A 110,378-nucleotide genomic window follows, 5' to 3' on the forward strand; every position below is an offset into this window, starting at 1 on the left:
ACTTCGTTGTGCCAGAGGGTACCGGCGTCGTTCAGGAAGGTTGCATAACCGACGGCTTTAAGGCCGGCTCCTGTCGGCGCCTTGTAGGTCGTGGTGGTCGTCTTCGTCCCGTACTCTTGCGCCTTGGCTACACCGTTCTCGACATAGGTTGCCGTGTCGTAGGTGCCGTTGTTCTCGCCGACCGCGGAGGTGACTCCCGTGGCCTGCTCGGTCTCGTTGTGGAAAAGCTGGCCGGCAGTATTAAGGAAGGTTCCGTAGCCGACTGCCGTGAGTCCGTCTCCTTGAGGTGCCGCATAAGTCGTGGATGCGGTGTTAGCACCGTATTGCTGAGAATGGGCGATCTTAGCTTTCGCTGTCTTAACGGGCGCGGATGCGCTGAGAGTCCCGGACGTCGCGTTGAAGGTGCTGTCCCCGCCTGCAGCCGGGACGATGATGTCCGGAAGGGTGATGGTGCCGTCCGTGCCGCTCGTGGCGCTGTAGGTCGTCGAACCGTCTTTAAACTTGTAGCCGTCCTTCAGCGTCACCGTGATGACCTGGCCGGCATCGGCAGTGGTTCCGTCAGAGGTGCGCTTGACCTGCACGCCGGTGATGGTGCCACAAGCGACTCCGCTATACGACGCCTTTGTGAACGCCAGCGTCGGCGTCTTCGACGCCGCAGCAGCAGGCGTCGCAACCGCAACAGCAACAACCGGGATGGTCCAGGCGGCGCCCTTGACGATGGTGCGGCGGTGGACGCCGTCCTCGGCGGGGATGGTCCACTCGGTGAGGGGTGACCCGACGTCGCGGAACTTGTCGAAGGAATTCTTTGTCATGTGCTCGTACTTTCGTCTGTGATGAGGGGGACAGACGAAGCATTGCCAGGTCAGCGGGGCAAACGAGTCGCTGGGCCGGAAATAGTTTCGCCCAAGCCGGAACTTGCGAGCACCGCATCCATTGGGTGAAACATGCGCGCAAGATTATTCTTGAGTGCGTCGATGATTAACGAGATCCTGTCGATTTGCTCGATGTACTGCTGAGCTTTTGGAGGGCTTATGTCACCCGATTCACTACGCCGTAAATTCTCTCTGCAAGGCGAAGATGCCCAGCAATGGCTAGCCGAGAGAGGCTTTTTGGGAGAATTCGATACGACTTTCCGACTTGTGTCGGACGAGATCCGTTTCGAGGGTTTCGGAGCCGCCCGCGTGTGGCACAGCGAGGGGTCATACGAGATTGCACGCCGCTCGCCCACGGCCCTCTTAATCGTGCAGATCGAGGGCGAGTCGACCCTCCAGGTGCCGACCTGGGGCGAGGCGTCGAGGGTCATCAGCCCGGGCGACGTTGCGGTCCTCCCTGGCGGTGGGTCATCGCCGTTCCAGTTCGCCGCTACCCGCCCGGTCGCGAGATACCAGATCGAGTTCGATCTGGCCGGACTTCCTGTCCAGGCACGCCTCGAGCTCGAGCTCGGGATGGTGTTCGTGCAGCCCGTGAGGACCTATCGCGACGCCGTCGCGGCGACCGCGAACATCGCCCTCAATTCCGCGATGGTCGACAAGGAGGCGGGGTTCGCCGACTTCGGGTTGGGGCTCCGACATCTCACGACAGCGCTTCTGCTGCACGCTCTCGAGGCCACGGCACCGGAGCACTCGGAAGACACCGAGAGTCTGCACCGCGCGGCGCTCAGGGTGATCGCGATGCGGGCGACCGACCCCGATTTCACGGTCGAAGCGCTCGCGCGGGCGATCGGTAGGTCGCCGCGTAACCTGCGGCATATTTTCGCTCAGGCCGGCTCCTCGGCAAAGGCCGCGCTCACCGAGGAGCGGGTTCGTCGGGCCCGCAGCCATTTCGGCACGACGGAGCACGGACAGCGCTTCACCGCGGCCGAGATCGCCCAGTTGGCCGGTTTCCGGGATGTGCGGGCACTGCGCCGCGCCCTCGCGAAGGGCGAGGACGCCGAATAGGTCACTTCTTCGTCAGCGACGACTCCTTATGCGCGGCTTTCGCGTCCGTCTTATCGCTCTGCACGATCCAGTACGGCTCGTCCTTCGAGGCGTTGAATTTCTGCCCCTCGAAGTGGAACTCTTTCGTCTTCTTCTCGACGAGCTCCCCGTGAGTCTCGCCCTGCGAGGTGTTCCAACTGATCTTGTCGCCCTTCTTCACGAGGCGCTTCCTCTCTCTCGGTCGCGCAGACGCGCGGTGGCCCCCTCGCGCGGTAGCGCAATGGTGGTCGTGACATCGACAATCGCCGGAGCAGCGGGAGCCGACGAAAAGCCAAAGCGTACGGGAGGCGAGAGCGGCCGCAACGGGCCGAGGTCCGCCTCCGCGAAAGTCGCCTCGACGCCGTCGACGCGGCGGATCGCCCGCACGCCGTAGTACTCCCGCCGCCCGTGCCCCGCCGAGCCGGCGGTGCTGACGCCGCGCACGAGCAGTGACGCGACCGGCGAGATCGCGGTCAGCCACGCGGGATGCTCGGCGACCGGCCGCGGTACCGCCCGCAGCAGGCGCCCGAGCGGAGTGAGCCAGCCGAGTCGCAGCCTCGCCCGCAGGGGACCGGCCGCAACAGAGAGACCGCCGGCGATTCTCCGCCATTCCACTGGCGCCACCAGGATCTCATCGAAGGCGTAGGTCGACCCGATGAAGTCGGCGATCTCACGGGTCGGCGCGATCAGAAGTCGGTGGCCATCTCCCGTCTCGATCATCGCGTCGGCGAATGCCCCGAAGGGCGTCTGCCCCCAGAGCCCGAGCACGATCCGCGTGCCCGAGGCTGTGCCGAACCCCGCGATGCGCCCGCCGAAGCGGAGCCGTCGCCGGGCTCGGCCCGGCATCAGGAGGCCGACCGCAGCAGCGTAAACGAACCGTCGCGGACGATCAGCGTGGTGACCTCGCCCGCGACGACCTGCTCCGGGTCGCTGGACGCGGCAAGCGTCCACTCTGCCCCGGGCGCCTTCGGCACCGTGAACTCGACGCCGTTCTCGGCCGCGTTCAGCAGCAGGGCGAAGCTCGCGCTGCCCTCGTGCTGGAACACGAACGTGATCGAGCGGGCATCCGCGTTGTCCCAGTCCTCGTCGGCGAAGCCCTCCGCATCCGAGCGCAGGATGTCGACGGTGTCGGTGCCGCCGTAGCCCGGCGCCCGGCGGAACCATTTCGGGCGCAGCGCCGGCTCGGCGGCCCGCAGTGCGAGCAACTCGCGGGTGAAAGCGAACAGCTTACGGTCCGCGTTCTCCCAGTCAAACCACGAAATCTCGTCGTCCTGGCAGTAGGCATTGTTATTGCCGCCCTGGGTCCGCGCGATCTCGTCGCCGCCCAGAATCATCGGCACTCCCGCCGAGAGCAGCAGGGTGGCGAGGAAATTGCGGCGCATGCGAGCGCGGCGCTCATTGACCGCCGCGTTGGTGGTCGGTCCCTCCGCGCCGTTGTTGGAGGAGCGGTTGTCGCTCTCGCCATCGCTGTTGTTCTCGCCGTTGGCCGCATTGTGCTTGCGGGAGTAGGCGGTGAGGTCGGCGAGGGTGAAGCCGTCATGAGCGGTGACAAAGTTGACGCTCGCGAGCGGCGAGCGGCGGTCGGCCTCGTAGACGTCGGGGGAGCCGAGCACGCGCTGCGCGGTCGTGCCGAGTACCGAGTCGGCGCCGTGCCAGAAGTCGCGCACGTCGTCGCGGAACTTCCCGTTCCACTCCGACCAGTCCGCCGGGAAGCCGCCGACCTGGTAACCCGCGGTGTCCCACGGCTCCGCGATCATCTTGACGGGCGCGAGCACCGGGTCCTGCGCGATCAGGTCGAGGAACGCGCTGTGCACCTCCGCCTCGCCGCTCTGGCGGGTCAGCGTGGTAGCGAGGTCGAAGCGGAAGCCGTCGATATGCATCTCGGTCACCCAGTAGCGCAGCGAATCCATGATGAGGCCGAGTGCGGCCGGATGCGCCACGTTGAGGCTGTTGCCGGTGCCCGTGGTGTCGAAGTAGTTGGTACGGTCCTCCTCCACCAGCCGGTAGTAGGAGCCGTTGTCGATGCCCTTGAACGAGAGGGTCGGGCCCTTGTCATTGCCCTCCGCAGTGTGGTTATAGACCACGTCGAGGATGACTTCGAGTCCCGCCTCGTGGAACGCTTTCACCATCGCCTTGAATTCATCGACCTGCGAGCCGTCGTCACCCGCATGCGAATACTCGTTGTGCGGAGCGAAGAAGCCGAGGGAGTTGTAGCCCCAGTAGTTGCGCAGGCCCTTTTCCTCGAGGTGCGAGTCCTGCACGAACTGGTGCACGGGGAGCAGCTCCACCGAGGTGACGCCCAGGTCGGTGAAGTGCTTGATCGCCGCGGGGTGCGCGAGGCCGCGATAGGTGCCCCGGATGTCCTCCGGAATGTCGGGGTGCAGCTTCGTGAATCCCTTCACGTGTACCTCGTAGATGACCGTCTCCTCGAGTGGAACGCGCGGCGCGGTGTCGCCGCTCCAGTCGAAGGAGCCGGGGTCGGTCACGACGCAGCGCGGCACCGCGTGGGCGGAGTTGGCTCGATTTTGGCGGTTCGGCTCCTGGTGGAAATGCCCGAAGACGTCCTCGGACCAGGTGTAAGAGCCCTCGATCGCGGTGGCATGCGGGTCGAGCAGAAGCTTGGCGGCGTTGTGACGCAGGCCATTGGCGGGGTCCCAGGGGCCGTCGACGCGCAGGCCGTAGCGGGTGCCGACGCGCATGTCAGGGACGATGCCGTGAAAGACGTGGCCGGTCCGCTCCTCCAGGGTGACGCGAGTCTCCGCTCCGGACGTCTCGAAGAGGCAGACCTCGACGCTGTCCGCGGTCTCGGAGTAGATGGCGACGTTGGCGCCCGCGTTGCCGCGGAGGGAGACACCGAGGGGATACGGGAACGAACGGGGAGAAGCGGGCATGCGATCATCCTGACCGGGCCGATGCGGCCGCTTCTCGGCCTTGTCCGGCGCGCCTCCTGCCGCTACCCTCGCGGGCCGCTCCCTGCGAGCGCTGCAGCTGCCTCGGCCTGCATAACCAAGGCTGAGAGCGCGAATCACGCCTGATGCGGCAGGATCGGCGCTCTGAACCTTCGTTGCGCAGACGGATCTCGAGGCACCCCGGCGCTCAGTGGAGCGGGGCCGAGTCGTCGGTCGTGAACACGATCTTGCCGATCGTGCGGTCCGCCCCTGTGGCGCGGCGCGAGAGCACGTCGATGACTGCGCCGAGCGGATGCACGGCCCCGGGTTCGGGGCGCAGCTCACCGGAGGACGCCAGCGAGACCGCGCGGCCGATCCGCTCCGCCGTCGCCACCACGATGAGGTTGCGCACCCGCGGTCGGTCGCGTCGGACCACGCCGACCGCCTGGGCACCGAGCGCCGGGCCGCTGGGGACGAGGGTCGCGATACGGCCGCCTGCGGTCAGGAGGATCGCCGCGTCGTCGACCGCCAGATGCCCCGAGATGTCGACGACCGCGTCGAAGCGCCCCGCCAACACCCCGAGATCGAGAGCATGGTAGTCATGCGGCTCAGCGCCGAGGGCGCGCAGAACATCAGCGGAGGCGGCCGAGCCGGTCGCGGCGACAGTGCAGCCTGCGCGCACCAGCAGCTGGATCGTCAGGTTCCCGATGGCTCCGGATCCGCCGCCGACGAAGATCCGCTCGCCGGCACGCACATGCAGGGCGTCGACCAGGCCGATCGCGGTGCCTCCTGACATGGCCAGTGTCACCGCTTGCACGAAGTCGAGAGAGTCGGGCAGGGGGACGAGCGAACGGCTGCGCACGATCGACGCGTCGGCGAAGGCGTCGCCATCGCGGGTCATCCCCACCACGCGATCACCGATGGCAACGGAGTGTGAGCCGGGACCCAGAGCCTCCACCGTGCCCGCGATATCGAGCCCGAAGCCGTACGGGCGCGAGCGGCCAACAGCCATGATCCGCGCGGAGCCAGACAGAATCTTCTCGTCGGTCGCGTTGATGCTCGCCGCGCGAGTGCGCACGAGGACCTCTCCGCGACGCGGCATCGGGATCGGAGCCTCACGCCAGGAGAGCACATCGGGCCCGCCGAACCTGTCGTATCCGAGTCGTCGCATGTCGCTCCCATCGTCCGTGCCGCTGTGGCGCGCCCCCCGAGCCTAGGGCGTGAGGCTCAAAGGAGGGGGTTCCGTGAACGCAGCGGAAGCCCCTCCAGCGCGCGGATCGCCGGTGCTACCGTGGCGGCCATGAGCGCAGACCAGAGCCCCGAATTCGCAGGCTTCGAGGCCACGTCGTCGTCCGACGTCGAGCAGGCAGACGACGTCCGCCCCGCTGACGCCGAGGTCGAGGAGAACACCAGTGCCGACGAGAGTCGTGACCCCGACCACGGCTACGACCCCATGAGCGAGAGTGGCTCCGAGAATGCGCCCGAGGACGAGGTTGGTGCCCGCGAGGACGAGGAGGGACTCCTTGCTCCCGGCAGCACCGCGGAGGGCGCCGGCACGTCGCTCGGAGCCGTGCCCGCCGAGTCCGGCGCCCCCCTGGGCGAGAACGCGAGCGACGGCACCCCGCCCCAACTTGCCGACGAGCGCTGGCGCACCAACGGCACCAACCCCCTGGGCTGACCCCGTCCCTCCTTCCCTTCTCGCCATCCGCCCCTCGCCATCCGCGAAATGTCGCGACATCGGCCAATCCGGACGAAACACCCCGCCGATTCCTGCGATCTCGTCCGTTTCTCCCGATCTCGTTTTCAGCCCGTAGCCGTGCGGGCGGCGCACCTCGCGAAAGAGCGACGGACGGACGACATGCCCCGGCTCGGCGGCCAATCTCGTCCGTTGGAGGGCATCTCGCGACATTTCGCGGGGACGGGGGCGGGTTGGGGGCCGGCGTCCAGCAAGTACTCCGGTCGCTCGGAGGAGGACCGGGGGCTAGCGCCGTAGCGTTCCGGGAGCGCGGCACGACGGCCGCGCGGACGGGGAGTCCTATGTCGTTGTTCCTGAACCGCACGCGCGAAGTCCTTTGGACAGAGGACGAGCGACGCGCGCTGGCCGAGGCCGTCGCTGAGGACAGGGCGACGGCGTGGCGAGGGATCGGGACGCTTGACCGCACTGTCGTCGTCTCGACCGAGGATCCCTGCATCCGCGGCGGCGCCCGCTGGCCCACCGCTCACCGTGCTTTCCTTCGTGTCGACCGCGGCAGTTCCGTTGTGATCACCACCGACGGGCTCAGCGACCCGTTCGACCGGCTCGCGCATCCCGGCATCGGCCTCGGACTCGAGCTCTGCCTCGAGACCTCAGCGGTTCGCGGAGTCCCGACCGCCGAGTTCTGGAAGCACTGGCACTTCCGCCTGCTCTACGAAGCCGCGCGCCGCGCCACCCTCCAGGGCGTCTGCTGCCGCGCCGGCCTCGACACCGCCCGCCTCGGCGGAGCAGACGCACCCGCCGCATGGACGGACGATCAGGGAAAGGTCGGGGTGCTCTTCGGCCTTCGCAGCCCCGGGCTGCCCGAGCGCCTCGAACTCGCAACCGGAGACGCCGACCTCGTGACCGTCACTCCGCTGCGCCCGCAGGAGTACGCCTGGGCCGCGGTCGACGCGACTGCGCGGACCGAAATCGCCGCGCGTCTCCGGGCGCTGCCGCACGAGGAACTCGTGCATACCGCACGTCCGCTCGTGGTCTGAGCGTCACGCGCCTTCGGCAGGCTCCGCCGTCACCGTCATCTCACCCGTGTTGTTGGCGCTCGCCACGAGCTGCTCGATCCATGCGCGGTTCAGCGCGGGCCTCTTGCTGCCGAAGAAGCGGTAGTGCAGCGGAGTGGACGGGTGGACCCACACGGAACTGCGGCCGTAGCCCGTCGACTCGGGTTCCGGCCAGGACAGGCTGAACGCTTCGTTGCGCCGCATCTTGGTAAACATTGCGACCTTGAGGTGGGCGAGCAGTCGGTCGTCGAAATCGATCTCGAGTGCTTGCGGTCCGTAGATTAGTCGTCCCATTGTCTCCGCCGTGATGGTCGTGCCGACACTCAGGAGTCCCGTCGCATCGTGGGCTCCCTGTGGTCGGAAGCTGCCACGGAGAGGATACCGATCCGCCGGTCCGACTGTGCGATCTGGCGGGGGACGACGAACGCCCCGCCGACCAGATCCGGAGATCATGGTCGACGGGGCGTCAGAAGTCGGAGATTACTCGCCGACGCCGCGGATGTTCGCGGCCTGCGGGCCCTTACGGCCCTGCTCGACGTCGTACTCGACGTGCTGGTTCTCGATGAGCTCGCGGTAGCCCTGCTTCGCGATGGCAGAGAAGTGCGCGAACACGTCGTCGCCACCGTCGTCGGGAGCGATGAAGCCGAAGCCCTTTTCGGAGTTGAACCACTTAACGAGGCCAGTAGCCATTTCTTTTCCTTATGTGTTAATGACGCCGACCGCGGCCGACGTCGTCAGAGTCCGCACGAGTGTGCGGTGCCCGTTCGACTCGACCTCTGCGGGTGAAACACGCATCGGCCGGAGTCGTCCGGGTCGTCTTAGAGGCTGAGCACGCGACTCCGGAGGAGGGCGGCTCTGCGGGGGAGAACGTCCCGTGCGTCGACAGAGTCGGCGGAACGGGGGTCGAACGAGGAACGGCGCGGCTTCCGCGGCGTCCTGTGAAGGGCGGTACCCGCGGGCGAGGCGGGCGTTCGAACCGGGGGACCGAGGACAATGCGCTCGATCTGTGCGGTTTCTATCAGGGGCTGAGTCTCTTCGTCGTGCGACTTGTCTCTTCGTCTTGCGACTTCTCAGCCATGGAATTCGGGCGATCGCCCAGGAGATGAGTTAACTGTACGGGATCACTGCCCCCGAGCGCGACTGTTTCTGTCACACGGTGCGCCGATTTTCCTGAACTTAGCGCCGGATCCGCGTCCCCCCGGGCTCGCGCCCTCCTCCGGTGCCCGCTCAGACCGTCTCGGCGCGCTTCTGCCGCGCGGGCTCGGCGGGCGTGTCCGGTCCATTCCAGACCGTGACGATGCCCCAGACGACCGCCGCGATCGGCACCGCCAGCACGGCCCCGACGATCCCGGCCAGGACCGTGCCGACGGTCAGCGCGATCAGCACGATCAGCGGGTGCAGCTTCAGCGAGCGCGCCATCACGACCGGCTGGAGGAAGTTGCCCTCAAGCTGATTGACCGCGATCACGACGAGGATGACGATCAGCGCCGCGACGGGCCCGTTCGCGACCAGAGCGACGAGGGCGGCGAGAATACCCGCGGCCGTTGCTCCGACGATCGGGATGAACGCCGTGAGGAAGACGATGACGGCCAGCGGGAGGGCCAGCGGCACCTGGATGATGGCCAGCGCGACTCCGATACCGACCGCGTCGACCGCCGCGATTATCGCCGTGCCGCGAACGTAGCCGCCGAGCACCTCGACGCCCTTATGCCCGACGCGCTGGGCACGCTCATAGCTCGACCCGGTGAACGGGCGGAGGAGGAACTCCCAGATCTTCGGCCCGTCCTTCATGAAGAAGAAGAGCACGACGATCATGAGCACGAGGCCGGTGATGAAGTTGGCCGCCGCCGAGACGCCGGCCAGGGCGCCGGTGCCGAACGAGCTCGAGGTCAGGAACCCGACGACCGACTGCCTGGCATTCTCGATCTGGTCGTCTGTGATCTGGAACGGCAGGTGCTGCACGTAGTCCCGCAGAGAGGTGATGCCGTCCGAGGCGCTGCTCACCAGTTCATCCCACTGGTTGCGCACGGCGACAGTGATCAGCCAGCCGACCGCACCCAGGATCGCGAGCAGCCCAATGAGAGCCAGCCAGGTTGCGAGGATCGACGGCACGCCCTTGCGCCGCATCCAGCGAAGGACCGGGTGAATTGCCGACGCGAGGATCAGGGCGATCATCACCGGGATCAGCACCAGCGTCAGCTGCGTCATCGCGAAGACGAGTACCGAGGCGAGCAGCAGTACGACGACCACCTGGAGGCAGCGGAGCGCGAACCGGCCGAAGCCGTCGGTCCACACCGTTTGGCGCTGATCGGGTTGGAGGGTCGAGGGGTCGTTGCGGTCGAAGAAGCCCATGCAGGGACGGTATCGGCTCGCCGAGTTCTCCCGTGCCTCCTTGACACCCCGCTATCGCCGACACTGAGGTGCCCGAGAGTGCTCCGATTCCCGCCGAGCCGGAGCAGAGTCGGGCACCTCAGCGCGCCGGGGGCAATTAGGCGGGGACGCGCACTGTGAGGCCGCCCGGCTCGATCCAGGTGTGGAATGCCGACGTGGAGCCGAACGAGTCGCCGTCGAGCTCGATCTCCTGCGCACGATCGAGGCGAACCGTGAGGTCTCGGCCCTTCACGTACCGCAGGGCCGAGACTTCCCTGGTCAGGCCCATGAGCTTCTTCCCGACAGCACCGCTGCGGCGCAGGACGCCGTTTTCCCAGACCACCTTGAAGATGATCTGCGCCCAACCGATAAAGCCATCCGGCCGCAGCAAAACGATGTCGAACTCGCCGTCGTCGACCGCGGCGTCCGGCAGCAGCAGGATGTTCGCGGGCAGGGCGCCGCAGTTGCCCACGATGATCGTGTGTGCGCGCACCCTCCGGGTCTTCGAGCCGTCCAAGCGGTAGCGGAACTCGAGCTGATTCTTATCGAGCAGCGCCTTGCGGAGCGCATCGACGTACGCGAGCCAGCCGGCGCGCTTTTTGAGATCGTCGTCGGTGTTCGCGAGCATCTTCGCGTCGATCCCGAGGCCCGCCATGACGACGTAGGCGTGCCGGTCCCGGCCCTGAGGTGTCTCGATGTCGATCAGCCCGACGTCGATCGCGCGATCCTTCCCCGAGAAGGCGACGGTGAGCGCATTGTCGATGTCGTCGAGAGTGAGGTCCAGGTTGCGGGCGAGCAGGTTGCCGGTGCCGGAGGGCAGCAGGGCGAGCGAGGCGTCCCCGCCGCGCAGCGCCTCGGCGACCACACGGACAGTGCCGTCGCCGCCCGCCGCGATCACCACGTCGACCCCGGCGGCTAGCGCCTCCTTGGTCTGTCCGGCTCCCGGGTCCTCGACGGAGGTCTCGTACCAGAGCGTCTCCTCCCAGCCCGCGGCCTCCTGGGCGCGCGTGACGGCGGCCTGCACCGTCTCGAGTTCGACCTTGACCGGGTTGTAGACGATCGCCGCGCGGCGGCGCTCAGGCATCGTCCCGGCTCTCGTCGAGTTCGTCGCCGTTCTCGTCCACCCGGCCGGGACGCACGGCAGCGTCCTCGCGGATGTCGATGCGGGTGTCGCCGGCCTCCGTCGTCGAAATGTCGATGCGGGGGGCCGCGTCGGCCTCCGCCGCCTTCGGGGCGCTCGTCAGCTGGTCGTGGCGGTCGTCCGCGCTCTGGTCGCTCATGTCTGGACGGTAGCAGCGGCCCATTCGAGGGCGCACGGGCTTGCGGCGGCGCGCAACGTCAGCTGAGAGGCATCCTCATCCACCATCGCGGATGAGACCTCGTCTCAGCTGACGTTGCGTCGTGCCCTCAGCGCGACCGAGCAGCCTGGAGCCCCCACAGCACGAGCGGAATCTGCAGCGGCAGGCGCAGGAGGGTGATCGCGCGGGTCCGCGGGCGCCGTGCATCCCTCGCCATCTGCACGTTCCCGGGGAACACGGCGGCCATCAGCGCGGCGGAGGCGAGTCCGCCGACGGCGCGAGTGCGAGGCAGCAGAGTCGCGGCGGCACAGGCCAGCTCCGCCGCTCCGGAGGCGAGGACCCAGCCGCGGGCCGAGCCCGGCATCCTGCGCGGTACGACCGCGTCGAAGGTCTGCGGGTGCACGAGATGCACCACTCCCGAGATCGCCATCGCCGAGACGAGGACGAGCGGGCCCGTACCGAGCCGGGTCACCGCCCCTCCGCTCCTCGTTCGAGCGGAGCGACGTGGTCGAGGATGCGCCGCCACTCCCGCACCAGCGCCAGCCGACCCGTGCCGGCGACGGTGACCGTGCGCGCGCGGTCGAGTCGCCCGCGGTACCAGCGGCCATCCTCCGCGCTGGCGACCGGGTCCGCGTCGCCGTGCACGAGCAGAGTGTCGGCGGCGACCCGGTCCAGATCGTCCGCCCAGGAGCCGTGCCGGAGTGCGGCCAGGTCGGTCGCGGCTCCGCCCGGCCCCTGCCGCCAGCCCTCGCCGAGCATCCGTTCGAGCCGATTGCGCAGGCCGACATAGCTCGCGAGGACCGGGTCGTCGGAGTCGATGCCGAGCGCGTCGAGTCCCGGTTGCGTCTGCGGCAGGGAGGCACCGATCGCGGTGGCGTCCTCGTCCGGGAGAATCTCGCGCCGCTCCCACGCGCCGGTGGGGTGGACGAGGACGCCGGCCTGCGGCGGCGCCGGGGTGCCGATGACGGCGAGACGGTCGACAAGATCGGGGTGCCGGGCGGCGAGCGAGAGGGCGAACACGCCTCCAGACCCCCAGCCCACCACGCCGATGCTGCCGAAGCGCGCGCCCTCGACCATGCGGGCCGTCCGTTCGGATCGACGCAGGTACTCGGCCAGGTCATCGGCGCGGTCCTCCACGCGGCCGTGCGCGGCATCGACCGGGTCAGAGGCGCCGTAGCCGGGGCGGTCGAGGATCAGCAGGTGTAGCCCCCAGGGTCCGGTGATCGTCGGGTCGGGGTCGAAGCCGCCCGCACCGGGGGTCGGGTGGCAGAACACGACCAGACGGTCGGCGACGGGATCGCCCGCCGCCGAGACGCCGATCCCTCGGCCGGACCGCAGCTCGAAACGGTGGTTCGCCATGTCGCCTCCTGGGCACGCCGACTGTCGGCGCATCCCTCCCAGTCAAGCGGAGCCGGGCGCCCGCGCGCTGGGCCTTGCGCGGGACGAGACGCATCCGGACGCAGCAGGTTGCTCGGAACGCCCATTTCGATCGAGTGCGTTGCCCGCGCGGCGGCGAGTTTAGGGAGTTTATCCAGATTCCCTCAACTGCACTAAAGTCCGAAAACTGCGCTCGAGCCGGCCGCTGACGTCGACCCGAGTCGACTGGGTAGAGGCCGCGTTAGTCGCCGGATCCCGCCCCTGCACGCGCGGCACAGCGAACGCTGGCATGCTGTACAAGACGGTCGGTGCGCTCAGGTGCGCCGCACGGACGGCTCCTTCCGCACGACAGCGGCGAGCCGGCCCCGTCCCGCACACCTCAACCCGCTCCCGACAGCGCGCGACAGCGCCGGAGCGACACATCACCGCGGCCCGTCCGGGCGCGCGGTCGGACCGGCGCCGTGCGCACGCGTCCCGCCACTCCCTCCGGAAAGCACACATGAGAAACAGCAGAACCGCGAAGCCTGCCCGCCACCACCTCGAGCTCCCCAGGCCCAAGCCCCTCGAGAAGGGTGCCCTGCGGATCACGCCGCTTGGTGGCCTCGGCGAGATCGGCCGCAACATGACTGTCTTCGAGCACAAGGGCAAGCTGCTCATCGTCGACTGCGGCGTGTTGTTCCCCGAGGAGAACCAGCCAGGGATCGACGTGATCCTCCCCGACTTCGCCGCGATCCGCTCGCGCCTGAAGGACATCGAGGCGATCGTTCTGACCCACGGCCACGAGGACCACATTGGCGGCGTCCCGTACCTGCTCAAAGAGCGCGGCGACATCCCGATCATCGCGTCGACGTTCACGCTCGCGCTGATCACCGCGAAGCTCACGGAGCACCGCATTACTCCGCGCACCCGCCCCGTCAAGGAGGGCGACCGCGTCGATGCGGGCGTCTTCGACCTCGAGTTCCTCGCCGTCAATCACTCGATCCCGGACGGGCTCGCCGTCGCGATCCGCACCGAGGCGGGCCTCGTCCTGCACACGGGCGACTTCAAGATGGACCAGTTCCCGCTCGATGGGCGCACGACCGACCTCCCCGGCTTCGCTCGCCTCGGGGATGAGGGCGTCGATCTCTTCCTGGTCGACTCCACCAACGCCGACGTGCCAGGCTTCGCCATCTCGGAGGGCGACCTCGCTCCCGCGATCGACCAGGTGTTCCGCACCGCGCCGCGCCGCATCGTCGTGTCGAGCTTCGCCAGCCACGTGCACCGCATCCAGCAGGTTCTCGACGCCGCGCAGCGCCACGGCCGCAAGGTTGCCTTCGTCGGCCGCTCGATGGTCCGCAATATGGGGATCGCTGCCGAGCTGGGCTACCTCAAGATCCCCGCCGGCCTCGTCGTCGACATGAAGGTGCTCGAGAAGCTTCCCGCGACCGAGATCGTGATGATTTGCACCGGATCCCAGGGTGAGCCGATGGCTGCGCTCTCGCGCATGGCCAATAAGGACCACATCATCGACATCGGACCGGGCGACACCGTGCTGCTCGCCAGCTCGCTGATCCCCGGCAACGAGAACGCGATCTACCGGATTATCAACGCGTTCACCCGGTGGGGCGCGACCGTGGTGCACAAAGGCAATGCCAAGGTGCACGTCTCGGGTCACGCCAGCGCGGGAGAGCTCGCCTACTGCTACAACATCCTCCGCCCGACCGCTGTCTTGCCCGTGCACGGCGAGTGGCGCCACCTGACCGCGAATGCGGCCATCGCGACCCGCACTGGGATCGACGAGAAGGACGTCTTCGTGATCGAGGACGGCGTCTCGCTTGACCTGGTCAAGGGCCGTGCCCGCATCAGCGGCCGGATCGAGGCCGACCACATTCTGGTCGACGGCACCACGATGGGCGTCGCGACCGAGGACGCCATGCTCGATCGCCGCGTCTTGGCGGAGGAGGGGGCGATCACCGTCCTCGCCATCGTCGATGTCGATCGCGGCACGCTCGGCGAGTCGGTCGAGTTCTTCACCCGCGGCTTCGTTGAGGAGCCGGGTTGGAAGGCCAACGCGAGCAAGGCGATCGACGAGGCGGTTCTGCAGGCCGCTGGCTCGCCCACTGACCGCGACGCAATGGAGAAGTTGATTACCCGGACGCTCGGACGCTGGCTGACCCGCCGCCACCGCCGCAACCCGGTGATCACGACCATCGTTGTCGAGGAGTAAGCCCCCGCGTCCACTGCGCCACGGGACGCCCAACGCAAGGGTTGGGTGATAGCGTGGCGCACGGTTCCTTTTCCTGGGATCGAAGGGCGGAGTGACATGGCATCCATCCACGCGGAGCAGCAGACACGGCGGCCTCGCGCCGTGACGATGGCGATGGCGCACAAGAGCGACGAGTCCGCCATCGAGTCCGTCTTACAGGTGCGGGTAGCGCTCCTCATCGAATCCCTCGGAAGTGGAGCGGAGGTCGCGAGACTTCTCGACGTCAACCGCAGCCAGCCGTCGCAGTGGCGTCGTGGAAACGAGCAGCCAGGGCCCCGAACGAGTCAGCTACTGCTCGACCTCGACTACGTCGTCGCGAAGGCGCGGCAGGCCTGGTCAGGGCGCGCCGCTGTCGACTGGCTGACCGGCGCCAACTCTGCCCTCGACGGTGCTCGGCCTATTGATGTTCTGAGGAGTTCTGGCAGCACGGAGGTCATCCGGGCACTCGACGTGGCCATGGCTTAGGCATGCTGGTCTATCGGGTTTTCGCCTATGATCCGGCGGCGAGGATCGGCGAATCGGGGCACCCCGACTTCGTGTATCAGCCCGCTCAGGGATTCTCGAGGCTCGATAATCCTGCTTCTTACACGACGTGGTACTTCGGCCACACGCCGGAGGTAGCCGTGGGCGAGTCCTTCGGCGACCTGGCTACTTGGTCGGACGACATGTTCGAGACTCCCTGGCTCCCGCTCGGTCGCCGGGTCCTCGGGGTCTTCGAGATTTCCGATGACACCCCTCTCCTCGACCTGGACGACGCCGCGAATCTCGTGGAGCGCTCGCTTCGGCCAACCCAGGTCGTCACGAGGGTGCGGGCGGTGAGTCAGGCGTGGGCGCTCAGCATCTTCCGGGAGGAGCGCCACGGCGCTAGGTGCTGGGCGGGAGTCCGATGGTGGTCCTACCGACGCCCGCACTGGACGGTCTTCGGGCTCTGGAGCGTCGATGACGGGGCCGTGCAGCACCGGCTCGTCGAGGCGCAGCCCCTCTCGCGTACCCACCCCGCGGTCGTCTCCGCTCGCGCCTCGCTGGGGAAGACCTGGCACTGAGCGGCGCACTGTCACGCCCGCATCCGCCTCCGCTACCCCCTGCGCCGTCGGGCGGGGGCGGAGCAGAGTGGGAGGGTCGGCAGAGCGCCGACGCGAAGGGAGAGCGCTATGAGCACCGACCGCACCACAGGCGACGACACCGAGAAGACCGAGGACCTCCCCGACGGCTCCGGAACAGACACGTCTTCCGGCGGAGGCGACACCGACACCGTGTCCGGAGGCGAGCCGGAAGAGCCCACGAAGTAGGGGGCCTCGCGGCGGGAGGGCTGAGCGGATGGTGCCGATCGGCCCATCCCTTTCCGCGTGCCCCCCTCCGCGTGCCTAGACCAGAGGGCCGTCGGTCTCGCTCGAGCGGCGGGTGACCTGCTCGCCGCTGGCCGGGTCGACGGCCGAGCGCGTGGTCGACACGGCCTGGCGGCGGCGCGTCAACAGGACCAGCCCGAGGATCAGGCCGACCGCTCCTGCTGCCATGAGGATGTAGCCGACCAGCTTCAGGTCGATACCGGACACTTGCGCGTCGACGGCGAAGGCGAGGACCGCGCCGACGATGAGGAGGAAGATCCCTGCTCCGATGCTCATTGCGTACTCCTTCTGCGTCTCCGATGCGCGCGCTGGACTCGCGCAGGAACATCGGCGATCGCCCCACGGTAAGCCGGGAGACAGAGGGTAACCCAGGCCTTCCTCCGGAGGACGTCGGGGTGTATGGCCGAAGACGAGTCTCGGAGTTGACGACGACGCGGTCAGCGGTCGGTCAGCCGCAGCATCACGCGGGTGCGGTCGCCGCGGCTGACCAGGCGCTCGATCAGCATGAAGGTGCGGTACTCGAATCGGTACTTGCGGAGGAACACCCGGCCGAGCCGCTCAACCTCCGCCTCGTCCGCCTCGATCGTGGCATTCGCCTCCACCACTGCGGCACCGTCGGCCACTCGGCCGCGCCGGTCGCAGGGGGCCAGCGTCACTCGCGGGTCGTTGCGGAGGCGCTTCACCTTCCCGCTGCGGCGCGGAGTGGTCACGATCAGCTCGTCGCCGTCCCGGGCGATCCACACCGGAGTCGACACTCCGACGCCGTTCTTGCGGAAGGTTGTGAGCGAGACAAAGGACGCGTCGCCGAGAGAGGAGAGGGCGGAGGAAAGAGGCATGTCCGAAGACTAGAGCCGTCCGGAGCCGTCACCGCAAGCCTCCGGAGGGTTCCGATTCACCCCCGTAGGCTGGCGAAATGATCGACCCGACGCCTCTGATCGGCCACACCGAGGCGCCCAACCTGCATGTGATGACCTACAACATTCGCCGGCGGATGCCGCGTCTCACCTCCCGCGCCGTCGACCGGTGGGAGCGCCGCAGGCCCCTCGTTCAGCGGCTCCTCGAGCAGGAGCGGCCCTCGATCCTGGCCGTGCAGGAGGCGCTGCCCGACCAGTCCGTGGCCGTGCACGACGCGCTCGGCTCCTCCTTCGAGGCACTGGGTTTCGGCCGCGACGCCGACCGCGGCGGAGAACGCGTGATGCTCTTCGTCGATCGACGCCGCTTCGCCGTGCGGCACTGGAGTCAGATTGCCCTGTCCGCAACGCCTGACGTTGCAGGCTCGCGCAGCTGGGGCAACCGCATCCCGCGCACCGCTGTGATCGCCGAGCTCACCGATCACGCGACGCATCGCGAACTGACCGTCGTCGCCACTCACTTCGACCACGTTTCTCGGCGTTCCCGTCTGCGCTCGGCCGAACTGGTCGCTGCGCGGGTGCTCGAGCTCGGCCGTCCGGCGATCGTAATGGGTGACACGAACACCGATGTCGACACCGCTCCCTATCGGGCGTTGCTCGACAGGGGCCGACTCATCGACTCCTGGGACGCCGCCGAGCAGCACCTCACCCCGGCGTGGGGCACCTTCTCGAACTACCGGGCGCCCGCGTCGGGGCGGCGGATCGACTGGCTGGTCGTCAGCGCCGGCGCTTTCGACGTCCTCTCGGCGGGGATCAACGCGGTCCGCTACGACGCTGCAGCACCCTCCGACCACGAGCCGGTCCAGGCCGTGCTGCGCTTCACGAAGCCGTGAGCGTCTCCGTCTTCGTCGCGACCTTCCTCCAGCCCCCGCGCACCCGTGGCGAGTGGCTGGCCGACGCCGTCCGCGCAGTCGGAGCGGCGAGCGTCGTGGCTGCCGCAATCGGTTGGGGCCTGATTGATGTCGCCGTTCTGGCGCTCGCCGCGATCGGCCTCGTGCTGCCGCGATTCCTCGGTATTCGGCCGGCGCTCGACGCGGCGTTCGGTGGGGCGCTGCTCGTCGCGTCCTGGAGCAGCGTGCTCGATCTCTACGAGGCGTGGGTCGGCTGGGACCTGGTGGTGCACTGCCTGCTGAACGGGCTCGTCGCGGCGGTCGCCTACATCGTCGCCGCACGAGCCGGAGTCGTGCCGACCGTGTCGGGCGAACGTGGGCCGCTGACTCCCGCGGTCGTGCTCTGCGGGTGCTTCGGCACCACCGCAGGCGTGCTGTGGGAGTGGGGCGAGTGGGCGGGCCACCGCTTCATCGACTCCTCGATCTTCGTCGGCTACGAGGACACCCTCGGCGATCTCGCTGCCGGCACCGTGGGGTCTCTTCTGGCCGGCATCCTTTTGCGCTTCTGGTCAGCGAAGTCCCGCCTCGCCTCCTGACTGCGCCCGTCTCTCGCGCGTCGTCGACGGCGCGGCCCCTCCGACGCAGCGGTGCGGAGGCGGCGCCAGAATCGATGCCGTGCCGAGCCCTCGACCTATCCTCAGCGAAAGATAACGCTGGAGAGGGGGACGCGAGTGATGGACGCCGTGTCAGTTGTGGTGTTTTATGCCGAGATCGCCGAGAAGCTGTGCACTCGGCTGCGACAGGCCGCGGACGTGCTCGAGGGCCAGTTCTTGTCGAGAAGTGCGATGGTCGAGCAGGCGATGATCGACTTCTCGGGCACGTACTCGCGGATGTTTCACGACAATTTCCGGGACGAGGTGAGCGATCGGCATCGGCTCATCGACGAGCTCCGCGACTTCGCGGCGCAGGTGACCCTCATTGCGGGCCAGGCGGACTGCGAGAATCGGCGTCGACGCGAACTCGCCGAGTGGCAGGAGCGCGAAGCTCAGCGGCAGCGCGACTCCGCTGACCCCGTCCTCGCGCTGGCGCTGAGCCTGGAGCAGTTCGTCGACCTGCGTCCGAGTACAGAGCCGATCATTCCGAAGCCGATCATGGTGAGCTTCGCCCCTCGGCCTCGGTACCGATACTGCGGCGGCTCGCCGACCCGCGAGCGAAGCTCGGCCGACCCTGAGCGCCTTCGCGTCTTCGCAGGAGGTGTCCGAGTCCTCGTGGACGAGGCAGTCGGCCCGCTCGTGCTGCTCCGCGCGGTTTGGCGCGTTTTCCTCGAGGACTGCTGGTGGGCGCGGATTGAGTATGCTGACGTGCTGCCCGGCTTCGACTCCTTTCTTGCCGCGCTCGTCGAAGACGCGAACTGGGCCGAGCGGATCGCCACCGCGTTCGAGCAGGCGGGCGGTGCAGGGCTCACCAACACTGCGCTCGACGCTCGGGCCTCCTCCCAGGCGCCGCCCGCTTTACTGCGGCTGCTCGAGCCGGGCCTGAGTCCTGCCGAGGTGGCGGCGGAGTGGTCCCCGATGGATCTCGCGCTGGAGGATATCGCCGCGCTGCCCCTGTCGACGCGCCTGGGTCTGGCGGGCCTCAACGGTCTGCCGGCCGCCGTCCGAGATGCCGCCTCCCGTTCGCTGCTCGCCGATGCCGTCGCGGATCCGGCGCGGACGCGGACCTCGATGGGGCTGACGTCGCCCGGTGGGCCTTCGCTGGAGGAGTTCGAGCACCAGGTGAGCGCACTGGCGGCGGGGCTGGCGTCGGCGGATGCCCGTGCACGGCGCGGCGGCAACGTTGCGCAATTGGTGGGGTTCGGGTCTGATGACGGCATGCTGACGGCGGCCGTCTCGATCGGCAATCTCGATACAGCATCGACGGTGATCATCAACGTGCCCGGCGCGGGAACGACGCTCGACGGAACCAGGGGAAATCTGGACGCAGCGGCGGATCTGCAACTGAAGACCCTGAGAGAGGGAGGTGTACCTACAGCCGTCGTCGCCTGGCTCGGTTACCGGGCACCGTCTTTCCCGGAGGTGCCGGGGATAGACCGGGCAACCTCCGGCGCTGAGCGCTTCGCCACCTTCCTCGACGGACTGTACGACTCGCGGCGCGATGCCCCGCCTGACCGGGTGACGGTCATCGCCCACTCCTACGGGTCGACCCTCGTCGCCATCGCGGTGCAGCTCACCGAGCATCGGATCGACGACTTCGTCGCTTACGGCTCCCCGGGCTTCCAGACGGGGACGGGGGTGGCCGACCTGAACGTCGATGAGGTGCACGCCACCGAAGCCACGGCGGATAACACAGCGATCGTGGGTCGCTTGTTGTCGGCTCCCAATCGAACGGATCCGCGGGAACTCTCGGGCGTGCACGTGTTCTCCTCCGAGGAAGGCCCTGGCACGCGCGCCGTGACGACACACGACATGACTCCCGATCAATCGGGTGGGGCCGTCGGCTATCTGTCGCCCGACTCCACGACGATGGCGTCCATCGCCCGCATCGCGGTTGGAGGGGAGCCGTGACGGAGTGGGGACGACGATGGCGGGTCACGGGGCTCGCGTTACTGGTGTTGGTGGTAAGCGTCGGGTGCGGCGCGGGAGAGGAGCGGAACGTGAGGGATGCGGCAGGTCTGACGCGGGAGGACGTTGCGGCGTTGAGTCAGGAGCAGGAGTTTGCTCTCGCGGCGGAGCATTATGCGCACGTGGAGGACTTGTTGCGGGAGGCGCAGTTGCAGATCAGCGACGGAGAGTGGACCTGGATTGGCGTGGACTGGATTCCGTGGTCGGGCGACTCCGGCGGCGTCGGCGGACCGCTCTCCGGGTCAACCGGTGCGAACAGCTATTACTTCATGGCGAGCCGCCTTCAGGTTGTACCGGGCGGCTCGGGCGATGAGGCGGGCTTGGAGCCGATGCGTCGGTATTTTGAGCAGAAGGGCTGGAAGTATTACGTCCGGGAGATGTCGGGGTCTCACGATATTTGGGGCATGACGGGTGATGGTTATCAGGTGACGTGGGCTGTGCGTGATAATGGCCGCTATTCACTCGATGTCTATAGTGAGTTGTTCTGGTCGAATGATTCGACCGAGTTGACGATCGCGATCGGTGGTAGGGATACGACGAATACGCCGGTCACGTCGCCGCCGGGTGTTTTCGTTCCGTTCCCGAAGTGGGAGGACCCGTTCACCCGCCCGCCGATTATGCGCGAACCGCCTGCGCGGTCGTAGGAGTAGAGGAGGGCGAAGGGAGTGCCGCGTACATCGTGGCGGGTACTCGTGCTCACGGTGGTGGTGCTGGCCGGGAGTGTCGGGTGCGGCGCGGGAGAGGAGCGGAACGTGAGGGATGCGGCAGGTCTGACGCGGGAGGACGTTGCGGCGTTGAGTCAGGAGGAGGAGTTTGCTCTCGCGGCGGAGCATTACGTGCATGTGGAGGAGTTGCTGCGGGACGCGCAGTTGCAGATCAGCGACGAAGAGTGGACCTGGATTGGAGGTGACCGAGTGCCCTATGGGGGCGGCGCGGGCGGCGTCGGCGGGCCGCTGGCGGGATCCAACCACACGAATAGCTATTACCTTATGGCGAGCCGTCTTCAGGTTGTGCCGGGTGGGTCGGGTGATGAGGTGGGTTTGGAGCCGATGCGCCGGTATTTCGAGGAGAAGGGCTGGCAGTATTATATCCGGGCTATGTCGGGGTCTCACGATATTTGGGGTATCACGGGTGACGGTTATCGGGTGGCGTGGGAGGTGCGTGATAATGGCCGCTATTCGCTCGATGTGTATAGCGAGTTGTTTTGGTCGAATGATTCGACCGAGTTGATAATTGCGATTGGCGGCAGGGATGCGACAGATACGCCGTTCACGTCTCGTCCGGGCGTGTTCGTTCCGTTCCCGAAGTGGGACGACCCGTTCACCCGCCCGCCGATTATGCGCGAACCGCCTGCGCGGTCGTAGGAAGTGGAGTGGGCGAAGCGAGTGCGGGGTAGGCCGTGGCGGGTGATCGTGCTCGCGTTGCTGGTCTCGGTGGTGTGCGTCGGGTGCGGCGCGGGAGAGGAGCGGAACGTGAGGGATGCGGCAGGTCTGACGCGGGAGGACGTTGCGGGGTTGAGTCAGGAGGAGGAGTTTGCTCTCGTGGCGGAGCGTTATGCGCATGTGGAGGAGTTGTTGCGGGAGGCACAGTTGCAGATCAGCGATGGAGAGTGGACCTGGGTCGGTGTCGATTGGCTTCCGCATGGCGGTGGCTCGGGCGGAGTCGGCGGGCCGCTCCCTGGGTCGAACAGTGGGAACACTTATTACCTTGAGGCTGGTAGGTACCAAGATGTGCCGGGCGGGTCGGGTGATGAGGCGGGTTTGGACCCGATGCGCCGGTATTTTGAGGAAAAGGGCTGGCAGTATTACGTCCGGGATTTGTCGGGGGATCACGATATCTGGGGTGTTACCGGTGACGGTTATCGGGTGGCGTGGACTGTGCGGAAGATTGGTCGTTATTCGCTCAGAGTATTCAGTGAGTTGTTTTGGTCGAATGATTCGACCGAGTTGACGATCGCGATTGGCGGCAGGGATACGACGAATACGCCGATCACGTCGCCGCCGGGTGTTTTCGTTCCGTTCCCGAAGTGGGACGACCCGTTCACCCGCCCACCGATCATGCGCGAGCCTCCCGCCACTCCGTAGCGGGAGGGGCAAAGCTGCGGCTTCGCCCCGCTTGCCCTACTTCGTGCCGGCGTGGCCCGGGAACGGCTTGCCGTTCAGCGAAACCTCGCCGGGGTCGACCTCGACGGTGCCGACGTCATCCGGACCGCCCGTACCGGGCACGGCTTTCACGTCTGCCGAGCCGGAGATATCGGTACGGCTTGCGGCCGGGTCCTCGTCCTGCTTTGCCTCGGTCTCGCGCTCGCTGCCGGGAGACTCCGCCATGTCCTTCTCGATCGTCTCGCTCTCCGAGGAGGTGGCCGGCGCCGCTCCGTCCGGCGCGCCGATCGTCGAGCCCTGGTCGTCCTGCTCCGTGCGGTCCTGGTCCATGTCGTCGCCTTTCGTCTGAACCTTCGACGCTACGTCCGGACGTAGCGGCAGGCACCGGCTTGACAGCTCTGCGCCGGTGCTTCGAGTGGCACCAGGGAGGGACGTACTACCCTGGTAGGACGGTCGCACCGGGGGGCGCGGCACACGCCGCAGCACCCGCGCGAGGAGGATCCGTGGCATCCCACCGGACAGGCGAGACCCCTGTCGTCGGCACGACGATCGGCGGACGGTACACGGTCGAGACGCTGATAGGCCGCGGAGGGATGGCGACGGTGTACCGCGCCCGGGATGAGATTTTGGGCCGCTCGGTCGCGCTGAAGATGTTCGCGCCGGGTGTCGACGATCCGCAGGGCCTCCAGCGCAAGGCCTCCGAGATTCGTCTGCTGGCGGCTCTGAATCATCCGGCACTGGTCACTCTTTATGATGCGCACGACGGCGGGGACGACACCAACGGCCAGGCCTACATGGTGATGGAGCTCGCCGAAGGCCCCAGCCTCTCCGAGCGCCTGGCCTCCGGGCCTGTTGCACCGAACGACGTGGCGTCGATGGCCGCCGATCTCGGCGAAGCTTTGCACACGGTCCACGCGGCCGGAGTCGTGCACCGCGACGTCAAGCCGTCGAATGTCCTCCTCGTGCCGAGTCCGCTGACGAGCCGCGAGTTCCGGCCCAAGCTCGCCGACTTCGGCATCGCTTCGCTGATCGACGCGACGCGAATCACGGCTCCCGGCACGCTGATTGGCACTGCTGCCTATCTCAGTCCCGAGCAGGCCCACGGGGGCCCGCTCACCGCCGCCAGCGACGTCTACTCGCTCGGGCTCGTGCTCCTGGAGTCGCTCACTGGTCGCCGCTCGTTCACCGGCTCGGCCATCGAGGTCACACTCGCGCGGTTGCTGCGCGACCCCGAGGTGTCGGAGTCGTTCGGTGGCGGCTGGTCCTCTCTCCTGGGTTCGATGACTCGGCGCGAGCCCGGTGAGCGCCCAACCGCACTGCAGGTGTCGGAGTCGGCGCGTCGCCTGATTGATCCTCGCCGCGACGGTCCGCCGACGGCGATCGTTGTGCCGGACGTGCCTGCGCCGGCGACTCGGGTCCTTCCGGTCCAGGAACCGACGGAGTACCCCGCCACCGAGGTCATGGGGCCGACGGAGTCGTTCGCGCCGACTCGTCGCTCTGAGACTGTGGGCCACCCTGCTGCGGAGGTCCCGGCGCCGTCGGAGCGGAGTGCATCGGCCGCTCCTGCGCCTCGCACGGGACCTGCTCCCGCGAGGTCCCGTCGCTCCGGGCCGAATCCGTGGCTGCTCGTCCTGGTCCTCGCGCTGGTTGCGGTCGCGGTCGGGCTCGTGGTGATCCTGTTCGACGGCCCGCAGTCACCACTGCCCGCGGTCGACGGCGAGCTCGGTGAGCATCTCCGCCAGCTGCGCGAGAGCATCCGCTCGTGAAGCGTCTCCAGCTCCGCGCCTCCGGCGCTGTCCTCGCCATCGTTCTCCTCCTGAGCGGATGCTCCGCGTCGGCTTCGGGGATCGATGACGACACCGCGCGCACCCTTGATGCCGCCGTGGTCGCTGTGGCCGAAAAAGCGTCGACCAGCGACTATCGGGGCGCGGCCACCGCGCTCGACGCTCTCCAGGCTGCCCTCGACGCCGCTCTCGCCGGCGGGTCGGTGACGGCCGATCGCGCGAGGACCGTGCAGGCTCGCGTCGATGTCGTCCGCGCGGACCTCGACGCTGTGATCGCCGGTGAGGCACAGCCGACTCCACCCGCGACTCCGAGCAGCGAGCCCGCGCCAGAGGAGACGACTCCGGTTGAGGAGGAACCGGAGGAGGCTCCTGCGCCCGTCGAGACCGAGGACGATCCCGCCCCCACACCCGAGCAGTCGCAGCCTGCCGAGACTCCGGCCGAGCCCGAGCAGCCGACGCAGCCCACGGAGGAGTCGCCGGAGACGGGGGCTCCTGGAACCGGCGGCAACGGCAATACCGGCGACGGAAACAACGGCAACGGAGCACCCGGGAACAGCGGCAATGATCGCGGGAACAGTGGCAACGCTCCTGGAAACAGCGGTCGAACCTCCGGTATCTCAGGAGACTCCGCCGGCCGCTGACGCCCGTCGAAGCGGCCCGCTCTTGTCCGAGGCACAACGTCCGGCGCGGTATGTCACCGCTAATGCGGTATGTCACCGCTAATAAGGCCGCCTCGAGCATCCACCCCGTCGATCGGCGGCGCGGCTCCCCGTCACTCGTCGCGGTCGGTGTACTCGCCCTCGCCCTCGGAGCCCGTGCCCGCCGCGCCCGTGTCGACGTAGCTGCCCTTCTGGGAGCTGTCCTCCTTGTTGGTGGACGTATTGATGTAGCTGCCCTCTTCTTCTCCGGATGTGTGCGAGACGCCGTCGGTCGAGGTGTACTCGCCCTCGGCATCCGTGCCTTCGGCGACGTGCCGCCCCCGCTCGCTGTTCTGAGCCTCCTCGCTGTTCTGGGCCTCCTCTTTGTTCTGGGCCTCGTTGTGCTCGTGGTTCTCGTCGTCGTGGGCCATGGCGGCCTCCTCGCCTCATCGCGGTCGTGCGCGGTCGGATCGTCCGTGCACGGTCCGACACTTCTGCATCGTGGCCGCGCGTGCAAGACATTGCGGCTGCACATCCGTGCCGCGCAACTCCTAGCCGCGCTCGAGACGTCCGCTTAGCCTCCGAGCATGAGCAGACCCGCGCGCACCCGCTGGATCGCGATCGGCCAGCTAGGACCGGTCTTCGATGACGGCGGGCCGATGCTCCTCGTCGAGGCCCGCTCCGCGTTCGGGAGGCGCCCGATGCACCGCGCGAAGGCCCAGTTGCTTCTCTCGGCTCTGCGTCATCGCGCCCGGGAGCTGGGCGACCGAGGCGAGTACGTCCAGGTCGGCACCTTCGCCGAGGCGCTGTCCGGACGCGACGATCTGGAGGTGATCGACCCGCCGACCCGGGGCGGCCGTCGGCTCGCACGTCGAGTCGGGATGAGCATTCTGCCCAGCCGCGGCTTCGTCACCGAGGAGGAGGACTTCCGCGAATGGGCGCTGGCCCGCTCCGGGAAGCGCCTGCTGCTCGAGGACTTCTACCGCTGGAGCCGCGAGCGCACCGGCGTGCTCATGCGCGGCAACCAGCCGGAAGGCGGTCGCTGGAACTTCGACCATGACAACCGTCAGCCGCCGCCCAAGGGAGCCTCGCGCCTCGGTCTGCCTGACCCGTGGTGGCCGGAGGAGGACGACATCGACGAGGAGGTGCGCGCCGACCTTGCCCGCTGGGAGTCGGAGGGCGCGGTCCGGCTGGTCGGCGCCGACGGGCCACGCCGGTTCGCGGCGACCGCTGCGGAGGCGGAGGAGGCGCTCGCCGACTTCGTCTCCTCGCGCCTGGCCGACTTTGGCACCTACGAAGATGCGATGCTCTCGGGCGACTGGACCATGGCCCACTCCCTCCTGAGCGCGCCGATGAACCTCGGTCTCCTCGACCCGCGCGCGGTCATCGCCGCCGCTGAGGCGGAGTATGCGGCGGGAGGCGCGCCGATCGCCGCGGCGGAAGGGTTCATCCGTCAGGTCCTCGGGTGGCGCGACTACGTCTGGAATCTCTTCTGGTACCTCGGGCCCGAGTACCGGACGCGCAGTCGTGCGCTGGGCGCCTCCGCCCCACTGCCCACCGAGCTGCTCTCGCTCGATCCGACCGGCATCGAGGCGAACTGCCTGCACGAGACGCTTGACGACGTCCGCCGGCATGGCTGGGCACACCACATCCAGCGCCTGATGGTTCTGGGCAACTGGGGTTTGCAGCGCGGCTGGGATCCCGCCGAACTCAACGACTGGTTCGTCGATGTCTTCGTCGACGGAACGGAGTGGGTAATGCCGGCGAACGTGATCGGGATGTCGCAGCACGCGGACGGCGGCATTGTCGCGACCAAGCCCTACGCGTCCGGCGGCGCTTACATCAACCGGATGTCCGACTACTGCGGCGGCTGCCGGTTCGATCCGAAGGTCCGCCTCGGCGAGAACGCCTGCCCGGTGACCGCGGGGTACTGGGCGTTCCTCGACCGGGTCGAGCCTGTCCTGGCCGGCAACCATCGGATGGCGCAGCCTCTCGCGGGCCTGCGCCGCCTCGCCGACCGCGCCGCCGTCGTTGACCAGGAGCGCCGTCGCGACTCCTTCTGACCCGCCCTTTACCCCTCGCTACCTCTCGCGCACGAACCGCGACACCGTCACCGCCACGGTCACCGTCGTCGTTCCCGTCACCCTGGCCAGCTCCGCGTCGAGCGCCACCGAATCCACGTGGTACGCGCTCGGACCCATCAGCACCTCCGCGCGCAGCTCCGCCGCCGTCATCGCTACGTGGTAGTCGATCTCGTCCCGCCCGGCGCAGGAGAGCCCCGACAGCTGTTCGTCCAGCCGTTCCGCCTTGCCCGGGTCGATGCCGAGCATCCCGAACCGCTCGCGGATCTCGTGCAGATGCCGTTCCCTCGGGGTGACCACCACCGCGACTGCGCCCGGCCGCAGTACCCGCCTCATCTCGGGGGCGTTGCGCGGGGCGAAGACCGTGAGCAGCGCGTCGGCGCAAGAGTCGCGCAGCGGGAGCGGCTGCCAGAGGTCGGCGGTGGCGACAGCCGCGCGGGCATGGGAGCGGGCCGCGCGGCGGGCGGCAGACGCCGAGAGGTCGAGCCCCATTCCGTCCGCTTCCGGGTGCGTGTCGAGCACTGCGGCGAGGTACGCGCCCGTGCCGCACCCCAGGTCGACGACGAGCCGGGCGTCGAGGGGGACCGCGGCGGCCACCGCCTCCTGGATCACCCGGTAGTGCCCTGACCCGAGCAACTCCTCGCGCGCCTGCACCATGGCGGAGGTGTCTCCCGAGGTCGCGTGCCGGCCGCGCAGTAGGGAGACGTAGCCCTGGCGGGCCAGATCGGCAGTGTGACCGAGGGCGCAGCGGAGGGAGGAGGGTCGCGGCAGCGAGTCGGGTGTCAGGGCCCCGCCGCACACCGGGCAGGCGAGCGCGGGCAGCACCGTTGATCCCGGTCGCGAGCCCGGATCGAATGCGCTCATTTCATGCCCGGGTCCCGCGAGCGCATCTCGGTGATCGCCGCGTTGAGGGTCGCGATCGTCGGCACGGCGAACAGTGCACCTGCCAGTCCCGCGATCTCGAGTCCGGTCGCGACGCCGAGCACCACGGCGAGCGGATGCACCTTCACCGCCGTCCCGAGGATGATCGGCTGCAGCACGTGGCCTTCGAGCAGGTGGACGACGATCACGACCCCCACCATCACGAGTGCGGCGACCGGCCCGCTGAAGAGCAGGGCCACGAGTGCCGCGAGCGCCCCGGTCACGATCGCACCGAGGATCGGGACGAAGGAACCGAGGAACACCACGATCGCGATCGGCACGACCAGCGGTAGCTGTAGTCCGAGCGCCCCGATCCCGATGCCGACCGCGTTGATGCCGGCAACGCCCAGCTGAGCGAGCACGAACTGACTGAGCGTGTGCCAGCCGGCTGCGCCTCCGCGTTCCATCGCGGGGCGCGCTCGCCGCGGCAGCAGGCGGAGGATCCACTGCCAGATCCGTCGCCCGTCGAGCAGCAGGAAAATCAGCGAGAAGAGGGTGAGCAGTGTGCCGGCGAAGATCTCGGCCAGCTGCGAGCCGACGGCGAGCGCGCCAGAGGCGATGGTCGATGCCTGCGTGTCGGCCCAGGTGATCGCATGCTGGGCCCAGTCGCCGAGCTGCACGTCCGAGAAGGAGAGCGGCGGGCCCCGCAGCCACTTCTCGACAGTGTCGACGGCGTCGAGGGCGCGCTGAGCGATCCCGCTGAACCCGGAGCGCGACTGCACGATCACGAGGCCGACGAGTCCGGCGAGGGCGAGGAGTATCGCGAAAATCGAGACCAGGACAGCGACGCCGCGGGGGAGGTGCAGGCGCTCGAGCCGGTCGCGTAGCGGCGTGAGCAGGGCCGTCAGGAGGAGGGCGACGAGCACGGGCACGACGATGACGGGCAGCAGCGAGATGAGTCGCACGAGGAGGTAGAGGACGGCGGCGACGGCGAGAAAGCGCCATGACCAGGCAGCGGCGATGCGCATCCCGGGGGCGACATCGCCGGCCGCATCATGGGCAGGTTGCGTGGGGGGTACCGGAGGGACGACCTCGACAGCAGGAGGCGTCGCCTCACGGCGGCGTCGCCCGTCGCGCACCCGGCGTTCCTGCATGTCCCCTCCGATCCTCTCGCAGTGTAGGGCGAGGAGGATTCAGGCGCCGGAAGGGTGGCTCAGGATGGACGACGAGGGCACCTCGCCGCTCACGCCGAACGGACTCGAGACGCGCCCTCTCTACCGCCCTTGGAACGTCGACCACGATCCACAAGCCTGAACCGCCGCGGCATGCCGTTCGCGCCGCCGGTACCCCGTTCTCCGCCCGGGGCGCAGGCCTGCTCCCGCAGGAGGTATGGTCCTGCGGGACACAAGCCGATCGAGAGGACATCGAATGCTGGAGGTTGTTCTCGCGGTAGCCGCGTGGTGCGCAGGAGCGGTGCTCGTGGTCAGCGGTGCGCTCAAGCTCGGCCGGGTCGCGTCCTTCCGAGCGAGCCTCGCCGCGTTGAGGCTCCCGCGCATTCTGCAGCACCGCGGCTGGTTCGCCTCCGCCTTCCCCTTCATCGAGATCGCGCTCGGGGCGGCAGTCGTCCTGGCGCCGGCCCCGCTGCACCGAGTAGCGCTCGCCCCGGTGGCGTTGCTCGACGCCGTCTTCCTCGTGGTCGCGATCCGAGCCGCCCGGGCTCCCGAGCCGGTCGACTGCGAGTGCTTCGGTGGACTCGGATCGACGCGAATGACGGGTCGCACTGTTGCGCGCAACGCCGCTCTGCTGGCGCTAGCTCTGGCCGGCCTCGCAGGTGCCACCGCTCCGTCCGCCCTGCTGGCCGAATCAGGCGGGGGCCTGGCAGCGATCGTCGCATCCGGTCTGGCCGCTGCCCTCGCCGCGGTCACACTGGTGCTGGTGCGGGACCGTCGTGCGTCGGCGCAGCGGGCCGCCACCGCTTCTCCTCACTCGCCCGACGCCGGTGCCTCTGCCGATGCCGACAGGCTCGAGCTCGTCACCGCCACGGGCGAGCGCCTGTCGCTAGAGGAGCTCTCGCGCCCCATCACCCACCTTGTCTTCTTCTCGCCGTCCTGCACGTCGTGCCACCACCTGGTCGACCGCTTCCGCTGGTGGCCGAACGGGTTGCGTGACGGGGAGGAGCTGCTGCCCGTGTTCATCGGGAGTCGCGACGAATTCGCCGCGTACGACGTCTTCGCTCCCCTCCTCGACCATGCGCTCTACGACCCCACCGGTCGCGTCGCCGGCGTCCTCGGCCGCTCCGGAACTCCGGGGCATGTGCTCCTCGACGAGAACCATCCCTTCGGGGATGGCTGGACGTCCGGGGCGATGGAGATCGAGGCACGTGTGGTGCGGTCCGAGTTCCTCGCCGATATCCAGGCGGGGGTCTTGATGCCGCTACACCCTCCAACGCCCGCGGAGTGACACCGAGCAGTCTGACTACCAGGCTGAGTGACCGCACTCCTCGTCGGGATCGTGACCTCGCTGGTGGCGATCGTCGCCGCGGCCGTGCTCGGCGTGCCTCGGCGTCGCCTCACTGCTCGTGCTCGTGGCAATCGGAGTGGGCGCAAGCTTTCTGTCGATAAGGTGACGGCCCCGCAGGACGGATCAGTCGTGCAGCGCCCAGGCGTGCGGTGCGATCTGCACGCCGCCGACAGTGACCGTGTCCTCGCCGAGGTTCAGTGCGAGCCTGGCCGTCTGCCCCTCGGTCCCCTCGGCGAGGAGCAGCACGGCGGTGTTCGTGAGGTCGACCGGGCGGATGCGCGCGCTGACAAGCCACGGATGCCGACGGCGGAAGGCGATCACCTCCTGGTGAGTGCGGTACGCCTTCCCGCGCGGCCACTCGGCCGGGTCGGCGGGAAACTCGGGCCGGATGGCGTCGTCGCCGCCGATCCGCTCCTCCTTCACTCCGCGCAGACCGCGCTCGTCACCGGAGTAGATGCTCGGGATCCCGCCCATGAAGCCGAGGATCGCGGTGGCGTGGCCGTGGTGGCGCTCGTCGCCGATCGCGCTGGCGAGGCGGGTGACGTCGTGGTTGCCGACGAAGGTGAGGGGTGGGAACTCTGCGACGAAGCCGTCGTGGCGCTCCAGCGACCATGCGAGCTCGAACAGGTTTGCCTCCTCGATCGAGTTGCGCACCGCCTTCCACAGCTCGTACTGCGTGACGGAGTCGAGCCCGGACTCGCGCACATAGCCCGTGTAGTCGCCGTGGATGACTTCGCCGACCAACCACGCCTCGGGGAAGCGGTCGCGCACTGGGTCGATAGCCGCTCGCCAGGCCGCGGGTGGCACGGCGTAAGCGGCGTCGAGGCGCCAGCCGTCGATCCCGCGCTCGAGCCAGTGGAGAAGGACGGAGGAGACGTACTCCGCTACCTCGGCACGGCCGTTGTCGAGCTCGACGAGAGTGTCATGGCCCTCGAAGACGTCGACGTGGAGGCCATCGACCTCGTGCGAGCGGTCACTCCGGGAGAAGCGTGCCGCCTCCGTGGACCCCTCGCCTGCCTCGACCGCCGCTCGCCACCAGGGGTGTTCACGGCCCACATGGTTGAAGACGCCGTCGAGGAGCACGCGGATGCCGCGCTCTCGGCAGGCCGCAATGAGTTCGTCGAAGTCGCTGTCGTCGCCGAGGCGGGGGTCAATCCGGAAGTGGTCGATCGTGTCGTACCCGTGGGTGCTGGAGGCGAAGACCGGTCCGAGCAGCAGGCCATTGCAGCCCAGCGCTAGCAGATCGTCCAGCCAGGGAAGCAGAGCCCGGAGCCGGTGCCGTGGCTCCTCGTCGGCCGCCGGCCCGGTCTCGGCCGTCGTCTCCGCTCCGGTGAATCCGAGCGGGTAGACGTGCCACCAGATCGCCGTCAAGATCCAACCGTCCGTCTGCGCCATCGTCGTCGCCCTTCCGGCGTGCTGGGGCGCGCGCCGTCCGCCACTGTAGCGAGGACGCCGTAGCGAGGACGCCCGCAGCGAGGACGCCCGCAGTGAGGACGCCCGCACTGGACGCCCGGCCCGCGGCATGCGCTGCTCACGGCCCCGGCCGCAGCGCGGCGAGCCACCCCAGCAGTGCCAAGCCCGCGCCGACCGCCGCCGGCGCGGTGACCGAGCACACGAGCAGTGCGAGCGCTGCACACGCGAGACCGGCTGCAGCCGGTCTCCGTTCACCTCTGCACGGCAGCGCCCGGGCCGCTGCTGCCCCGGCGACCACGGCGACGGCGATCGCGGGCACCGACCAGAGCGGATGCACCGACGAGGCCAGGGCGAGCACCCCCAGTGCCAGCGCTACTAGCCCCGGCTCCCGAGAGCGCCCGTGCGGAGGGTGCCGACGAGTGCGCCAGGAGGAGGGGCGTGCGGGCGACGTGCGGCTGGGACGTGAAGGAAGGGTGCTGATCGCCATGCGCCGATCCTGCCGAGTGAGCGCATCGCGGGGAGGCTCTACAGATCAACCGGTGGAGAGAGGAGGACTCCCGGTGCCTGTGGAGGAGCCGTGAGAGCGTCGAAGAGGCGCGGATCGCCGTCATTCCGGGCCTTGTGAGGCCGGAATCACGAGGATTCGGGGATCGGGCTGGTAGGTTACCGACGGTCCGACCGGCTGAGGGCATCCGTCCCCGGCCGAGGACGATCCACCACAACCAGCTGTTCTCAACAGCGCGAACGTCCTGGGAGGACACTCCATGGCTGACAAGTCGCTCAACCGCACCGAGCTCGTCGCGAAGATCGCCGCCGACTCCGGTCAGAGCCAGGCCGCCGTCAACGGCGTCCTCGACTCGCTCTTCGCCACCCTGGCTGACTCCGTCGCCAACGACGTGAAGGTCACCGTCCCCGGCTGGATCGCCGTCGAGCGCACCTCCCGCGCCGCGCGCACCGGCCGCAACCCGCAGACGGGCGAGACCATCGAGATCGCCGCCGGCCACTCGGTCAAGGTCTCGGCAGGCACCAAGCTCAAGGCTGCCGCCAAGTAGTCACGATCTCCGGCACGGCCCCGACTCATCGTCGGGGCCGTCGTCGTGGCCGGGCGGCTGCTGATCAGCCGTGGAACGTAGGCTGGTGGAGTGAATCGAACCGTCCGGATCGTCGGCCCTGCGCTCGCGCTCGTCGCCGCGTCGCTCGTCGCTCTCTTCGCGGCGCTGGCCTTCGGCGGGGGTGCTTCCCCTCAACTGCTGAGCGATCCGGGCCCGGTGGTTCGCTACGGTCTTCCGGTCGCGAAGCTCGCGGTCAACCTCGGTGCAGCCGGCATGATCGGCTCGCTCGTGCTCACGCTCTTCGCGCTGAGTCCTCGTGTACTGAGCCCCCGAACGCTGAGCCCCCGAACCGGGAACTCTCGCGCTGAGAACACAGGTTCTCGCAACATCGCCTCCGCTGGCGACGTGTCCCGCTCCGCGACGAGCCGCACCACCGTCGCTCCCGTCGAGCCCGCGCCGGAGCCTCGCACCGAGTTGTCGATCGCCCTCGACGTCGCCGCCGCCAGTGCCGCCTTCTTCGCCGCCGCTAGCGCTGTCACGGGCTTCTTCACCTTCCTCAGCGTGACGCAGACCCCCTTCAGCCTCGATCGCGATTTCGGCAGCAAGCTCAGCTACTTCATCGGCAGCATTCCGGTCGGTCAGGCATGGCTCATCACGACCCTGCTCGCCGCGGTCGTGACGGTCCTCTGCTTCGCCGTGCGCAACCAGACGGCGCTCGTCTTCGTCACGGCCCTCGCCCTGCTCACGCTGGTGCCGATGGCGCAGCAGGGTCACGCCGCCGGAGCCAGCGGGCACGACGCGGCGGTCACCGCACTCGGCCTGCATCTTGTGTTCGCGGCGGTGTGGCTCGGCGGCCTCCTCACGGTCGTCGCTCTGCGGCCGATGCTGGGTGGTTCGCGCCTTCTGCCCGTGATCGAGCGATACTCCAGCGTGGCGCTCGTCAGCTTCGTCGTCGTCGCGGCCTCCGGCTACATCAGCGCCGAGCTGCGGCTGGCGACCGTTGACAACCTGCTTACCGGCTATGGGATCCTCGTGCTGGTCAAGGTGGCAGCACTGATCGCGCTCGGGCTTTTCGGTGTCGTGCAGCGGCGCTTCCTGATCGCGCGGATGCGCTCCGTCGGCGGAGCGGGCGGTCGCAGCTTGTGGTGGCTGGTCGGCGCCGAGATCGCCTTCATGGGCATCGCCTCCGGAGTCGCCGCGGCGCTCGCCCGCACAGCGACTCCCGTCGACCAGATCGCCGCCAGCCAGCTCACCGATCCCACCCCGGCACAGCTGCTCACGGGGGAGCCGTTGCCGCCGCCCGCCAGCCCCATGAACTTCGTGACCCTCTGGAACGTCGACCTCGTCTGGCTTTTGGCGTGCTCGTTCGGCATCGCCTTCTACGTGGCCGGAGTGGTCCGCCTGCACCGTCGCGGCGACAGGTGGCCCCTGCACCGCACGATCCTCTGGATCGCCGGGATGCTTCTGCTCGCGTACATCACCAACGGTGGTGTGAACGCGTACGAGAAGTATCTGTTCAGTGCGCACATGCTCTCGCACATGGTCCTCACGATGGCGGTGCCGCTGCTGCTCGTCCCCGCCGCGCCGGTGACGTTGATTGCGCGTGCGGCGGCCCGGCGCACTGACGGCTCCCGTGGTGTCCGCGAGTGGGTGCTACTCGCCGTGCACTCCCGCTTCGCCACCGCGATCTCGCATCCGATCGTCGCGGCCCTGCTGTTCGTCGGCTCCCTCTGGGGCTTCTACTACTCGCCGCTGTTCCGCTGGGCGACGACCGACCACATCGGCCACGAGTGGATGATCGTGCACTTCCTGATCACGGGGTACCTGTTCGTCAGCGTTCTGATCGGGGTGGACCCCAGCGTGCACCGGGTCCCCTACGCGATGCGACTGCTTCTCCTGCTGGGCACGATGGCGTTCCACGCCTTCTTCGGCCTCGCACTGATGACGGGCGAGGGCCTCCTGCTCGCCGACTGGTACGGAGCGATGGGCTGGGGCACGTCCGCCCTCGCGGACCAGCAGGCAGCGGGCGGCATTGCGTGGAGCATCGGCGAGATACCGACCCTCGCGCTGGCGATCATCGTCGCAATGATGTGGAGCCGCTCCGACGCCCGCGAGACCAAGCGCCGCGACCGTCAGGCCGACCGCACAAACGAGGCCGAGCTGACGGCCTACAACGACCGGCTCGCCGCGCTCGGCAAGCGCGGCTAACCCGGATGCCTCCACAGGTCCTTCCGGCTCGCCGCCTCAGCAGCGGGCCGTGAGCTACCGAGGACGCGCGGGTACAGTAGACCGGTGACCCAGCCGACCCTCTCCGACGAGCAGCAGCGGGTGTTCGACCTCATCGAGAACACGCGCGAGCACCTCTTCGTCACCGGTCGCGCGGGCACCGGCAAGTCCACCCTGCTCAACCATCTGAGTTGGAACACCGAGAAGCAGATCGTCATCTGCGCGCCCACCGGCGTCGCGGCGCTCAACGTCGGCGGGCAGACCATCCACTCACTGTTTCGCCTGCCGATCGGGGTCATCGCCGACTCCGACCTCGACCAGCCGCCGGAGCTGCGCAAGCTTCTGAACACCATCGACACGCTGGTGATCGACGAGATCTCGATGGTCAATGCTGATCTCCTCGACGGCATTGACCGCAGTCTGCGTCAGGCGCGGCAGCGGCGCTCCGAGCCGTTCGGAGGCGTCCAGGTCGTGCTCTTCGGCGACCCCTTCCAGCTCGCACCCGTTCCCGGTGACCCGGAGGAGCGCGCCTACTTCGCCGACCGCTACCGCTCGCTGTGGTTCTTCGACGCGCTGGTCTGGCAGGACGCGCCGCTGCGCATCGTGGAGCTCGGCACGATTCACCGGCAGAGCGACGAACGCTTCAAGTGGATGCTCAACGCGGTCCGCTTCGGCATGGTGACGAAGGAGATTGCCGACGTGCTCAACGCGGCCGGTGCCCGCACTCCGCCTGCCGACGACGCCATCACTCTCGCCACCCGTAACGACGCCGTCAACCGGATCAACCAGACGGCGCTCGCCCGTCTTAAGGGTCCTCTCAAGACGGCCTCAGCCGAGATCAGCGGCAACTTCGGTGGTCGCGCCTACCCGGCGGATCAGAACCTCGAGCTCAAGATTGGTGCGCACGTGATGTTCCTGCGCAACGACTCCGATCAACGCTGGGTGAACGGCACGATCGGCCGGGTGACGAAGGTTGCCGGCACGGTCTGGGTCGAGGTGGACGGCGAGGTGCACGAAGTGGCACCGGCCACCTGGGAGCGCTACCGCTACTCCTACTCCGCGGCGACGAAGAAGTTGACTCGCGAGATCGTCGCGGAGTTCGCGCAGTTTCCGCTCCGTCTCGCCTGGGCGGTCACCATCCACAAGTCGCAGGGTAAGACGTACGACTCGGCCGTGGTCGACCTCGGTCAGCGGGCGTTCGCGCCGGGCCAGACGTATGTCGCGCTCAGCCGGATCACGAGCCTTGAGGGGCTCTACCTCACTCGTCCGCTGCGCCCGAGCGACATCATCGTCGATAAGGACGTGCTCCGCTTCATGTCGGAGCAGCGTGCGGAACCGGCGGCCGTTGCGGGGGCGGCGGGAGCCTGATCCGGCGGACGGATCACGCGGCTGCGCAGGTGCGGGCGAGGTCGCGGAACAGTTCGGTCGTGAGGCGGTACGCCTCTGCGACCTCGGCGATCACACGCTCCCGCTCGGCTTCGTCCCAACCGGCGCAGTCGAGCTGCTCACGGTAGGTCGCCCGGAACGCGGAGGGAGCGGCGATCTCGCCGTAGAGGAAGAAGCCGACGCCATTGGTCTCGAAGCCGAAGCGGCGCTGCAGCAGAGTGCGCACGATGGCACAGCCGGAGAGGTCGCCGAGGTAGCGCGTGTAGTGGTGCGCCACGAAGCCGCCGCTCCAGCCGGCCGCGACCGTGCGAATGCGCTCGACATACGCGCGGGTGGAGGGGAGCGGGCTGATTCGCGAGCGCCAGTCCTCGCCGACCAAGAAGCGCAGGTCCTCCGCGATCGCCGGGAGCCGGGTCAGCTTGGTCGAGAGGAACGGGGCGGCGACCGGGTCGCCCGCCATCTCCTCGGCGACGGCCTCCAGCGCCTCGTAGATGAAGTAGTGCTGCGAAATCAGCGCAATGTAGTCGTTGCGGCTACCGGAGCCGGTCATCAGCGACGTCATGAAGGCAGCGCCCTCGTCGTCGGCACCGGATTGTCCGATGCGCTGGCGCAGGGCCTCGGAGAACGGGATGACGTTCGACACGGTGGCCTCCCTCGACGACTTAGGTTGGCCTAACCTTAGCCGAGCGGAGCTGCAGGGACCAGGGGGATGAGGGTCCTCAGTGGTGATGTCCACCGTCGATGACCGAGGTCATCATCCCGCCCATCCCGCCCGAGCCGCCCGAGGAGGCAGCGAGGGCCGGAGTCGCGAGCGCCGACACGGTCAGAGCGCCCGCGAGCATCCCGAGAACCACGCGGGACGGGGAGACGGGGCGCTCCTGGAGGTGCGAGGAGCGCAGCGAAACGGCGACCACGGCTGCGGCGATGAGCTGCAGCACTCCCGCGGCGAGTGCTGGCAGAGGCTCCCGGAGGATCCCGGCCGCGAGGGCCACCGCGAAGGCAGCGAGAGAGGCGACCGCCACGACGAGTGCCGTCCGCGACAGGATGAGGCGTCCGCGGGCCAGCACCAGTACGGCCCAGAGCAGTTCGATCGCTCCGAGAGCACCGAGGACTGGTGCCTGGGGTGCATCACCTCCCGCGGCGAGCGAGACGTGGACGAGTCCGGCACCCAGTCCGGCGAAGGCGGCGTTGCAGCGGGCCACGGTGGTCATGGCATGTCCGATCCCTGAATTGCGGAGAAAGAAAGGTGGCCCCGGATCGACACACCGCATCGTGTCGTCCGGGGCCGTGTAGTCCGTCCGCCGCGGAAAACGGCGGGCCCGCGGCGGACGGAGTCATAAGGGGCGGCAGGAGCCGCCCAGCGTCAGGCGGTCGCGGCCGTGCGCGTCCTCACCGACTTCTCGGTGCCGAGTCCGACTCCCAGCAGCACCAGCGCACTGGCCAGGTGGAGGAAGTGGTCAGCGGTGTTCAACGCCAGCACATTCAGGGCCGTATCGACCAGGAAGAAGCCGACGATGCCTAGCGCCAAGTACACGGCACCAACGGTGATGTTCACCGACTTCGCCGCAGATGCCGTCGACAGACCTGCGATCAGCAGGGCCCCGCCAATGAGCAAGTGCGCGATGTTGTGCAGCGGATTCACCTCGAAGATGCCGAGCAGGAGCCCGCCCTGCGTCGCAAGGAACTGCACGCCTCCGGTCACGACGAAGCCGAGAAGGCCGACGACGACGTAGACGGCTCCGAAGAGAGTCGCCAGCAGTCGATTGGGGGATCTGCGCATGGTCTCTTACCTCCTTCGAGCAGCGCCCTTGCGCTGTACTCCCTCTCTTCGTAACGCGACGCCCTCTGGTTTGGAAGAGGGTCGACTTCTCCGGTCACGGTCCGGCTACAAAAGCGTCCGCATCCGGTGGAGGACAAAGCGGTATCGGGCGCTGACGGACTCCCCGAACTGCCATGGACGGCGGCCAGCGAGCGCGACGCCGTGCAGGGAACGCAGCCGCGCTGCTGGGCACTCGGCCCTACTCTGGTGCTATGCCGATCACTCCCGATACCAAGGACTGGACGTGGGTGCTCATGCGCCCCTGCCTCGACTGCGGCTTCGATGCCTCCCTCGTCGACCCGGCCGAGGTCCCGGCGCTCATCCGCGAGAACGCCGCCGCCTGGCCCTACGTGCTCGAGCGCGACGATGCGGCCGGGCGCCCTGACGACGAGACCTGGTCGCCCCTGGAGTACGCGGCGCACGTGCGCGACGTGCACCGCCTCTATCGCACCCGGGTCGAGCTGATGCTCACTGGCGATGATCCGCTCTACCCCAACTGGGACCAGGACGTCGCCGCGGTGGAGGAGCGCTATGACCAGCAGGACCCGGCCAGCGTCGGCCGGGAGCTGGTGGAGGCCGCCGACCGCATCGCCTCTGTATTCGAGGGCGTCTCCGGAGCGGCATGGCAGCGTCGTGGCCGGCGTAGCGACGGCGCCTCGTTCACAGTCGACACGATCGCGCGGTACTACCTCCACGACGTGCAGCACCACCTGCACGACGTGCAGGGCTGAGCCTCAGGTGTCGATGAGCTGCGGATTCAGGAACGAGAGCGTCCGCGCGTAGGCGAGCGCGGCGGAGGAAGGGCTCACCGCCGCGCGCAGGTTACCGTTCGCGAAGTGTCGCTCAGTATCCGGATAGGTGTACGCCGCGACGGGCGTTCCGGACTCTTTGAGCCGGCCGACGAACGACTCCGGGTCGTCCCCCTCTGGCCACTCGTCGCGCTGCGCGTAGTGCAGGAGCGTCGGACAGGGCACCAGCACGTGCTCCTCCGCGTCGAGGGCCGCGTAGTAGGCGACGATCGCGTCGACGAGCCCTGTCCCCGCGGCGAGCAGCCCGAGCCGGCCGCCGAAGCCGAAACCGACGATCGCGCTCCGCGGTGCCCCGGCCGCGACTCCGATCTGCACGGCCTCGGCGACGGAGGCAAGCGCGCGGTCCTGCGCAGCCATCGCCGCGAGGTCCCGAGCATCTTCCGGAGCGAGGGTCGCCCAGCCGTCGTAGAGGTCGGGGACGAGCACGTGGTATCCGTGCTTCGCGACCGCCTCGGCGAACGGCTCGAGCCACGGCAGCCGCCCGAAGACATCGTGCAGAACGACCACCACGGGACGGCCGGGCTTCCCGTACTCGAGGGCGACTCCCGGCGACGGGATCTGGACGAGCTCACTCACGCCTCCAGCCTGCCCTGCGCGGCCGCGAATCCGGCGTGCAGTCTCGGATCGGCTCGGCGTGTCGCTACCGAAGAGGTCAGCCGCCATGCTTCCAGCCGGTCACGAGGCCGGTGAAATCGTGCAGCACTCCGGCGTTGAGGAACAGGTGACCCCGGAGCAGGGCGCGGTCGCGAGCAGGAACCCGCGTTGACGACCTGGAAGGACCGGTCGCTACTCGACGAAAACTTCGCGATGTGCTCAACACCGGTCTCGTCGAGGAGGGTTGCTTTCGGTCGGGCGCCGCCGATGCTGGTGCCGTGCAGGAGGGCGGAATCGAGGGCCGGCGAGAGTTCGAGCCCCGCATCGAGACGATCCGCGGCCTCGTGCAGCTCGTCCAGAGTCGAACGGTCCTCCCGCGGGATGTAGTCGGTGGGGGACATGTGGAAGTCGAGCGCTCCGGAGCGGGACGACCCGGAGGCGATCAGGTACTGGAGTTCGGTCAGCCCCCGGTCTCCGGCTCCCCATCGCTCATCGAGGACAGTCCGTCCCCAGCCGTCGGGACTTGCGTCACGCAGTGCTCCGGCGAGGGCGAGCCCGTCGCGGGGCGCAATCGTCCCCGCGCGCAGCGGCAGTTCGGGGGAGTAAGGGCTGATCGCGTCGGGGTGCGCGCGGTAGGAGGCCGCCTAGACGAAGAGGAGGCGGTCTCCACGCTGCTCGAGCGCACCGGCGACTACGGGGTCCTCATCGCCGGGGAGCCAGGTCCAGACGTAGACGCGATCAGAAGTCATCGTTGAGCTCGTCGGTCATCCGGTGGCGCAGGCGCGACGGGAGGAGGGCCAGCTTGTCCTCCCCGGTCCGGCGGCGGCGGGCCAGCTCGACGGGATCGTCGATGCCGAAGATCGGCACGCCGACGAGTTCGGCGACGCTGAACACCGTGCCGACGGCGGTTCCGGGGGCGCCTGCCTCAATGTTCGCAACGGTCGGCGTCGAGACGCCGGCGCGAACAGCCAACTCGTCCCTCGTCCACCGACGGGCCAGTCGTGCCTCCCGGACGAGTGTGCCCAGGAGCAGGAGTGCGTCCGAGATGATGGGGCGCGGCGGGACGGAGCGCTTGGCCATGCTCATCCCCTCGCAGATTAATCCTCTCGCGAGGCAGCCTAATCGTCTTATGAGGCAATTTAACCGGTTCAATGTTAAGTTTATTTGGTTCGTCCCCGGGTTGGCAGCGCGCGCCATCAACGGCGGGCGCTCTTGCGAGCGGGATCGGAACTCCGCGGCTCGAGCGGCAGCACCACTTGCTCGCGAAGGTGCTCGTACACCACCGACGTCCGGACGTCCGCCACCTCCCGCCGCTGGGTCAGTTCGTCGATGACGAAGGCATAGAGGTCCTGGTTGTCGCGGACGGCGACGTGGATGATGAAGTCCTCTGAGCCGGAGGTGACGAAGACGCCGACGGTCTCCTCGAGGCCGGCGACCCAGTCGCGGAACGCCTCGATGACTTCGCGCGACGGCGGCCGGATGCGGACAGCGATCAGCGCCTGCACGCCGCGACCGATCGCGGTGAAGTCCAGGGCGAGGGTCGCACCGGTGATGACGCCGCGGCGCCGGAGGCTTCTCGTCCGGTCCAGGGCCGTGGTCGGCGAAATGTGCACCGCGGCCGCGAGGTCGCGGTTAGTGATCCGCGCATCCGACTGCAAGATCCGCAGGATCCGCATGTCCACTTCGTCAAGCGGCGCCGATTGGCGCTCCTGTTGGTCGTTCATACGGAGATCCTGCCGCACACTGCGATCTACGCCTACTCTTCGAGCCTCACACCCGCACGAACAGGAGAAGCACCATGTCCGACTCCCCACCCCCGGTCGGCTTTTCGCCCGATGAGATCGACACCTCTGCGCCGACGCGCTCGGCCCGCGTGAAGTGGGTCGTCGTGGTGGACGAGTCCCTGCCCGCGGGCCGTGCCGTCAACGCGGCGATCTGCGTCAGCGCAGCGACCGCTGCCGAAGTTCCCGGCCTGCTCGGCCCGGCCCCGCAGGACGCCTCGGGCTCAGTGCACCCCGGGCTCCCGTGGGCCGGCTGCACCGTGCTCGCCGCCGACGCGGCGACCCTCCGCGTGATCCGTGCGAAGGCGGAGGCGCACGAGGGCACCTTCGTCGCCGACATGCCGGCTGCGGCCCAGGCCACCCGCGTGTACGACGAGTACCTGCACGCCGTCGCTGCGACCGCGCCCGACGAATTCGAGTACCTCGCGGTCAGCGTCGTCGGTCCGCGGAACCGCGTTGACAAGCTGGTCGGACGCCTGCCGCTCCTGGCCTGATGCGACCGACCGCACCGCCGCCGTCGCGATCACGGGACGACGACGACCTTGCCCCGGACGCCGCTGCTCGCGGCTTCGGCGTGCAGGGCGGGCAGCTCGGCCAGTGGAATCCGGCGATCGACCTGGACAGTGAGGGCGCCGTCGTCCACCAGGGACACCAGCGTGGCCAGGCGTTCGCGGTCTGCGCGGACGAACACGGTCGCCGCCCGCACTCCGCGGTCTTCATCGCTCGGGGTGGCCATGAAGGCGGTCGTGCTGACCACTGTGCCGCCGTCGCGGACGGCCGCCACGGCGGCGGCGAACTGTTCGGGCTCGATCGGCGCGAGATTCAGCAGGACGTCGACCGGCCCGTCGAGGGCGCCGAGCACGTCCGTGGCGGTGTGGTCGATGATCTGGTCTGCACCGGCCGCGCGCACAGCGGTCATGCTGCGCGGACTCGCGGTTGCGATGACGTGCACGCCCGCGCGCCTCGCGAGCTGGATGGCGTACGAGCCCACCACTCCGCCCGCACCGATGATGAGGACGTGCTGTCCCGTCTGGAGTCGGCCGTCGTCGAAGAGGGCCTGCCAAGCGGTGAGGGCCACGGAGGGCAGGGCGGCCGCTTCGGTGAGCGGGATGCTCGTCGGGGCGGCGACGACGGCCTGGGCGGGTGCGACGACATACTCGGCCGCGCCTCCATCACGCTCCATCGGCAGGAAGGCGACAACCGAGTCGCCGACCTGCACGCCCTCGACGCCCTCGCCGATCGCGTCAACGGTTCCGGAGACGTCGTAGCCGGGAACGTGGGGGAGCTCGATCGGGATCGGCAGGAACCCGCCCCGCATGCCGGCGTCTGCCGCGTTGAATGCCGAGGCTGCGACCCGGAGCCGCACCTGTCCCTGCCCGGGAACGGGCAGCTCGATGTCACTGAGGTGCAGGACCTCCGGCCCGCCTGTGCTGTCGAACCGGACGGCCTTCATCAGGCCGGTCCTCGTGTCATCTGCGTTCGTGTCAGTCATCGTTTCGCCTCTCGTCATGTGCTTCCAGTTCGAAGCACCTGTGGCGACCGTAGCACTGCTTCAATATCGAAGCAACCGATACGATGGGGAGATGACCGAGACCCCTCCGGCGCTCACGCCGACGCAGCTCAGTGCCTACCTCGCGTTCACCGAAGTGGGCAGCCTGCTGCGTCCCGCGGTCGAGCGGCAGCTCCGCGACGCCGGTGAGTTGAGCTACGTCCAGTTCCAGCTTCTCGCGCGCCTCGGCGATGCTCCCGACGGGCACCTGCGGATGACCGACCTCGCCGACAGCGTCGTCTACAGCCGCAGCGGCCTGACCTACCAGGCGCAGCTGCTTGAGCAGCGAGGACTCATCACCCGCTCGCCCTCACCGGGCGACGAGCGCAGTACCGTCGCCTCGATCACGGCGGCCGGCCGTGCTGTGCTGAGCGCGGTGTTCCCGGGGCACATCATCACCGTGCAGGGACTGCTCTTCGCGCCGCTCACCGCCGGTGATGCCGCCGATCTGGCACGCATTCTCGGCCGCGTCACTGAGCACCTCCGCGCGGGACCGCCGCGCTCGGCGACCCGGCGTCGCGCGGGCTGACGCGGCGCGACTCCGGAGCCACGGCTCAGCCCCCGACGTGCGACCCAAAACCGCCTTTGCCTGTGCCGCCAAAGCCCCCCGAGAGAGTGGCGCGCGAGCCGACGGTCGAGCCGGCCGGTGCCTTCTGCACGACGTCCGGCTGCGTTGATCCGCGGGCAGCGAAGCCACCGGAGGGAACCGTCGCCCAGTTCGACGCGCGCGTCGAGTTCCAGCGCGACGAGGGAAAGATGATGGGGCCGAGCCAGAGGCCCCCGCCGTAGTGGCCCCGATACTCGTCGGTCGATTCGCAGAGTTGTTCCGGATCATCGCCCACCGGCTCCCCCTCGGCCTGGAGCTTCGCGATCTGCTCCCGGACATCCGCGAGGCAGTCCTCCCGGCTTGAGTAGACGGGGCGCTCGGCGTTCTCGGGGATGACGTAATCTTCCCCGTCCGCGCCCGTCGTGACCACGCCGTCCGTCTGCGGATTCCCGGCGGCGAGCGCGACGGCCAGCCCGATCGCCCCGACGGCGACCGCACTGCCGATCAGCACTCCGCGTCGCTTCGCCGCGATCCCGCTGATGCCGACATCGCCCGATCGGCGCCGGTCGGTCCGAGTGGTGCCGCCTGTCTCGTCGGCTTCCGTGTGCTCGTGCTCGGTCATTGCCTCTCCTCGTCCCGCGGACGGTCGTCGCGGACGTCCTGCACCCGGTGGCGCTCGGGTCGGCCGAACACGGGCGTCCCGTGCGCGCTCCCGGGGCGCCCGCCCTCGATGAAGTGGGGGACGAATTCGGCGAGGTCGCCCGTGATCGGCCCGCTCGTCTCGCGCACGTCGATCCCGGCCGGAGTCTCGCCAACGATCCAACTGCCAATCACGACCGTCTTTCCGTCGATCCGAGCGAGTTCTGCGCGGGCCTGATGCACGAAACCCTCTTCGCCGTAGCCGCCGCCGTTGTGGGCGACGACGGTGCCGTCGGCGTTGAGCACCGTCACGTTCGCCCCCTCCCGGCCCAGGCGCGGCTTGCGCACCTGGGCGCGGCCGAGGAGCGGATGAGCGGAGGTGGGGAGCAGATTCGGGTGCCCGGGGAACATCTCCCACAGCACCACGAGCAACTGTTTGTTGCTGAGCAGCAGCTTCCACGCCGGTTCCACCCACCGCGTGCGCTCGCGACGGTCCAGCAGGAGCCCGCCGAACTGCTCGCCGAGCATCCACTCCCACGGGTACAGCTTGAAGATGCGCCGGATGGGCTCGCCGTCCCTATCGACGAACCCGACGCCGTCGAGCTCGTACCGAATGTCTTCTACGAAGATGAGCTTGGGGTCGAAGCCCGCCTGGGCGGCCGTCTCCGCCATGTAGGCGACCGTGTCGGCGTCCTCGACGATGAGTTCGCCGTCTCCGGAGTCGTGCAGCGAAGCGAGGTGCAGCCGGGCGCCCTCGTCCAGCTGCCACCGCTCGAGCCGCAGGTGCCGCCACTGCTCGACAAGTTGCTCGTGCAGGCTGTTGAACTGGTCGGCGTCGGGCCCGCGGGTCTCGATCAGCCACTGCCACTGGGCAGCGGCCGTCTCGACGAGGGAGGTCGGGGTGTCGGCGTTGAATTCAAGCAGCGTCACCGTGCGGTCGTTGTCGTAGGCGAGGTCGAAGCGCCCGTAGACCGTCGGATCGTCCTCGTCCCAGGATGTCGTGACCAGATCGTGGAAGCGCTCAGGGATGCCGAACTCGTCGAAGCGTCGCGTCCGAACGATGTGCTCGCACGCCTCCATGCAGAGGTCGAACAGCTCCTGCGTCACGCGCTCGAACATCGAGATCTCGTCGCCAGTGAAGCCGTAGGCCGCCGACTCGTTCCAGTAGGGTCTGCCGCCCTCGGATGCGAGGTCGTAGAAGCTAAAGCCAACCTCGTCGCAGCGCGCTCGCCAGTCCGGTCTCGGGGTCAGGCTGTATCTGCGCATGGTGTCGAGTCAGTCTACGACGGGGGTAGCCGCGGGGCGCTGGAGTGCAGGAAATCCCGAGAAGATTTCGGGCCGCCATGATGCACGAGTTATGGCCGACGACTCCGGCTTTCGCGGCGTGGGCCCATGGCCGCTGCCTGGCTGTTTCGAGCGAGTGACGGGAATCGAACCCGCGCCATCTGCTTGGGAAGCAGAAGTTCTACCATTGAACTACACTCGCGCGGCGCCATGGTGGCGCACCAGGACATCGTAGCAAGGCCCGGGAGGGCCCCACGCCCTAGGATCGCCTGGTGCTGCTCTCCGATCGCGACATCAAGCTCGAACTCGCCGCCGGCCGCGTGGGGCTGGCGCCGCACGACCCGTCGATGATCCAGCCGTCGTCCGTCGACGTGCGCCTCGACCGCTATTTTCGGCTGTTCGACAACCACCGCTACCCCTACATCGACCCCGCTGAGGATCAGTCCGAGCTGACTCACCTGGTCGAGACTCCGGCGGGTGAGCCGTTCATCCTGCACCCTGGCGAGTTCGTGCTCGGCTCAACCTACGAGGAGGTGGCGCTGCCCGATGACATCGCGGCGCGTCTCGAGGGCAAGAGCTCGCTTGGCAGGCTGGGGCTGCTCACCCACTCGACCGCAGGGTTCATCGATCCGGGCTTCACCGGCCACGTCACGCTCGAACTGAGCAATGTGGCGACGCTCCCGATTACCCTCTGGCCCGGGATGAAGATCGGCCAGATGTGCTTCTTCCGCCTCAGCTCGCCGGCGGAAAAGCCCTACGGATCGGCCGAGTACAGCTCGCGTTACCAAGGCCAGCGCGGCCCGACCGCCTCCCGCTCGTCCCTCAACTTCCACCGCACCGACGTCTACACCGACTGATCCCCTGCTCGAGATGCCAGTTGGGTACGCGACACGCCGAGGGAAGCGTGCCCAAGAGGCGTCTCGCGCAGGGCCGCCAGCGTCAGGCCAGCAGGCGAGGGAGTTGTAGCACCAGCCACGGGGAGAAGGCCCACGGAGTCACGCGCACCGCGGCGAGCGTCGCCGCAGGGTCGACCCATTCGTAGTCCATGACCTCGTCCGCCCGTGGCGAGAGCGAGTCCCGGCTCGCGAGGGTTGCCGTGTAGACGGGGCAGATCTCGTTTTCGACAATCCCGGAGGCGTCGACCGCCCGGTAGCGGAAGTCGGGCAGCGCCACCTCCAGGCTGGCCAGACGAGTCCCCAGCTCGCGCTCGGCTCGGCGCGCCACGGCGTCCTCGATCCGCTCGCCCGGCGCAGGATGGCCGCAGAACGAATTGGTCCACACTCCCGGCCAGGTGCGTTTCTCGAGCGCGCGTCGCGTGACCAGGAGCGCCCCGTCGAGGGCGAAGACGTGGCAGGAGAAAGCGAGGTGTAGGGGAGTGGCCGTGTCGTGGACGGTCGCTTTATCGGCGACTCCAACGGCAATCCCTGTCTCGTCGAGGAGGACAACCTCCTCACTCTGGTTCGTCTGCACGGCGATGCCTGGCGAAGTCATACCTGCAAGTGAAGCATGCCGCAACACTTCAGTCGGCTTATCGTTCCGGAAGCCGCTTTGTTAGCCTTCTCCCCGTGGATACGTGCGACCCCGTGGTTCTGTCCCGGCTGAGGCAGTCGCACGTCGATGCTGTTCTGGGCCGCTTCTTTTCACTGGCGCGGTCCCGGGCGGTGCGGTTCGGACCCCGTTACCTCACGCTCTGGCAGACACTGGAGGCGAATACTCGAGGCGGCAAGCGCTTCCGACCGCTGATGGTGATCTCGGCCTACGAGGCCCACGGTGGCCAGGATCCAGAGGCGGCCGCTCACCTCGGCGCGGCCTTCGAACTGCTGCACACCGCGCTGATCGTGCACGACGATGTGATCGACCGTGACTTCGTCCGTCGGGGCAGCCCCAACGTCTCTGGCAGTTACCGTGACGAGGCCACCACTGTTGGCCTCTCGATCCCGATTGCGGAGCACCGCGGTACCTCGGTCGCCGTGATCGCCGGCGACCTCGCGCTCACCGGGGCGCACCGTCTCGTTGAGGGGGTCGGAGCGTCGGACGCCGTCCGCGCGCGGCTGCTCACCCTGCTGGACGAGGCGGTCTTCGCCTCTGCCGCGGGGGAACTGGCCGATGTCGACTTTTCACTCATGCCCGGTCTGCCCTCGGTTAAGGAGGTACTCGAGATGGAGCGCCTGAAGACCGCGGTCTATTCGTTCGAGGCGCCGCTACAGGCGGGGGCCATCCTCGCAGGAGCCTCTGACGCGGCAGTGGAGGCGCTCGGCGAGTTTGGGCGCTGCATCGGCATCGCCTATCAGATTGTCGATGATCTGCTCGGCGTCTTCGGCTCGGAGAGGCAGACCGGCAAGACCACACTCGGCGATTTACGGGAGGGTAAGCGCACCGTGCTCATCGCGCACGCAGCCGGCACCGACTGCTGGATGGAGATCGAGCACCTGATCGGGGACGAGCACCTCGCCCCCGAAACCGCCGAACGGGTGCGCGGAATCCTTGAGAGGTGCGGCGCCCGCAGTTATGCCGAGGGGCTCGCCGACGAGTTCGCCGCCCGCGCCTGGGCCGCCCTCGACACACCGGCGGTGACGGAGGCGTTCCGCAACGAGGTGCATCCGCTCGTCGCGAGCGTCGTCGGGCGCACCCGATGATCGCCCTGCGCCACGCACGGTCGGTCACTCCGATGCCGGCCCACCGCACGCGCCCCCGTACGGTGGCACGATGAGCCGCCAGAGCGAACTGTACGATCGCGTCGCGCACGAGTCGTCGGCGCAGGTCATCCGCCGCTACTCCACTTCGTTCGGGCTGGCGACCCGGCTGCTCGGCGGCGGCGTTCGAGAGCGCGTCGAAGATGTCTACGCCCTTGTCCGCGTCGCCGACGAGATCGTCGACGGGGTTGCCGAGGAGGCGCGTCTCGACCGGGCGGCCGTCGAGGAGTCGCTCGATGCCTTCGAAGCCGAAACCGAGCGCGCACTGGCCACCGGCTACAGCTCGAACCTGGTGATCCACGCGTTCGCGCGCACGGCCCGCGCGACAGGCTTCGGCACGGAACTGACCCGCCCGTTCTTCGCCTCGATGCGCGCCGACCTGCGCGAGACGGAGCACACCCCCGAGTCGTTCAAGGCTTACGTGTACGGGTCGGCCGAGGTCGTCGGTGTGATGTGCCTGCACGTGTTTCTGGCCGCTCCCGACGCGGGGCTCGTCTCGGCCGCCACTCGCGAGCGCCTGGTCGCTGGTGCCCGCCGCTTGGGCGCTGCGTTCCAAAAGGTCAACTTCCTCCGCGACCTCGCCGCCGACGTCGACGGCCTCGGTCGCAGCTACTTTCCCGGAGTCGACCCGCGCGCCTTCTCAGAGCGTGACAAGGCGGCCCTCCTCGCCGACCTCGACGCCGACCTCGAGGCAGCCGGAGCCATCGTTCCCGAGCTGCCGCGTTCGAGCCGCCGGGCGGTGCTGCTCGCCCACTCCCTCTTCGCCGCTCTCGCAGACCGGATCCGCGCAACTCCCGCCGACGAACTGCTCCGCGCCCGAGTGAGCGTGCCCACGGCGACGAAGGCGGCGCTCGCCGCGAAGGCCGCCGTCTCGACCCTCGGCCCGCGTCTCGGCCCCGGCCCCGTCCGGGCCACGCGGTCGGCGGTCGGGCCGCACCGCGCAGTTGTCATCGGTGGAGGGATCGGCGGCCTAGCCTCTGCCGCACTGCTCGCTCGTGAAGGCTGGGACGTGACTCTGCTCGAGGCCCGCGAGGTCGTCGGCGGACGCGCCGGTGTGTGGGAGCACCAGGGTTTCCGCTTCGACACCGGCCCCTCCTGGTACCTCATGCCGGAGGTGTTCGACCACTTCTTCCGCCTGATGGGCACCAGCGCCGAGGAGCGCCTCGACCTGGTCACCCTCGACCCCGGTTATCGCGTCTATAGCGAGGGCGTCGATGAGCCGATCGACGTGCTCGCCGACCTCGAGTCGAACCTCGCCCTGTTCGAGAGCATCGAGCCGGGTGCGGGCGAGCGGATGCGCGTCTACCTCGACTCCGCGCGTGACACCTACGAGACGGCGAAGCGCCGCTTCCTCTACACCAGCTTCTCGTCGTTCCTGCCCCTGCTGCGCCGCGACGTGCTCAGCCGCACGGGGACACTCGGCCGGCTGCTGCTGACGCCGCTGGACGCCTTCGCCGCGACGGCCGTGACCGACAACCGGCTGCGCCAAATCCTTGGCTACCCCGCGGTCTTCCTGGGCTCCTCGCCCTTCACCGCGCCGAGCATGTACCACCTGATGAGCCACCTCGATCTGGCCGACGGGGTTCTCTATCCGATGGGCGGATTTACCACGCTGATCGACGCGGTCGCCGACGTCGCCGAGGAGGCCGGGGTACGTATCCGCACCTCGTCGCGCGCCACTCGCATCCTCACCGCCCGGGCCCCGCGCGGTCGGCGGCGAGGTGCCGAGGTCGTCGGAGTCGAGTTCCACGGCCCGGAGGGGACGGAGCGTCTCCCCGCGGACCTGGTCGTGAACGCCTCCGACCTCTTCACCACTGAGCAGTCGCTACTCCCCGACGAGTTGCGCACTTATCCGCCCGCGTACTGGGAGAAGCGGGAGCCGGGCCCGAGCGCCGTCCTGGTCCTTCTCGGCGTCCGCGGTGAGCTGCCGCAGCTCGAGCACCACACGCTGCTGTTCACCCGCGACTGGCGCGACAACTTCGCCAAGATCTTCGGCGAGAATCCGAGCGTCCCCGATCCTGCCTCGATCTATGTCTGCCGTCCGAGCGCCACCGATCGGAGCGTCGCCCCCGAGGGGCACGAGAACCTGTTCGTGCTCGTCCCGATCCCGGCCGACACCTCGATCGGGCACGGCGGAGTGGACGGCGCCGGCGATGAGCGCGTCGAGGCCATCGCCGATGCCGTGATCCAGCAGATCGCGACGTGGACGGGAGCGAGAGACCTCGCCGAGCGGATCGTCGTGCGCCGCACGATTGGTCCCGCCGACTTCGAGAAGGATCTCGGCGCGTGGCGTGGCACGATGCTCGGCCCCTCACACGTCCTCTCGCAGAGCGCGTTCTTCCGCGCGGGGAACGTGAGCAAGCACGTCGAGGGGCTGCTCTTCGCGGGCAGTTCGACGATCCCGGGCATCGGCCTGCCGATGTGCGTGATCAGCGCCGAGGTCATGCTCAAGCGGGTGCGCGGCGACGTCTCGACCGAGCCCCTGCCGGTGCGCGAGGCGCCGTCCGCGCCCAGCGTCGCGGTCGCGCCCGCCTCCCTGCCCGCGGCGGAGTAGGCGTGGGCATCCTCTACCTGCTCGCCCTTGCCGTCTCGATTACCGGGATGGTCGTGCTCGACCGGCGCTTCGAACTGTTCTTCTGGGCCGACGCCCGGCGGGCCGCGATCGTCCTGCCGGCCGGAGTGGTGTTCTTCCTGGTCTGGGACCTCGTCGGGATCGGCCTTGGCGTCTTCTTCCGCGGCGAGACCTCCTACATGACCGGCCTCCTGCTTGCACCGGAGCTGCCGGTCGAGGAGGTCCTTTTCCTGACTCTGCTCTGCTACGTGACTATGGACGTGCACGGCTTCCTCGCGCGGCGGACGACCCGGGGGACGGGGGCGCAGGCGTGACCTACCTCCTCCTCAACACGGTGTTCCTCGCGGTAGTGCTCGTCCTCTTCCTCGTCGCGTTGCGCCGCCGCATCCTCCGACCCGCTGCACTGCTCGGTACGCTCGCGGTGCTGCTGGTGCTGACGGCGGTCTTCGACAACGTGATGATCGGGGTCGGCCTTTTGGTCGCCTATGACGATGACCTCATCTCGGGCGTCCGGATCGGCGTCGCCCCGATCGAAGATTTCGCCTACGCGGTGGCCGCCGCCCTCGCCCTTCCTGCGCTCTGGGGGCTCCTGCCCGCGCATCGACGGAGCGAGTCGTGAGCAGGCTGCGTGCGCTGTTCGTCTCGAGCCGCCCGCTGAGCTGGGTCAACACCGCCTACCCCTTCGCGGCGGCCTACCTGCTCACCACCCGCGAGGTCGATCTTGCCTTCGTGCTCGGCACCCTCTACTTCCTCGTCCCCTACAACCTCGCGATGTATGGGATCAACGACGTCTTCGACTACGAGTCGGATCTGCGGAACCCGCGCAAGGGCGGGGTTGAGGGAGCTGTTCTCGACCGGAGCGAGCACCGCGCCACCCTGATCGCGGCGGTAGCCACGAACGTCCCGTTCCTGATCGCGCTGGTGCTGCTGGGCTCACCGCTGTCGTGGCTGGTGCTTGCGATCAGCGTGTTCGCCGTGATCGCCTACAGCGCCCCTGGTCTGCGCTTCAAGGAGCGGCCGTTCGTTGACTCGCTGACCTCGGCGACCCACTTCGTCAGCCCGGCCGTGTACGGGATCGCCCTCGCGGGCACCGTGGTCACCGGGCCGCTGGTGGCTCTGCTCGTCGCCTTCTTCCTCTGGGGGATCGCGAGCCACGCCTTCGGCGCGGTGCAGGACATCATGGCCGACCGGGCGGGCGGCATCGGCTCGATCGCGACGGTGATCGGAGCGACGGCGACCACGCGCTTCGCGATCGCGTCCTACACGGCGAGCGGACTGCTCCTGCTGCTGCTGCCCTGGCCGGGGACGCTCGCGGCGATCCTCGCGATGCCGTACGCGGTGAGTATCTGGCCCTACCGCTCGCTCGGCGACGCGGAGGCCGAGCGAGCGAACGCGGGATGGAAGCGCTTCCTGGCGCTGAACTTCCTGACCGGGTTCTTCGTCACGCTGCTGCTGGTCGTCTTCTGGCTCGCGACCTGAGGGCGCGACCGCGCCTCTTGAACAACCGCGCCTCTTGAACAGCGGACCAGGCTTCTAGAACAGCTCGTGCGGCGCGACGATCAGCACGGCAACGAGCGCGAGACCGACGAGCAGACAGGTCGTCAGGAGAACCACCCCGACGCGCCGGGTGATGCGCTTAACGCGGGAGGCGCGCGACTCGGTGCGCTTCTTGCGAATGCGGACGGACGCGGGTCGGGCAGGTTGATCCGCGTCGGAAGTGCCATTCCCCTCGGCAGGCTCATCCGCGCCGTCCGGCCGGGCTGCGTCGGCGGCCGCCAGGGCAGCCGGTGACTTCGGCCATTCGGACGCCGGGCTGATGACCGGCCGTTCGACGGCCGGCGCTTCCTCGTGCGTGTGCTGTTCGGGACCAGGCAACCGCTGGTCTGCGGGACGTGTCGACATTCCCGGCCTCCTTCACGCCGCAACTGCACGGCGAGGCCACATTAGGGGGCGGGGCGAGCCCGTCGTAGCTCTGGCGCGGGACGGGTGCTCGACGGCGGGCGGCGCACCGGAATCAGGAGAACCAGCCCGACCGCGAGGACAAGGACCAGGCCGAGGATGCCCCAGTACTGCACGTTCGCCTCCGTTGCGCCCGAGGCCGCCGTTGCGATCGACACGGCCGTGGCGAACGCAGCGGGAGCAAGGAAGGACGCCGCGCGCCCCGTGGTCGCGTAGAGGCCGAAAATTTCGCCCTCACGTCCCTCCGGGATGAGCCGGGCGAGGTAGCTGCGGCTGGCCGATTGCGCAGGGCCCACAAAGAGGCAGAGCAGCAGTCCGAAAATCCAAAAAGCCGTCGCTCCCGCGTCGTGCAGGGTGAACAGGAGACTCCCCGTGACGATCAGCCCGATCAGGGAGGCAACGATTACCGCCTGAGGCCCGACGCGATCATCCAGCGCGCCGACTGCGATCGTCGCCACTCCGGCTACCACGTTCGCCGCAATGGCGAAGAGAATGACGTCGCCGGCGCTGAAGCCGAACGTGCCCTGCGCCAGGACGCCGCCGAAGGTGAAGACGCCGGTCAGCCCGTCGCGAAACACTGCGCTCGCGATCAGGAACGTCGCCGTGGTCCGACTCTCGCGCCACAGAACCGCGATCTGCGCAAAGAGCGCGCGGTACGAGGCGACCACGCCGACGCGTTCAGCCCCGCCCGCCCGCGCAGGAGCCTCGGGCACCGCGAACAGGACCGGCAACGCGAAGACCGCAAACCAGATGCCGGCGAGCAGGAGTGAGACGCGCACGTCGAGCCCGTCATCGCCGGTGACGCCGAAAAGGCCCACCTCGGGTGAGATGAAGCCGACGTACACGATGAGCAGCAGCACGATGCCACCGACGTAACCCATGCCCCAACCGAAGCCGGAGACGCGCCCGATAGTGGCACGGGTCGAGACCTGGGTGAGCATCGCGTTGTAGTTGACACTCGCGAACTCGAAGAAGACGGTGCCCACCGCGAGCAGTGCGAGTCCCCACCAGAGAAAGGCGGGGTCGGGACGCACCAGCACCATCAGCAGGATGCACACCACCACGACGGCGGTGTGCACACCCAGCCAGACGCGCCGTCGACCGCCGAGATCGGCTCGGCGGCCCGTGACCGGAGCCACGAGGGCGACGACCACGCCGGCGCCGGCGAGCGACCAGCCAAGAGCCGCCGAGACTCCGCTCGGGGTGCCGAACAGCCCGTCAGTGGTGAGGTACACCGTAAAGACAAAGGTGGTCACGACCGCAGTGAACGCGGCTCCGCCCCAGTCCCACAGAGCCCAGGCAAGGACAGGCCAGCGGCGGGAGCGCGACGTCATGCGCTCACCGTAGGGGGAAGAGGTGAACAGCCGGAAGCGCCGCGCGGCCGGGGAGCTCGCGGTGGGGAGCCCTCTAGGCCGATCGTGCGCCGAGCGGGGCGGTACTCTCGCGACTCGCGTCGATCACGTCCTGCAGCTGCGCGCCCGAGCGCTGGTGGACGGCGAGGAACGCAGGCAACGTCAGACGAGGCTGGATGGCCGCTATGGTGATCCCCTCGTAGACGTGCTCGGTCTCGTAGGCGGCGAAGACCGGCGTCCACATCGGAGTGGGATGCGCCACTAGCTCGGCGAACGTTGCCTCGACGGTGCTGAAGCGCATTCCGGCCTCCAGGCCCATGCCGAGAGCAGCCAGCCCGCCGGAAAGCACGTCGTGCAGGGCAGGATTCACGTCCTGCGGGACGAGAGCGGCGGGGGAGCGGGCAAGGTCGGCGAGCTGAACCGCCTCCTGCGACGCGAGGGGATGATGTTCGGGCAGGGCGGCGACGATCTCGTCGTCCCAGACATGGTGCGCGATCAGCGAGCCGCGGACCCGCCCTCGAATGAATGCGGCGTCGAGATCACCGGCTTCGAGGAGGGCGGACCGCTCGCGGGGTGGTACGGAGATGGTCCGCACAGAGTGACCGGCATGCGCCAGCCGACGCAGGATGAAGGCGAGTCGGCGCCCCATGCCGAGACCGATGCCGAGGCGGAGGACGCGACCGGGGTGATCGAGGGTGCGTGCTCTCCCGATGAAGCATTCGGCGTCATGGAGGAGGGACCGACCGAGGGCCGCGAGTTCGCGCCCGGCGGAGGTGAGGCTAATCGCCCGACGGCTGCGGTCGAACAGCTCAACTCCGATCAGCCGCTCGAGCTTCTTGACCTGCTCGCTGACGACCGACGGGGCAAGCCGCAGATTCGCGGCGGCGCGACCGAAGTGCAGTTCGTCGGCAACGGTCACGAAGATCCGAACCTGGCGCAGTTCCAGCGGCATCGCCCACCTCTTTTCCTGATCATCGAGCGCAGACCATTCGGCTGCGACGATAGCTCGGTTCGTGAACTCGGTCTCGTTTGCGGCGCGATGCGACTCCACGATGGTGACGTCCCACTGACCCACGAGAACGGAACCTCCATTCATGAGCGTTGTAGCGATCATCGGAGACGGGAACGTCGGCGGCGCCCTCGCGGGCGCGGCGCGTCGGAGCGGTCACGATGTTCACCAGGTCACGCGGAAGACGGAGCGGGAGGTGGCAGCGAACGCACTGGCCGGCGCAGACCTGGTGGTTCTCGCGGTGCCCTACAGGGCGGCCCTCGAGATCGCGCCTGATCAGGTTGCGGCCCTCGCGGGGAAGACCGTCCTCGACGCCACGAATCCTCTCTCCCCGGACTTCAGCCGGCTCACGGTCGGCTTCAGCACGTCCGGCGGCGAGCAGATCGCGGCCCACCTCGGCCGGTCGAAAGTCGTCAAAGCGCTGAATGCGGTGCTCGCCCCGAACCACGACCCCGCTGGCTTCGAGGCCGGCTCGCTCTTCGTGCCGGTGGCCGGGGATGACGACGAGGCCAAGTCCACGGCGGTGCACTTCCTCGTTTCTCTGGGCTTCGACGCGGTCGACGTCGGGCCGCTTGAGACCGCCCGCTATATCGAGCCGTTCGCCGAGTTGCTGGTCCAGCTCGCCTACTTTAAGGGTGAAGGAACCGCGATTGGCGTCTCCCTGCTTCGGGCTTGATAACCGCGACGACGAGCTGCCGCGATGAACGTAGTCGATGGTCATTCGCCCGCGCCCAGCATCGCTACCACGTCGAATGCGGGAGCCGCGCCCCGCGTGGCGTGGCTCCCCTCGCTCACCGCTGTGCGTTTCCCTGCCGCACTCGCGGTGTTCGTCTTCCACGCGGCGCTTCCTCAGGCATCGTTCCTGGCTGGTTCTCCGCAGGTCGCGAGCGGCCTGTGGCGGGTTTCGGAGCATCTCGGAGCCGCCGCGGTGTCCTTCTTTTTCGTTCTCAGCGGGTTCGTGATCACCTGGTCGACGCGGCCCGGCGATCGAGTTGTGGACTTCTGGAGACGGCGCTTCGTCAAGATCCTCCCTGTGTACTGGGCCTGCGGGCTCATTGCGGTCCTGGTGACTCCGAGCGCGGCCCACCTCCTGCCCGGATTCCTTGTGATGGCGCAGGCGTGGTCGACCGATCCCGCCGTGTACTTTGGCCTCGATGCGCCGGGGTGGTCGCTCTGCGCCGAGGCGCTCTTCTACGCACTCTTCCCGCTCGCGCTGCGAGCGCGCCTCGGGTCGGCTGATCGCCGGTCGGTCATCATCGTTGCGGGTCTGGCACTGCTCGTCCTCGTCGGTACGGTGCTCCTCGCTCAGGCGTTGCCGGTCGGCGAGCCGATGGCGCACGATGCGTCGCTGCGCAGCGTCCAGTACTGGGTTCTGTACGTGGTCCCGGTGCTGAGGCTGCCGGAGTTCGTCCTTGGGATCTGCGCGGCGATCGCCGTGCGCGACGGCTGGTTCCGGCCCGGTTCCCCCGCTCTCCCCACGGTGGCACTCGTTCTCTCGTATGCCGTCGCGCTGTTCCTCCCGTCGCTCTGGTCGCAGAAGGCGGTCGTCGTTTTCCCCTGTGTATGGCTCATCGCCGCGTGGGCCGCCCGCGATGCGTATGGCCCACGCAAGTCGGACTCGGGATGGTTCCGGCGCCTCGGAGAGTGGTCCTTCGCGTTCTACCTCGTCCACCAGCCGATGCTCGTCCTCTTCGCCCGCGCTCCCCGTTCCTCCGACGCGGTCGAGTCGCTTCTCCTCCTCGCTGCCGCCGCGCTCGCGTCGGTGGCAGCCGCTGCGGCCCTTCACTACGGGCTCGAGAGGCCGCTGATGCGGCGCTGGGGCTCCCGGCAGCCGACCTGATCTTCCCTTGTGCCCAGGGTGTCCCCTCACCCGAAATCCCACCCCACCCAGGGTCCTCCCTACACCCAGGACCCGCCTCCCCACCCAGAAGGAACCATGAACCCGACCCTCCCCCTTGCCCGTCCCGCACTCGATCACCGCCGCCCAGCCGCCGTCCCCTCCGGCCTGATGCGGGTCATCGAACTCGTCGGCCCTGGCGATCTCCGTCCGGCCACTCGGCCGATCCCCTCGACTTCGGCCGATGGCGTTCTTCTGCGCACGCGTGCAGTCTCGCTCTGCTCCACTGACGTCTCCTTCTTCGAGGGACACCTTCATCCTGTCGACTACCCTGTCGTCCTCGGCCACGAGTACGTCGGGGAAGTCGTCGACGTAGGGCCGGAGCTCGCTAAGACAGAGGCTGTATCGATCGGGGATCGTCTCGTCTACTGGGGCCAGACCGACTTCGACGGGCTTGCCGAGTACCAGAGTGTGCGTCCGGTGTTCGCAGGCGAACGCAAAACCGACCAGTTCGCCACCAAACGCTCCTTCGTCGATGATCGGCGCGCGGCGGCGGTCGTTGTCCCCTCCACCCTTCCGGATATCGGCGCGTCGCTGATCGAGCCCACGACAGGGGTGCTCCGCTCTATCCTCGGAAACCCGCCGACCATCGGTGACCGGGTCCTGATATTGGGAGCTGGGCCCATCGGCATCATCGCCGGGAGCATTCTTCGGAAGATGTTCGCTGTCAGCGAGGTCGTGGTCCTCGATGCGAATCTCGCGAGGAACGCGCAGGCGACCGTGATCTTCGCCGATCGCGCGGTCACTTCCGCCGAACTCGCCGAGATCCGCGCCGACCACTTCGACTACGTCTTCGACACCCTTCCGACGATCCGCGTCGAGGGCGAGGAGGTCGATCCTCGGCGTCAGGCCATGAGCTGCCTGCGACCGCAGGGACGCTATGTCCTCTACGGCGCGTCGCAGGAGATGCAGAAGTTCGATACCTGGCTCCTCCTGGCCAAGGGCATCAGGATCGTCTCGTCGCCGTTCGACGTTCGCGCCTTCCCCATGTACCGCAGTGCCGCCGTCATTAGGGCGGCACTCGGGGCGATCACCTCCGGAATCGTTGACGTCGACTCGCTCGTCACTCGCGTCCATCCGTTCACAGACTTCGAGGGGCTGCGCGCGATCTTCGCCGACTACCGCACCACGACCGATCTGAAGATCGTCATCGACTTCTCCGGGTGACGCCTTCGCCCCCGCTCTCCTTCGCCCACCCGCTCTCCTTCGCGCGACACGTGCGACCCCGACCGCACTGGAAAGTCCCGCCGTGTCATCGTCCTACGAGTGGCTTCTCCGGGACGTCCGGTTGAACGGCAGCCGACGAGCGGATCGCACCGGCATCGGCACCCTGAGCGTCTTCGGTCGGCACCTCCGTTACAACCTCGCCGCCGGCTTCCCGCTGGTGACGACGAAGCGCGTGCACGTCCCCTCTCTTGCGCAAGAACTGTTCTGGTTCCTCCGCGGAGAGAAGAATGCCGGCTGGCTTCCGGGAACGGGGTGTGTCTATCTGGGACGAGTGGGCGGATGAGAGCGGGAATCTTGGGTCCATATACGGCGCGCAGCGGAGGCGATGGGAAACGAAGACAGGGGAGGCGTCGATCAGATCGCTCGAGCCGTCGAGCAGATCCGCTTCGACCCGAACTCGAGGAGGATCGTGGTCTCGGCCTGGAACGTCGGTGAGATCGACGAGAGGGTGCTGCTGCCGTGTCACGTCCTCTTCCAGTTCTCGGTCGACGCCGAGCGCCTCTCCTGCCACGTCTACCAGCGCAGTGCCGACCTGTTCCTCGGCGTGCCCTTCACACCTCGCGAGCTACGCGCTTCTCACCCACTTGGTCGCCGATCACCGCGCACTTGATGTCGGCGACCTCATCTGGACCGCGGGCGACTGCCACATTTACCTGAACCACCTGGAGCAGGTTGACGAGCAGCTCACTCGGCGGTCGTTTCCGCCGCCGGTCCTCACCCTTCGCAGACATCTGCTCGGACGTGACCAGGACGGACTCGATGATCTCGAGCTCCCGGGCTACCGCGCCCATCCTCGGCTCAGGGCGCCCGTCGCAGTAGGAGAGCGGGGACGAGGCGGAGGAAGCACTGCGAGGCGCTCCGGAGCGCGCAAATCACAGAGTTGAGCCGATACGACTCAACTCTTCGTCGGTCGACTTGACGCGACGGCTGGGATGACTAAACTTGAGCGCGTGGGACTCAACCCCCGCAGAGGTTTCGATTCACCAGTCAGTCAGTCAATCGACCGGCTTGCCGCTCGCGCGGCGGTCGATCGCGAAGGAGAGCAACGCATATGTCCCGTGCCGTAGGCATCGACCTGGGAACCACCAACTCGGTCGTGGCCGTCCTCGAGGGTGGCGAGCCGACTGTCATCGCGAACGCCGAGGGCTTCCGCACCACTCCGTCCGTCGTTGCGTTCGCCAAGGACGGGGAGGTGCTCGTCGGCGAGACCGCGAAGCGCCAGGCCGTCACCAACGTCGACCGAACCATCGCTTCCGTCAAGCGCCACATGGGTACCGACTGGACCTTCGGCGTGGAAGACAAGAAGTACACCCCGCAGGAGATTTCGGCTCGCATCCTGGGCAAGCTCAAGCGTGACGCTGAGCAGTACCTGGGCGACACGGTGACCGACGCGGTCATTACCGTTCCCGCGTACTTTAACGATGCTGAGCGCCAGGCCACGAAGGACGCCGGCGAGATCGCGGGCCTGAATGTCCTGCGCATCATCAACGAGCCGACCGCGGCCGCCCTTGCCTATGGACTCGACAAGGGCAAGGAAGACGAACTCATCCTTGTCTTCGACCTTGGTGGTGGAACTTTCGACGTCTCCCTCCTTGAGGTGGGCAAGGACGATGACTTTTCGACCATTCAGGTCCGTGCGACCTCCGGAGACAATCGCCTCGGCGGCGATGACTGGGACCAGCGCGTGGTCGACCACCTGGTCAAGCGCTTCAAGGACTCCACCGGAGTCGACGTCTCGAAGGACAAGATTGCCCGCCAGCGCCTGAAGGAGGCCGCGGAGCAGGCGAAGAAGGAGCTCTCCTCAAGCACCTCCACCAGCATCCAGCTGCCCTACCTCTCGCTCACCGAGAACGGCCCGGCGAACCTCGATGAGACGCTGACCCGCGCCAAGTTCGAGGAGCTCACCAGCGACCTGATCGAGCGCACCCGCAAGCCGTTCACCGACGTGATTGCCGAGGCGGGCGTGAAGGTCGACGATATCGCGCACGTCGTGCTCGTCGGTGGTTCCACCCGCATGCCTGCCGTGGCCGAACTTGTCAAGAAGCTCACCGGCGGTAAGGAGCCGAATAAGGGCGTCAATCCTGACGAGGTCGTCGCCGTCGGCGCCGCACTGCAGGCCGGCGTCCTGAAGGGCGAGCGCAAGGATGTCCTCCTGATCGACGTGACCCCGCTCTCGCTGGGCATCGAGACCAAGGGTGGCATCATGACGAAGCTCATCGAGCGCAACACCGCGATCCCGACCAAGCGCTCCGAGACCTTCACCACGGCCGACGACAACCAGCCGTCCGTCGCGATCCAGGTGTTCCAGGGCGAGCGCGAGTTCACCCGCGACAATAAGAACCTGGGCACTTTCGAGCTGACCGGCATCGCACCGGCCCCGCGTGGAATCCCGCAGGTCGAGGTCACGTTCGACATCGACGCCAACGGCATCGTGCACGTGTCGGCGAAGGACAAGGGCACCGGCAAGGAGCAGTCGATGACCATCACCGGCGGCTCGTCGCTGCCCAAGGAGGACATCGACCGCATGGTCCGCGAGGCCGAGGAGCACGCCGCCGAGGACAAGGCCCGCCGAGAGGCCGCCGAAATCCGCAACAACGCCGAGACTCTCGCGTACTCGGTCGACAAGCTCATCAAGGACAACGAGGACAAGCTGCCCGAGGACGTCAAGTCCGAAGTGCAGGGCGACGTCGATGCTCTGAAGACCGCGCTCGCCGGCGACGACGACGCAGCTGTCAAGACCGCATTTGACGCGCTCAACGCCTCGCAGACCAAGATCGGCCAGGCGATCTACTCGCAGGACCAGGCTGCGCAGAGCACCCCCGCCGATGCTCCGGCCGACGGTGGCAAGAAGAGCGACGAGGACATCGTCGACGCCGAGGTCATCGACGAGGACGAGCCGAAGGACACCAAGTAGTCATGGCAGCCGAGAACGAGCCCCAGGGCCTCCCCGAGGAGCAGCCGGCGACGGGCGGCGACGAGGAGGGGGCCGCAGCGGCGCAGGATGCCCAGGATCAGGAGGGCCTGATCGAGGCCGAGGGGCCTGACGTCGAGACCACCCTCTCGGATGCCGAGGGGCCTGACGTCGAGACCACCCTCTCGGATGCCGACCTTTCGTTCCTCTCGGGTCAGTCCAGCGCCGAGACGCTCGCGGCCGAGCACCTCGCCGACCTCCAGCGGGTGACCGCCGAGTACGCGAACTACCGCAAGCGCACGGAGTCGAATCGCCAGGTCGACAAGGAACGGGCGATCGGCGACGCCGTGAAGGTCATCCTTCCCGTGCTCGACGATCTGGACCGCGCCGAGAAGCATGGGGACCTCGCCGAGGGCGGGCCCTTCACGGCCATCGCGCAGAAGCTGCGCGGGGGAGTGGAGAAGCTTGGCCTGGTCAAGACAGGCGCGGTCGGCGACCTGTTCGACCCGAACATCCACGAGGCGATCTTCCAGCAGCCCACCCCCGGCGCCGAGACCTCCACGGTCGCGGACGTCGTCGAGTCCGGCTATTACCTCGGAGGCTCGCTGTTGCGTGCCGCCAAGGTGGTCGTGGCCGTTCCTGCCGACTGACCCGCTACCAGCATCACTGCGGAGGATCCCGCTTCGGTCGGCAGCACGCTGACGACCGAGGCGGGTCCTTCGGAGCATTTGACACAGGAAGAGGCACATGGCCAGCCAGGATTGGTTCGATAAGGACTTCTACAAGGTCCTCGGCGTATCCAAGGACGTCTCCGCGGCGGACCTCAAGAAGATTTACCGCAAGCTCGCCCGCCAGTTCCACCCCGACTCGAACCCGGGGGACGCGAAGGCCGAGGCGAGATTTAAGGAGATCAGCGAGGCGTACACCGTCCTCTCGGATGACGACCAGCGCAAGGAGTACGACCAGATCCGCGCGATGGGTGGCGGCGCGCGCTTCACCGCCGGCGGCCAGCCCGGAGGCTTCGACGACGTCTTCGGGGGAATGTTCGGCCAGGGCGGGCGCACCTCCTACAGCACTCAGCAGGGCCCGCCGCCCGGCTTCGAGGACATCCTCGGCGGTGTGTTCGGCGGCGGCTCCCGTTTCGGCCAGCCCAGCGGCGGCTACCGCGGCTTCGGCGGTCCGCAGAAGGGTGCCGACGTCACCGCCAGCACCACCATCGACTTCCGTACCGCGACCCGGGGCGACACCGTGCAGCTGCAGACCGGCGACGGACGCACGCTCTCGGTGCGCATCCCCGCCGGAGTGGCAGACGACCAGAAGATTCGCGTCCGCGGTAAGGGCCGCCCGAGCCCGGACGGCGGCGAACCCGGCGACCTCGTGCTCACCGTCTCGGTCCGCAAGCACCCCGTCTTTGAGCGCGACGGACTGAACCTGCGCGTCACGGTCCCGGTCACCTTCGTCGAGGCCGTTTTCGGTGCGACGATCGAGGTGCCGACCCTCGGCGGCGAGCCGGTCAGGCTACGGGTCGCCCCCGGTACGCCGAGCGGCCGGGTCCTGCGGGTCAAGGGCCGAGGAGTAACGACCTCGAAGGGCACCGGCGACCTGCTCGCAGTCCTCCAGGTCGCCGTCCCGAGCCATCTGTCCTCCGCCGCCCGCGAGGCGCTCGAGGCCTATGCGGCCGCCGAGCCAGACGAGGACCCGCGCGAGGACATTCTGGAGAAGGCCCGCTCCTAGCAGCGGGACGTCGGCGCGGTCGATTGGAGAGGTGAAGGCATGGATGAGAACACGCCCGTCTTCGCCATCGCTGTCGCCGCCGATCTCGCGGGCATGCACCCGCAGACGCTCCGCCAGTACGACCGTCTGGGCCTGGTGCGGCCGACACGCACGGCGGGCAAGTCGCGCCGCTACTCGATGCGCGATGTGGTGCAGCTGCGCGAGGTGGCGCGGCTCTCCTCCGAGGGGGTCTCCCTCGAGGGCATCGCACGGATTCTTCAGCTCGAGAACCAGGTGCAGTCGCTCTCCCACAGGGTGCGCGAGCTCGAGTCGGCGCTCGCGGATGAACTCCTCAACCGTCCGGGGCGGCGGGTGTTCGCCGCCGGTCTCGAGGGCGACGTGGTTACCCTCCGTCACGGGACGCGCGCGCAGCGCCGCACCGAGCTCGTCGTCTGGCGCCCGATCCAGCGATCCAGCGCCACCGAGACCGAGTCAACCTGATCCAGCGCTAGCCTGACGGAGCGCCGGTGCACCGTCATCGCGCCCGTTCCGAAGTCACGGGGCGGAGACAGGAGGACGACGTGGACCACGACAGCATTGACGAGCGGGAGCCGCACTCGGAATCGGATATCGTCCCGGAGGGGAGCGACGACCTCGATCCGCAGACGGGCGCCGCGGATGCGACAGATGCAGAGCAGATGGCCGAAGGCCCCTCCGGTCACGTTTCCGCTCAAGTTTCCGAGGTCTTCGAGGCGGGCGATTTCGCCGAGACTGGCGAGACGGCAGACACCACGGAAACCACCGATGTCGCGGAGAATCGCGAGGCCGCGGAGAATGACGAGTCTGCAGAGGCCGTCGAGACCGCGGAGCACGACCAGACCGTGAAGACTGCGGAGTCTGCGGACGTTGCGGAGAACGACGAGACCGCGGAAAACGCGGACGTTGCGGAGAACGACGATGAGTCTGCGGAGATTTCGGACGCGGAGAACGACGTGGAGACTGCAGAGACCGCGGACGTTGCGGGCGCCGCCGAGACCGCGGAAGCCGACGAGACCGGCCCCGGCGACTCCAATGACGCTGCCCACTCGGCCGAGCCTGACGAAGTGCGACGCACCCCCGTCACGCCCGACAACGGCTATAGCCGTGAGTCTTACGCAATTCACGCGACTCGCAGCGAGCTCCCACTCTTCAACGACGCGCTCAACGGTGGTCGTAGCGACGTCCGATGGCTCTCGTCGCTCTCGAGCATGCTCGGCGGTTCGAAGGGCCCGGTCGGATCCGCGGAGGGAGCCGCCGCGGTTGCGCACGCCGCGATCGATCGTCGACGCTCCACGGGCGAGCAGTCCGATCCCGCCTCCTGAGTCGGCGGTAGCCAGCCGGCTCCTGCGAGTCGCGGCTCGGTGGTCCCGCCTCTCGGACTGCTGAGTCGCCGTCAGTCGTGGGTGGGCGTACGGATGAGTTGTGTGCTGCCCAGCGGGATGCCGCCAAGGCGCCCGCCACTGAGGTAGTGCAGGATCTCGGAGCCGAATGGCACGGCTCGCGTCAGCGAGCCTCCGTCGACCCGCTCTTCGTCGGTGTAGCCGAGCATCATGTACAACCCGATGACAGCAATCGCGGCGATTGTGGCGACGCGGGCGGGGATCTGATCCATCGTCCCGCCGCCGCCGCCGCCGTCGATGGGCTCGCCGACTGTGACGCAGATGAGGAAGATCGAGGCGTAGACGGCCAGGTGGACGTGTGCGCTCCGCCACGGCCGCGACAGGGCCGCGATCGGGAGAACCCACAGCGCATACCACGGGTGAATCGCGGTCGACGCGGTAATGAATGCCAGCAATGCGCCGGACAGTCGGGCGAGCGGATCGATCGCCCGCCGGGAGAGCATCAGCCGTGCGGTGACGATTCCTGCGAGACCAAGTGCCAGCAGTTTCACGAGAGCGATCGCGGCGGCTGGATCGTGTCCGGACATCTCAACGGCGGTGGAAGTGACCACAGAGACAAACGACATCGGCGCGAACCAGTGCAGGATCGAGCCGGGGACGACCATCGCGCTGACCCAGCCGATCCCGACGCCAGCGAACAATCCGATAGCGACGACGAGCCCGAGAGCAGCTGCGCCCGTCCACATCCAGGCACGTACGCGCTCACGAAGCGGCGCGTCGTGGCGGAGCCACAGTAGCGCCAGCACTGGCAGGGCGATGATGGCGATTGGCTTGATCGCGATGGCCCCCGCCATCAGCACAACGGCAGCGATCCGGCGGTCGGTCTGTGCGTAGTAAAGCGAGGCCAGGATAAGGGCCAGCATGACGGAGTCATTGTGTCCGGCGACGATGAACAACACCAGCGTGAGCGGATTGGCGATCACGGTCCATGCGATCAGCGGAATCGAGAGACCGCGCAGACGGGCCAGACGGAGGACGTAGACGGCGAGGACGACGACTCCCGCGACAGACACGGTACGCAGCATCGCGATCGAGAGTTCGGGTGAGCCGAAACCCGCGAGTTGCACGGCGGTGCGCTCGATGAGCAGGTAGAGCGGACCGTACGGCGTCGGAGTGTTGGCCCAGAGCGGATCGACGCCGAGGATGAACCAGCCGGGAAGCGTCGCCACTCCGTTCGTGTACGGGTTGATCCCCTGCGTCATCAACCTCCCCTGCGCGACGTAGGAGAACATGTCGTGGCTGAACAGCGGCACGGTCACGAGCAGCGGGGCCGCCCACACGAATGCCGCCACGATGATTGCACGTAGTGCACCCGGACCAGCCGCGAGGGCGACCGTGCGCAGCCGCAACCAGGCGACCAGGAGCAGCAACGCGCCGCCGATCGCGAGCGCGGCGCTCAATTCGACCAGCCAGCCGGTCCCTCGGATCGACGCGATGAGCGGCCAATCCCGGATCGGGGAGTCGTGCGGCAGGTAGCCGGCCCCGAGTGAACCGAACAGGATCGTCAAGGAGCCGAGAAGACCGGTAGCGAGAGGAGCGACGCCAATGAGGCGGAGTTGGACACCGCGTGTCCGCTCCGCCGTGCCGGTCATCTCCGACTGCTCGATCGTGCCCCGTGAAGCCATTCCGTCTACGCTAGGCGTTCTTGCTCGAAAGCGCATGGACAGGCGATGAACGAATGATCAGCTGACGCGCAGGTGGTACCGGGCCTCGCGGTGCAGGGCTCTCGACATGCAGGGTTTCGATCACGGCGCGGCGGGCTCCGGAGCGGGCTCGGCGAAGCGGAGCTGATTGCCGAACGGGTCGATCACGTCGAGAGTGAATCCGAACGGCGAGCGCGTAATGCGCGGATTCAGATACGGGTAGGACTTGGCGTCGAGTTCGGCGTGCAGCTCCCGGACACCGCGGAGAGCCACGTGCACGGCCGCGCCGGGACTGCCATCACGGTGGTGCTCGCTGAGGTGCAGGCGCAGACCCGAGCGCGAAACCTGGAGGTACAGCGGCGAATCCGGTGTCGCGCGGTGCTCCCAGTCGACATCGAAGCCGAGGTAGTCGACGTAGAACTCGCCTGCCTTCTCGACGGAGAAGATGCGCAGGATCGGCACCGCCGCCTCCAGCTGTACAGGTTCGAGCCGTCCGGGCTCGTCGGACGCCGACCGGTACCGCGCGCGTCGTCTCGTCTCCACTCCCTGAGGCTAGCGGCACTGGCATCGCCGTGACACAGACAGCGTCAGTCGACGAGTCCGAGGGCGCGGAGACGTTCCAGCGTCGCCACTCCGGCGGGCGGGCAGCGGTGTGCGTCCTCGCCGTCGATCCAGTGCAGCGAGTCGATCTCGCCGCTCGGGTGCGGCTCCCTGGCGAGTTCGGCGGCGAACACCGTCATCCAGACTTCACGCCCCTCGGGCTCGCCGTGGGCCTGCGTGCGGATCGTGAACAGCTCCCTCAGGCCGAGCGTCGACGCGCCGAGCTCTTCCCGCGCCTCGCGGTCCGCCGCCTGAGCCGAGGTTTCACCCGGATCAACCTTTCCGCCCGGGAGGTACAGCACATCGCGGCCACGCGCGGTGACCATGAGCACCCGCCGGTCGCGAAGGACGGCGACGGCCGAGACGACGATCGGAGGGAAGGGGAGCATCCGCTTATTCTGCCCGCCGCCACGGGCAGTTCGGTGCTGCGAGGCCACGGCTAGCATGGGGGCACATGAGAAGGACGCGCGCAGCCGGCGCGCGCCGGGGCCCCGTGCGCCCGAACAGCTGAGGAGCAACCCGTGGCAGAACCCACCACTCTCGATAAAGTCATCACCCTCGCGCAGCACAGGGGATTCGTCTTCCCCTCGGGTGAAATCTACGGGGGCACCCGCTCTGCGTGGGACTACGGTCCGCTCGGAGTGGAGTTCAAGGAGAACATCAAGCGCCAGTGGTGGAAGACGTTCGTGCAGGGGCGCGGCGATGTCGTCGGTCTCGACTCGGCGGTGATCCTCCCCACGGCGATCTGGCACGCGTCCGGTCATGTCGGCGTCTTCTCGGACCCGCTGACCGAGTCTCTGATTACGCACAAGCGCTATCGTGCCGATCACCTCTTCGAGAAGTACGAGGAAGTCAACGGCCATCCGCCCGTCAACGGCCTCGATGATATCCCCGATCCTGAACACCCGGACAAGGTCGGGCAATGGACCGAGATCAAGCAGTTCTCGGGATTGATGAAGACCTACCTGGGCGTCGTCGACGACGAGTCGGGACTGCATTATCTGCGACCAGAAACCGCGCAGGGTATCTTCACGAATTTCGCGAATGTGTTGCAGAGCGCGCGCCGCAAGCCGCCGTTCGGCATCGGCCAGATCGGCAAAGCGTTCCGCAATGAGATCACGCCCGGCAACTTCATCTTCCGCACACGCGAGTTTGAGCAGATGGAGCTCGAGTTCTTCGTCGAGCCCGGCACGGACGAGGAGTGGCAGGAGACCTGGATGCAGCTCGCCTGGGACTGGTTCGTCGGCCTCGGGATGAACCCCGAGAACATCCGCCAGTATGAGCACCCGAAGGACAAGCTCTCCCACTACTCCAAGCGCACCGTCGACATTGAGTACCGCTTCAGCTTCGCCTCGGGCGAGTGGGGCGAGCTAATGGGAGTCGCGAACCGCACCGACTACGACCTCAAGACCCATATCGAGCACTCGGGTAAGGACCTCTCGTTCTTCGACCAGAATAAGAACGAGCGCTACGTGCCTTTCGTGATTGAGCCGTCCTTCGGCCTGACCCGCGCGCTGATGGCATTCCTTGTCGACGCCTACGAGGAGCAGGAGTTGCCGCCGAACGCGAAGGGCAAGGTTGAGACGCGCACCGTGCTGCACCTCGACCCGCGTCTGGCGCCGGTGAAGGTGGCCGTGCTGCCACTCTCGCGCAACGAGGCGCTCTCGCCGCTCGCGCGGCGTGTCGCGGACCAGCTGCGCCAGCTCTGGAACGTCGACTTCGACGACTCCGGTGCTATCGGCCGACGCTACCGCCGCCAGGACGAGATCGGGACGCCATACTGCGTGACCGTCGACTTCGACTCGCTCGAGGACGACGCGGTGACGGTGCGCGACCGCGACACGATGAAGCAGGAGCGCATCTCGCTCGACCAGCTCGAGTCGTACCTCCTCGGGGGGCTGCGCGGGGCCTAACAACCCTGCGGGACGCCCCGTGATCAGGGTGCAGGCGCGTTGGTGGCGCGCTTTGGCGGCTGGTGAATGTGAACAGTAGAGTGTATGAGATTTCATCAATTCACTCTGTTAGGGACTGTATGCGAACCCGCTCCTGGAGGCGCCGTGCTGGCGCTGTCCTTCTCATTGCGTCGACACTTGTCGTTGGCGTTAACGTTCCACCGGCTTTGGCGCTGGATCCGCCCGTTGTCGGAGATGGCTATAAGTCGCTGACGTTCCAGACGGGATCGCCCTCGATTCCCGTCTATAACTCCAATGGGACGAACTGGACGATCGTCAACAAGATCACGGGGGCGGCAGTGGCCAGCGGCCAAGTCGCGAACAATGTCGTCACCCCGACCGGGTTAGCGCCCGGACTCTATACGCTCAGTGTGGTCAATGCCACAGGGACTACTCCGGCCGATTTCCTCGTGATCGGTGAGACTCCGTCGCAAGATCCCTACTACGGGGTGCAGACGCACTTCGCTTTTCCCAACCCGACCACATGGTCCGCTCCCGAGACCACGCTTACCGATCTCTCTCACATCGGCTTCTCCTCGATTCGCGACGAGGCCTACTGGCAGAACACGGAGGAGAAGCCAGGCGAGAGGAAAGTCACCGATGGCGTCGCCAAGTATCAGAAGATCGCCTCGACCCTGAACCTCGACCGGCTTTTCACTGCCGACTTTGGGAACACCGCGGTCCAGGGTTCCTCAGGTCTCTGCGACTCCGCCGATCCCGTCCCGTGCAAGCGCGTCCCGATAACCCCTGAAGAGGAGCACTGGTTCGCCCAGTACGCGATCGCCGTTCTTGATCAGACCGGCGCGCAGCGAGTCGAGCTCTGGAACGAGTTCAACCACCCGCAGTTCAACCACCGCTGCCGAACCGGTGCCTGCTACGCGCAGACGTTCGGTCCGATCGCGGATGAGATCAAGAAGGCACACCCCGAGGTCCAGATCGTCGGCGGCGGGCTCTCCGGAGCCGACCTCGCGTGGTTCAAGGACTTCTACGCGGCCGGGGGCCTCTCGCACAAGTTTGACGCCATCTCCTACCACCCGTACTCGGATCCTCTCAAGAAGGATTTGGACACCTACAGCCACTACGTCGAGAGGGCGGCCGCCATCCGCGACGCTCAGACCCCGTACCTCGCTGCCGGAGAGTCACCTCGGCCGATTCGCCTCACCGAGGTTGGCTGGACAACGGTTCCCCTCTCGCAGTCGGGCAACCCCGCGCGAGCCCTGGATGGCGCGGTGCAGGCCGAGCGTATGGTCTCAACCTACCTCGTGCACGCTAGGGCCGGAGTGGAGAGCGTCTACTGGTATGAGGGCGTCGACCTGGGGTACGAACCGACCAATCCCGAACTGAATTTCGGTGTCTATAAGACGACTACCCGCGTCGTCCGATCGTTCCAGCCGAAGGAGTCGGCACTGGCGATGTGGGTCCTCCGGCACCAGTTCGAGGGCTACAAGCAGACCGCCATGGAGAAACTGGACAACGGTATTTGGCGAGCGACCTACACGAACGGGCCGTTGACGAAGCTCGCGCTGTTTGCGGACAGCTCCCTGGCAGCCGAAACGCCCTCCGACACGAATCGGACGACTGTCCCGAGTTCGTCCGTGCTCCCAGCGGGGACGACTGCTCGCAGTGCTGTCGACGCCTACAACGCCCCGGTCGACTTCTCCGCACCGACGGTCACGGTCGGCTCACGGCCGGTCTACGTGACTCTGTCGACCCCGACAATCTCAGTGAGTTCGTCGTGGAACGGCAAGAACGTCACCGCCTGGCAGGGCCGCGACGGCACGCCCCTCGAGGCGAGTATGTCGACGGTCGCCGACTGGGAGACGTTCTCAGTTGTGGACGCCGGACACGGGCTGGTTGCACTCCGTTCGGCCGGCAACGGCAAGTTCGTCAGCGTGGATCAGGCCTCCACCGATCTCCCCGTGAAGGCGTCCGCGACCGAGATCGGGACGAACGAGAAGTTCCAGTGGAAACCTTTCGATGACGGTAGTTTCGCGCTACGCGCGGAGGTGAACGGCCGTTTCGTCAGCGCATGGATAAATGCCGACCACGCGCCGCTACGAGCCTCGGTCACGCAGATCCTCGGGTGGGAGCACTTCGCCTGGAAGCCCCGCTAAAGAAAGATCCTTCCGCGGGTGACGCGCGTCAGCGGCATCCGCGGAAGAGTTATCAGCGCTCGCGAGCGAGGAGGGCGTAGACGAGGGTGGAGGTCCACTCGCCCTTGCAGAACTCGTCCTCGACGTGGTGCGCCTCGAGTCGCATCCCCAGCCGCTCGCAGAGCCGGGCGGAGGCCGTGTTGCGGGCGTCGAGCTGCGCGATGACGCGGTGCGCGCCGAGAGAGTCGAACGCTAGGGCGAGCAGCGCCCGGGCTGCGTCCGTCGCGTAGCCGCGGCCCTGTGCCTCCGGGTGCAGCACCCAGCCGATCTCGACGGTCGCCTGCTCGACGGATGAGGCGATGAGCGTCAGGTCACCGATCATCCGTCCGGCGAGGTCGCCTTCGCGAGGGATGATCGCCAGCACAGCGATGTCGCCGTCCGCGGCGAGTCGCGTCGACGGCAGCCGACGCTCCAGGTGCTCTCGCGACTGCTCTGGCGTGCGGACCGGCCAGCGGAGGAAGCGCACGGCGTCCGCGTCGCCCTGGTAGCGGGCGTGGTCGTCGGCGTCGACTCGGTCGAGTGGCCGCAGCAGGAGGCGGTCGGTGAGCAGGGGGGCTGTACGCAGTGGCTCCGCGTCGAAGGGCAGCCTCAGTGCCGCGCTCACGCGGTGGCCGCCCCGGAGCCGGAACGGGCGATCGAGGCTGGCTCGGCGGGAACCTCAATGCCGAACAGCGCCTCAAGTCCGGTGAGGTACGCCTCCTGAGCACCGGCGCGCGCGTAGTCGCGGGCGCGGACACTCGGCGTGTGCAGCAGGACACCCGCGAGGTGGCGCAACGCCTGCTCAGTGCGTCCGTCGTCGTCGCCGCGGGAGCGGGCACGCTCGATCTCGGCGTCGAGCGCGTCGAAGACGTGCGCCCGAAGCGCCACGATGGCGGGGGTAAGGCTCTTCTCGTCGGCGACGTCCGAGAACTTGCGGGCGGCCCTGCCGACGAGGGCCCGCGCCTGCTGGGAGGCGTCAAGCACCTCGAGTGGCGCGTGCAGGCTGATGGTCTCGAGGTCGAGCAGCTCGACGCCGGTGACCGAGGTGACGTCAGCGGCGACATTGCGCGGGAGGCCGAGGTCGATCACGAGCTGGCGCTCGCGGGAGAAGCCCTGAAGACGTCCTGCGGCGAGTAGAGCCGCGTCGAGCACCGGCTCCTGCGCGGTGGTGCAGGTGATGACGATGTCGGAGGAGACGGCCTCAAGCGGCAGGTCGGCGCCGTGGATCGGCCGCAGGGATCGCCGAGCAGCGAATCCCTCGGCTCGGCCGGAGGGGGAGTGCACCGCGATGTCGACCACTCCGCGGTCACGGAGCGCGGCGACGGTCGCCCGGGCGTAGCTTCCGGTGCCGATGAGCAGGACGCGGGCCTCGCGCCAGTCGGTGATGCGGCTCGCGGCCAGGTCGAGTGCGAGGCGGACGATCGAGCGGCCGGCGCTGCCGAGGCCGGTGCGGTTCTTGATGCCACGCGAGGTCTGCGACGCGCGCTGGAACAGGCGCTCGAGTTCGGAGGAGGTCGTGCCCAAGCGCCGCGCCTCCTCGAGCGAGCGGCGGACCTGACCGGCGATCTCGCCCTCGCCGACGACGACGGACTCGAGGCCGCTGGATACGGCGAACAGGTGCTCGGCGACCCGGTCGCCCGAGACCACATCGACGCTGCCGCGCAGCTCGTCCTGCTCGACCCCGGTCGCCGCACTGACTGCGGCGGTGGCCGCTTCGACCGCGACGGCCTGCGCGGCGGTCAGCGGCTCATCGATGTCGAGGTAGGCCTCGAAGCGGTTGCAGGTGGCGACGACGACCGCTCCGGAGACGAAGTCGATGCTGTCCGAGAGGGCCGACGCGACGGCGGAGGAGTCGACGGAGAGCTTCTCGAGGAGATCGAAGCTGGCGTTTTTGTGCGACGCCGTCAGACACAGAAGCACCACGTCAGTCTACGCGCGGTCTCAGGTGGCGAGGCCGTGGGCTGGGGAGGATGCACGGATGCGCCTGAAATAATGCCCCGGTGACCTCCACTCTCGACGGCCTCCTTGATCCGCAGCATCCTCTCTCGGCGGGGCGCACTGCGGACTCGGCTCTACTGCGCGCCTACCGTTCCGAGCGCGGTGAGCACACGCCCGTGTGGTTCATGCGTCAGGCGGGCCGCAGCCTCCCGGAGTACCGCGCCTTGCGTACCGATACCAAGATGCTCGACGCCTGTCTCGACCCCGCCCTCGCGAGCGAGATCACCCTCCAGCCGGTGCGTCGCCACGGGGTCGATGCAGGCATCTTCTTTAGCGACATCGTGATCCCGCTGCGGTTGGCGGGTGTGGGAGTGGACATCGTCCCCGGCCGCGGTCCCGTGCTCGAGAAGCCGGTGCGGACGGCGGCGGACGTCGCTGAGCTCGCCGCGACCGACCCCGCCGTGCTGGACGAGACGCTCGAGCCGATCCGCGAGGGCGTGCGCCGCACCGTCGCCGGGCTCGGCGACACTCCACTGATCGGATTCGCCGGCGCCCCCTTCACCCTGGCCGCGTACCTCGTCGAGGGCGGCCCGTCGAAGGACCACCTGCGCGCCCGCACGATGATGCATGCTGACCCCGGCGCCTGGGCCCAATTGATGGAGTGGACGGCCGAAGTGACCGGCCGCTTCCTCCGCGCGCAGGTGCTTGCCGGAGCGAGCGCCGCCCAGCTCTTCGACTCGTGGGCGGGCGCTCTCTCACTCGCCGACTACACGGCGCACGTGGCGTCCGCTTCTGCTCATGCTCTGACGCACGTGCGCGACCTGTCCTTCGATCACGGCGAGACGCGGCGGAATGTGCCGATTGTGCACTTCGGTGTGGGCACGGGCGAGCTGCTTGGGGCGATGCACGGGATCGGCGCTGACGTGGTGGGAGTCGACTATCGCATCCCTCTCGACGAGGCGAACCACCGTCTCGGCGGTTTCGTGCCGGTGCAGGGCAACGTTGACCCGGCGCTGCTGACGGCGCCCTGGGAAGTGCTCTCGGCCCATGTGGATGACGTTCTCCGCCGGGGGCTGAGCGCGCCGGCGCACGTGCTGAACCTCGGACACGGCGTGCCACCCGAGACCGACCCCGACGTGCTGACGCGCCTGGTCGCGTTCGTGCACGACTGGCGTCCATGAGCGCCGACCGCCCGCGCGAGGTCGCGCAGTACGACGTTGCGGTGGTCGGCGGCGGAGTGGCGGGTCTCGCTGCCGCGGCCGAGTGCCTACGCATCGGACTTCGCGTCGTGGTGCTCGAGGCCGGGGAGCGGGTCGGCGGCTCCGTCGCACCGCTCGACATCGCCGGAGTGACGCTTGATGCGGGCGCCGAGAGCTTCGCCACCCGCGGCGGCTCCGTCGAGCGGGCGCTCGCCGCGCTGACCCTTGACGGCCATCCGCTCGCCGAGTCGATCGTGGAACCGCGGACGCACGGTTCCTGGTTGCACCTCTCGGGCGGCCGCTCCGTCCCCTCTCCGGGAGCCGGGATTCTCGGGATCCCGGGCTCCCCGTTTGCTCCCGATGTCGTTCGGGCGATCGGCCGCCGCGGCGCCTGGCGTGCCTGGCTCGACACGATGATGCCCGTGCTGCGGATCGGACGGGCTCACTCGCTGGCCGAGCTTGTGCGCACCCGGATGGGCGAGCGCGTGCTCGAGGATCTGGTCGCGCCGGTCGTCTCGGGTGTCTACTCCAGCCGCCCCGACGACATCGACGTCGACCTTGCCGCTCCCGGGCTGAATGGCGCGATCACCCGTGCTGGCTCCCTCGCTCGCGCGGTCGCGGCCCTGCGTGCCAACCTCCCGGCGGGAGTTGCCGTCCGTGGGATCGAGGGTGGGATGCACCGCCTCGTCGCCGCGCTCGTGCAGCGGATCAACTACCTCTCTGGCGAGATTCGCACGGGTGCTTCCGTCGTGAGGCTCGAGGGCTCGGACGGGTCTTTCGTCGTGACGCTGGCCGACCCCGTGCTGGCCGACCCGGCGCTGACCGCACGCGCTGTGACTGCCCGCGCGGTGATTGTGTCGACACCGGAGCGTGACGCGCGCGAGCTGCTGGCTGGCCTCGCACCCACGGTTCGCGAGAGCGCGGACGAGGCACTGCACGACTCCGTTGAGCTGGTGACTCTCGTGCTCGACGACTCGCGGCTGGATGCGGCCCCTCGCGGTTCCGGAGTGCTGGTGGCGCCGACAGCGCGCGATGTTGCCGCCAAGGCGCTGACTCACGCGACCGCGAAGTGGGAGTGGCTGGCCGCTTCCCTTCCTCCTGGTCGACACGTACTCCGTCTCTCGTACGGGCGACCTGGCGAGGACCCACCGCTCGCAGGGCTGGGCGATGCGGAGGTGGCGGCGATCGCGCTCCGCGATGCGTCGGTCCTGCTCGGGGTGCCGCTGGGCCCGGAGTCGGTGGTCGACACGGCACGGGTGAGCTGGGCGAACGTCCGCCCTGCAGCGGCGCTGGGGCGCAGGGCTCACCTGGAGGCGTTCCGCGAGGCTGTCGCGCCGCTTGAGGGAGTCGCCGTGGCCGGCACCTGGATCGCGGGCACCGGGCTCGCTTCCGTACTGCCGCACGCCGCCGAGACAGCCGCCCTTATCCGGCGCCGACTGGTGCGTCAAGGCGTCGGACTCCCGCACGAAGACCGCGACGCCGACGGCTACTCTTAGGCCGAGGCATCCGCGCGAGTGCGGCATGCCCCGGCACGAGTGGTTAGCGACCGCGCGGACGATCGCGGGAGCGACCCAGGACGAGGAGTAGGCGTGAAGGGCAAGATTCTTTTCGTGGCAGGAGCTGCAGCCGGGTATGTGCTGGGAGCACGCGCCGGCCGCAAGCGGTACGAGCAGATCGCCTCCGCGGCGAACAAGTTCTGGAAGACGCAGCCGGTGCAGGATGTCGCGGGAGCCGTTGGCGGCGCGGCGAAGACACAGCTGAGCAGCGTCTCCGATAAGGCGTACGAGGTCGTGCGCTCGGTGGTCGTCAAGGCGGTGTCCGGGGGAAAGAAGGCCCAGGGTGCGAGCGACGCGCAGGCGACGGCAGCGGCGCGTCAGGCTGCGGCCAAGGTCGATGAGGCGGCGGCGTCAGCAGGCTCCGGGGGCTCGGCGTCGTCGACCTCCACCAGCAAGGCGTAGTGCTCATCTCTCCGGCCTCGTCCGCCCGGCGCAGGCCGGCACGTCCCACCCTCGAGGAGCTCCCGTGGTGAACGAACGCAATCCCAAGAACGCCCGATCACTGGGAGAGCTGGTCAGCGACCTTCCCGGCCTGGTGGTCGAGCTCGTCAAGGCCGAGGTCGCCTCGCTCAAGAACGAACTTGCGGGCAAGGCCAAGAACGCGGGCCTGGCAGTCGCCCTGTTCGCGGTCGCGGCCTTCCTCCTGCTCACCGCGTGGGCGACGTTCGTCACCTTCGCGATCATCGGCATCGCCTCCTGGCTACCGGCCTGGCTGTCGGCGCTCATCGTCACGGTGTTCTTCCTGCTGGTGGCCGTGATCCTCGCGTTGGTCGGCGTCCGGACGATCAAGAAGGCCGTACCGCCGGTGCCGCAGGACTCGATCGACAGCATCAAGAAGGACGTCCAGGCGTTCAAGGGAGTGGGCAGCTATGACAACTGAGCGTTCGATCAGCAGTAGCACGCCCCGCTTCGTCGACCCGGCCGAACTCAAGCCCGGCCAGCTGAAGGCCGACATCGAGCGGGCGCGGTCCGAACTCGCCGCCACACTCGACGCGATCGAGTACAAGGTCAACGTTTCGCGCAAGATCCGCATCGCCCAGCGCACTCTGGGGCGCAAGCTCCAGGTCGTCCGCCGGCGGAATCCCTCAGCGTTGGTCGCGGGCGCCGTCGGTGCGGTTGCCGCCGTCGGCCTCGTTGCGTGGGGCATCGCCCAGAGCGTCATCGAGGACTGAGGCGGCGGAGGCTCCGGACCTTTAGTCGTCTGGACTCCGTGGCGCCAGAGTTCCTGCCGTTTTTGTGCATCGGCGCGAGCGGAGGGATGATGGATCAATGACCGATCAGACCGCCGGTACGGCGGGTCCCGTTCAGTCCGCCCCCGATACGAGCGCCGCCGCTCCGGTGCCGCAGCCCCCCGCCGATCAGGATCGCTCCGATCAGGCCCTGGGATACACGCTTTGGGCGGTTCTCCGCAGGGATCCCGTACGTCCATTCACCCTCTCCAGCGATGCGGTGGATCCCGCCGTTAAGCAGTATGAGCACCTTGTCGCTCGGCTGGCCGATCAGGATGTGACCGTTCGCGGCACCTACGACGTCTCAGCCCTGCGCGCCGACGCCGACATCATGCTCTGGCTCACCGGGCCTGCCCCCGAAGAGTTGCAGCGCGCTTACCGTGAGCTGCGGCGCTCCGAGTTGCTGGTCGGCCTGCTGCCGACCTGGAATGCGATGGGCGTGCACCGCGACGCGGAGTTCAGCGCGAACCACCTGCCCGCGTACATGCGCGGCAAGGCGCCGGCTCGCTGGCTGACGGTCTACCCCTTCGTCCGCTCCTACGAGTGGTACATCCTGCCCGAGGACGAGCGCCGCGCGATGCTCGCCCAGCATGGGCGGCAGGGTTCGCAGTTCCGTTCCGTGCTGACCAATACGGTCGCCTCGTTCTCGCTCGGCGACTACGAGTGGATCCTCGCGCTCGAGGACGAGGAACTCGTCAACCTGGTGGACCTGATGCGCGATCTGCGCGCGACAGAGGCACGCCGCCACGTGCGCGAGGAAGTCCCCTTCTACACAGGTCGGCGTATCGAGGCCGATCAGATCGCCGAGGTGCTCCGATGACTGACACGACCAGCGATTCGCAGATCCTCGTCCGGGGAGCGACGCCAGCGGCAGCCTCCGGCCCCGAGCATGTCGAGGTTCCCGTCGCGTACGACGCGATCCTCCTCGCCGGCTTCGGCGGGCCCGAGGGCCAGGACGACGTCATCCCGTTCCTGCGCAACGTCACCCGAGGCCGCGGCATCCCGGAGGAGCGCCTCGAGGAGGTCGCGCACCACTACCGACACTTTGGGGGCGTCAGCCCGATCAACGCGCAGAACCGCGCGCTGAAGGCGGCGCTCGAGGCCGAACTCGCGAACCGCCGAATCGACCTGCCTGTGCTCTGGGGGAACCGCAACTGGGCGCCCTACTTGAGCGAGGCGGTGCTGGAGGCCCAGGAGCGCGGCTTCTCCAACCTCCTCGCGATCGCGACCAGCGCCTACTCCTCGTTCTCGTCGTGCCGCCAGTATCGAGAGGACTTCGCGGCCGCACTCGACGTGACCGGACTCGAGGGCCAGCTGCGGATCGATAAGGTTCGGCAGTTCTTCGACCACCCCGGGTTCGTGATGCCCTTCGTCAGGGCCGTGCACGACGGCCTCGACGAGCTTCGCGAGCGGATGCCGGATCTCGACGTCACGACCGAGGTCGAGGTACTGTTCGCGACGCACTCGATCCCCACCTCCGACGCTCAGCGCAGCGGGCCGCACGAGCGCCACGACGACGGCACAGTCGTCGACGTGAATGGCTTCGGGCCGGGTGGTGCCTACGAGGCGCAGCATCTCGCGGTCGCCGAGGTCGTCATGGCCGCGGCTACTCCGGAGGACGTGCCGTGGCAGCTTGTCTACCAGTCGCGCTCCGGCCCGCCCACCCAGCCGTGGCTCGAGCCTGACATCAACGACGCCATTGCCGAGCTTCCCGCTCGCGGCCGTCGTGCCCTGCTCATCGTGCCGCTGGGTTTCGTGTCCGACCACATGGAGGTCATGTGGGACCTCGACAACGAGGCCCTCGAGACGTCCGAGGAACACGGTCTCGTCGCGTTGCGGGTCGCGACCCCCGGCACCGATCCGGTCTACGTGGCCGGACTGGTCGACCTGGTGCTTGAGCGCGTGAACGGCACGCCCACCGAGGACCGTCCGTCGATGACGGCGCTCGGTCCCTGGTACGACGTCTGCCGTCCGGGCTGCTGCGAGAACGTGCGAGCGGGGTTCAAGCCGGCCCTGGCCGGAGTAGCGCCGTGATCAGGAGTCCGCGGTCGTGAGCATCCGCGTCGGCACCCGTGCGAGCGCGCTCGCGGTGGCGCAGACCCGGATGACCGCCAACCTGATGTCGGCGGCGGCGGGCGTTCCCGTCGAGCTGGTGCGCATCGAGTCCGACGGCGACCGGATGCGCGGATCGCTCGCGTCCCTCGGAGGCACCGGCGTTTTCGTGAGTGCCCTGCGCGACGCGCTGCTGGCCGGGCGCTGCGATGCCATCGTGCACTCGCTGAAGGATCTCCCCACCGCTCCGGTCGAGGGGCTGCTGCTCGGTGCGGTGCCCGAGCGCGAGGATCCGCGGGACGCCCTGTGCGCGCGCGACGGCCTGACGCTAGCGACCCTGCCCGTCGGCGCCCGCGTCGGTACCGGGTCCCCTCGCCGACGCGCCGCTCTGCTCGCCGCGCGTCCCGATCTCGCGGTCGTCGACATCCGCGGAAACATCGACACGCGGCTGCGGCGTGTGCTGCCAGGGAGCGATTCGCCGCTGGACGCGATCGTGCTCGCCCTGTCGGGATTGCGCCGCCTCGGCCGCGTCGACGCGATCACCGAACTGCTCGACTTCGCTGTCTCGCCGCATGCCCCGGGTCAGGGGGCCCTCGCGATCGAGGTCCGTGACGAGGAGCCGTCGGAGGAACTTCGGGTTGCCCTCGCGGCGATCGAGCACCTGCCCACGCGCGCGGCGATCACCGCCGAGCGCTCTCTCCTCGCAGCCCTCGAGGCGGGGTGCGCCGCGCCCATCGGAGCGTCGGCTGCGATCGTTGGCGACCGCATCGTCCTGCACGCAGTGGTGTTCGCCATTGATGGCAGCGCGTCTCTTGCCCGGGAGGTGGCGGAGGCGATCGGCGGCGGTGCGGGCGGCGATGATCGACATCGGGCGGATAGGCAGTATGGTGGTCGCGAACTGCCCGTCGTCGAAGCCGCGTTCCGTAGCGGGTCTCTGCTCGCCGACGCGCTTCTCGGTGCGGGTGCCGCCGAACTCGCACCTCTGGGAGCCCCGTCGTGATCGTCCCCGCCGCCTACTCCCAGTGGGAGAAGCCGTTGCAGGGGTGGCGCATCCTCGTCCCCCGCGGAGGCCCGTGGGGCGACGGTGTCGCTGCCGCCCTCCGCGCGAAGGGCGCCTCGCCCGTCGTCGCTCCCATGATCAATTTCGCGCCCACCGATGACTTCCCGGCGCTGGAGCAGGCCCTCGCCGATCTCGAGGCCGGAGCGTTCGACTGGATGACGGTCACGAGCGCCACCACCGTCGATGTTCTCTCGCTGCTGCGCACAACGGTCCCCGCGACGACCAAGGTAGCTGCCGTCGGCGAGACCACGGCCGCTGCACTCGTGGCGGCTGGTTACTCCGTCGACCTCGTCCCCTCCGAGGACAACTCCGCTCGTGGGTTGCTCGCCGAGTGGGAGCAGGCGACTGGCGGCCGGCGGCCACTGCGTGTGCTGACGCTGCGGTCTGAGATAGCGAAGCCGCTCCTCACCGAGGGGCTCACCCGCAGCGGGCACGACGTGCGCTCGGTCGTGGCGTATCGCACGGTAGGAGTTCCGGCCGAGGATCGCGTCGTCGCGGACGTTGCCAGCGGCGCGGTGCACGCCATCCTCGTCACGTCGGGGAGCGTCGCCGAGCAGGTGCAGAAGCAGCTCGGTCCGGTCCCGGAGTCGACCCTTGTTGCGGCGATCGGGCCGCAGACCGCGAAGGATGCCCGCGCCTTCGGCCTGCGCGTCGACGTGGTCGCCGACGAGCGCTCGGCGGCTTCCCTGATTGACGTCGTCGCGGCAGTCGCCTCGGGGCGCGCCCCCCGCTGACTCACCCGACGCAACGTCGGCTGAGAGTACGTCTCATCCATGATGGTGGATGAGAGTGCGTCTCAGCTGACGTTGTGTCGCCGCCTCTGCGCGGGGGTCCACAGGTGCTCGCGATTGCGGACCAGGGTGAGCAGCACTTCTTCGGTCCGCGGCCAGTCGTCCATGATCTGGTGGTTGTCGAGCCGGAGGCAGAGGTAGCCTCGGCGGGCGAGTTCGAGGTCGCGGCGCCGGTCCTCGCGGAACTGCGCGAGTGAGCAGTGGTAGCGGTAGCCGTCGCTCTCGACCACGAGCCGCTCCCCGATGATGTCGTCGACGTGGCCGACGCCGGGGATGAAGACTTGCGGTCGCACCTGGACCCCGTGCCGCCTCATGCTCACCCGGATTTTCGATTCAAGACCCGATTGGCTGCGCCCGTCGACGAGATCAAAGAGGGCACGCTTGCCGACGGGCGCCAGAGCCCGCAGGGAGGAGAGTTCATCCGGCGGAAGAAGACCTGTGTTGAGCGCAGAGTCGATGGTGACGATTGCAGTGTCCTCGCTCACGCAGGTCACCACGTGCAGGATCGCGGAGCCGACGCCGTCCTGCGCGAAGGAGCGCTGCCCCTGCCCCGGCCATTGGCGCCAGTGGCCGACGATTCCACCGCGGACCGCTCGAACCGAGGAGCTTCCGAGCGCGACGTGCAGAGCAGGGCGCTCGACAGTCCAGAGGCCGAGGTGCCGGAGCAGCGAGACGCAGGTGAGCAGGCCGCCCGAGCGCACCGCGGCGACCTCGACAGCGGGTGCGTCCGCGAGCGCGTACCAGCCGCGGCGGACTCGGACGACCTTGCCGGTGGACAGGGCGTGGTCGAGGGTGGTGCGTCGCACGCCGGCGGCGGCCAGAGCGCGTGACGGGGCACTGCCGCCGGCAGCGGCGAGGAGGGCGAGGACATCGGTCACAAGGACGAGGATTGGCGACCGGTGGCGACCGCGGCGGCTCCATCGGTGTCACCAGTGGACAACGCGCGGCGCTCGCCGATGTGGAGGAGCGGTCCCGCGAGCTGCGCGGCGGGGCGGGATTACGCTGGAAGGTATGACTGCCATCCGCCCGCGGCGCCTCCGTACGACCCCCGCACTCCGCCGACTCGTGCAGGAGACGCGCATTCACCCGGCCCAGCTGATCCTCCCGCTCTTCGTCGCGGAGGGAATTACCGAGGCTCGCCCGATCGGCTCGATGCCCGGAGTGCTGCACCACTCGCTCGACAGCGTGCGCCGCGCAGTGACGGAGGCGGCCGAGGCCGGCCTGGGCGGCGTGATGCTGTTTGGAGTGCCGACCACGCGGGATGCAGTGGGTTCGGGTGCGACAGATCCACACGGCGTGCTCAACGCGGCGACGCGCGCCGTCGTGGAGGAGGTCGGCGACGCTCTGGTCGTGCAGACGGACCTCTGCCTCGACGAATTCACCGACCACGGGCACTGCGGCGTGCTCGACTCTCGCGGCCGAGTCGACAACGACGCCACGCTCCTCCGCTACGAAGAGATGGCGCTCGCCCAGGCCGAGGCGGGCTCGCACCTGCTCGGCCTCTCGGGGATGATGGACGGCCAGGTGGGCGCCATCCGCGCGGCGCTCGACGGAGCCGGGCACCTCGACACCGCGATCCTGGCGTACTCGGCGAAGTACGCGTCGAGCTTCTACGGCCCGTTCCGGGAGGCCGTGCAGTCGACGCTCGAGGGTGACCGGCGAACCTACCAGCAGGATCCGGCGAACCGCCGCGAGGGACTGCGCGAGGCGACGCTGGACCTCGCCGAGGGCGCGGACGTGGTGATGGTCAAGCCGGCGATGAGCTACCTCGACGTGCTCTCGGACGTCGTCGCCGTGTCAAACGTGCCGGTCTGGGCGTACCAGGTGTCGGGCGAATACTCGATGATCGAGGCCGCCGCCGCGAACGGATGGATCTCGCGCGAGTCGGCAATCCTGGAGTCGGTGACCGGCATCCTCCGTGCCGGCGCTGACGCGGTGCTGACCTACTGGGCCGTCGAGATCGCCCGCGACCTGCTGCGATAGCCCCGTCTCGCGAAATGTCGCGAGATCGGCCGATGCGGACGAGATGCCCGGCCAAGGCACGGCATCTCGTCCGAAATGAAGGATCTCGGCGGAGGCCACACCTACCCTGGTGAGGTGACCATCTCGGCGAACGACACCCTGTACGAGCGTGCCAGGCACGCGATTCCCGGAGGCGTCAACTCGCCCGTCAGAGCGTTTCGCTCCGTCGGCGGGACACCGCGCTTCATGGTCTCTGCCGCGGGCCCGTACATCACGGACGCCGACGGTCGCGAGTACGTCGACCTCGTCTGCTCCTGGGGCCCGGCCGTGCTCGGCCACGCGCACCCCGAGGTCGTCGCGGCGGTGCAGGAGGCGGCTGCCCGCGGCCTCTCGTTCGGCGCGTCAACCCCCGCCGAGACCGAACTCGCCGAACTCGTCGAAGCGCGGATCACCGCCGGGGGAGTGTCTCCCATTGAGAAGCTTCGGCTGGTCTCGACCGGCACCGAAGCGACGATGACCGCTATTCGGCTCGCTCGCGGCGTCACCGGCCGTGATCTTCTGATCAAGTTCTCCGGCCATTACCACGGCCACTCCGACGGCCTGCTCGCCGATGCCGGCTCCGGCCTCGCGACCCTCTCGCTGCCCGCCTCCGCCGGCGTCACTGCCGCCACCGCCGCGCAGACGATCGTGCTGCCCTACAACGATCTCGACGCCGTGCGCGCGGTGTTCGCCGAGCGCGGCTCCGAGGTCGCGGCGGTCATCACCGAGGCCGCCGCCGCGAACATGGGCGTCGTCGCACCCGAGCCGGGCTTCAACGCCGCACTCGCCGAGCTGGTGCACGCGAACGGCTCTCTGCTGATCATGGACGAGGTGCTGACTGGGTTCCGCGTCAGCGCGGGCGGCTGGTGGGGGCTCGAGAACCGTGCGGTGGAGACTCCGTACCGGGCCGACCTCTACACCTTCGGCAAAGTCATCGGCGGGGGGATGCCCGTCGCGGCTCTCGGCGGTCGTGCGGACGTGATGGACTACCTGGCGCCGCTCGGGCCGGTCTATCAGGCGGGGACGCTCTCGGGGAACCCGGTCGCGGTCGCGGCGGGCATCCGGACGCTGCAGCTCGCGGACGACGCTGTGTACTCCTCCCTCGACTCGACCGCGTTGACGCTGCAGCGGGAGGTCTCGGCGGCTCTGACGAAGGAGGGCGTGGCCCACACGGTGCAGACCGCTGGGAGCCTGTTCAGCTTCATGTTCACCGATTTGGGACGGCCTGTGCACACCTACGCCGAGGTGCAGGCGCAGGAAGCGTTCCGGTACCCGGCCTTCTTCCACGCGATGCTCGACGCGGGCGTCTCGCTGCCGCCGTCGGTATTCGAGGCGTGGTTCGTCTCGGCGGCGCACGACGGTGCGGCGGTCGGCCGCATCGTGGAGGCGTTGCCGGCGGCAGCGAGGGCGGCAGCGAGGGCGTAGGCCGGCGTCAGCCGCGCCGCGAAACCGATTTCGGCAGCACGAACACCAGCGCGAACGCAGCGATCGCCATCAAGGTACTCAGCAGCATCGCGGGGGCCGCGGCGTCGAGGAAGCCCGAGGCCACGGTGTCCGGGCCGGTAATGACCAGGCCGCCGAACAGCACGCTGCCGATCACGGCGATGCCGACCGCGGAGCCGATCCGCTGAGTGGCCGAGATCACTCCGCTCGCCGCGCCCGCGTCCTGCGGGTCGACGGTTGCGACGATGAACTGCACGTTCGGAGCGATGAAGAAGCCATTGCCGAGGCCGGCGATCAGGAGCGGCGCCAAAAGCTGCCAGTTGGTGATCGACTCCGGTGTCGCGGTGAGCAGCACCAGCCATACCCAGCCGAGGCCGATCGCGAGGAGGCCGCTGCCCATCACGAGGACGTTGCGGCCGAGCCGCGTGGTCATCCGGTTGCTCTGCGACGAGCTGATGATGCTGCCGATGGCGAAGGGGATCGAGACGAGCCCCGACTCGAGCGCGCTGTGGCCGAGTCCGGATTGCCAGACCAGCGAGATCGTGAAGAAGATGCTGGTGAACGCGGCGAAGTAGACCAGGGCGAGGATCACGCCTCCGGTGAAGGCCGGGTGGCGGAACAGCGACGGCGGCACCAGCGGTGCGCGACCGCGACGCACGTAGAGCACCTCCCACGCCCCGAACGCGGCAAGGAGGAGCACTCCGCCCGCGAGAGAGAGGAAGGTCCACAGCGGCCAGCCCTCGTCCTCGCCCTGGATGAGCGGGACGAGAAGGGCGACCAGGCCGCCGGAGACGAGCACGAGGCCGAGCCAGTCGACGCCTCCGCTGGGGGCGCGGTCGCCGGTCTCGAGATCGCGTCGGGTGGGGAGGAGGATCGCGGCGGCAATAAGCGTTGCGACGCCGATGGGCAGGTTCACCCAGAAGACCAGGCGCCAGCCGTTCTCGTCCCCGAAGGCCTGGATGATGAGGCCGCCGATGATCGGGCCAAGCGCCGACGAGACTCCGAGGACCGCGCCCATCACCGCGAAAGCCTTGCCGCGCGAGGGGCCGCGGAACAGGAGCTGGATGTAAGCGTTGACCGCGGGGACAAAGATGCCGCCGGCGAGGCCCTGCACGACGCGCGCAATCACGAGCTGCGCGTCGTCGGCGGCGAGACCGCACGCGAAGCTCGCGACGGTGAACAGTGCGACTCCGCTGACGAAGACCCATTTGTGCCCGAAGCGGTCGCCGAGGCGGCCGGCCGGGATGAGCGCGAGGCCGAACGCGAGCGCGTAGCCGGAGATGATCCACGAGAGAGTCGACTCGGAGGCGTCGAGCGTGGTGCGGATGGTGGGCAGCGCGACATTCACGATCGTCGTGTCGAGCAGGGCGATGAACATGCCCGCCAGGAGGACGATCAGCGAGCGCCAGGCTCGCTTGTCGGGGGCGGGCGGGACGCTGGTCGGTCGGGCGGTCGACGTCTCGGGCATGGCGGGGGTGCCTTTCGAGCGGAGGGGGGAAGGGACGGCACGCTCCACCCATTTGGGGGCAACTGCCACATGAGAATGTTCGCAGGAGAAGGTGGGTTTCCCCGCGCCGGAATCTGTGGGGGCCTTCAGGAGAGCGGCGGGATCAGAAGCCGCGTGACTCCGCTCGGCGAGCGCAGTCGATGCAGAGTTCGGCGGTCGGCCGGGCGGCGAGGCGGGCGGCGCCGATCGAGCGGCCACACTGCACGCAGTCTCCGTACGCACCTGAGACGAGGCGCTCGCGGGCCGCGTCGAGTTCCTGTGCGGACCGGATGAGTGCGTCGCGCACCCCGGTGATTCGTGACCACTCCGCCGAGAGCGGGGTGCCCTCCGGATCGTGCTCGTCGTCGGCAGTGCCGTCGGCGCGGTCGCGGAGGAGTTCGGCGAGCGACGCCTCCAGGTGGGCGGCCTCGAGGCGGGTCTGTGCCTGGCGCTCGGCGAGCAGCGCGTCGAGATGGCGCGACTCGTCCGGGTCCATCGGCATCCCTCCATGCTGTCATCGCCGCGCCTGCGGCGGGAGCTCTGCGATTCAACGCTGACCCGGCGGCGAGCGGCGGGGCAGACTAGAGGCATGCCCGTCGTGACTGTGCTCCCCGACCGCCTCGAACTCCGCCTCACCGCCGCGGAACGAGTCCTGTCCTATCACCGCAGTAACGTCGTGGTCGGTCGCTCGAGTATCCGCTCGGCCACGGTCACCGAGGATCCGTGGATCTGGGTGCGCGGCGTCCGAGCCCCGGGCACCGCTCTTCCGCTCACTCTCGCAGCCGGCACTTGGAAGTTCCACGGAGGCAAGGACTTCCTGCTGATCAAGCGGACGGCATCCGCTGTCGTGATCGACCTGGTCGGTGAGGTGTATTCGCGCCTGATCATCAGCACCAAGCACGCGCCCGAACTCATCGCGGCGTTGCAGCTGGGAACGATGACCGCGGCGATCCCGGTGATCGAGACCGACGATCTCGTGATCGTCGCCGAGGTTACGGAGCAGGCGACGGCCGCGGACGCCGGGACGAAGGAACCGGAACCGGAGGCAGCCCCCGAGCCGGCGCCAACGGCGACCCAGAAGCCGAGTACCGCGCCGAAGCCTGGAGCAGCGGCGAAACAGAAGGCTGCCGCGAAGCCGAAGTCCGCCGCCGCACGAGTGGATGCCGCCGTCGGGCACGCCTCGGCCGAGCCGAGCGGTGCGACCGAGGCCGCCGAGTAGGTCCGCGTCCCCGCACAACGTCAGCTGAGAAGCGACCTCATCGACGATGGTGGCTGAGATAGCGCCTCAGCTGACGTTGTGCGGCGCTAGGCCCGCACGTCGACCAGCGTCCGCCCGTGCGCGCGCCCCGCGAGCAAGTCGCCCGCCGCGTCGAACGCGTCGGCGAGTGCGACGGTCCTCGTCAGCTCGTCGAGCAGTGTGAGATCGAGGTCGTGCGCGAGGCGCCGCCACGCCTCCTCGCGGAGCGTGCGGGGCGCCTCCACCGAATTGACGCCCGTGAGCGTCACGCCGCGCAGGATGAACGGCATCACGGTGACGGGCAGGTCCGGCCCCTGGGCGAGACCGCAGGCGGCCACGGTGCCACCCCATCGGGTCTGCGCGAGCACGTTGGCGAGCGTGTGCGAGCCGGCCGAGTCGACGGCTCCCGCCCACCGCTCGGATTGCAGCGGCTTCCCACCCTCCTGCAGCTCGGCCCGGTCGATCACGTCGGAGGCGCCGAGACGCTGGAGCAGTGCGCCGTGCTCATCGACGCGCCCGGTCGAGGCGACCACCTCGTGCCCGAGCCGCGCGAGCAGGGTCACGGCGAGCGAGCCTACCCCTCCTGAGGCACCGGTCACCAGGACCGGACCAGCCCCGGGACGCACGCCGTGCCGCTCCAGCTCCAGCACCGCGAGCATCGCCGTGAAGCCAGCGGTGCCGATTGCCCCCGCCCGGGCCGATGAGATCGCTCCGGGCAGCCGCAGCAGCGAAGCGGAGTCGACCCGGGCGCGTTCGGCGAGCCCTCCGTCGTGTCGCTCGCCCAGGCCGGCTCCGTTCAGCACAACTCGGTCGCCAGAGTCGAAGCGCTCGTCCGCGTCGCCATCGGCATACTCGACGGTACCGACGAGATCGATCCCGGCGATCAGCGGGGTGCGCCGGACGATCCCCGGCCGACCGGCGAGCGCTAGGGCGTCCTTGTAGTTGACGCTCGAGTACTCGACCGCGATCGACACGTCGCCGTGTGAGCGGTCGGGATCATCGCGCTGGAGGAGGCGGGCTCGGTTTGGGGTCGCGGTGTCGGAGTCGGAATGCCGCTCGACGACGATGGCTCGGTACATGGGCCCACGCTACGCCCGGGCGCCCATGGCCGGGCGGTCAGTTCAGCGGAGGGGTTCCCTCGGGCAGCGAGCCGTCGGAGTAGTGGACGGAGGCGGCGTCCTGCACGGCGGTCAGGGCGACGCGCGGAGGGCTCGCGTGGGACGGGCAGGCCACTGCCGCGCAGCCCTCGCAGACCACCAGCTGGGCGCGGCAGGCTGAATCGACGCAGTTGCGCATCCGACTCGTGGGCGAGGAGCATCGCGCGCACCGCCCGAGCACCTCGGCGTCGGGGGAGAAGGTGACGGAGCCGCGCCCGTCGAACACATACAGCGCCCCCCGCCACAGGCCGCGGTCGCGGCGGGCCTCGGCGTAGCGGACGACGCCTCCGTCGAGTTGGTACACCTCGCCGAAGCCGCGCGCCGCCATCAGGCTCGAGAGCACCTCGCAGCGGATGCCGCCGGTGCAGTACGTGACGACCGGGCGTCCCTTGAGATGGTCGAAGACCCCAGCGTCGAGTTGCTCAACGAAGTCGCGGGTGCTTGCGACTCCCGGCACCACCGCCCCGTCGAAGCGGCCAATCTCCGCCTCGAAGGCGTTGCGGCCGTCGAAGAGCACCACGTCCTCGCGCTCGGCGACCAGAGCGTCGAGCTGGTCCGGGTCGAGACGCGGAGCCGTGCCCACGACGCCCTCCGCGTCGACCCGCAGCTCGTCGGGGGCGCCGAACGAGACGATCTCGTCGCGCACCTTCACCGAGAGCCCCGGGAAGTCGAGGCTGCGGCCCTGCTCATCGAGCCCGGAGCCGTCGCTCCACTTCACATCCAGACCGCGGAACGCCGAGTGCTCTCGGGTGCGCCTGACGTAGCGCTTCAGCGCGTCCATGCCCCCGCCGAGAGTGCCGTTTACCCCGTGCTCTGAAATCAGGAGGCGACCGCGCAGACCCAGCGACTCGCAGAGTTCGCGCTGCCACAGCCGCACGGACTCGGGGTCGCCGAGCGGCACGAAGCGGTAGAACAGCAGGATCTTCGGCAGCACTGGCACATCTTACGAGGACGTCGGGTTTGGGACACAGTGTAGTTTGGGACACAGTGTATGGCAGCATCGACGGGTGCCTTCCGCCCCCGTGCCGCACTCCCGCCTCGAGGACGTCTTCGGCCTCGTCACCGGCGCCTTCGTCGTGTCCCTCGGTCTGTACCTGTTGCGGGCGAGCCAGGCCGTCACCGGCGGGTCTTGCGCTGCTGCTCGGGTACCCGCTCGGCATCCCGTTCGGCGTGATCCTGGTGACCGTGAACGTGCCGTTCCTCGCGCTGTCGCTCTGGAAGAAGGGCTGGCGGTTCACGCTGCGCACGATGTTCTCGATCGTGCTGGTCTCGCTGCTGGCGGGCCTGCACCCGCTCGCGTTCGGTGACCTGCGGATTGAGCCCGTCTATGGAGTGCTGACCGGCGACGTCCTGGCGGGCATCGGGCTGCTCATCCTGTTCCGGCACGGGTCGAGCCTCGGCGGATTCAGCATCATCGCGCAGGAGCGGCTGGGCTGGCGGGCAGGCTACGTGATGATGGCTCTCGACGCCTGCGTGGTCGTGGCCGCGCTACTCGTGGTGCCGCCCCTGAACGTAGTGATCTCGGCCGCGGGCGTCGTGGTGCTCATCCTGGTGCTGGCGTTCAACCACCGGCCCGGGCGCTACCTCGGGTCGTGACCGCCTCCGCACGCTCTTTGACGGGTCGCGACGGGTTCCTAGACTGATGCCGCCCGCCCTTCCCGAATGCCGCCCGCCCTTCCCGAATGGAGAACCGGATGTCCGACTGGACCTACGACCCCTATGCCCGCCTCGGTGAGGTGTCGACCTTCGCGCTCGAGAGCGACGACATCGCCGACGGCGAGCCGTTCGCCGCCCGCCACTACGGCGAGGGCGCGGGCGGGGAGGACGTCTCGCCGCACCTGCGCTGGTCGGGTGCGCCCGCCGAGACGAAGAGCTTCGCCGTGACGGTATTCGACCCTGACGCGCCCACCGGCTCCGGATTCTGGCACTGGGCGGTCTGCAACCTGCCTGCCGACACCACCGAGCTACCGACCGGCGCGGGCGCCGCGGGCTTCGAGCTGCTCCCGGCCGGTGCGCAGACGCTGCCCAACGATCTGCGGCTGCGCCAGTTCATCGGAGCGGCGCCGCCGGACCGCGAGCACCGCTACTTCATTGTCGTGCACGCCCTCGATGTCGAGTCGCTCGACCTCGATCCTGAGTCGACGCCGGCGATCCTGGGCTTTACCGCTCACTTCCACACGCTCGCGCGGGCGCAGATCGTGGCGACGGCGACGCCGGACGGCGCGAAAGGCTGACGCGCAGCGGGGCAGGTGCACGTTAACTCGGAGCGAATCGCCCTTCGCAAGTTCGGACCATCGTTGCCGATTCACGGCGTCGTGCACTGCATCCGGGGCTGATCAGGTCTTTCTGAGTGACCCGGTAGGGTTCTGAATAAGCCTTCTCATCTCCACTTAGCCCTCACCTCCATCTCCGCGGTACCGGGCTCCTCCTCCGCGGGCAGCGCGCCGAGGACGACGGAGAGTTTACTCAGTCCCTCGGTCCAGAATCGAGCACCATCCAACCACTGTGTACCCCGAAATGTCCCCTATTAAGACGACATGCCTTCGGGGTTGAATCCACTTAGTCTCATGACGACAGCAAACTCAATTGTGAGAATAGACCTAGAAACCCTTCGCGAGTCCTCACACACTTGCGTTCAGGTCAATTCTCTTCGAGAGTTTTCATCTTAAATGTGGGAGGTTAATACAATGAGGGTTCGTATAGTGGAACGAACGATCGCGGTTCTCGCCGTTTCGCTCGGCTTGATCTTCTCGGGTGCGACGGCCGCGGAAGCTGCGACAGCGCCTGAGGGGGATGTGATCAGGTGCACCGCTACGCTGGAAATTCCGCACCAGTCTGGCCCCGTGAACGGAACGATCAGCGCTGAAGGTCGCGTCACCTGCACCGAAACCGTCGCGGAGATCTCCATCAAGACGTCAGTTCGAAAGGTGAGCGACAACACTGTCGCGTCCCAGACCTTCGACAGCTTCAACGTCAGTCGTGGATCCTCTGTTGGAGCGAAGCCGTGCTCGGATGGCCCGGCGACATTCAGATCGGAGGCGAATGTCGTGGTTCACTTCCCCGTCGGATACACTCCTACTCCGCAAACGGCAAATAAGTACAGCCCCAACACGACTGTGGCATGCGGCAACGCCAAGAGGGTGACTGGAACGACCAGTGCGGTTGACGACGACAGCTACGGTACGACGACCTGGACAATCGTGGCGGTCAAGAACTAGCCCGCAGAGTTAGACGTAGCCGAACGGGCCGCCCTCACTCAGGGCGGCCCGTTCGCGCAGGACACGAACGTCGGCGCGCAGCCAGACGGTAGTTTCCACTCCCCAAAAAACTGGCATGACTGTACGTCCTCGATAAGCGAACTAAAAACAATCTATCCGCGCTACCGCGAGCGCGGCAATGCACACACCACAAAAGTCTTCTGCCACGCGTTGCCATTAGATAATTCCGCGCCACTGTACTTGATTGAGAACTCACACCATTGAGTCGCGGAACGAATGATCAGACTCTTGCCGGCCGGCGATCGGGCTACTCTCCCCGCGTGAACGTCGTCCAAGGCGTCTCGCGCGGCTAAGTGGGCACACCACATTCCCGGGAAGTTTCCGTCCGAGCTGAAAGTATAAAGGGCGCCTACTGGCTTGTTTCCCCATGTTGCTTCGCCGATATCACGCGTTTCGAATTCAGGCAGATTTCGGCGCTGCGAAAGGTGTCGCTGGTCGCCTGCCTGTCGAATTTTCTCAGTCGCCTCATCAAGTAAGCGTATCGAAGGAGGTACTGCACCCCAGGAATCAACTTTCTCGGGATCCACGCCATCTTCCAGGGTTGTTTGACCGGCGACGCTCTCCGGGTAGAGCGTCTCAACGAACGCTACAGACGCCACGACAAGGTTCGACGGCTCGACGCGAGTACTGGCTGTCCCGAGACCGTAGGACGTACTCGCCTTCCATGCTTGCATCCTTTCAAGCCGTGCGCGGAACTCCTCCATTGATGAATCTCCGTCCTTTTCTCTCAGTGCGGCAGCGGTACCCTCGCGGGCGCCGCAATTCACACCGAGGGCAAGACGACCCGGAGGTGTATTGAGGGGCTACCCGAAGAGGGTGCGTGCTTCCTCGTAGCGGGAGTCGGGCACTGTCTTAAGGGTGCCGAGCGCCTCGGCAAAGTCGACGTGGTAGATGTCGGTGCCGCGCAGTGCGACCATTCGGCCCCAGTGTTCGGCGACGACGGAGTCGATTGCTGCCATGCCCAGCCGGGTCGCGAGAACGCGGTCGAAGGCGGTGGGGGTGCCTCCGCGCTGGATGTGGCCGAGGGTGGTGGCGCGGGTCTCGATGCCCGTGCGCTCCTCGATGAGCGGTGCGAGCAGCTCGCCGATCCCGCCCAGGCGCGGACGGCCGAAGGCATCGAGGCCGCGCTCGGAGTGAGCGTCGTCCATTGTGTCGAGCGAGAAGCCCTCGGCGACTACGACGAGCGGCGCGCGACCCCGGTCCTGGGCGCTCTGCACCCACTCCACGATCTGATCGATCGACGTGCGCTTCTCGGGGATGAGGATGACGTGCGCGCCGGCGGCCATTCCGGAGTGCAGGGCGATCCAGCCGACGTGGCGACCCATGACTTCGGCGACCATGCAGCGGCCGTGCGAGTCGCCGGTGGTGCGGAGGCGGTCCATCGCGTCGGTCGCGATGCCGACGGCGGTGTCGAAGCCGAAGGTGTAGTCGGTGGCGCCGAGGTCGTTGTCGATGGTCTTGGGGACGCCGACGATCTTCAATCCCGCATCCGTGAGGCGCTTCGCCGCCGCGAGGGTGCCCTCGCCGCCGATCGCGATGATCGAGTCGACGCCGTTGCGGTCCATCATCTCGGCGATCTTCTCGGGGCCGCCGTTCTCGCCGTCGAAAGGGTTCGTCCGGCTGGTGCCGATGATGGTGCCGCCCTGCTTGGCGATCCCCTGGATCTCGGAGCGCCCGAGGGGGACGAGGTCGCCATCGACCACTCCGCGCCAACCGTTGCGGAAGCCGACGAACTCCTGGTCGTAGACCTTGATGCCCTTGTAGACGGCACCGCGGATGACGGCGTTCAGCCCTGGGCAGTCGCCGCCGGAGGTGAGGATCCCGATCTTCATCCGCTCAGAGTAGAGGACTCAGTGAACAGACGTGCACGCAGACGACAACGGGCCCCTCCTCGCCGCCTCGAGGAAGGGCCCGTTGTCGTACGCCGTGCTAGTTGGCCTGGCTGGTGTTCAGGTCGCCGTTGACGCCGCGGGGGAAGAACCCGCCGGTGCGGGAAGCCTTCGGGTTCAGGTACACGATGTTCAGGACCTGGCCGGGGGTCCGGCTGAAGGCGATCGAGCTGGCATCGGCCGGGACGATGTTCGCCTGTCCGTTCACCTTCGGGCCCTGGTCGAGGTCGCTCGTGCCGTCGAGACTGTCGCGAGCATCCGAGAGCTTGTTCGCCGAGTCCGACAGGTCGGCGGCGTAGATGGCCGAGCGGATGGCCCCGGCGTGGTACGCCTCCACCGCGAGGATGCCGGCAGCCGCGTCGACGTACGTCTTCGACTGGATGAGCGGAGCGGCACCTTTGTATGCAGTCACTCCGACATCCTCGAAGACGAAAGCGCCAAGGAGAAAGTTGGCCTCGCTCGCGAACGGGTCGAAGGTGTCCCCGGCCTTGATCAGCCCCGCCGCCGCCGCGGCGGCATTAAAGCTGGCCTTGAGGTCGATGGCCGGACGTGCAACTGCCGCGGTACCGAGGGCACCGCGGAGGAACTTGACGTGCGCCTTCTCGTCGTTCGCGACCTCGGTGGCAAAGCTCTTGAGCCACGGGGTCTTAAAGTCGACGGGCCGGCCGCCGATGACGCCGCCGGGCGTGCCCTTGCCGGTTACGTCGGAGCCGCCGAGGCCCGAACCGTAGACGGCGCGGAGGTAGAACTCGGCCTCGAGGTATTCGAGGTTGAGCGCGAAGTTGAGGATCGAAGCGTCGCTGGGGCCGCTGGCTGCGACCTCGTCGGCGGAGGCGGTCGGAGCGGCGAGGGCCGCGGCACCGATGCCGAGGCCGGTGACGCCGGTGGCCTCGAAGAAACGGCGTCGATCGAGAGCTGTCTCGGAGCTCCGGACGATCGCCGTGCGGATGAAGGTCGTGTCGAACATGTGCACATCTCCAGTGATAGGCGGTGTCGGACGGCTGGAGCGCCGAGGCGACAGGCGAGAAACTACGCCCGAGATAAAGGCCCTGACCAGTGGAAATACGGGATCGGAATTGCGCATGTGTTCTCGTCGGCTGGACCAATCCGCCGGGCGTGTCGCTCCGAACACGTGGTGAAAGGGAGCCCTGCGGAGGCGGCTCTGCCCTCGCGCCGCTCCGCGCCGGTACTACTGGCCACGGGCACGATCTTGGTTGCGCTCATTCTCGTCCTGGGGGCCAACACCGCTCTTCGAAGCGACTCGGTCCGCTACACGATCTTCTTCATTCCCGTGTTCGCAGCGGTCACAGGATGGATCCTCACCCGCTTCACGATCACGGCCTGGATTGCCCTGCTACTCCTGCCCACGATGACCGCGACCTTCCTTTACGCCCGGACGAACCAGCTCGAGCTAGGCACCTCAGCACGCTGGAACGCCGACGCGGATGCCGTGCACGAGCTGCTGACCCATCGCGGCGTCGAGCATGCCTACGGCAACTACTGGCTCTCCTACCAGCTCACCGCAGCAACCGAAGAAGACATCACCGTCGCCGCCCTCTCAGGCACTCGCCGGTACCCGTTCTATGAGCAAGAAGCTGCCGCCGAACCGACGCCGACGATCATCGTCGACGCCGGGGGTGCGAACGATGTGACGCTGAGCGCAGGCAATGGGCTTCCCACCTCCCAAAGAGTCATCGTCGGAGGAATCGCGGTGTACTTCTTCACGCAACCATTCGACGTCTACGCTCAACCGTGGGCCCTCGTCTAAACCGCTGCCTGCACGTAGGTGCACACGGTCGCCACAGTTAGCATCACTGAGTGTCGATTGCCGCCCCCGTTCCCGTCCCCTGCTGGGTCACGGTCTACGCGCCGGCGGTGCCGGTGAGTCTCGCGCTCACGCTGCGAACGCTCCTGCGCGGAGCGGGCGATCCGACGATGCTGATCGACGCTTCCGGCTTCTGGCGTGCGTTCCGCACCCCGCTCGGACCGGGAACCCTCCATGTGCGGCAGGCGGTCGACGGTGCAGTACACGCGCGCGCCTGGGGCGAGGGCGCCGAGTGGCTGATCAGTCGGGTGCCCGAGCTACTTGGCCACGGCGACGACTGGAGCGGCCTCGATCTCACCGCGCACGCACCGCTTTCAGAGGTGCTCCGTCGATCCCTGGGCTTGCGCCTGACCCGCGCCAACCTCGTGTTTGAGATGCTGGCGCCGTCGATCCTCGAGCAGAAAGTCACCAGCACGGAGGCGTGGCGCGCGTACCGCATGCTCGTCCGACTGCACGGCGAGTCGGCTCCGGGGCCCGTCGCCCTGCACGTGGCCCCGAGCGCGGAGCAGTGGCGTCGCGTTCCCTCGTGGGACTGGCACCGCGCGGGCGTCGACCCGCGGCGCTCCCGCACGGTCCTGACCGCGGCGCTCGTCGCATCGGGCCTGGAGCGCACTCTGGCGCTTGGTCGGGGTGGGGCGGAGGTGGAGCGCCGGCTTCGGTCGGTGCCGGGGATCGGACCGTGGACCGCCTCCGAGGTGATGATGCGGGCACACGGCGATCCGGACGCGGTGAGCGTCGGCGACTACCACCTGGCGGCGGCCGTGGGCTTCGCGTTGACGGGGCGACTCGGGGTCGATGACGACGGGATGCTCGAGCTGCTCGAGCCGTGGCGCGGACACCGGCAGCGGGTCATTCGGCTGATCGGTTGCAGCGGGGTGCGCACGCCGCGACGTGGCCCCCGGATGACGATCCAGGACCACCGCCGGCACTGAGTCGCTCCTCCACAGGCTCGGATCGGCGCGGAGTCCGTCGGAGCACCGCGTCACGCCAGGCCTGGCCGACCAGTCGGACATACCCTCGGAGGATGGAGCAGTCGACGACCTCAGGTGTGCCCGGCAGCGACCCGGAACGCGAGCCGGATGACGCGGCGGTGACCGCGGTTGTGGGCGCATCGGTCGGGCCGGACGGGGATGTCGAGCCGGATGGGGATGTTCGGCCTGTCGAGGACGTTGAGCTGTCCGGGGACGTTGAGTTGTCCGGGGACGCTGAGCTGTCCGGGGACGTCGAGCCGGACGAAGACGTGGAGCTGCCCGAGAGCGTCGAGCCGGACGATCCCGACCGGCCGATGCCCGAGCGCGTCGAGGCGCTGGTGCGCCGCTGGCTCGCGCGCAGCGGCGAGTTCCCCGTCGAGCCGACCGCGCAGAGGTTGGCCGGCGTCCTCGAGGATCCGAACGGGCTCGACTTCACCGTCGGCTTCATCGACGGCGTCGCCAGGCCGGAGGATGTCACGGTCGCCGCCGAAAACCTCGCCGCGCTCACCACGAAGACGCCCACGTTCCTCCCTTCCTACCTGCGTGCCGCGATCAGCGCGGGAGGTGCTGTCGGTCCCGTGCTGCCCTGGGTCGTCGTGCCGACTGCGCGCCGGGTTCTGCGGCGCCTCGTCGGCCACCTCGTGGTCGACGCGTCCGAGACGCGGCTCCCCGCGGCAATCGCGGCGCTGCGGGAGGGCGGCGACCGCCTCAACCTCAACCTGCTGGGCGAGGCCGTGCTCGGCGAGCGCGAGGCGCGCCGTCGTCTTGAGGGCACCCGGCGTCTGCTTGAGCGGCCCGACGTCGACTACGTGAGCATCAAGGTCTCGAGCGTCGTCAGTCAGCTCTCGATGTGGGCGTTCGACGAGGAGGTTGACCGCGTCGTCGAGCGGCTGACTCCGCTGTACGAGGCGGCATCGGGCCCGGAGCCCACCTTCATCAACCTCGACATGGAGGAGTACCGCGATCTCGATCTCACCGTCGCGGCGTTCCGCCGCATCCTGGAGCAGCCGGGGATGCTCGAGCTTGAGGCGGGCATCGTCCTGCAGGCCTACCTGCCCGACTCCCTCCGCGTGCTGCAGGAACTCACGGAGTGGGCGACCGAGCGGCGCGCCCGCGGGGGAGCGCCCATCAAGGTGCGCGTGGTCAAGGGTGCCAACCTCGCGATGGAGCGGGTCGACGCAGCCCTGCACGATTGGCCACTCGCGACGGTAGGCAGCAAGGTGGAGGCCGACACGAACTACAAACGGCTGTTGGACTGGGCTCTGCGACCCGAGCGCACGGACGCCGTGCGGATCGGAGTCGCCGGGCACAACCTCTTCGACCTCGCCTGGGCCTGGTTGAGTGCGAACGATCGCGGTGTGGCCGATGCCGTTGACATCGAGATGCTGCTCGGGATGGCGACGGGGCAGGCCCGCGCCGTCCGCGAGGACGTGGGCCGCCTCCTGCTCTACACGCCTGTCGTACACCCCCACGAGTTCGACGTCGCGATCTCATATCTCATCCGCCGCTTGGAGGAGAACTCCAGCCCCGAGAACTTCCTCTCTGCCGCGTTCCGGCTCGACGACGAGGAGGTGTTGCAGCGCGAGTTCGGCCGGTTCCGCGCCTCCCTCGAGGCCCTGGACGACTCGATCCCCGCGCCCAACCGCACGCAGGACCGACTGCGGGAGTGGGCCTCCGGCTCGGGCCGGCGGCTGGTGCAGGAGCACGCCCGGGCCGGAGAGCGCATCCAGGATCCCGCCGCCGACGGCCTCACCCAGGCGGTCCTCGGCCTCAGCCGCGGCTCAGGCGGCTCCGCCTCCACGACGAACTTTCACAACGAGCCGGACACCGATCCCGCACTGCCCGGCAACCGCCGCTGGGCACGCCTGATCACCGAGCACATCGCCGGCTCGACGATCGGCACGGACACGGTCGACGCGGCGCGAGTGGACTCAGAGGCTGAGCTACAGGAGGTGCTGCGCACCGTGTCGCGCAGAGCGGAGCGCTGGGGGGAGCGGCTGGGCTACGACCGGGCCGCGGTGCTCGATCGTGCCGGACTCGCCCTCGCCGCCAACCGCGACCGCCTCATCGAGGTGATGGCCTCCGAGACCGGCAAGACGATCGCGGAGGCGGACCCCGAGGTCTCCGAGGCCATCGACTTCGCCCACTACTACGCCACGCGCGCCCGCGAACTCGACGCAGTCGGCGGAGCGACGTTCGTCCCCGAGCGCGTCACCGTCGTCGCTCCGCCGTGGAACTTCCCCGTTGCGATCCCCGCCGGCTCCATTCTCGCGGCGCTCGCCGCAGGGTCCGGGGTCGTGGTGAAGCCGGCCCCGCAGGCCCGCCGCTCGGCCGCGGTGCTGGTCGAGGCGCTCTGGGACGCGGGCATTCCGCAGGAGCTCCTTGCTCTGGTCGACCTCGACGAGGAGGCGCTCGGGCGCGCGCTCATCAGCGACCCCCTCGTTGACCGCGTGCTGCTCACCGGCTCGTACGAGACCGCGACGCTGTTCCGCTCCTGGCGGCCCGACCTCGCCCTCCAGGCCGAGACGAGCGGCAAGAACGCGATCATCGTCACTCCGCATGCCGACTACGACCTCGCCGTGGCCGACATCGTCCGCAGCGCCTTCGGCCACGCAGGCCAAAAGTGCTCGGCCGCGTCTCTGGTGATCCTCGTCGGCTCGGTCGCACGCTCCAAGCGGTTCCGGGCACAGCTGGTCGATGCGGTCACCTCCCTGCGGGTCGGCTACCCCGCCGATCCGGCGAACGCGATGGGTCCGCTGATTGAGGAGCCGACCGGCAAGCTCCTGCACGCGCTCACCACCCTGGGCGGAGGCGAGTCGTGGCTGGTCGAGCCGCGGCGCCTCGATGAGAGCGGCCGGCTTTGGTCGCCCGGCGTTCGCGAGGGGGTCGCCGAGGGGAGTTACTTCCACGTCACCGAGTTCTTCGGACCGGTTCTCGGGATCATGCACGCGGCGACCCTCGAGGACGCGATCCGCATGCAGAACGGCACCGACTACGGACTCACCGCCGGCCTGCACTCGCTGCACGCCGACGAGCTCGCGCTGTGGATCGACTCCGTTGAGGCGGGGAACCTGTACGTCAACCGCGGTATCACCGGAGCAATCGTGCGCCGTCAGCCCTTCGGAGGGTGGAAGCGCTCTTCCGTCGGCTCCGGCGCGAAAGCCGGCGGGCCGAACCACCTCATCGGGCTCGGCTCCTGGAAGCCCTCGCCTGCGCGAAGCTCGTCCACGCTGCACCTGCGCGGGCTCGACGATCGCGTCCGCCAGTTCATCGAGGCAGCGCAGTCCTCACTGCGCTTCGAGCAGTTCGACCTGCTGCGTCGCTCCGCTCTCTCGGACCAGCTCGCCTGGGCGACCGAGTTCGGGGTGGTCACCGACATCTCGAAGGTCGGTGTTGAGCGCAACCTGTTCCGCTACCTTCGGGTGCCGATCGCTCTGCGCCTGGCCGACGGCGGCGACCTCGGCGAGCTGCTCCGCGTCATTACGGCGGGCCTGCTCACCCGCTCGCGGATGGACATCTCGACCTCGATCCCGCTACCCCCGCGGGTGCAGGAGGTGCTGAGCGGCGATGAACTCGCCGAAATGGCCGGCCTTGTGCCGATCATCGTCGTGGAGTCGGACGCCCAGTGGCTCGAACGCGCGGCGGCCGGACGGATCACGGCCTCGCGCATCCGGATCATCGGCGATATCGTCTCCGACCGCGTCGATGGCTTCGGTGCACCAGAGGCCGCAGCGGACGTGCCCGGGCAGCAGAGCGTCGTGCGGCGCTCGTCCGACTCGACCGGCTCCTTCACCGACGTGGTCGCGGGCATGACACGTGGCAGTACAGGAGCGCCCGTACCGCTGACACGTCCGGACGGCTCCCGGGTCGCCCTCGCGACAGCGCTCGCCGAAGCGCTCGGCGGCGCCCTCGACACCGCCATCTACGCCGACACGGTGACTCCGGCCGGGCGGGTGGAGTTGCTGCCGTTCCTCCGCGAACAGGCCATCTCGATCACCAATCATCGCTTCGGCGCCCCGATCAACCTGAGTGACGACGTGCTGTGAGGCCGCTCGGGGAACCCTGCACCGTTGAGGGAGCCGGGTGGCACGGGTCCCCTCGACGGGTCGGGGTTCCCTCGGGCAGGAGGTTGTGCAGGGCTTACTTGTCGCGGCAACCTCTCGGTAAGGTTGGGGGATGAGCGCGACCGAGAACCGTTGGCTGACGCCCGACCAGCTCGACGCGTGGCTGCGCTTCATCGCGGTCGTCGAACTGCTGCCGGGCGCCCTCGACACGCAGTTGCAGCGGGATGCCGGGCTCACCCACTTCGAGTACCTGACGCTGGCGATGCTCTCGGAGGCGCCGGATCGCGCCCTGCGGATGACGACGCTCGCCGCACGCACCAACGCGACTCTTCCGCGCCTGTCGCACGTGGTCACCCGCCTCGTCGGGCGCGGCTACCTGGAGCGGCGCCCGTGCGCCTCCGACGGCCGCGCCACGAACGCGGTGCTCACCGACGCGGGGCTGCAGAAGATCGTCGAGACCGCGCCCGGCCACGTGGCGACCGTGCTCGCCGACGTCATCGATCCGCTCGACGCCGAGCACATCCCGCAACTGGCCGACATCATGGCCAGGATGCTCACGCGCCTGGATCCCGAGGGCAGGATGACAGTCGATGCCGTGCGCTCCTCGCTCGGTGAGCCCGACGTCCGCGCCTGCTGAGCGCTCAGGAGGCGGGCGGGCCGGCCTCGGCCACGGCCGGATCCATGTGCAGGAACTCCCAGATGTGCCCGTCCGGGTCCTCCAGGTCGCGGGAGTACATGAAGCCGAGGTCCTGCACCGGCACGGGTTCCGCGCCGCCCGCCGCAAGGCCTTTCGCGAGCAGCTCGTCCACTTCCTCGCGGCTTCCGACGCTCAGTGCGAGGAGGGCCTGCACCTGTTCCTTCGCGTCGATGATCGTCTTGGAGGTGAAGGTTGAGAAGAACGGGTGCAGGAGGAGCATTGCGTACACGTGTTCGGACGCGACTATGCACGCGGCGTCCTCGTTGCTGAAGAGCGGATTCACGCTCCAGCCGAGCGCGGTGTAAAACGCCTTTGAGCGCTCCAGATCGGTGACGGGGAGGTTCACGAAGATCGAGTCGACGGCCATGGGCGTCAGTATGGCGACGGCCCGCGCGACATGCCAGAGTCCGTGCGATCATCGCCCTGTGCAGTTCGTGACGACGCTCTTCCAGACCGGTAACAACACCGGGATCGAGGTTCCTCCTGAGGTCCTCGAGGCCCTCGGTGGGGGCAAGCGGCCCGCAGTCGCCGTGACCGTGAATGGCTACCACTTCACCAGCACGGTCGGAGCGAGGGGAGGCCGCGCCCTGGTCCCCTTTTCGGCCGAGAAGCGCCGAGAGACGGGCCTTGGGGGCGGGGACCCGATCGAGGTCGAGATCGAGCTCGACACTGCGCCGCGGGAAGTGACCGTGCCCGCCGATCTCGCGGCGGCTCTCGCCGAGGCGGGTGTCGCGGAGCGGTTCGCCGCGCTGTCGCCGACCGCGCGGAAGGCGCACGTCACCGCAGTCGAGGGCACGAAGGCGGCCGAGACGCGGTCGCGCCGCATCGCCGCGGTGGTCGCGGCTCTCGCCGGCTGACGCACGCGATGCCGCTACGAAGCCAGGCGGAGCGTTCGAGCGGTCGCCCGGCCAGTCTCTTCCTCTCGGCGTACACCGCCGACGACGGCACCGGTCAGGTGGATACGACTGCCCTGCAGGCGGCCTGGGAGAGCACCCTTGAGCGCTACTCCATCGACTCTGCGAGCCGGTCGACCTACGGTGGTGCCCGCGTGCAATTCCCCGACGGAGTCGTCGACGTCGGGGTCCAGGCCGTCGATCAGCCGTACGCCGAGATCCGTGAACGGTCGCCCTCGTGAAGGACAACGGGATGAGCGATATCCCGTCGTTCCCGGTGGAGGCGGCACTGCTCGGGCTGGGATCCGCGAGGCTGGTCGGCGCGCTGGCGGGACTCGTCCCGGCGATCGTCGCCGTCCGCGTGAAGGTGATCGACGCGATCCGGTACTGACGCTCAGCCGAGAGTGAGGACGAGTTCGTCGCCCTCGACCGCGGTGTGCGCGTCGGAGTAGTGCCTGATGCGTGGGAGGCCGTGCGTGCTCGGGCTCTCGTGGCCCCCGACAACCACGACGCGCATGCCCGCGTCGAGGCCCGCGCGGATGCCGGCCTCGGCGTCCTCGAACACGATCGCATCGGCCGGGGCGACGCCGAGGCGCGCCGCCGCGGCCAGATAGCAGTCCGGGGCCGGCTTCCCGTTCTCGACGTCGTGTGCCGTGACGACGGTATCGGGGGAGGGGACCCCCGCCGCGGCGAGGCGACCGGCCGCCAGCGCGGGGCTCGCGGAGGTGACCAGGGCGACGCGTTCGCGGGGCAGGGAGGCGAGGAAGGCGGTCGCACCGGGGATTTCGATGGTCCCTTCTGTGTGCTCGAGCTCGTAGGCGTCGAGCTCAGCGACGATTGCCGCGACATCGCTGCCCGCCGGCGCGAAGCGACGCACGCTGTCGGCAGCCCGGACGCCGTGGACCGCACCGAGGACCGTCGCGCGGTCGAGGCCGAAGCGCTCGGCGAAGGCGCTCCAGATCACCTCGACGACGGCCGTCGAGTCGACGAGGGTTCCATCCATGTCGAAGAGAGCTGCGCGGGCGCGGAGGGAGTGGGACATGCGTCCATCCTGACGGACGAGGTCCACGGTGAGGGTGCGACCGCGTTCCGTGGACTGCGTGCGGTCAGCGACCCTTCATGCTTCACCCTGGGAGGCGGCACTACGGTGGGTCCTAAATGCGGGCAGAACGCCCGAGGGGAACGGAGGACGCGATGACGGACCACAACGGAACCGACTCGGATCAGGGCGCGAGCACGGACGGCGAGGCCGCCGGACCCCGCGCGGGCTGGTACCCGGACCCGGCGGGCTCATCCCGCCAGCGCTGGTGGGACGGATCCGGCTGGACTGAATCGCTGCGCGACGCCCCAGCGGCCACTCCGATGACTCCTCCGGTCGCTCCCGCGGCGGCGACCCCGGCACTGCCCCTCGCGTCCGTCCCGCCCGTGGCTCCGGTGCCGCCCGTCGCCCCCGCCTATGGCGAGACCTCCAGCGGAACGGCCACCGGCTACGGGCAGGCGGCGTCGGGTCAGTATCCGCAGCAGGCGACGCCTCCGCAGCCGAGCCCCGGGCAGCAGGCGTACGGGCAGCAGAGTCAGCAGCCCTCTGCCCAGCAGCCGCAGTACCAACAGCCGCCGTACCAGCAGCCGTATGGCGGCGCACCCGCCGCGCCCGTCCAGCAGCGCGACCCCGGGATCGTCACCGCCACCCCGTGGATCTGGGTCGTCGTGCTCCTGCCGCTGCTCTCGGCGCTGTCGATGTTCCTGCTGCCGCCGAGCGTCATCATCGACTGGTCGATGGTGTCCACGTATGGTCCCCGCGCATCGACGGGCGGGTCGACCGCCTACCTCGTCGGCATGGGCGCCATCCAGCTCATCGGTGTCCTGATCTACGCTGCCGAGGTCGTCTTCGCGTTCCTCGACTGGCGCCAGCTCAAGCGGGCCGGGATCCAGCGTCCGTTCCACTGGGCGTGGGCGTTCCTGGCTGTTCCCTATGTCTACGTGATCGGCCGGAGTGTCGTCGTCAAGCGAGTGACCGGCGGCGGACTCTTGCCGCTGTGGATCTTCATCGGCGTGGCGGTCGTCTCGTTCATTATCGTGATCAGCTGGCTCGTGGCATTGGGCGCGGCGATGTCGGCAGCTTTCCCCCGGTCGGGCTACTGACGCAGTCGCGCTTCTGACGCCGGAGGGTGTGGCCGCACCCGTATACGAGGCGGGCGTGTCCCGGATGCAGAGGACGCGGCCACACGATGAGGAGCCGTCCGCGCTCGGCAGGCAGTCCGTCCGTCACGCCTCGCTGCGCTGGATGAGGCGGGAGAGCACGATCGCTGAGCGGGTGTGGTCGACGTTCGGCGCGATCCGCACCCGTTCAAGGGCGAGCTCGAGGCTCGGAATGTCTCGCGAGCGGATATGGACGATCGCGTCTGCCGAGCCGGTCACCGTCCCGGCGTCGACGACCTCGGGGACCGCGGAAAGGATCCGGCGCAGCTCATCCGGGGCGACGGTGCCGCGGCAGAACAGCTCGACGTAGGCCTCTGTCGCCATGCCGTCGACGGCGGGGTCGACCTTGATCGTGAAGCCCTGGATCACTCCGTCGGCCACGAGACGGTCGACGCGGCGCTTCACGGCGGAGGCGGACAGCCCGACAATGCCGCCGATCTCGCCGTACCCAGCGCGGGCGTTCTGGCGCAGCAGATCGAGGACCTTCCGATCGATGTTGTCCATCTTCTGAGGATAGGCGCGGGTGCGAGCGCGCTCGGACGGACGCCGCCCGAGCGCTGGCTATTCATCACGCTCGGCTATATAGTTGCTTTCGGTCAATAGTTGACCATCGTCAACTAGGGCCGCAGTCGTGCCGAAGAGGAGCCCATGTCCCACCCCGAACACCGCGCCGCACCGCGCGGAACCGCCGCGCAACCCGCCCCCGCCGGGCCGGACGGCGCCATGTCGCACCGCCAGGTGCTCGAATCGCTCAGCGGCCTGCTGCTGGGCATGTTCGTCTCGATCCTCGCCGGAACGGTCGTGTCGACCTCTCTCCCGCGCATCATCTCGGATCTCAACGGCGACCAGAACGCCTACACCTGGGTCGTCACCGCGACTCTGCTCGCGACGACGGTTTCGACTCCGCTGTGGGGAAAATTCGCCGACCTGTTCAACCGCAAGCTGCTCATCCAGCTCGCGCTGGGCCTCTTCGTCCTCGGGTCGGCGCTGGCTGGATTCTCGCAGGACACGAACATGCTGATCGTCTTCCGCGTGTTCCAGGGCCTCGGCGCGGGCGGGCTCGCCGCGCTGAGCCAGATCATCATGGCCGACATCATCAGCCCCCGTGAGCGCGGCAAGTACGCCGGCCTCTTCGGCGGAGTGATGGCCATCGGCACCGTCGGCGGCCCGCTCCTGGGCGGCGTTGTGACCGATGCGTTCGGCTGGCGCTGGAACTTCTTCATCGCGATGCCCGTCGCGATCGTCGCGATCATCCTGCTCCAGATGACGCTCCGCCTGCCCGCGCACCCCAAGCGCACGGTCCGGATCGACTACCTCGGCGCGGTCCTGATCGCCGGCGGCATCTCGCTCCTGCTGATCTGGGTCTCGCTCGCCGGAAAGAACTTTGACTGGGCCTCGTGGGAGACCGCGGTGATGGTCGGCGGAGCGGTTGTCCTGCTGGTCGCGGCCGTGATCACCGAGCTGACCGTCGCCGAGCCGATCATCCCAATGGGCATGTTTAAGAACCGGACCTTCAGCCTCGCGGTCGTCGCAAGCATCTCGGTGGGCGTCTCGATGTTCGGCGTCGCGGTCTTCCTCGCGCAGTACATGCAGCTCGCCCGCGGAGCCACCCCGACCCAGTCGGGCCTGCTCACCATCCCGATGATGGCCGGCCTCCTGATCGCCTCGACGATCTTCGGCGGGATCATCTCGCGCACCGGCAAGTGGAAGGCGATCATGATCAGCGGCGGCGTGCTCGCCGTCATCGGGACCTTCCTCCTGAGCACGCTGCGCTACGACACGGACCTCGTGCTGGTCGGCGTCTACATGGCTGTACTTGGCGCGGGCCTCGGCATGCTGATGCAGAACCTCGTTCTCGTGGTGCAGAACTCGATCGAGGTGAAAAACCTCGGTGTCGCGACCAGCGCGGTGACGTTCTTCCGCAGTCTCGGCGGCACCATCGGCGTCTCCGTGCTCGGCTCGATGCTCGGCACCGTCATCGCCGACCGCATCAGGACCGGCATTGCCGGTCTTGCTCCCGCTGACCAGGCCCTCGCGGCGCAGGCGCTCGGCAGCGGCACCATCCCGCAGCCGGCGACCCTGCCCGACGCTGTCCGCGTCGTGGTCGAGAGCGCTTATGGAATCGGCGTTGGCGACGTGTTCCTTTACAGCATTCCGCTGGCGATCATCACGCTGATCGCGGTGATCCTGCTGCCCAACGTCGACCTCGGCTCGAAGAACGCCGTGCAGTTGAAGGCCGCGCATCCGCTCGAAGACGCGGAGGACGCGCTCATCGCCACTTCCGACGGCCAGGCCGGGCTGCGCCCCGTCGGCCAGTCCCGCCCCACCGGCGCGATAGACGTGCTCGAGCGGCGCTGATGCCCAGCGTCACCTCCTCGGCCGAGGCGCTGCGCGAGGTGGAGGAGCGGATCACCGCGCTCGCCGTGCAGGTGCGTCTTGCGGTCCGGGATGCGGCGGCGTCGATTGATCCGGCGCTGCCGCCCTTCGGTCTGCGGCTGTTGCAGATGCTCGAGCGCTGCGGACCGGTCCACTCCGGTGCCGCGGCCGAGCGACTGGGCGTTGACCGCAGCGCGATCAGCAGGCAGGCCCGGCAGCTCGCGGAACTCGGCTTCGTCGAGATGACCGCCGATCCTGCGGACGGTCGCGCCCGGTTCCTCTCGCTCAGTGGCGTCGGTAGGGAGCGGATGCGGGACCTCGGTGGGCAGCAGCGTCAGCGGATGCGGGAGGCGTTGAGCGCGTGGCCTGAGGCGGATTTGCTCGCGTTTGCGGGGTATCTGGAGCGGCTGATTTCAGTGGGCTAAGGCGGTGTGTGATCTCGCGCCAGCGCGGCTTCTGTCTGCTGGCGTCTGACTAGTCTCCTGGAGCGAAGCTCACGTGGGAGGTGGTCATGGAGACGTTTCGGTTTGATGACGAGGTGGCGGAACGGTTTGCGCGGAAGCTGGTGAAGGTGGCGGACGCGTTGAGGTCGCAGGTGGTGTTGCGTCGGGCGGCCGCTGAGCAGGCGATGCAGGATTTCAAGGGGCCTTATGCGCAGGTGTTTTGGTTCGCTCATCTGACGGAGACGACGAATCGGTCGCGGCTGGAAGCTGTGCTCTTCGATCTGTCGGAGGTGGTGCTCACCGCGATTTTGACGGCGCGGAAGGAGCGGGAGCGGCTGGAGGAGATGGCTGCGTGGGAGGCGCGTCAGGCTGAGCGGGAGCAGCGGCGGCGCATGGATCCGACGGCCGGTATGGGTTTTGATCCCGACGAGATTTTTGATCGGCGTCCGTCGGAGGATCGGATTGTTCCGCCGACGCTGTCGGTGTCGTATTCGCCGAATGAGCCGCCCCGTACGACGGCCGCTGTCGGGATGACTCCGGCGGCCGGTTTTGGACAGACGTCTGCTGATCCTGATCGTTTGGATGTGTTCGTGTCGGATGCGCGGCAGGCGAATACGGCGTTGCGGGCGGAGCGGGAGGAGTTGCTGACAGCGTTTGCGACGTTCCAGGATGCGTGTGCGTGGGTGCCGTGGGAGTCGACGACGGCGTTGGGCGGGTTTGAGCGGTTGCTGACGATTAACCAGTCGCATGCGGACTGGGTCGAGCGGGTTTCTCTCGCGTTTACTGCGGCGGGCGGGGGGCTGTTGTCGACTCCGACTCTGGAGGTGGTGGCTACTGCGGGGCCGCCGAGGACTGATCAGAGCGTGCTGGATCTGCTGTCGACGGTGCCTGCGGATGAACTTGCGGTGCTGTTTAAGACCAGGCCGGAATTGGCTGCGCAACTGAAACGGATCCCGCCGACGGAGGTGAACGCGTGGTGGACGCGGCTCGGGCCGGCGGAGGATGGGGCCCGGTTCTCTGCGCGGCAGGAGGCGTTGATTGGTGGGCTGCCCGAGGTGATTGGGAATCTTGAGGGGGTGCCGTATGGGGCGCGGGCGGAGGCGAACGAGAGTGTGTTGACGGCACGGATTAAGGCGTTGAAGCAGCGGCAGCACGAGATGCTTTACGGTGTTCCGGACCTTGGTTCGGACGACTTCGTGGAGATGGCGAAGCAACTTAAGGCGCTGGAGAACATCGCTGACTCTCTAAAGGTGCGCCCTGGTTTCGATGATCGGTTCCTTATCTCGTTGACGAACGATCATCCGCCCCTGGCGGCTGTGTCGATCGGTGATCTTGATACTGCGACGAATGTGACGTACGCGGTTCCGGGGATGGGGCAGACGACGGCGACCATGACGTCGTGGGCGAAGGCGTCGCAGAATGTGCAGTCGCTGTTGCCGCCGGGAAGTGCTGTGGTGGCGTGGATCGGTTATGAGACGCCTCCTTCGGCGGTCGAGAATCTCGACCCTTCGGTCTTAAGTATTGATGACGCTGTTGCGGGTGGTGCGGCTCTTGCCGTGTCTGTGCAGGGGCTTTCCGCTGTTCGAGGGGATTCGATTCCGAAGCCGGATGTCGTTGGGCATTCGTATGGGACGACGGTGATCGCTGTTGCTGCTTCGCGTTCTGATGTTGAATTTGGGACGTTTGTTGCTCTCGGGTCGGCGGGGTTGCCGGATAGCGTTGATTCCGTGAGTGATCTGCATGTCGAGGGGATGTATGCGGTGCAGGCGCGGGACAGGTTTTCGACCGAGGAGGAGAGTGGCGATGAGGCGGCCTGGATCGGGCGTGAAAACAGCTTCGACCATCACGTGAATCCTGTTGATCTCGGCTTCGGTGCGCACGCGTTCGGTGTGGAGACCGGCGGGGATGCGGGGCGTGTCGTCACGAACCATGATGCTCTGAGGAGTGATGACGGTGATTCGGCGGGATACTTCGACATCAATACGGAAGCGCTCTTAAATACTGGACGTGCTCTTCGAGGTGAGACGGATCTCATTACGGAAAATAAGCCGCTCGGCCCTACCAAGTTTATGAAGTTTAGAAGGCGGTGATCGGCGGTGCGAAAGACGTTTGGCCGTAGGCGTCGAGTCGGCCTGCACGTCGGCGCTTTGGTGATGATGGTGATGATGACAGGTTTGATGTCCGCGTGTGCGGAGAAAGGAGCGAATCCCGTGAATACGATGAGTCCGCGGGAGGGACGCGACAAGGTGGTCGAATTGGTGGTGGGCACGACGAAGCAGCTTGATATTCAAGGCTGGTGGCCACGGACGGGTGCGGCAGTACCCGATGTGTGTTCTCTTGCCGGTGGTGCGGAGGGGGCGAGTTACAGTTACGCGCACGAGGCGCCGGAGGGGACAGATTTCTCTGGGGATGCGCGGAGGGTTGCGGCGTATTGGGAGTCGTTGGGGATGTCGGTTCGGGTTGCGGATTCGACTCGGCGACCGACTGTCTACGGTGAGGGTGGTCCCGTGTTGCGCGCCAGTTTCGATACGGGTGCGGCTGCCGGCACGTATCGGGTGGGCGCGGTCGCGCGGTGCGCTCCCGGGGATGCCGCCGGGCTCCTTGATGAGGATAACGATCAGCGCGCAGCTGGCGTCGTTCTTCCTGGGGACGAGGGAATCGTCACGAAGTCGGATCGAGGGAAGAAGTCAGTGACACTTCCTGCGGAGCCGTCGGAGTGATCACTTGTTTGACCGACGACTTCCTCAGACCGACGAATTCCTCAATAGGGGTTACTCCGGGGCAGACGTCTGCTGATCCTGGGTGATCTTGATACTGCGACGAATGTAACGTACGCGGTTCCGGGGATGGGGCAGACGGCGGCCACCATGGACTCGTGGACGAAGGCCTCACAGAATCTACAGTCGCTGTTGCCGCCGGGAAGTGCTGTGGTGGCGTGGATCGGTTATGAGACGTCTCCTCCGGCGGTCGAGAATGTCGACCCGTCGGTCTTCAACGTTGATGACGCTGTCGCGGGTGGCGCGGCTCTTGCCGTGTCCGTGCATGGGCTTTCCGCTGTTCGGGGGGATTCGATACCGAAGCCGAATGCGATCGGTCATTCGTATGGGACGACTACTATCGCTGTTGCTGCTTCCCGTTCTGATGTTGAATTCGGGACGTTCGTGGCTCTCGGATCGGCGGGCCTGCCGGACAGCGCTGATTCCGTCAATGATCTTCATGTCGAGAGCATGTATGCCGGGCAAGCGCGGAGCAAGTTTCCGTTCGAGGAGGAGAGTGGCGATGAGGCGGCCTGGATCGGGCGCGAATACAGCGATGACCACCACGTGAATCCTGTGGATCCTGGCTTCGGTGCTCGGGCATTCGGTGTGGAGACCGGCGGGGATGCGGGTCGTGTCGTCACGAATCATGACGCTTTGGAAAGTGATGACGGAGACCTCGTGGGGTACTTCGATGTCGGGTCTGAGGCGCTCCTGAATGCGGCAAACGCCCTCTCGGGAAAAACAGATTTACTGACGGAATACAAGCCTCTAGGATTGACGGAGTTTCAGAATAACTCAATAAGGCGGCTGACGGGGGTGAATGTTGACTCTTGGTAGGCACAGAGGCGGCTTGGGTGTTTGTGGGCTGGTTGTGATGGTGGTGGGAATGATGTCCGGATGTGCGGAGAAAGGAGCGAATCCGGTGAACGCGATGAGTCCGCGGGAGGAACGAGATAAGGTCGTGCAGTTGGTGGTTGAGACGACCAAGCAGCTGGACGTTCAAGGGTGGTGGCCGCGGAACGGTGCGGCGCGGCCGGATGTTTGTTCTCTTGCTGGTGG

General features: G+C 68.2%; 115 protein-coding genes, 1 tRNA gene and 2 pseudogenes (1 of these 118 running past the window's edge). 68 read left to right on the forward strand and 50 right to left on the reverse strand.

Annotation, left to right across the window (positions count from 1 at the left end; all coding sequences use genetic code 11):
• A pseudogene (locus HRF29_RS11905) lies at positions 1 to 812 on the reverse strand (hypothetical protein); the annotation flags it as partial.
• Between the two features lie 327 nt (positions 813 to 1,139).
• Here HRF29_RS11905 and HRF29_RS11910 point away from each other — a divergent pair.
• Positions 1,140 to 1,937: an AraC family transcriptional regulator gene (locus tag HRF29_RS11910; RefSeq protein ID WP_173249063.1), complete on the forward strand. Its 798-nt coding sequence runs from the start codon at positions 1,140 to 1,142 to the stop codon at positions 1,935 to 1,937.
• A 1-nt stretch (position 1,938) separates the two neighbouring features.
• Here the strand turns inward: HRF29_RS11910 and HRF29_RS11915 are convergent, their stop codons facing one another.
• The 4 genes from HRF29_RS11915 to HRF29_RS11930 all read right to left on the reverse strand — a co-directional run bounded on the left by HRF29_RS11915 (position 1,939) and on the right by HRF29_RS11930 (position 6,014).
• Positions 1,939 to 2,136: an HVA1 family protein gene (locus tag HRF29_RS11915; RefSeq protein WP_173249064.1), complete on the reverse strand. Its 198-nt coding sequence runs from the start codon at positions 2,134 to 2,136 to the stop codon at positions 1,939 to 1,941.
• Positions 2,133 to 2,801: a hypothetical protein gene (locus tag HRF29_RS11920; protein WP_173249065.1), complete on the reverse strand. Its 669-nt coding sequence runs from the start codon at positions 2,799 to 2,801 to the stop codon at positions 2,133 to 2,135. Before HRF29_RS11920 ends, HRF29_RS11915 begins: the two co-directional genes overlap by 4 nt.
• A complete protein-coding gene (gene glgX, locus HRF29_RS11925; RefSeq protein ID WP_173249066.1) occupies positions 2,801 to 4,846 on the reverse strand; it encodes a glycogen debranching protein GlgX in 2,046 nt (681 codons plus the stop codon). The genes HRF29_RS11920 and glgX overlap by 1 nt, the downstream gene beginning before the upstream one ends.
• A gap of 205 nt (positions 4,847 to 5,051) precedes the next feature.
• Complete coding sequence (locus HRF29_RS11930) at positions 5,052 to 6,014, reverse strand: NADP-dependent oxidoreductase (protein WP_173249067.1); 963 nt, start codon at positions 6,012 to 6,014, stop codon at positions 5,052 to 5,054.
• Between the two features lie 129 nt (positions 6,015 to 6,143).
• Here HRF29_RS11930 and HRF29_RS11935 point away from each other — a divergent pair, with 129 nt between their 5' ends.
• Positions 6,144 to 6,521, forward strand: a complete 378-nt coding sequence (locus HRF29_RS11935; RefSeq protein ID WP_173249068.1) for a relaxase family protein — start codon at positions 6,144 to 6,146, stop codon at positions 6,519 to 6,521.
• 359 nt (positions 6,522 to 6,880) lie between these two features.
• Positions 6,881 to 7,576, forward strand: coding sequence for a hypothetical protein (locus HRF29_RS11940; RefSeq protein ID WP_173249069.1), 696 nt, complete (start codon positions 6,881 to 6,883; stop codon positions 7,574 to 7,576).
• Between the two features lie 3 nt (positions 7,577 to 7,579).
• Here the strand turns inward: HRF29_RS11940 and HRF29_RS11945 are convergent, their stop codons facing one another.
• From HRF29_RS11945 to HRF29_RS11975, 7 genes are all read right to left on the reverse strand, one after another.
• Positions 7,580 to 7,888, reverse strand: a complete 309-nt coding sequence (locus HRF29_RS11945) for a DUF7882 family protein (RefSeq protein WP_173249070.1) — start codon at positions 7,886 to 7,888, stop codon at positions 7,580 to 7,582.
• 186 nt (positions 7,889 to 8,074) lie between these two features.
• Complete coding sequence (locus tag HRF29_RS11950; protein ID WP_173249071.1) at positions 8,075 to 8,284, reverse strand: cold-shock protein; 210 nt, start codon at positions 8,282 to 8,284, stop codon at positions 8,075 to 8,077.
• A 537-nt stretch (positions 8,285 to 8,821) separates the two neighbouring features.
• Entirely contained in the window at positions 8,822 to 9,946 is a 1,125-nt protein-coding gene (locus HRF29_RS11955; protein ID WP_173249072.1) for an AI-2E family transporter, read from the reverse strand.
• A 136-nt stretch (positions 9,947 to 10,082) separates the two neighbouring features.
• Positions 10,083 to 11,048, reverse strand: a complete 966-nt coding sequence (locus tag HRF29_RS11960; protein ID WP_173249073.1) for a diacylglycerol/lipid kinase family protein — start codon at positions 11,046 to 11,048, stop codon at positions 10,083 to 10,085.
• Entirely contained in the window at positions 11,041 to 11,244 is a 204-nt protein-coding gene (locus HRF29_RS11965; protein ID WP_173249074.1) for a multidrug transporter, read from the reverse strand. Before HRF29_RS11965 ends, HRF29_RS11960 begins: the two co-directional genes overlap by 8 nt.
• Positions 11,245 to 11,371: 127 nt before the next feature.
• Positions 11,372 to 11,734, reverse strand: coding sequence for a DoxX family protein (locus tag HRF29_RS11970; protein ID WP_343043733.1), 363 nt, complete (start codon positions 11,732 to 11,734; stop codon positions 11,372 to 11,374).
• Positions 11,731 to 12,621, reverse strand: coding sequence for an alpha/beta fold hydrolase (locus tag HRF29_RS11975; protein ID WP_173249075.1), 891 nt, complete (start codon positions 12,619 to 12,621; stop codon positions 11,731 to 11,733). The genes HRF29_RS11970 and HRF29_RS11975 overlap by 4 nt, the downstream gene beginning before the upstream one ends.
• 517 nt (positions 12,622 to 13,138) lie before the next feature.
• On the opposite strand from HRF29_RS11975, the gene HRF29_RS11980 reads away from it, so the two are divergent.
• The 4 genes from HRF29_RS11980 to HRF29_RS11995 all read left to right on the forward strand — a co-directional run bounded on the left by HRF29_RS11980 (position 13,139) and on the right by HRF29_RS11995 (position 16,173).
• The gene (locus tag HRF29_RS11980; protein ID WP_187698423.1) at positions 13,139 to 14,845 is read left to right on the forward strand and encodes a ribonuclease J; all 1,707 of its coding nucleotides are present in this window, start codon (positions 13,139 to 13,141) and stop codon (positions 14,843 to 14,845) included.
• 96 nt (positions 14,846 to 14,941) lie between these two features.
• Positions 14,942 to 15,349 (forward strand): antitoxin Xre/MbcA/ParS toxin-binding domain-containing protein, encoded by a 408-nt coding sequence (locus tag HRF29_RS11985; RefSeq protein WP_222929647.1) that lies wholly within the window; start codon positions 14,942 to 14,944, stop codon positions 15,347 to 15,349.
• Positions 15,350 to 15,351: 2 nt separating this feature from the next.
• Positions 15,352 to 15,927, forward strand: a complete 576-nt coding sequence (locus tag HRF29_RS11990; protein ID WP_173249077.1) for an RES domain-containing protein — start codon at positions 15,352 to 15,354, stop codon at positions 15,925 to 15,927.
• A 108-nt stretch (positions 15,928 to 16,035) separates the two neighbouring features.
• Positions 16,036 to 16,173, forward strand: a complete 138-nt coding sequence (locus HRF29_RS11995) for a hypothetical protein (RefSeq protein ID WP_173249078.1) — start codon at positions 16,036 to 16,038, stop codon at positions 16,171 to 16,173.
• Positions 16,174 to 16,248: 75 nt separating this feature from the next.
• On the opposite strand, the gene HRF29_RS12000 is transcribed toward HRF29_RS11995, so the two are convergent.
• On the reverse strand, positions 16,249 to 16,506 hold the full coding sequence (locus tag HRF29_RS12000; RefSeq protein WP_173249079.1) for a DUF6458 family protein: 258 nt from the start codon (positions 16,504 to 16,506) through the stop codon (positions 16,249 to 16,251).
• Positions 16,507 to 16,667: 161 nt separating this feature from the next.
• Positions 16,668 to 17,066, reverse strand: a complete 399-nt coding sequence (locus HRF29_RS12005; protein WP_173249080.1) for a PPOX class F420-dependent oxidoreductase — start codon at positions 17,064 to 17,066, stop codon at positions 16,668 to 16,670.
• A gap of 77 nt (positions 17,067 to 17,143) precedes the next feature.
• Between HRF29_RS12005 and HRF29_RS12010 the strand changes: the two genes are divergently transcribed.
• The 6 genes from HRF29_RS12010 to HRF29_RS12035 all read left to right on the forward strand — a co-directional run bounded on the left by HRF29_RS12010 (position 17,144) and on the right by HRF29_RS12035 (position 22,676).
• Positions 17,144 to 17,974: an endonuclease/exonuclease/phosphatase family protein gene (locus HRF29_RS12010; protein ID WP_173249081.1), complete on the forward strand. Its 831-nt coding sequence runs from the start codon at positions 17,144 to 17,146 to the stop codon at positions 17,972 to 17,974.
• On the forward strand, positions 17,971 to 18,567 hold the full coding sequence (locus HRF29_RS12015; protein WP_173249082.1) for a DUF2238 domain-containing protein: 597 nt from the start codon (positions 17,971 to 17,973) through the stop codon (positions 18,565 to 18,567). The genes HRF29_RS12010 and HRF29_RS12015 overlap by 4 nt, the downstream gene beginning before the upstream one ends.
• Before the next feature lie 138 nt (positions 18,568 to 18,705).
• Complete coding sequence (locus HRF29_RS12020; RefSeq protein ID WP_173249083.1) at positions 18,706 to 20,535, forward strand: alpha/beta hydrolase; 1,830 nt, start codon at positions 18,706 to 18,708, stop codon at positions 20,533 to 20,535.
• Positions 20,536 to 20,624: 89 nt separating this feature from the next.
• Complete coding sequence (locus HRF29_RS12025) at positions 20,625 to 21,236, forward strand: hypothetical protein (protein ID WP_173249084.1); 612 nt, start codon at positions 20,625 to 20,627, stop codon at positions 21,234 to 21,236.
• A 21-nt stretch (positions 21,237 to 21,257) separates the two neighbouring features.
• Entirely contained in the window at positions 21,258 to 21,956 is a 699-nt protein-coding gene (locus tag HRF29_RS12030; RefSeq protein WP_173249085.1) for a hypothetical protein, read from the forward strand.
• A 42-nt stretch (positions 21,957 to 21,998) separates the two neighbouring features.
• The gene (locus tag HRF29_RS12035; protein WP_173249086.1) at positions 21,999 to 22,676 is read left to right on the forward strand and encodes a hypothetical protein; all 678 of its coding nucleotides are present in this window, start codon (positions 21,999 to 22,001) and stop codon (positions 22,674 to 22,676) included.
• Positions 22,677 to 22,712: 36 nt separating this feature from the next.
• Here the strand turns inward: HRF29_RS12035 and HRF29_RS12040 are convergent, their stop codons facing one another.
• On the reverse strand, positions 22,713 to 23,024 hold the full coding sequence (locus HRF29_RS12040; RefSeq protein WP_187698424.1) for a hypothetical protein: 312 nt from the start codon (positions 23,022 to 23,024) through the stop codon (positions 22,713 to 22,715).
• Positions 23,025 to 23,197: 173 nt separating this feature from the next.
• Between HRF29_RS12040 and HRF29_RS12045 the strand changes: the two genes are divergently transcribed.
• Positions 23,198 to 24,460, forward strand: a complete 1,263-nt coding sequence (locus tag HRF29_RS12045) for a protein kinase domain-containing protein (protein WP_173249087.1) — start codon at positions 23,198 to 23,200, stop codon at positions 24,458 to 24,460.
• Entirely contained in the window at positions 24,457 to 25,119 is a 663-nt protein-coding gene (locus HRF29_RS12050) for a hypothetical protein (RefSeq protein WP_173249088.1), read from the forward strand. The genes HRF29_RS12045 and HRF29_RS12050 overlap by 4 nt, the downstream gene beginning before the upstream one ends.
• 131 nt (positions 25,120 to 25,250) lie before the next feature.
• Here HRF29_RS12050 and HRF29_RS12055 read toward each other — a convergent pair whose 3' ends face one another.
• Positions 25,251 to 25,547: a hypothetical protein gene (locus HRF29_RS12055; protein WP_173249089.1), complete on the reverse strand. Its 297-nt coding sequence runs from the start codon at positions 25,545 to 25,547 to the stop codon at positions 25,251 to 25,253.
• Between the two features lie 156 nt (positions 25,548 to 25,703).
• Between HRF29_RS12055 and HRF29_RS12060 the strand changes: the two genes are divergently transcribed.
• Positions 25,704 to 27,179 (forward strand): cryptochrome/photolyase family protein, encoded by a 1,476-nt coding sequence (locus HRF29_RS12060; protein WP_173249090.1) that lies wholly within the window; start codon positions 25,704 to 25,706, stop codon positions 27,177 to 27,179.
• Positions 27,180 to 27,197: 18 nt separating this feature from the next.
• Here the strand turns inward: HRF29_RS12060 and HRF29_RS12065 are convergent, their stop codons facing one another.
• Positions 27,198 to 28,061, reverse strand: a complete 864-nt coding sequence (locus tag HRF29_RS12065; RefSeq protein WP_173249091.1) for a methyltransferase domain-containing protein — start codon at positions 28,059 to 28,061, stop codon at positions 27,198 to 27,200.
• Complete coding sequence (locus HRF29_RS12070; protein ID WP_173249092.1) at positions 28,058 to 29,212, reverse strand: AI-2E family transporter; 1,155 nt, start codon at positions 29,210 to 29,212, stop codon at positions 28,058 to 28,060. The genes HRF29_RS12065 and HRF29_RS12070 overlap by 4 nt, the downstream gene beginning before the upstream one ends.
• 274 nt (positions 29,213 to 29,486) lie before the next feature.
• Here HRF29_RS12070 and HRF29_RS12075 point away from each other — a divergent pair, with 274 nt between their 5' ends.
• Positions 29,487 to 30,518, forward strand: a complete 1,032-nt coding sequence (locus HRF29_RS12075; protein WP_173249093.1) for a MauE/DoxX family redox-associated membrane protein — start codon at positions 29,487 to 29,489, stop codon at positions 30,516 to 30,518.
• Between the two features lie 183 nt (positions 30,519 to 30,701).
• Here the strand turns inward: HRF29_RS12075 and HRF29_RS12080 are convergent, their stop codons facing one another.
• Both HRF29_RS12080 and HRF29_RS12085 read right to left on the reverse strand, forming a co-directional pair.
• Entirely contained in the window at positions 30,702 to 31,973 is a 1,272-nt protein-coding gene (locus tag HRF29_RS12080) for an alpha-amylase family glycosyl hydrolase (protein WP_173249094.1), read from the reverse strand.
• 136 nt (positions 31,974 to 32,109) lie between these two features.
• The gene (locus tag HRF29_RS12085; protein WP_173249095.1) at positions 32,110 to 32,478 is read right to left on the reverse strand and encodes a hypothetical protein; all 369 of its coding nucleotides are present in this window, start codon (positions 32,476 to 32,478) and stop codon (positions 32,110 to 32,112) included.
• Positions 32,479 to 32,755: 277 nt separating this feature from the next.
• On the opposite strand from HRF29_RS12085, the gene HRF29_RS12090 reads away from it, so the two are divergent.
• The 3 genes from HRF29_RS12090 to HRF29_RS12100 all read left to right on the forward strand — a co-directional run bounded on the left by HRF29_RS12090 (position 32,756) and on the right by HRF29_RS12100 (position 36,637).
• Positions 32,756 to 33,043 (forward strand): HU family DNA-binding protein, encoded by a 288-nt coding sequence (locus tag HRF29_RS12090; protein ID WP_173249096.1) that lies wholly within the window; start codon positions 32,756 to 32,758, stop codon positions 33,041 to 33,043.
• 90 nt (positions 33,044 to 33,133) lie between these two features.
• On the forward strand, positions 33,134 to 35,251 hold the full coding sequence (locus HRF29_RS12095) for a bifunctional copper resistance protein CopD/cytochrome c oxidase assembly protein (protein WP_343043734.1): 2,118 nt from the start codon (positions 33,134 to 33,136) through the stop codon (positions 35,249 to 35,251).
• Between the two features lie 84 nt (positions 35,252 to 35,335).
• Positions 35,336 to 36,637, forward strand: coding sequence for an AAA family ATPase (locus HRF29_RS12100; RefSeq protein WP_173249097.1), 1,302 nt, complete (start codon positions 35,336 to 35,338; stop codon positions 36,635 to 36,637).
• Positions 36,638 to 36,650: 13 nt separating this feature from the next.
• Here HRF29_RS12100 and HRF29_RS12105 read toward each other — a convergent pair whose 3' ends face one another.
• The 3 genes from HRF29_RS12105 to HRF29_RS12115 form a co-directional block, all read right to left on the reverse strand.
• Entirely contained in the window at positions 36,651 to 37,298 is a 648-nt protein-coding gene (locus HRF29_RS12105; RefSeq protein ID WP_173249098.1) for a biliverdin-producing heme oxygenase, read from the reverse strand.
• Positions 37,299 to 37,374: 76 nt separating this feature from the next.
• Positions 37,375 to 37,866: a hypothetical protein gene (locus HRF29_RS12110; RefSeq protein ID WP_173249099.1), complete on the reverse strand. Its 492-nt coding sequence runs from the start codon at positions 37,864 to 37,866 to the stop codon at positions 37,375 to 37,377.
• Positions 37,867 to 38,018: 152 nt separating this feature from the next.
• Positions 38,019 to 38,435 carry a DUF4383 domain-containing protein gene (locus HRF29_RS12115; RefSeq protein ID WP_173249100.1) on the reverse strand — a complete coding sequence of 139 codons (417 nt, stop codon included), beginning with the start codon at positions 38,433 to 38,435 and terminating at the stop codon, positions 38,019 to 38,021.
• Between the two features lie 251 nt (positions 38,436 to 38,686).
• Between HRF29_RS12115 and HRF29_RS12120 the strand changes: the two genes are divergently transcribed.
• Positions 38,687 to 39,205, forward strand: a complete 519-nt coding sequence (locus HRF29_RS12120) for a DinB family protein (protein ID WP_173249101.1) — start codon at positions 38,687 to 38,689, stop codon at positions 39,203 to 39,205.
• Positions 39,206 to 39,208: 3 nt separating this feature from the next.
• Here HRF29_RS12120 and HRF29_RS12125 read toward each other — a convergent pair whose 3' ends face one another.
• From HRF29_RS12125 to HRF29_RS12140, 4 genes are all read right to left on the reverse strand, one after another.
• A complete protein-coding gene (locus tag HRF29_RS12125) occupies positions 39,209 to 39,859 on the reverse strand; it encodes a dienelactone hydrolase family protein (RefSeq protein ID WP_173249102.1) in 651 nt (216 codons plus the stop codon).
• Positions 39,856 to 40,278 carry a HipA domain-containing protein gene (locus HRF29_RS12130; protein ID WP_222929652.1) on the reverse strand — a complete coding sequence of 141 codons (423 nt, stop codon included), beginning with the start codon at positions 40,276 to 40,278 and terminating at the stop codon, positions 39,856 to 39,858. Before HRF29_RS12130 ends, HRF29_RS12125 begins: the two co-directional genes overlap by 4 nt.
• Before the next feature lie 337 nt (positions 40,279 to 40,615).
• Positions 40,616 to 40,957 carry a helix-turn-helix transcriptional regulator gene (locus HRF29_RS12135; RefSeq protein WP_173249103.1) on the reverse strand — a complete coding sequence of 114 codons (342 nt, stop codon included), beginning with the start codon at positions 40,955 to 40,957 and terminating at the stop codon, positions 40,616 to 40,618.
• A gap of 116 nt (positions 40,958 to 41,073) precedes the next feature.
• Positions 41,074 to 41,601, reverse strand: coding sequence for an Lrp/AsnC family transcriptional regulator (locus HRF29_RS12140; protein WP_173249104.1), 528 nt, complete (start codon positions 41,599 to 41,601; stop codon positions 41,074 to 41,076).
• A gap of 74 nt (positions 41,602 to 41,675) precedes the next feature.
• On the opposite strand from HRF29_RS12140, the gene HRF29_RS12145 reads away from it, so the two are divergent.
• Positions 41,676 to 42,152: a DUF2000 domain-containing protein gene (locus HRF29_RS12145; RefSeq protein WP_173249105.1), complete on the forward strand. Its 477-nt coding sequence runs from the start codon at positions 41,676 to 41,678 to the stop codon at positions 42,150 to 42,152.
• Positions 42,153 to 42,181: 29 nt separating this feature from the next.
• Here HRF29_RS12145 and HRF29_RS12150 read toward each other — a convergent pair whose 3' ends face one another.
• Positions 42,182 to 43,111, reverse strand: coding sequence for an NADP-dependent oxidoreductase (locus HRF29_RS12150; protein WP_173249204.1), 930 nt, complete (start codon positions 43,109 to 43,111; stop codon positions 42,182 to 42,184).
• A 130-nt stretch (positions 43,112 to 43,241) separates the two neighbouring features.
• Here HRF29_RS12150 and HRF29_RS12155 point away from each other — a divergent pair, with 130 nt between their 5' ends.
• Positions 43,242 to 43,736 (forward strand): MarR family winged helix-turn-helix transcriptional regulator, encoded by a 495-nt coding sequence (locus HRF29_RS12155; RefSeq protein WP_173249106.1) that lies wholly within the window; start codon positions 43,242 to 43,244, stop codon positions 43,734 to 43,736.
• Between the two features lie 25 nt (positions 43,737 to 43,761).
• Here the strand turns inward: HRF29_RS12155 and HRF29_RS12160 are convergent, their stop codons facing one another.
• The 3 genes from HRF29_RS12160 to HRF29_RS12170 all read right to left on the reverse strand — a co-directional run bounded on the left by HRF29_RS12160 (position 43,762) and on the right by HRF29_RS12170 (position 45,879).
• On the reverse strand, positions 43,762 to 44,376 hold the full coding sequence (locus HRF29_RS12160; protein WP_173249107.1) for a hypothetical protein: 615 nt from the start codon (positions 44,374 to 44,376) through the stop codon (positions 43,762 to 43,764).
• Complete coding sequence (locus HRF29_RS12165) at positions 44,373 to 45,659, reverse strand: glutathionylspermidine synthase family protein (protein WP_173249108.1); 1,287 nt, start codon at positions 45,657 to 45,659, stop codon at positions 44,373 to 44,375. Before HRF29_RS12165 ends, HRF29_RS12160 begins: the two co-directional genes overlap by 4 nt.
• Before the next feature lie 149 nt (positions 45,660 to 45,808).
• A tRNA-Gly gene (locus HRF29_RS12170) sits at positions 45,809 to 45,879 on the reverse strand.
• 70 nt (positions 45,880 to 45,949) lie between these two features.
• Between HRF29_RS12170 and dcd the strand changes: the two genes are divergently transcribed.
• Complete coding sequence (dcd, locus tag HRF29_RS12175; RefSeq protein WP_173249109.1) at positions 45,950 to 46,534, forward strand: dCTP deaminase; 585 nt, start codon at positions 45,950 to 45,952, stop codon at positions 46,532 to 46,534.
• A gap of 82 nt (positions 46,535 to 46,616) precedes the next feature.
• On the opposite strand, the gene idi is transcribed toward dcd, so the two are convergent.
• Positions 46,617 to 47,168 carry an isopentenyl-diphosphate Delta-isomerase gene (gene idi / locus HRF29_RS12180; RefSeq protein ID WP_173249110.1) on the reverse strand — a complete coding sequence of 184 codons (552 nt, stop codon included), beginning with the start codon at positions 47,166 to 47,168 and terminating at the stop codon, positions 46,617 to 46,619.
• 74 nt (positions 47,169 to 47,242) lie between these two features.
• On the opposite strand from idi, the gene HRF29_RS12185 reads away from it, so the two are divergent.
• The 5 genes from HRF29_RS12185 (at position 47,243) to HRF29_RS12205 (ending at position 52,421) form a co-directional block, all read left to right on the forward strand.
• Positions 47,243 to 48,313 (forward strand): polyprenyl synthetase family protein, encoded by a 1,071-nt coding sequence (locus tag HRF29_RS12185; protein ID WP_343043735.1) that lies wholly within the window; start codon positions 47,243 to 47,245, stop codon positions 48,311 to 48,313.
• 70 nt (positions 48,314 to 48,383) lie between these two features.
• On the forward strand, positions 48,384 to 50,924 hold the full coding sequence (gene crtI, locus HRF29_RS15000; RefSeq protein WP_173249111.1) for a phytoene desaturase family protein: 2,541 nt from the start codon (positions 48,384 to 48,386) through the stop codon (positions 50,922 to 50,924).
• A 2-nt stretch (positions 50,925 to 50,926) separates the two neighbouring features.
• Positions 50,927 to 51,256: a lycopene cyclase domain-containing protein gene (locus HRF29_RS12195; protein WP_173249112.1), complete on the forward strand. Its 330-nt coding sequence runs from the start codon at positions 50,927 to 50,929 to the stop codon at positions 51,254 to 51,256.
• On the forward strand, positions 51,253 to 51,561 hold the full coding sequence (locus HRF29_RS12200; RefSeq protein WP_173249113.1) for a lycopene cyclase domain-containing protein: 309 nt from the start codon (positions 51,253 to 51,255) through the stop codon (positions 51,559 to 51,561). The genes HRF29_RS12195 and HRF29_RS12200 overlap by 4 nt, the downstream gene beginning before the upstream one ends.
• Positions 51,558 to 52,421 carry a prenyltransferase gene (locus HRF29_RS12205; RefSeq protein WP_173249114.1) on the forward strand — a complete coding sequence of 288 codons (864 nt, stop codon included), beginning with the start codon at positions 51,558 to 51,560 and terminating at the stop codon, positions 52,419 to 52,421. The genes HRF29_RS12200 and HRF29_RS12205 overlap by 4 nt, the downstream gene beginning before the upstream one ends.
• Before the next feature lie 54 nt (positions 52,422 to 52,475).
• Here the strand turns inward: HRF29_RS12205 and HRF29_RS12210 are convergent, their stop codons facing one another.
• From HRF29_RS12210 to HRF29_RS12220, 3 genes are read right to left on the reverse strand one after another with little or no spacing between them, the layout of a single operon-like run.
• Positions 52,476 to 52,844 carry a hypothetical protein gene (locus tag HRF29_RS12210; RefSeq protein ID WP_173249115.1) on the reverse strand — a complete coding sequence of 123 codons (369 nt, stop codon included), beginning with the start codon at positions 52,842 to 52,844 and terminating at the stop codon, positions 52,476 to 52,478.
• A 41-nt stretch (positions 52,845 to 52,885) separates the two neighbouring features.
• A complete protein-coding gene (locus HRF29_RS12215) occupies positions 52,886 to 54,265 on the reverse strand; it encodes an MFS transporter (protein ID WP_343043741.1) in 1,380 nt (459 codons plus the stop codon).
• A gap of 43 nt (positions 54,266 to 54,308) precedes the next feature.
• The gene (locus HRF29_RS12220) at positions 54,309 to 55,328 is read right to left on the reverse strand and encodes a LysR family transcriptional regulator (RefSeq protein WP_173249117.1); all 1,020 of its coding nucleotides are present in this window, start codon (positions 55,326 to 55,328) and stop codon (positions 54,309 to 54,311) included.
• Positions 55,329 to 55,347: 19 nt separating this feature from the next.
• Here HRF29_RS12220 and HRF29_RS12225 point away from each other — a divergent pair, with 19 nt between their 5' ends.
• The 9 genes and pseudogenes from HRF29_RS12225 (at position 55,348) to HRF29_RS12265 (ending at position 64,371) form a co-directional block, all read left to right on the forward strand.
• Positions 55,348 to 55,938, forward strand: a complete 591-nt coding sequence (locus HRF29_RS12225; protein WP_173249118.1) for an NADPH-dependent F420 reductase — start codon at positions 55,348 to 55,350, stop codon at positions 55,936 to 55,938.
• Between the two features lie 24 nt (positions 55,939 to 55,962).
• Positions 55,963 to 57,102 carry an acyltransferase family protein gene (locus HRF29_RS12230; protein ID WP_173249119.1) on the forward strand — a complete coding sequence of 380 codons (1,140 nt, stop codon included), beginning with the start codon at positions 55,963 to 55,965 and terminating at the stop codon, positions 57,100 to 57,102.
• 96 nt (positions 57,103 to 57,198) lie between these two features.
• Positions 57,199 to 58,326, forward strand: a complete 1,128-nt coding sequence (locus tag HRF29_RS12235) for a zinc-dependent alcohol dehydrogenase (RefSeq protein WP_222929648.1) — start codon at positions 57,199 to 57,201, stop codon at positions 58,324 to 58,326.
• A 67-nt stretch (positions 58,327 to 58,393) separates the two neighbouring features.
• Positions 58,394 to 59,204, forward strand: a pseudogene (locus HRF29_RS12240) (thymidylate synthase); the annotation flags it as partial.
• A 233-nt stretch (positions 59,205 to 59,437) separates the two neighbouring features.
• Entirely contained in the window at positions 59,438 to 61,300 is a 1,863-nt protein-coding gene (gene dnaK, locus HRF29_RS12245) for a molecular chaperone DnaK (RefSeq protein ID WP_173249120.1), read from the forward strand.
• A 2-nt stretch (positions 61,301 to 61,302) separates the two neighbouring features.
• The gene (locus tag HRF29_RS12250; protein ID WP_173249121.1) at positions 61,303 to 61,947 is read left to right on the forward strand and encodes a nucleotide exchange factor GrpE; all 645 of its coding nucleotides are present in this window, start codon (positions 61,303 to 61,305) and stop codon (positions 61,945 to 61,947) included.
• A 97-nt stretch (positions 61,948 to 62,044) separates the two neighbouring features.
• Positions 62,045 to 63,031 (forward strand): DnaJ C-terminal domain-containing protein, encoded by a 987-nt coding sequence (locus tag HRF29_RS12255; RefSeq protein ID WP_173249122.1) that lies wholly within the window; start codon positions 62,045 to 62,047, stop codon positions 63,029 to 63,031.
• 39 nt (positions 63,032 to 63,070) lie between these two features.
• Positions 63,071 to 63,511 (forward strand): heat shock protein transcriptional repressor HspR, encoded by a 441-nt coding sequence (locus HRF29_RS12260; RefSeq protein ID WP_173249123.1) that lies wholly within the window; start codon positions 63,071 to 63,073, stop codon positions 63,509 to 63,511.
• A gap of 80 nt (positions 63,512 to 63,591) precedes the next feature.
• Positions 63,592 to 64,371, forward strand: coding sequence for a prolipoprotein diacylglyceryl transferase (locus HRF29_RS12265; RefSeq protein ID WP_173249124.1), 780 nt, complete (start codon positions 63,592 to 63,594; stop codon positions 64,369 to 64,371).
• A gap of 71 nt (positions 64,372 to 64,442) precedes the next feature.
• Here the strand turns inward: HRF29_RS12265 and mptB are convergent, their stop codons facing one another.
• The 3 genes from mptB to HRF29_RS12280 all read right to left on the reverse strand — a co-directional run bounded on the left by mptB (position 64,443) and on the right by HRF29_RS12280 (position 67,081).
• The gene (mptB, locus tag HRF29_RS12270) at positions 64,443 to 66,074 is read right to left on the reverse strand and encodes a polyprenol phosphomannose-dependent alpha 1,6 mannosyltransferase MptB (RefSeq protein ID WP_173249125.1); all 1,632 of its coding nucleotides are present in this window, start codon (positions 66,072 to 66,074) and stop codon (positions 64,443 to 64,445) included.
• Between the two features lie 120 nt (positions 66,075 to 66,194).
• On the reverse strand, positions 66,195 to 66,635 hold the full coding sequence (locus HRF29_RS12275) for a glyoxalase superfamily protein (protein ID WP_222929649.1): 441 nt from the start codon (positions 66,633 to 66,635) through the stop codon (positions 66,195 to 66,197).
• Positions 66,636 to 66,679: 44 nt separating this feature from the next.
• The gene (locus HRF29_RS12280; RefSeq protein WP_173249126.1) at positions 66,680 to 67,081 is read right to left on the reverse strand and encodes an NUDIX hydrolase; all 402 of its coding nucleotides are present in this window, start codon (positions 67,079 to 67,081) and stop codon (positions 66,680 to 66,682) included.
• Between the two features lie 132 nt (positions 67,082 to 67,213).
• Between HRF29_RS12280 and HRF29_RS12285 the strand changes: the two genes are divergently transcribed.
• Together HRF29_RS12285 and HRF29_RS12290 are read left to right on the forward strand one after the other, a co-directional pair.
• Positions 67,214 to 68,605 carry a glycine--tRNA ligase gene (locus HRF29_RS12285; RefSeq protein ID WP_173249127.1) on the forward strand — a complete coding sequence of 464 codons (1,392 nt, stop codon included), beginning with the start codon at positions 67,214 to 67,216 and terminating at the stop codon, positions 68,603 to 68,605.
• A 206-nt stretch (positions 68,606 to 68,811) separates the two neighbouring features.
• On the forward strand, positions 68,812 to 70,758 hold the full coding sequence (locus tag HRF29_RS12290; RefSeq protein WP_173249128.1) for a hypothetical protein: 1,947 nt from the start codon (positions 68,812 to 68,814) through the stop codon (positions 70,756 to 70,758).
• A 52-nt stretch (positions 70,759 to 70,810) separates the two neighbouring features.
• On the opposite strand, the gene HRF29_RS12295 is transcribed toward HRF29_RS12290, so the two are convergent.
• Together HRF29_RS12295 and HRF29_RS12300 are read right to left on the reverse strand one after the other, a co-directional pair.
• Positions 70,811 to 71,401: a GNAT family N-acetyltransferase gene (locus HRF29_RS12295; protein ID WP_343043736.1), complete on the reverse strand. Its 591-nt coding sequence runs from the start codon at positions 71,399 to 71,401 to the stop codon at positions 70,811 to 70,813.
• On the reverse strand, positions 71,398 to 72,696 hold the full coding sequence (locus HRF29_RS12300) for a glutamyl-tRNA reductase (RefSeq protein ID WP_173249129.1): 1,299 nt from the start codon (positions 72,694 to 72,696) through the stop codon (positions 71,398 to 71,400). The genes HRF29_RS12295 and HRF29_RS12300 overlap by 4 nt, the downstream gene beginning before the upstream one ends.
• Before the next feature lie 80 nt (positions 72,697 to 72,776).
• On the opposite strand from HRF29_RS12300, the gene hemE reads away from it, so the two are divergent.
• From hemE to HRF29_RS12345, 9 genes are all read left to right on the forward strand, one after another.
• Entirely contained in the window at positions 72,777 to 73,895 is a 1,119-nt protein-coding gene (gene hemE, locus HRF29_RS12305; RefSeq protein WP_173249130.1) for a uroporphyrinogen decarboxylase, read from the forward strand.
• Positions 73,892 to 75,409 carry a protoporphyrinogen/coproporphyrinogen oxidase gene (locus HRF29_RS12310; protein WP_173249131.1) on the forward strand — a complete coding sequence of 506 codons (1,518 nt, stop codon included), beginning with the start codon at positions 73,892 to 73,894 and terminating at the stop codon, positions 75,407 to 75,409. The genes hemE and HRF29_RS12310 overlap by 4 nt, the downstream gene beginning before the upstream one ends.
• A gap of 114 nt (positions 75,410 to 75,523) precedes the next feature.
• Entirely contained in the window at positions 75,524 to 75,871 is a 348-nt protein-coding gene (locus tag HRF29_RS12315; RefSeq protein WP_173249132.1) for a hypothetical protein, read from the forward strand.
• Between the two features lie 67 nt (positions 75,872 to 75,938).
• A complete protein-coding gene (locus tag HRF29_RS12320) occupies positions 75,939 to 76,349 on the forward strand; it encodes a phage holin family protein (RefSeq protein WP_343043737.1) in 411 nt (136 codons plus the stop codon).
• On the forward strand, positions 76,339 to 76,641 hold the full coding sequence (locus HRF29_RS12325) for a DUF3618 domain-containing protein (RefSeq protein WP_173249134.1): 303 nt from the start codon (positions 76,339 to 76,341) through the stop codon (positions 76,639 to 76,641). Before HRF29_RS12320 ends, HRF29_RS12325 begins: the two co-directional genes overlap by 11 nt.
• A 97-nt stretch (positions 76,642 to 76,738) precedes the next feature.
• A complete protein-coding gene (hemQ, locus tag HRF29_RS12330; protein WP_173249135.1) occupies positions 76,739 to 77,518 on the forward strand; it encodes a hydrogen peroxide-dependent heme synthase in 780 nt (259 codons plus the stop codon).
• Entirely contained in the window at positions 77,515 to 78,732 is a 1,218-nt protein-coding gene (locus HRF29_RS12335; RefSeq protein WP_173249136.1) for a ferrochelatase, read from the forward strand. The genes hemQ and HRF29_RS12335 overlap by 4 nt, the downstream gene beginning before the upstream one ends.
• 16 nt (positions 78,733 to 78,748) lie before the next feature.
• Entirely contained in the window at positions 78,749 to 79,750 is a 1,002-nt protein-coding gene (gene hemC / locus HRF29_RS12340; RefSeq protein ID WP_173249137.1) for a hydroxymethylbilane synthase, read from the forward strand.
• Complete coding sequence (locus tag HRF29_RS12345) at positions 79,750 to 80,544, forward strand: uroporphyrinogen-III synthase (RefSeq protein ID WP_173249209.1); 795 nt, start codon at positions 79,750 to 79,752, stop codon at positions 80,542 to 80,544. Before hemC ends, HRF29_RS12345 begins: the two co-directional genes overlap by 1 nt.
• 62 nt (positions 80,545 to 80,606) lie before the next feature.
• Here HRF29_RS12345 and HRF29_RS15380 read toward each other — a convergent pair whose 3' ends face one another.
• A complete protein-coding gene (locus tag HRF29_RS15380) occupies positions 80,607 to 81,479 on the reverse strand; it encodes a DUF559 domain-containing protein (RefSeq protein WP_173249138.1) in 873 nt (290 codons plus the stop codon).
• Positions 81,480 to 81,612: 133 nt separating this feature from the next.
• Between HRF29_RS15380 and hemB the strand changes: the two genes are divergently transcribed.
• Positions 81,613 to 82,584, forward strand: coding sequence for a porphobilinogen synthase (gene hemB / locus HRF29_RS12355; protein ID WP_173249139.1), 972 nt, complete (start codon positions 81,613 to 81,615; stop codon positions 82,582 to 82,584).
• A gap of 114 nt (positions 82,585 to 82,698) precedes the next feature.
• Positions 82,699 to 84,027 carry a glutamate-1-semialdehyde 2,1-aminomutase gene (gene hemL / locus HRF29_RS12360; protein WP_425503131.1) on the forward strand — a complete coding sequence of 443 codons (1,329 nt, stop codon included), beginning with the start codon at positions 82,699 to 82,701 and terminating at the stop codon, positions 84,025 to 84,027.
• Positions 84,028 to 84,034: 7 nt separating this feature from the next.
• On the opposite strand, the gene HRF29_RS12365 is transcribed toward hemL, so the two are convergent.
• Positions 84,035 to 85,513 (reverse strand): MFS transporter, encoded by a 1,479-nt coding sequence (locus HRF29_RS12365; RefSeq protein ID WP_173249141.1) that lies wholly within the window; start codon positions 85,511 to 85,513, stop codon positions 84,035 to 84,037.
• 142 nt (positions 85,514 to 85,655) lie between these two features.
• Positions 85,656 to 86,033 (reverse strand): TraR/DksA family transcriptional regulator, encoded by a 378-nt coding sequence (locus HRF29_RS12370; RefSeq protein WP_246226993.1) that lies wholly within the window; start codon positions 86,031 to 86,033, stop codon positions 85,656 to 85,658.
• An 87-nt stretch (positions 86,034 to 86,120) separates the two neighbouring features.
• Here HRF29_RS12370 and HRF29_RS14630 point away from each other — a divergent pair, with 87 nt between their 5' ends.
• Complete coding sequence (locus HRF29_RS14630; protein WP_187698426.1) at positions 86,121 to 86,750, forward strand: hypothetical protein; 630 nt, start codon at positions 86,121 to 86,123, stop codon at positions 86,748 to 86,750.
• Positions 86,751 to 86,836: 86 nt separating this feature from the next.
• Here the strand turns inward: HRF29_RS14630 and HRF29_RS12380 are convergent, their stop codons facing one another.
• On the reverse strand, positions 86,837 to 87,847 hold the full coding sequence (locus HRF29_RS12380; RefSeq protein ID WP_173249142.1) for an MDR family oxidoreductase: 1,011 nt from the start codon (positions 87,845 to 87,847) through the stop codon (positions 86,837 to 86,839).
• Between the two features lie 37 nt (positions 87,848 to 87,884).
• On the reverse strand, positions 87,885 to 88,856 hold the full coding sequence (gene trhO / locus HRF29_RS12385; RefSeq protein WP_187698437.1) for an oxygen-dependent tRNA uridine(34) hydroxylase TrhO: 972 nt from the start codon (positions 88,854 to 88,856) through the stop codon (positions 87,885 to 87,887).
• Positions 88,857 to 89,095: 239 nt separating this feature from the next.
• Here trhO and HRF29_RS12390 point away from each other — a divergent pair, with 239 nt between their 5' ends.
• From HRF29_RS12390 to HRF29_RS12400, 3 genes are all read left to right on the forward strand, one after another.
• Positions 89,096 to 89,521, forward strand: coding sequence for a YitT family protein (locus HRF29_RS12390; protein ID WP_343043738.1), 426 nt, complete (start codon positions 89,096 to 89,098; stop codon positions 89,519 to 89,521).
• 98 nt (positions 89,522 to 89,619) lie between these two features.
• Positions 89,620 to 90,159: a YbhB/YbcL family Raf kinase inhibitor-like protein gene (locus HRF29_RS12395; protein ID WP_173249144.1), complete on the forward strand. Its 540-nt coding sequence runs from the start codon at positions 89,620 to 89,622 to the stop codon at positions 90,157 to 90,159.
• A 468-nt stretch (positions 90,160 to 90,627) separates the two neighbouring features.
• A complete protein-coding gene (locus tag HRF29_RS12400; protein ID WP_173249145.1) occupies positions 90,628 to 91,143 on the forward strand; it encodes a hypothetical protein in 516 nt (171 codons plus the stop codon).
• Between the two features lie 863 nt (positions 91,144 to 92,006).
• Here HRF29_RS12400 and HRF29_RS12405 read toward each other — a convergent pair.
• Together HRF29_RS12405 and HRF29_RS12410 are read right to left on the reverse strand one after the other, a co-directional pair.
• Positions 92,007 to 93,035: a 6-phosphofructokinase gene (locus tag HRF29_RS12405; protein ID WP_173249146.1), complete on the reverse strand. Its 1,029-nt coding sequence runs from the start codon at positions 93,033 to 93,035 to the stop codon at positions 92,007 to 92,009.
• A gap of 97 nt (positions 93,036 to 93,132) precedes the next feature.
• Positions 93,133 to 94,059, reverse strand: coding sequence for a ferritin-like domain-containing protein (locus tag HRF29_RS12410; RefSeq protein ID WP_173249147.1), 927 nt, complete (start codon positions 94,057 to 94,059; stop codon positions 93,133 to 93,135).
• A 168-nt stretch (positions 94,060 to 94,227) separates the two neighbouring features.
• On the opposite strand from HRF29_RS12410, the gene HRF29_RS12415 reads away from it, so the two are divergent.
• The 4 genes from HRF29_RS12415 (at position 94,228) to HRF29_RS12430 (ending at position 100,589) form a co-directional block, all read left to right on the forward strand.
• Positions 94,228 to 94,860, forward strand: a complete 633-nt coding sequence (locus HRF29_RS12415; protein ID WP_173249148.1) for a hypothetical protein — start codon at positions 94,228 to 94,230, stop codon at positions 94,858 to 94,860.
• Between the two features lie 50 nt (positions 94,861 to 94,910).
• On the forward strand, positions 94,911 to 95,849 hold the full coding sequence (locus HRF29_RS12420) for a DNA-3-methyladenine glycosylase family protein (RefSeq protein WP_246226995.1): 939 nt from the start codon (positions 94,911 to 94,913) through the stop codon (positions 95,847 to 95,849).
• Between the two features lie 353 nt (positions 95,850 to 96,202).
• The gene (locus HRF29_RS12425) at positions 96,203 to 99,934 is read left to right on the forward strand and encodes a proline dehydrogenase family protein (protein ID WP_173249212.1); all 3,732 of its coding nucleotides are present in this window, start codon (positions 96,203 to 96,205) and stop codon (positions 99,932 to 99,934) included.
• A 130-nt stretch (positions 99,935 to 100,064) separates the two neighbouring features.
• A complete protein-coding gene (locus tag HRF29_RS12430) occupies positions 100,065 to 100,589 on the forward strand; it encodes a MarR family winged helix-turn-helix transcriptional regulator (RefSeq protein ID WP_173249149.1) in 525 nt (174 codons plus the stop codon).
• Between the two features lie 4 nt (positions 100,590 to 100,593).
• Here the strand turns inward: HRF29_RS12430 and HRF29_RS12435 are convergent, their stop codons facing one another.
• Complete coding sequence (locus HRF29_RS12435) at positions 100,594 to 101,016, reverse strand: VOC family protein (protein WP_173249150.1); 423 nt, start codon at positions 101,014 to 101,016, stop codon at positions 100,594 to 100,596.
• A 58-nt stretch (positions 101,017 to 101,074) separates the two neighbouring features.
• Between HRF29_RS12435 and HRF29_RS12440 the strand changes: the two genes are divergently transcribed.
• From HRF29_RS12440 to HRF29_RS12450, 3 genes are read left to right on the forward strand one after another with little or no spacing between them, the layout of a single operon-like run.
• Complete coding sequence (locus tag HRF29_RS12440; protein ID WP_173249151.1) at positions 101,075 to 101,506, forward strand: YdeI/OmpD-associated family protein; 432 nt, start codon at positions 101,075 to 101,077, stop codon at positions 101,504 to 101,506.
• An 8-nt stretch (positions 101,507 to 101,514) separates the two neighbouring features.
• Positions 101,515 to 101,784, forward strand: coding sequence for a hypothetical protein (locus tag HRF29_RS12445; RefSeq protein WP_173249152.1), 270 nt, complete (start codon positions 101,515 to 101,517; stop codon positions 101,782 to 101,784).
• Positions 101,785 to 101,795: 11 nt separating this feature from the next.
• Positions 101,796 to 101,933: a hypothetical protein gene (locus HRF29_RS12450; RefSeq protein ID WP_187698427.1), complete on the forward strand. Its 138-nt coding sequence runs from the start codon at positions 101,796 to 101,798 to the stop codon at positions 101,931 to 101,933.
• A 3-nt stretch (positions 101,934 to 101,936) separates the two neighbouring features.
• On the opposite strand, the gene HRF29_RS12455 is transcribed toward HRF29_RS12450, so the two are convergent.
• Positions 101,937 to 102,584, reverse strand: coding sequence for an HAD-IA family hydrolase (locus tag HRF29_RS12455; protein ID WP_173249153.1), 648 nt, complete (start codon positions 102,582 to 102,584; stop codon positions 101,937 to 101,939).
• A 152-nt stretch (positions 102,585 to 102,736) separates the two neighbouring features.
• On the opposite strand from HRF29_RS12455, the gene HRF29_RS12460 reads away from it, so the two are divergent.
• Complete coding sequence (locus HRF29_RS12460) at positions 102,737 to 103,684, forward strand: DUF2510 domain-containing protein (RefSeq protein ID WP_173249154.1); 948 nt, start codon at positions 102,737 to 102,739, stop codon at positions 103,682 to 103,684.
• 123 nt (positions 103,685 to 103,807) lie between these two features.
• Here the strand turns inward: HRF29_RS12460 and HRF29_RS12465 are convergent, their stop codons facing one another.
• A complete protein-coding gene (locus HRF29_RS12465; protein WP_173249155.1) occupies positions 103,808 to 104,245 on the reverse strand; it encodes an Lrp/AsnC family transcriptional regulator in 438 nt (145 codons plus the stop codon).
• Positions 104,246 to 104,464: 219 nt separating this feature from the next.
• Between HRF29_RS12465 and HRF29_RS12470 the strand changes: the two genes are divergently transcribed.
• The 5 genes from HRF29_RS12470 to HRF29_RS12490 all read left to right on the forward strand — a co-directional run.
• A complete protein-coding gene (locus HRF29_RS12470) occupies positions 104,465 to 106,099 on the forward strand; it encodes an MDR family MFS transporter (protein WP_173249213.1) in 1,635 nt (544 codons plus the stop codon).
• Entirely contained in the window at positions 106,099 to 106,542 is a 444-nt protein-coding gene (locus HRF29_RS12475) for a MarR family winged helix-turn-helix transcriptional regulator (protein WP_173249156.1), read from the forward strand. Before HRF29_RS12470 ends, HRF29_RS12475 begins: the two co-directional genes overlap by 1 nt.
• Positions 106,543 to 106,628: 86 nt before the next feature.
• The gene (locus tag HRF29_RS12480; RefSeq protein WP_173249157.1) at positions 106,629 to 108,650 is read left to right on the forward strand and encodes an alpha/beta hydrolase; all 2,022 of its coding nucleotides are present in this window, start codon (positions 106,629 to 106,631) and stop codon (positions 108,648 to 108,650) included.
• A 708-nt stretch (positions 108,651 to 109,358) separates the two neighbouring features.
• Positions 109,359 to 110,156 (forward strand): alpha/beta hydrolase, encoded by a 798-nt coding sequence (locus HRF29_RS12485; protein WP_281357338.1) that lies wholly within the window; start codon positions 109,359 to 109,361, stop codon positions 110,154 to 110,156.
• An 85-nt stretch (positions 110,157 to 110,241) separates the two neighbouring features.
• On the forward strand, positions 110,242 to 110,378 hold the 5' portion of the coding sequence (locus HRF29_RS12490; RefSeq protein WP_173249158.1) for a hypothetical protein. The gene runs 373 nt beyond the window's last position; 137 of the gene's 510 nt are visible here — the first part of the coding sequence; the start codon lies at positions 110,242 to 110,244; its stop codon lies beyond the right edge, outside the window.

Source organism: Rathayibacter agropyri, from assembly GCF_013249015.1.
In the GTDB taxonomy this organism is placed as follows: Bacteria; Actinomycetota; Actinomycetes; order Actinomycetales; family Microbacteriaceae; genus Rathayibacter; species Rathayibacter agropyri.

What these genes read in the sequence shown, in the direction of transcription:
- HRF29_RS11920 (WP_173249065.1), bottom strand. Translation starts at nt 2,801, where the DNA reads ATGCCGGGCCGAGCCCGGCGACGGCTCCGCTTCGGCGGGCGCATCGCG.
- glgX (WP_173249066.1), bottom strand. Translation starts at nt 4,846, where the DNA reads ATGCCCGCTTCTCCCCGTTCGTTCCCGTATCCCCTCGGTGTCTCCCTC.
- HRF29_RS11930 (WP_173249067.1), bottom strand. Translation starts at nt 6,014, where the DNA reads ATGCGACGACTCGGATACGACAGGTTCGGCGGGCCCGATGTGCTCTCC.
- HRF29_RS11935 (WP_173249068.1), top strand. Translation starts at nt 6,144, where the DNA reads ATGAGCGCAGACCAGAGCCCCGAATTCGCAGGCTTCGAGGCCACGTCG.
- HRF29_RS11940 (WP_173249069.1), top strand. Translation starts at nt 6,881, where the DNA reads ATGTCGTTGTTCCTGAACCGCACGCGCGAAGTCCTTTGGACAGAGGAC.
- HRF29_RS11945 (WP_173249070.1), bottom strand. Translation starts at nt 7,888, where the DNA reads ATGGGACGACTAATCTACGGACCGCAAGCACTCGAGATCGATTTCGAC.
- HRF29_RS11950 (WP_173249071.1), bottom strand. Translation starts at nt 8,284, where the DNA reads ATGGCTACTGGCCTCGTTAAGTGGTTCAACTCCGAAAAGGGCTTCGGC.
- HRF29_RS11955 (WP_173249072.1), bottom strand. Translation starts at nt 9,946, where the DNA reads ATGGGCTTCTTCGACCGCAACGACCCCTCGACCCTCCAACCCGATCAG.
- HRF29_RS11960 (WP_173249073.1), bottom strand. Translation starts at nt 11,048, where the DNA reads ATGCCTGAGCGCCGCCGCGCGGCGATCGTCTACAACCCGGTCAAGGTC.
- HRF29_RS11965 (WP_173249074.1), bottom strand. Translation starts at nt 11,244, where the DNA reads ATGAGCGACCAGAGCGCGGACGACCGCCACGACCAGCTGACGAGCGCC.
- HRF29_RS11975 (WP_173249075.1), bottom strand. Translation starts at nt 12,621, where the DNA reads ATGGCGAACCACCGTTTCGAGCTGCGGTCCGGCCGAGGGATCGGCGTC.
- HRF29_RS11980 (WP_187698423.1), top strand. Translation starts at nt 13,139, where the DNA reads ATGAGAAACAGCAGAACCGCGAAGCCTGCCCGCCACCACCTCGAGCTC.
- HRF29_RS11985 (WP_222929647.1), top strand. Translation starts at nt 14,942, where the DNA reads ATGGCATCCATCCACGCGGAGCAGCAGACACGGCGGCCTCGCGCCGTG.
- HRF29_RS11990 (WP_173249077.1), top strand. Translation starts at nt 15,352, where the DNA reads ATGCTGGTCTATCGGGTTTTCGCCTATGATCCGGCGGCGAGGATCGGC.
- HRF29_RS11995 (WP_173249078.1), top strand. Translation starts at nt 16,036, where the DNA reads ATGAGCACCGACCGCACCACAGGCGACGACACCGAGAAGACCGAGGAC.
- HRF29_RS12000 (WP_173249079.1), bottom strand. Translation starts at nt 16,506, where the DNA reads ATGAGCATCGGAGCAGGGATCTTCCTCCTCATCGTCGGCGCGGTCCTC.
- HRF29_RS12005 (WP_173249080.1), bottom strand. Translation starts at nt 17,066, where the DNA reads ATGCCTCTTTCCTCCGCCCTCTCCTCTCTCGGCGACGCGTCCTTTGTC.
- HRF29_RS12010 (WP_173249081.1), top strand. Translation starts at nt 17,144, where the DNA reads ATGATCGACCCGACGCCTCTGATCGGCCACACCGAGGCGCCCAACCTG.
- HRF29_RS12020 (WP_173249083.1), top strand. Translation starts at nt 18,706, where the DNA reads ATGGACGCCGTGTCAGTTGTGGTGTTTTATGCCGAGATCGCCGAGAAG.
- HRF29_RS12040 (WP_187698424.1), bottom strand. Translation starts at nt 23,024, where the DNA reads ATGGACCAGGACCGCACGGAGCAGGACGACCAGGGCTCGACGATCGGC.
- HRF29_RS12055 (WP_173249089.1), bottom strand. Translation starts at nt 25,547, where the DNA reads ATGGCCCACGACGACGAGAACCACGAGCACAACGAGGCCCAGAACAAA.
- HRF29_RS12060 (WP_173249090.1), top strand. Translation starts at nt 25,704, where the DNA reads ATGAGCAGACCCGCGCGCACCCGCTGGATCGCGATCGGCCAGCTAGGA.
- HRF29_RS12065 (WP_173249091.1), bottom strand. Translation starts at nt 28,061, where the DNA reads ATGAGCGCATTCGATCCGGGCTCGCGACCGGGATCAACGGTGCTGCCC.
- HRF29_RS12070 (WP_173249092.1), bottom strand. Translation starts at nt 29,212, where the DNA reads ATGCAGGAACGCCGGGTGCGCGACGGGCGACGCCGCCGTGAGGCGACG.
- HRF29_RS12075 (WP_173249093.1), top strand. Translation starts at nt 29,487, where the DNA reads ATGCTGGAGGTTGTTCTCGCGGTAGCCGCGTGGTGCGCAGGAGCGGTG.
- HRF29_RS12080 (WP_173249094.1), bottom strand. Translation starts at nt 31,973, where the DNA reads ATGGCGCAGACGGACGGTTGGATCTTGACGGCGATCTGGTGGCACGTC.
- HRF29_RS12085 (WP_173249095.1), bottom strand. Translation starts at nt 32,478, where the DNA reads ATGGCGATCAGCACCCTTCCTTCACGTCCCAGCCGCACGTCGCCCGCA.
- HRF29_RS12090 (WP_173249096.1), top strand. Translation starts at nt 32,756, where the DNA reads ATGGCTGACAAGTCGCTCAACCGCACCGAGCTCGTCGCGAAGATCGCC.
- HRF29_RS12110 (WP_173249099.1), bottom strand. Translation starts at nt 37,866, where the DNA reads ATGACCACCGTGGCCCGCTGCAACGCCGCCTTCGCCGGACTGGGTGCC.
- HRF29_RS12115 (WP_173249100.1), bottom strand. Translation starts at nt 38,435, where the DNA reads ATGCGCAGATCCCCCAATCGACTGCTGGCGACTCTCTTCGGAGCCGTC.
- HRF29_RS12120 (WP_173249101.1), top strand. Translation starts at nt 38,687, where the DNA reads ATGCCGATCACTCCCGATACCAAGGACTGGACGTGGGTGCTCATGCGC.
- HRF29_RS12130 (WP_222929652.1), bottom strand. Translation starts at nt 40,278, where the DNA reads ATGTCCCCCACCGACTACATCCCGCGGGAGGACCGTTCGACTCTGGAC.
- HRF29_RS12135 (WP_173249103.1), bottom strand. Translation starts at nt 40,957, where the DNA reads ATGGCCAAGCGCTCCGTCCCGCCGCGCCCCATCATCTCGGACGCACTC.
- HRF29_RS12140 (WP_173249104.1), bottom strand. Translation starts at nt 41,601, where the DNA reads ATGAACGACCAACAGGAGCGCCAATCGGCGCCGCTTGACGAAGTGGAC.
- HRF29_RS12145 (WP_173249105.1), top strand. Translation starts at nt 41,676, where the DNA reads ATGTCCGACTCCCCACCCCCGGTCGGCTTTTCGCCCGATGAGATCGAC.
- HRF29_RS12150 (WP_173249204.1), bottom strand. Translation starts at nt 43,111, where the DNA reads ATGAAGGCCGTCCGGTTCGACAGCACAGGCGGGCCGGAGGTCCTGCAC.
- HRF29_RS12155 (WP_173249106.1), top strand. Translation starts at nt 43,242, where the DNA reads ATGACCGAGACCCCTCCGGCGCTCACGCCGACGCAGCTCAGTGCCTAC.
- HRF29_RS12160 (WP_173249107.1), bottom strand. Translation starts at nt 44,376, where the DNA reads ATGACCGAGCACGAGCACACGGAAGCCGACGAGACAGGCGGCACCACT.
- HRF29_RS12165 (WP_173249108.1), bottom strand. Translation starts at nt 45,659, where the DNA reads ATGCGCAGATACAGCCTGACCCCGAGACCGGACTGGCGAGCGCGCTGC.
- idi (WP_173249110.1), bottom strand. Translation starts at nt 47,168, where the DNA reads ATGACTTCGCCAGGCATCGCCGTGCAGACGAACCAGAGTGAGGAGGTT.
- crtI (WP_173249111.1), top strand. Translation starts at nt 48,384, where the DNA reads ATGAGCCGCCAGAGCGAACTGTACGATCGCGTCGCGCACGAGTCGTCG.
- HRF29_RS12210 (WP_173249115.1), bottom strand. Translation starts at nt 52,844, where the DNA reads ATGTCGACACGTCCCGCAGACCAGCGGTTGCCTGGTCCCGAACAGCAC.
- HRF29_RS12225 (WP_173249118.1), top strand. Translation starts at nt 55,348, where the DNA reads ATGAGCGTTGTAGCGATCATCGGAGACGGGAACGTCGGCGGCGCCCTC.
- HRF29_RS12230 (WP_173249119.1), top strand. Translation starts at nt 55,963, where the DNA reads ATGAACGTAGTCGATGGTCATTCGCCCGCGCCCAGCATCGCTACCACG.
- HRF29_RS12235 (WP_222929648.1), top strand. Translation starts at nt 57,199, where the DNA reads ATGAACCCGACCCTCCCCCTTGCCCGTCCCGCACTCGATCACCGCCGC.
- dnaK (WP_173249120.1), top strand. Translation starts at nt 59,438, where the DNA reads ATGTCCCGTGCCGTAGGCATCGACCTGGGAACCACCAACTCGGTCGTG.
- HRF29_RS12250 (WP_173249121.1), top strand. Translation starts at nt 61,303, where the DNA reads ATGGCAGCCGAGAACGAGCCCCAGGGCCTCCCCGAGGAGCAGCCGGCG.
- HRF29_RS12255 (WP_173249122.1), top strand. Translation starts at nt 62,045, where the DNA reads ATGGCCAGCCAGGATTGGTTCGATAAGGACTTCTACAAGGTCCTCGGC.
- HRF29_RS12260 (WP_173249123.1), top strand. Translation starts at nt 63,071, where the DNA reads ATGGATGAGAACACGCCCGTCTTCGCCATCGCTGTCGCCGCCGATCTC.
- mptB (WP_173249125.1), bottom strand. Translation starts at nt 66,074, where the DNA reads ATGGCTTCACGGGGCACGATCGAGCAGTCGGAGATGACCGGCACGGCG.
- HRF29_RS12280 (WP_173249126.1), bottom strand. Translation starts at nt 67,081, where the DNA reads ATGCTCCCCTTCCCTCCGATCGTCGTCTCGGCCGTCGCCGTCCTTCGC.
- HRF29_RS12310 (WP_173249131.1), top strand. Translation starts at nt 73,892, where the DNA reads ATGAGCGCCGACCGCCCGCGCGAGGTCGCGCAGTACGACGTTGCGGTG.
- HRF29_RS12325 (WP_173249134.1), top strand. Translation starts at nt 76,339, where the DNA reads ATGACAACTGAGCGTTCGATCAGCAGTAGCACGCCCCGCTTCGTCGAC.
- hemQ (WP_173249135.1), top strand. Translation starts at nt 76,739, where the DNA reads ATGACCGATCAGACCGCCGGTACGGCGGGTCCCGTTCAGTCCGCCCCC.
- HRF29_RS12335 (WP_173249136.1), top strand. Translation starts at nt 77,515, where the DNA reads ATGACTGACACGACCAGCGATTCGCAGATCCTCGTCCGGGGAGCGACG.
- hemB (WP_173249139.1), top strand. Translation starts at nt 81,613, where the DNA reads ATGACTGCCATCCGCCCGCGGCGCCTCCGTACGACCCCCGCACTCCGC.
- HRF29_RS12365 (WP_173249141.1), bottom strand. Translation starts at nt 85,513, where the DNA reads ATGCCCGAGACGTCGACCGCCCGACCGACCAGCGTCCCGCCCGCCCCC.
- HRF29_RS12370 (WP_246226993.1), bottom strand. Translation starts at nt 86,033, where the DNA reads ATGCCGATGGACCCGGACGAGTCGCGCCATCTCGACGCGCTGCTCGCC.
- HRF29_RS14630 (WP_187698426.1), top strand. Translation starts at nt 86,121, where the DNA reads ATGCCCGTCGTGACTGTGCTCCCCGACCGCCTCGAACTCCGCCTCACC.
- HRF29_RS12380 (WP_173249142.1), bottom strand. Translation starts at nt 87,847, where the DNA reads ATGTACCGAGCCATCGTCGTCGAGCGGCATTCCGACTCCGACACCGCG.
- HRF29_RS12395 (WP_173249144.1), top strand. Translation starts at nt 89,620, where the DNA reads ATGTCCGACTGGACCTACGACCCCTATGCCCGCCTCGGTGAGGTGTCG.
- HRF29_RS12405 (WP_173249146.1), bottom strand. Translation starts at nt 93,035, where the DNA reads ATGAAGATCGGGATCCTCACCTCCGGCGGCGACTGCCCAGGGCTGAAC.
- HRF29_RS12410 (WP_173249147.1), bottom strand. Translation starts at nt 94,059, where the DNA reads ATGTTCGACACGACCTTCATCCGCACGGCGATCGTCCGGAGCTCCGAG.
- HRF29_RS12425 (WP_173249212.1), top strand. Translation starts at nt 96,203, where the DNA reads ATGCCCGAGCGCGTCGAGGCGCTGGTGCGCCGCTGGCTCGCGCGCAGC.
- HRF29_RS12430 (WP_173249149.1), top strand. Translation starts at nt 100,065, where the DNA reads ATGAGCGCGACCGAGAACCGTTGGCTGACGCCCGACCAGCTCGACGCG.
- HRF29_RS12435 (WP_173249150.1), bottom strand. Translation starts at nt 101,016, where the DNA reads ATGGCCGTCGACTCGATCTTCGTGAACCTCCCCGTCACCGATCTGGAG.
- HRF29_RS12445 (WP_173249152.1), top strand. Translation starts at nt 101,515, where the DNA reads ATGCCGCTACGAAGCCAGGCGGAGCGTTCGAGCGGTCGCCCGGCCAGT.
- HRF29_RS12450 (WP_187698427.1), top strand. Translation starts at nt 101,796, where the DNA reads ATGAGCGATATCCCGTCGTTCCCGGTGGAGGCGGCACTGCTCGGGCTG.
- HRF29_RS12455 (WP_173249153.1), bottom strand. Translation starts at nt 102,584, where the DNA reads ATGTCCCACTCCCTCCGCGCCCGCGCAGCTCTCTTCGACATGGATGGA.
- HRF29_RS12460 (WP_173249154.1), top strand. Translation starts at nt 102,737, where the DNA reads ATGACGGACCACAACGGAACCGACTCGGATCAGGGCGCGAGCACGGAC.
- HRF29_RS12465 (WP_173249155.1), bottom strand. Translation starts at nt 104,245, where the DNA reads ATGGACAACATCGATCGGAAGGTCCTCGATCTGCTGCGCCAGAACGCC.
- HRF29_RS12470 (WP_173249213.1), top strand. Translation starts at nt 104,465, where the DNA reads ATGTCGCACCGCCAGGTGCTCGAATCGCTCAGCGGCCTGCTGCTGGGC.
- HRF29_RS12475 (WP_173249156.1), top strand. Translation starts at nt 106,099, where the DNA reads ATGCCCAGCGTCACCTCCTCGGCCGAGGCGCTGCGCGAGGTGGAGGAG.
- HRF29_RS12480 (WP_173249157.1), top strand. Translation starts at nt 106,629, where the DNA reads ATGGAGACGTTTCGGTTTGATGACGAGGTGGCGGAACGGTTTGCGCGG.